General features: G+C 61.3%; 71 protein-coding genes, 1 tRNA gene and 3 pseudogenes (1 of these 75 only partly in view). 52 read left to right on the top strand and 23 right to left on the bottom strand.

Annotated features, from left to right (window positions below; genetic code table 11):
• The 3 genes from etfA to L1075_RS03130 form a co-directional block, all read left to right on the top strand.
• Positions 1–864, top strand: the 3' portion of a protein-coding gene (gene etfA, locus L1075_RS03120; RefSeq protein ID WP_246939794.1) for an electron transfer flavoprotein subunit alpha. It extends 405 nt beyond the left edge of the window; only the last 864 of its 1,269 coding nucleotides appear in the window; its start codon lies off the left edge, out of view; it ends in the stop codon at positions 862–864.
• Positions 854–1,657 carry an electron transfer flavoprotein subunit beta gene (gene etfB, locus L1075_RS03125; protein ID WP_246939797.1) on the top strand — a complete coding sequence of 268 codons (804 nt, stop codon included), beginning with the start codon at positions 854–856 and terminating at the stop codon, positions 1,655–1,657. Before etfA ends, etfB begins: the two co-directional genes overlap by 11 nt.
• Positions 1,658–1,801: 144 nt before the next feature.
• Positions 1,802–2,737 carry an ABC transporter substrate-binding protein gene (locus L1075_RS03130; RefSeq protein WP_343310818.1) on the top strand — a complete coding sequence of 312 codons (936 nt, stop codon included), beginning with the start codon at positions 1,802–1,804 and terminating at the stop codon, positions 2,735–2,737.
• Positions 2,738–2,763: 26 nt separating this feature from the next.
• Here L1075_RS03130 and L1075_RS03135 read toward each other — a convergent pair whose 3' ends face one another.
• Together L1075_RS03135 and L1075_RS03140 are read right to left on the bottom strand one after the other, a co-directional pair.
• Complete coding sequence (locus tag L1075_RS03135; RefSeq protein WP_246894278.1) at positions 2,764–3,585, bottom strand: alpha/beta hydrolase fold domain-containing protein; 822 nt, start codon at positions 3,583–3,585, stop codon at positions 2,764–2,766.
• Positions 3,586–3,646: 61 nt separating this feature from the next.
• Positions 3,647–4,831 (bottom strand): MFS transporter, encoded by a 1,185-nt coding sequence (locus L1075_RS03140; RefSeq protein WP_246939800.1) that lies wholly within the window; start codon positions 4,829–4,831, stop codon positions 3,647–3,649.
• A gap of 268 nt (positions 4,832–5,099) precedes the next feature.
• Between L1075_RS03140 and fdhA the strand changes: the two genes are divergently transcribed.
• From fdhA to L1075_RS03185, 9 genes are all read left to right on the top strand, one after another.
• Positions 5,100–6,293 carry a formaldehyde dehydrogenase, glutathione-independent gene (gene fdhA, locus L1075_RS03145; RefSeq protein WP_075369433.1) on the top strand — a complete coding sequence of 398 codons (1,194 nt, stop codon included), beginning with the start codon at positions 5,100–5,102 and terminating at the stop codon, positions 6,291–6,293.
• A 94-nt stretch (positions 6,294–6,387) separates the two neighbouring features.
• A complete protein-coding gene (locus L1075_RS03150; RefSeq protein ID WP_246939802.1) occupies positions 6,388–8,172 on the top strand; it encodes an NADH-ubiquinone oxidoreductase-F iron-sulfur binding region domain-containing protein in 1,785 nt (594 codons plus the stop codon).
• A gap of 12 nt (positions 8,173–8,184) precedes the next feature.
• Entirely contained in the window at positions 8,185–11,022 is a 2,838-nt protein-coding gene (fdhF, locus tag L1075_RS03155) for a formate dehydrogenase subunit alpha (protein ID WP_246939805.1), read from the top strand.
• A gap of 145 nt (positions 11,023–11,167) precedes the next feature.
• Positions 11,168–12,418, top strand: a complete 1,251-nt coding sequence (locus tag L1075_RS03160) for a sarcosine oxidase subunit beta family protein (RefSeq protein WP_246939808.1) — start codon at positions 11,168–11,170, stop codon at positions 12,416–12,418.
• Positions 12,419–12,573: 155 nt separating this feature from the next.
• Positions 12,574–12,966, top strand: coding sequence for a sarcosine oxidase subunit delta (locus L1075_RS03165; protein ID WP_246939811.1), 393 nt, complete (start codon positions 12,574–12,576; stop codon positions 12,964–12,966).
• Positions 12,963–16,022 carry a sarcosine oxidase subunit alpha family protein gene (locus L1075_RS03170; RefSeq protein WP_246939813.1) on the top strand — a complete coding sequence of 1,020 codons (3,060 nt, stop codon included), beginning with the start codon at positions 12,963–12,965 and terminating at the stop codon, positions 16,020–16,022. Before L1075_RS03165 ends, L1075_RS03170 begins: the two co-directional genes overlap by 4 nt.
• Complete coding sequence (locus L1075_RS03175) at positions 16,015–16,677, top strand: sarcosine oxidase subunit gamma (RefSeq protein WP_246939814.1); 663 nt, start codon at positions 16,015–16,017, stop codon at positions 16,675–16,677. Before L1075_RS03170 ends, L1075_RS03175 begins: the two co-directional genes overlap by 8 nt.
• A complete protein-coding gene (purU, locus tag L1075_RS03180; protein ID WP_246894271.1) occupies positions 16,664–17,530 on the top strand; it encodes a formyltetrahydrofolate deformylase in 867 nt (288 codons plus the stop codon). Before L1075_RS03175 ends, purU begins: the two co-directional genes overlap by 14 nt.
• 154 nt (positions 17,531–17,684) lie before the next feature.
• Complete coding sequence (locus L1075_RS03185; RefSeq protein WP_246894270.1) at positions 17,685–17,933, top strand: hypothetical protein; 249 nt, start codon at positions 17,685–17,687, stop codon at positions 17,931–17,933.
• A 165-nt stretch (positions 17,934–18,098) separates the two neighbouring features.
• Here the strand turns inward: L1075_RS03185 and L1075_RS03190 are convergent, their stop codons facing one another.
• Positions 18,099–19,385, bottom strand: coding sequence for an aromatic ring-hydroxylating oxygenase subunit alpha (locus L1075_RS03190; protein ID WP_040244325.1), 1,287 nt, complete (start codon positions 19,383–19,385; stop codon positions 18,099–18,101).
• 292 nt (positions 19,386–19,677) lie between these two features.
• On the opposite strand from L1075_RS03190, the gene L1075_RS03195 reads away from it, so the two are divergent.
• Positions 19,678–20,784 carry an FAD-binding oxidoreductase gene (locus L1075_RS03195; protein WP_178997925.1) on the top strand — a complete coding sequence of 369 codons (1,107 nt, stop codon included), beginning with the start codon at positions 19,678–19,680 and terminating at the stop codon, positions 20,782–20,784.
• A gap of 35 nt (positions 20,785–20,819) precedes the next feature.
• On the opposite strand, the gene L1075_RS03200 is transcribed toward L1075_RS03195, so the two are convergent.
• Positions 20,820–21,473 (bottom strand): cation efflux transmembrane domain-containing protein, encoded by a 654-nt coding sequence (locus tag L1075_RS03200; protein WP_246939816.1) that lies wholly within the window; start codon positions 21,471–21,473, stop codon positions 20,820–20,822.
• Between the two features lie 166 nt (positions 21,474–21,639).
• On the opposite strand from L1075_RS03200, the gene L1075_RS03205 reads away from it, so the two are divergent.
• The 5 genes and pseudogenes from L1075_RS03205 (at position 21,640) to L1075_RS15710 (ending at position 27,450) form a co-directional block, all read left to right on the top strand.
• Positions 21,640–23,955: a CehA/McbA family metallohydrolase gene (locus tag L1075_RS03205; protein ID WP_246939818.1), complete on the top strand. Its 2,316-nt coding sequence runs from the start codon at positions 21,640–21,642 to the stop codon at positions 23,953–23,955.
• A gap of 209 nt (positions 23,956–24,164) precedes the next feature.
• Positions 24,165–24,758 (top strand): annotated as a pseudogene (locus tag L1075_RS03210) (tellurite resistance TerB family protein); the annotation flags it as partial.
• Between the two features lie 41 nt (positions 24,759–24,799).
• Positions 24,800–25,189, top strand: coding sequence for a helix-turn-helix domain-containing protein (locus L1075_RS15790; RefSeq protein ID WP_246894267.1), 390 nt, complete (start codon positions 24,800–24,802; stop codon positions 25,187–25,189).
• A gap of 537 nt (positions 25,190–25,726) precedes the next feature.
• Positions 25,727–27,040, top strand: a pseudogene (locus L1075_RS03220) (thiamine pyrophosphate-binding protein); the annotation flags it as partial.
• Positions 27,016–27,450, top strand: coding sequence for a thiamine pyrophosphate-dependent enzyme (locus L1075_RS15710; protein ID WP_246894345.1), 435 nt, complete (start codon positions 27,016–27,018; stop codon positions 27,448–27,450). The pseudogene L1075_RS03220 and the gene L1075_RS15710, both read left to right, overlap by 25 nt.
• A 183-nt stretch (positions 27,451–27,633) precedes the next feature.
• On the opposite strand, the gene phnE (L1075_RS03225) is transcribed toward L1075_RS15710, so the two are convergent.
• The 4 genes from phnE (L1075_RS03225) to phnD all read right to left on the bottom strand — a co-directional run bounded on the left by phnE (L1075_RS03225) (position 27,634) and on the right by phnD (position 31,159).
• Positions 27,634–28,437, bottom strand: a complete 804-nt coding sequence (gene phnE, locus L1075_RS03225) for a phosphonate ABC transporter, permease protein PhnE (protein WP_246894266.1) — start codon at positions 28,435–28,437, stop codon at positions 27,634–27,636.
• A complete protein-coding gene (phnE, locus tag L1075_RS03230) occupies positions 28,434–29,234 on the bottom strand; it encodes a phosphonate ABC transporter, permease protein PhnE (RefSeq protein ID WP_246939820.1) in 801 nt (266 codons plus the stop codon). The genes phnE (L1075_RS03225) and phnE (L1075_RS03230) overlap by 4 nt, the downstream gene beginning before the upstream one ends.
• Complete coding sequence (gene phnC / locus L1075_RS03235; RefSeq protein ID WP_246939822.1) at positions 29,231–30,022, bottom strand: phosphonate ABC transporter ATP-binding protein; 792 nt, start codon at positions 30,020–30,022, stop codon at positions 29,231–29,233. Before phnC ends, phnE (L1075_RS03230) begins: the two co-directional genes overlap by 4 nt.
• Positions 30,023–30,103: 81 nt before the next feature.
• On the bottom strand, positions 30,104–31,159 hold the full coding sequence (gene phnD, locus L1075_RS03240) for a phosphate/phosphite/phosphonate ABC transporter substrate-binding protein (protein WP_246939824.1): 1,056 nt from the start codon (positions 31,157–31,159) through the stop codon (positions 30,104–30,106).
• A gap of 198 nt (positions 31,160–31,357) precedes the next feature.
• On the opposite strand from phnD, the gene L1075_RS03245 reads away from it, so the two are divergent.
• The 4 genes from L1075_RS03245 to gstA all read left to right on the top strand — a co-directional run bounded on the left by L1075_RS03245 (position 31,358) and on the right by gstA (position 34,484).
• The gene (locus L1075_RS03245; protein ID WP_052445131.1) at positions 31,358–32,194 is read left to right on the top strand and encodes a DeoR/GlpR family DNA-binding transcription regulator; all 837 of its coding nucleotides are present in this window, start codon (positions 31,358–31,360) and stop codon (positions 32,192–32,194) included.
• The gene (locus L1075_RS03250) at positions 32,191–33,027 is read left to right on the top strand and encodes an HAD-IIB family hydrolase (protein ID WP_246939827.1); all 837 of its coding nucleotides are present in this window, start codon (positions 32,191–32,193) and stop codon (positions 33,025–33,027) included. The genes L1075_RS03245 and L1075_RS03250 overlap by 4 nt, the downstream gene beginning before the upstream one ends.
• 98 nt (positions 33,028–33,125) lie before the next feature.
• Complete coding sequence (locus tag L1075_RS03255; RefSeq protein ID WP_246939829.1) at positions 33,126–33,833, top strand: MBL fold metallo-hydrolase; 708 nt, start codon at positions 33,126–33,128, stop codon at positions 33,831–33,833.
• A 45-nt stretch (positions 33,834–33,878) separates the two neighbouring features.
• Positions 33,879–34,484 (top strand): glutathione transferase GstA, encoded by a 606-nt coding sequence (gstA, locus tag L1075_RS03260; protein WP_246939832.1) that lies wholly within the window; start codon positions 33,879–33,881, stop codon positions 34,482–34,484.
• Positions 34,485–34,512: 28 nt separating this feature from the next.
• On the opposite strand, the gene L1075_RS03265 is transcribed toward gstA, so the two are convergent.
• From L1075_RS03265 to L1075_RS03275, 3 genes are all read right to left on the bottom strand, one after another.
• The gene (locus L1075_RS03265; protein ID WP_246939835.1) at positions 34,513–35,697 is read right to left on the bottom strand and encodes an HlyD family secretion protein; all 1,185 of its coding nucleotides are present in this window, start codon (positions 35,695–35,697) and stop codon (positions 34,513–34,515) included.
• Between the two features lie 43 nt (positions 35,698–35,740).
• Positions 35,741–37,294 carry a DHA2 family efflux MFS transporter permease subunit gene (locus tag L1075_RS03270; RefSeq protein WP_246939838.1) on the bottom strand — a complete coding sequence of 518 codons (1,554 nt, stop codon included), beginning with the start codon at positions 37,292–37,294 and terminating at the stop codon, positions 35,741–35,743.
• Positions 37,295–37,538: 244 nt separating this feature from the next.
• Positions 37,539–38,642 (bottom strand): NAD(P)H-dependent flavin oxidoreductase, encoded by a 1,104-nt coding sequence (locus tag L1075_RS03275; RefSeq protein ID WP_246939841.1) that lies wholly within the window; start codon positions 38,640–38,642, stop codon positions 37,539–37,541.
• A 342-nt stretch (positions 38,643–38,984) separates the two neighbouring features.
• Here L1075_RS03275 and mtgA point away from each other — a divergent pair, with 342 nt between their 5' ends.
• Together mtgA and L1075_RS03285 are read left to right on the top strand one after the other, a co-directional pair.
• Complete coding sequence (gene mtgA / locus L1075_RS03280; protein ID WP_040244305.1) at positions 38,985–39,689, top strand: monofunctional biosynthetic peptidoglycan transglycosylase; 705 nt, start codon at positions 38,985–38,987, stop codon at positions 39,687–39,689.
• Between the two features lie 59 nt (positions 39,690–39,748).
• Positions 39,749–40,675, top strand: coding sequence for a Gfo/Idh/MocA family protein (locus L1075_RS03285; protein ID WP_246939843.1), 927 nt, complete (start codon positions 39,749–39,751; stop codon positions 40,673–40,675).
• A 23-nt stretch (positions 40,676–40,698) separates the two neighbouring features.
• On the opposite strand, the gene L1075_RS03290 is transcribed toward L1075_RS03285, so the two are convergent.
• Both L1075_RS03290 and L1075_RS03295 read right to left on the bottom strand, forming a co-directional pair.
• Positions 40,699–41,610: a LysR substrate-binding domain-containing protein gene (locus L1075_RS03290; protein ID WP_246939846.1), complete on the bottom strand. Its 912-nt coding sequence runs from the start codon at positions 41,608–41,610 to the stop codon at positions 40,699–40,701.
• A gap of 45 nt (positions 41,611–41,655) precedes the next feature.
• Positions 41,656–43,208 (bottom strand): annotated as a pseudogene (locus tag L1075_RS03295) (IS3 family transposase).
• A gap of 250 nt (positions 43,209–43,458) precedes the next feature.
• On the opposite strand from L1075_RS03295, the gene L1075_RS03300 reads away from it, so the two are divergent.
• Genes L1075_RS03300 through araD1 form a run of 5 tightly spaced genes read left to right on the top strand, consistent with a single transcriptional unit; the run spans position 43,459 to position 48,909 of the window.
• On the top strand, positions 43,459–44,466 hold the full coding sequence (locus L1075_RS03300) for an arabinose ABC transporter substrate-binding protein (protein WP_082021383.1): 1,008 nt from the start codon (positions 43,459–43,461) through the stop codon (positions 44,464–44,466).
• A 54-nt stretch (positions 44,467–44,520) separates the two neighbouring features.
• Entirely contained in the window at positions 44,521–46,014 is a 1,494-nt protein-coding gene (gene araG, locus L1075_RS03305; protein WP_040244298.1) for an L-arabinose ABC transporter ATP-binding protein AraG, read from the top strand.
• Between the two features lie 52 nt (positions 46,015–46,066).
• Positions 46,067–47,068, top strand: coding sequence for an L-arabinose ABC transporter permease AraH (araH, locus tag L1075_RS03310; RefSeq protein ID WP_040244297.1), 1,002 nt, complete (start codon positions 46,067–46,069; stop codon positions 47,066–47,068).
• Between the two features lie 6 nt (positions 47,069–47,074).
• Positions 47,075–47,860 (top strand): SDR family oxidoreductase, encoded by a 786-nt coding sequence (locus tag L1075_RS03315; protein WP_246939849.1) that lies wholly within the window; start codon positions 47,075–47,077, stop codon positions 47,858–47,860.
• Between the two features lie 41 nt (positions 47,861–47,901).
• Positions 47,902–48,909 (top strand): AraD1 family protein, encoded by a 1,008-nt coding sequence (araD1, locus tag L1075_RS03320; RefSeq protein WP_246939852.1) that lies wholly within the window; start codon positions 47,902–47,904, stop codon positions 48,907–48,909.
• A gap of 196 nt (positions 48,910–49,105) precedes the next feature.
• Here araD1 and L1075_RS03325 read toward each other — a convergent pair whose 3' ends face one another.
• Complete coding sequence (locus L1075_RS03325) at positions 49,106–49,543, bottom strand: VOC family protein (RefSeq protein WP_246939855.1); 438 nt, start codon at positions 49,541–49,543, stop codon at positions 49,106–49,108.
• 212 nt (positions 49,544–49,755) lie between these two features.
• Here L1075_RS03325 and L1075_RS03330 point away from each other — a divergent pair, with 212 nt between their 5' ends.
• From L1075_RS03330 to L1075_RS03355, 6 genes are all read left to right on the top strand, one after another.
• Positions 49,756–50,508: a 5-oxoprolinase subunit PxpA gene (locus L1075_RS03330; RefSeq protein WP_246939858.1), complete on the top strand. Its 753-nt coding sequence runs from the start codon at positions 49,756–49,758 to the stop codon at positions 50,506–50,508.
• A complete protein-coding gene (locus L1075_RS03335) occupies positions 50,489–51,244 on the top strand; it encodes a 5-oxoprolinase subunit B family protein (RefSeq protein ID WP_246939943.1) in 756 nt (251 codons plus the stop codon). Before L1075_RS03330 ends, L1075_RS03335 begins: the two co-directional genes overlap by 20 nt.
• Positions 51,241–52,164 carry a 5-oxoprolinase subunit C family protein gene (locus tag L1075_RS03340; RefSeq protein ID WP_246939861.1) on the top strand — a complete coding sequence of 308 codons (924 nt, stop codon included), beginning with the start codon at positions 51,241–51,243 and terminating at the stop codon, positions 52,162–52,164. Before L1075_RS03335 ends, L1075_RS03340 begins: the two co-directional genes overlap by 4 nt.
• Before the next feature lie 127 nt (positions 52,165–52,291).
• Positions 52,292–53,209: a MurR/RpiR family transcriptional regulator gene (locus L1075_RS03345; protein WP_246939865.1), complete on the top strand. Its 918-nt coding sequence runs from the start codon at positions 52,292–52,294 to the stop codon at positions 53,207–53,209.
• 46 nt (positions 53,210–53,255) lie between these two features.
• Entirely contained in the window at positions 53,256–54,587 is a 1,332-nt protein-coding gene (locus tag L1075_RS03350; RefSeq protein ID WP_246939868.1) for a pyridoxal phosphate-dependent aminotransferase, read from the top strand.
• 90 nt (positions 54,588–54,677) lie between these two features.
• Entirely contained in the window at positions 54,678–55,073 is a 396-nt protein-coding gene (locus tag L1075_RS03355) for a DUF4168 domain-containing protein (protein ID WP_246939871.1), read from the top strand.
• A 223-nt stretch (positions 55,074–55,296) separates the two neighbouring features.
• Here L1075_RS03355 and L1075_RS03360 read toward each other — a convergent pair whose 3' ends face one another.
• From L1075_RS03360 to L1075_RS03370, 3 genes are all read right to left on the bottom strand, one after another.
• Complete coding sequence (locus L1075_RS03360; RefSeq protein WP_246939874.1) at positions 55,297–55,821, bottom strand: PRC-barrel domain containing protein; 525 nt, start codon at positions 55,819–55,821, stop codon at positions 55,297–55,299.
• A gap of 66 nt (positions 55,822–55,887) precedes the next feature.
• On the bottom strand, positions 55,888–56,085 hold the full coding sequence (locus L1075_RS03365; protein WP_075369904.1) for a CsbD family protein: 198 nt from the start codon (positions 56,083–56,085) through the stop codon (positions 55,888–55,890).
• 119 nt (positions 56,086–56,204) lie between these two features.
• Positions 56,205–57,080, bottom strand: a complete 876-nt coding sequence (locus L1075_RS03370; RefSeq protein WP_178997990.1) for an AEC family transporter — start codon at positions 57,078–57,080, stop codon at positions 56,205–56,207.
• Between the two features lie 264 nt (positions 57,081–57,344).
• Here L1075_RS03370 and L1075_RS03375 point away from each other — a divergent pair, with 264 nt between their 5' ends.
• Together L1075_RS03375 and L1075_RS03380 are read left to right on the top strand one after the other, a co-directional pair.
• Positions 57,345–59,018 carry a multidrug ABC transporter permease/ATP-binding protein gene (locus L1075_RS03375; RefSeq protein WP_246939875.1) on the top strand — a complete coding sequence of 558 codons (1,674 nt, stop codon included), beginning with the start codon at positions 57,345–57,347 and terminating at the stop codon, positions 59,016–59,018.
• Between the two features lie 129 nt (positions 59,019–59,147).
• A complete protein-coding gene (locus L1075_RS03380; RefSeq protein WP_246939877.1) occupies positions 59,148–61,223 on the top strand; it encodes a TonB-dependent siderophore receptor in 2,076 nt (691 codons plus the stop codon).
• 204 nt (positions 61,224–61,427) lie between these two features.
• On the opposite strand, the gene fhuB is transcribed toward L1075_RS03380, so the two are convergent.
• The 6 genes from fhuB to L1075_RS03410 all read right to left on the bottom strand — a co-directional run bounded on the left by fhuB (position 61,428) and on the right by L1075_RS03410 (position 68,936).
• The gene (gene fhuB / locus L1075_RS03385) at positions 61,428–63,437 is read right to left on the bottom strand and encodes a Fe(3+)-hydroxamate ABC transporter permease FhuB (protein ID WP_246939879.1); all 2,010 of its coding nucleotides are present in this window, start codon (positions 63,435–63,437) and stop codon (positions 61,428–61,430) included.
• On the bottom strand, positions 63,430–64,362 hold the full coding sequence (locus tag L1075_RS03390; RefSeq protein ID WP_246939881.1) for an ABC transporter substrate-binding protein: 933 nt from the start codon (positions 64,360–64,362) through the stop codon (positions 63,430–63,432). Before L1075_RS03390 ends, fhuB begins: the two co-directional genes overlap by 8 nt.
• 10 nt (positions 64,363–64,372) lie before the next feature.
• Entirely contained in the window at positions 64,373–65,140 is a 768-nt protein-coding gene (locus L1075_RS03395) for an ATP-binding cassette domain-containing protein (protein ID WP_246939882.1), read from the bottom strand.
• A gap of 197 nt (positions 65,141–65,337) precedes the next feature.
• The gene (locus L1075_RS03400) at positions 65,338–67,434 is read right to left on the bottom strand and encodes a TonB-dependent receptor (protein ID WP_246939884.1); all 2,097 of its coding nucleotides are present in this window, start codon (positions 67,432–67,434) and stop codon (positions 65,338–65,340) included.
• Positions 67,435–67,571: 137 nt separating this feature from the next.
• A complete protein-coding gene (locus L1075_RS03405) occupies positions 67,572–68,324 on the bottom strand; it encodes a 4'-phosphopantetheinyl transferase family protein (protein ID WP_246939886.1) in 753 nt (250 codons plus the stop codon).
• 3 nt (positions 68,325–68,327) lie between these two features.
• Positions 68,328–68,936, bottom strand: a complete 609-nt coding sequence (locus tag L1075_RS03410; protein WP_246939889.1) for a hypothetical protein — start codon at positions 68,934–68,936, stop codon at positions 68,328–68,330.
• Positions 68,937–69,031: 95 nt separating this feature from the next.
• Here L1075_RS03410 and L1075_RS03415 point away from each other — a divergent pair.
• The 15 genes from L1075_RS03415 to L1075_RS03485 form a co-directional block, all read left to right on the top strand.
• Positions 69,032–69,108: transfer RNA gene (locus L1075_RS03415), tRNA-Ile, on the top strand.
• 431 nt (positions 69,109–69,539) lie between these two features.
• The gene (locus L1075_RS03420) at positions 69,540–69,731 is read left to right on the top strand and encodes a hypothetical protein (RefSeq protein WP_246939890.1); all 192 of its coding nucleotides are present in this window, start codon (positions 69,540–69,542) and stop codon (positions 69,729–69,731) included.
• A 178-nt stretch (positions 69,732–69,909) separates the two neighbouring features.
• Positions 69,910–70,152 (top strand): FitA-like ribbon-helix-helix domain-containing protein, encoded by a 243-nt coding sequence (locus L1075_RS03425; RefSeq protein WP_035410883.1) that lies wholly within the window; start codon positions 69,910–69,912, stop codon positions 70,150–70,152.
• On the top strand, positions 70,149–70,586 hold the full coding sequence (locus L1075_RS03430) for a type II toxin-antitoxin system VapC family toxin (protein WP_246939893.1): 438 nt from the start codon (positions 70,149–70,151) through the stop codon (positions 70,584–70,586). The genes L1075_RS03425 and L1075_RS03430 overlap by 4 nt, the downstream gene beginning before the upstream one ends.
• A gap of 496 nt (positions 70,587–71,082) precedes the next feature.
• Positions 71,083–72,282 carry an alpha-hydroxy acid oxidase gene (locus L1075_RS03435; RefSeq protein WP_246939895.1) on the top strand — a complete coding sequence of 400 codons (1,200 nt, stop codon included), beginning with the start codon at positions 71,083–71,085 and terminating at the stop codon, positions 72,280–72,282.
• A gap of 63 nt (positions 72,283–72,345) precedes the next feature.
• A complete protein-coding gene (locus L1075_RS03440) occupies positions 72,346–73,014 on the top strand; it encodes a GntR family transcriptional regulator (RefSeq protein ID WP_246939897.1) in 669 nt (222 codons plus the stop codon).
• 115 nt (positions 73,015–73,129) lie between these two features.
• Positions 73,130–75,109 (top strand): type I restriction-modification system subunit M, encoded by a 1,980-nt coding sequence (locus tag L1075_RS03445; RefSeq protein WP_246939900.1) that lies wholly within the window; start codon positions 73,130–73,132, stop codon positions 75,107–75,109.
• 136 nt (positions 75,110–75,245) lie between these two features.
• Positions 75,246–76,226: an Abi family protein gene (locus L1075_RS03450; RefSeq protein ID WP_246939902.1), complete on the top strand. Its 981-nt coding sequence runs from the start codon at positions 75,246–75,248 to the stop codon at positions 76,224–76,226.
• On the top strand, positions 76,223–77,593 hold the full coding sequence (locus L1075_RS03455) for a restriction endonuclease subunit S (protein WP_246939905.1): 1,371 nt from the start codon (positions 76,223–76,225) through the stop codon (positions 77,591–77,593). Before L1075_RS03450 ends, L1075_RS03455 begins: the two co-directional genes overlap by 4 nt.
• A gap of 15 nt (positions 77,594–77,608) precedes the next feature.
• Positions 77,609–78,580, top strand: a complete 972-nt coding sequence (locus tag L1075_RS03460) for a GIY-YIG nuclease family protein (RefSeq protein WP_246939908.1) — start codon at positions 77,609–77,611, stop codon at positions 78,578–78,580.
• Between the two features lie 112 nt (positions 78,581–78,692).
• Entirely contained in the window at positions 78,693–79,604 is a 912-nt protein-coding gene (locus tag L1075_RS03465) for an Abi family protein (RefSeq protein ID WP_246939911.1), read from the top strand.
• 65 nt (positions 79,605–79,669) lie between these two features.
• Positions 79,670–82,900, top strand: a complete 3,231-nt coding sequence (locus L1075_RS03470) for a type I restriction endonuclease subunit R (protein ID WP_246939914.1) — start codon at positions 79,670–79,672, stop codon at positions 82,898–82,900.
• Between the two features lie 383 nt (positions 82,901–83,283).
• On the top strand, positions 83,284–84,192 hold the full coding sequence (locus L1075_RS03475; RefSeq protein WP_246939917.1) for a hypothetical protein: 909 nt from the start codon (positions 83,284–83,286) through the stop codon (positions 84,190–84,192).
• Between the two features lie 508 nt (positions 84,193–84,700).
• Positions 84,701–85,729, top strand: coding sequence for a zinc-dependent alcohol dehydrogenase family protein (locus L1075_RS03480; RefSeq protein ID WP_246939919.1), 1,029 nt, complete (start codon positions 84,701–84,703; stop codon positions 85,727–85,729).
• A gap of 35 nt (positions 85,730–85,764) precedes the next feature.
• Positions 85,765–86,102, top strand: a 338-nt coding sequence (locus tag L1075_RS03485) for a CoA-binding protein (protein WP_246939922.1), incomplete at its 3' end; no start/stop codon positions are given.

Below are 86,102 nucleotides of genomic sequence, written 5' to 3' on the forward strand. Positions count from 1 at the left end.
GTGGTTTTCGGTCCTCACAAGGAGGCGAACTTCGGTGAAGCGGGCATCGATCGTTTGCTGCATCTCGATTCACCGGAGGTTACAGGCTATGCCCCCGAGGCGCGCCTGGGAGCGCTGATCATGGCCGAGGAGGCCTGGGCGCCACGCGATTGGCTGCTGCCGGACTCCAAGCTGGGCGGCGCAGAGCTGGGAAGACGCTTTGCGGCGCGTCTCGGCGAGCGAGCGGCGACGGGCGTCTGGCAGGTCGAAGCCGACGCCGAGGCGGCGACCGGCTGGCATTGCACGGCGCGGGGCGCGGCCGGGTCGCTGGATATTCGGCGCCCCCTGCCGCGAATCGCCCTGGCCTTGGCCGAATGTGCCGAGCCGGTCAGCGAAACGCGCCACGCCGCCACCGAACTGGCCTTGCCTCAGCCGTTGCCGTCGACCTTATCGCGCATTCAGGATCTCGGTCAGGTGAGTGTCGACCCGTCCGGTGTCGCCTTGTCCGAGGCGGAGTTCATTCTCTCCGCCGGCAATGGCGTCAAGGATTGGCAGGGCTTCCACCATGCCGCCGAAGTATTGGGGGCCACCGAAGGTGCCTCACGCGTGGCGGTGGATGATGGTTTCATGGCCCGCGACCGTCAGGTAGGAGCCACTGGCACCTGGGTGACGGCAAGGGTCTATGTGGCCGTGGGCATCAGCGGCGCCATTCAGCATCTGCAGGGTATTCAAACCTGCGAAAAGGTGGTGGCGATCAACATGGATCCCGGTTGCGACATGATCAAGCGTGCCGATCTCGCAGTGATCGGAGACTCGACGCAAATACTCGAAGCGTTGGTCACCCTGATGGCACAGGCACGAGAGGAGAAACGCGATGCAGCCTGAATCCGCCATGACGCCAGGACTCGAAGTGACGGTGCTGGTCTCCGTCGGTCGCCACCCGCTGACGGGGAGGGCGAGGCGTGCCGACCAGGATGCCCGAGGGGTGGAGCTGGCGCGCTCCTTTGCGGATGCCCAGGTGCGTTTGTTGCATGCCGGCATGCGAGATGAAAGCAGCGAAGCGGCATTGCGCGGCTATCTGGGCATGGGCTTCACTGAATTATCGCTACTCGAGCAGCCCCAGGGCGCCGATGTGTTGCCTGCGCTTGCCGAGGCCTTGGATGCGACCTCACCTCATCTAGTGATTACCGGTGAGCGTGCCGAACGGGGCGAAGGCTCGGGCCTGCTGCCCTACCTGCTAGCAGAGCGCCTTGGCTGGCCTCTGGTGAGTGGTCTGGCGGCGGTGGAAAGCGTCGAGGATGGTGTGGCGACCTTGCTACAGGCCCTGCCGCGGGGGCAGCGGCGGCGACTCAAGGTCCGCTTGCCTGCCATCGTCACTGTCGATGATGCGGCCCCCGCGCCGCGTCAGAGCGCCTACGGGCCGGCGCGACGCGGCGCGTTCGAAGCGACGGCAGGGCCGGTGAGCGTTGACGATGAATGGGCCGCTTGGCACGTGCAGCCTGCGCGCCAGCGTCCCAAGCGCCTCAAGATCGTCAAGGCCGCCTCGGCGCGGGACCGCTTCAAGGCCGCCGCCGCCAAGGCCGAAGGCGGCAGTGGGCAGGTACTGACGGACGTGACCCCGACGCAAGGCGCCGAGGCGATCCTGACGTTACTGCGTGAAGAAGACGTCCTGCGTTGACGCCCACAACGTCCAAGGAGAGAGTGACAGGCGTTGGTGCATGCTTATGCGGGGCGCTTGACGTGTATTTTTTGTCGTTTCATGGCAACGATTCATCGCGAAGAGGCGCAGAGTAGGGAGGTTAATAACCGATGGAGTCCTCCTATGCGCAAGATGTCATTTCGCCATTCGCTTTCCTTGTTGCCGTTGGCGTGGATCGTTGCCGGACCGGCGCAAGCCGATCTCGATACCGTACGTTTCGGAGTGCCGCCGTGGCCGGGAGTAACGGTCAAGTCGGAGGTCGCGTCTCAGCTGCTCAATGCGATGGGATATAGCACCGAACAAAATGAGCTGGCGGTGGGCGTCATTCTCAATGGCCTGACCAGCGACGATATCGATGTCTATCTCGGTGGCTGGTATCCCATCGAGAAGGAAATGATCGAACCGCTGGTGGCCGACGATAAAGTGGTCAAGCTTACCGAGAACATCAACGATGCCAATTCAGGGCTGGTGGTACCGGAATACGTCCATGAGGCGGGCGTCGATAGTGTGGCCGATCTCGATCAATACCGAGAGCGTTTCGATGGCGAAATACAGGGTATCGAGGCCGGCACCGGTATCAACGATGCGGTTCTGGCGGCCATCGATAAGGATAAGGCGGGGCTCGGTGATTGGACGCTGCGTGAGAGCTCGACTTCGGCGATGCTCGCTTACGCCGACCAACGCATCGCCAACCGGGAGTGGGTGACGTTCGTCGGCTGGGAGCCGCATTGGATGAACGTCAGTTACGATCTTTATTACCTTAAGGACGCCGACGATAGCGGTGTCGCCGAGATCAAGAGTACGGTCTGGACCGTGGTGCCGACCGAGCTTCAATCAGAGGATACCAATCTCTATCGCTTCCTCTCGCAGTACCGGATCTCGATTGCAGATCAGAATGACTGGATCTACGAGTATAGCCATGAGGAGCGTCCCGCCGACGAAGTCGCCAGCGAGTGGATCCGTAACCACTACGCTACCGTGGCCCAGTGGCTAGATGGCGTGACTACCAAGTCGGGCGAGCCGGCCATCGATGCGGTCAAGGCACAACTGGGAAGCTGATAGTCGTGCGAGGTCTCTTATAAGGACTAAGCGTCGCCCAGGCGCGCCCGCAGCGCCTGACAGAAGTTCTGCCAGGCAGTGGCCATGTCGGGCAGCTCGGCGTGGCCGTGCAGCGCCGAATGCACCATGTTCGGCGCGCAGCGGTAGCCGACCGAGGCGCCGGCCGCACGCCAGCGTTCGATGGCCTGCTCCAGTGGCCACGTCAGCGGGTCGTACTCCACTGCCAACGCCTCGATGTGTGCAACTGGCGGGTGGTGCGGATCGAGCGCTGGCATGTCGTTAGCGGCCATCTCCCACAACGCGAGGATATCCGCGCGCGAAAGCAGTGGTGCGTCCGAGCCCAGAGTCTCGACTGTCGGCGTGCCCACCACTGGATAGATCACGCCCAGGACTCCTGACCATTGGCTCGTGCCTGCAATGTCGAGCGCTAGTCGACCGCCAGCGCTGTCGCCGATCACGGCGACAGGCGTGAGCGCTTCCACTACCATGCGGCAATCGTCCAGCGCCTCACTGTAGTGCGCCTCCGGCAGCAAGCGGTAGTCGACGCTGACGACCTCACGTTCGAGCCGCTCAGCGAGATCGGCGGTGATTCCGTGGTGGCTTTGCGGTGACCCCAAGTTCCAACCGCCGCCATGCACATAGACGATGCACTCGCCCATGGCATGTGCCGGTAGGAAGCGGCGTACGGCGACACCAGCCACAACGTCGTCTTTTACCTGCATGCCTTTAGGGTCAGCTGGACGATACTCGGCATGTAGGGCTTCATAGAGGCGTCGACGTTCACCGAGTGGGGCATCGGCGTAATCGTCGAGCGGCGTTAGACGTTGAATGAACGACTCGATCTGCATTCGCAGGCTCCTAGGCGATGTAAGGGCGCCGACACAGGCCGGCATACCCTTATCTCTCAGCTCAGGCTATCCCTGACTGAGGTGTCTTTTCCATATGCTCGGGCAGGCCGCTGGCGAGAAAAATGCTGATCATGCCGCCGCCCAAGGCGATCCACAGCGGCGCGGCGGGGGCCCAAAGCGCGGCGACCGGCCCCAGCAGCATAACGCCGAGCGCCGCCAGCGCGTTGGCCAGGCCCAGCGCCATGCCCGACCCCAGCGAGCGGTTCTCGGGTAGGATGTCCTGGGCGATGAGGATGCCCAGCGGCAAGGTTGCGAACAGGCTGATACCCAGCACGCCGAGTACGATCCATAGCCAGATGCCTTCGGCTAGCAGGAACGCCGTCAGCATGATGACCGAGATGCTCATGGCGACGATCAACACTGGACGGCGGCCGAAACGATCGGAGAGCCGTCCGCCTCCCAGATTGCCGATCACGCCGACGACCAGCAGAACGGTGATGAAGCTGGCGCCGGTGGTCAGGTCGCCCCCGCCTTGGGCCCACATCAACGGTACATAGGTCACCACCGAGAGGATCATCAGCGAACGCAGGGCTGAAAAGGTCACCAACCGCGATAGCGGACCGGCATGCAGACGCCAGGCAATGGGGGTGGCATCCGCGGCGCGTGGCGGCAGACGCGGCGCCCAGTGCAGCATGAACGGCAGCGTGGCGAGCGCGGGCAGGGCGAGTAGCCACAGGTAGCCCAGTCCCCATTGCACCACCACCCAGCTCGCCAGGGCCGGCCATACGCCGCGCCCCACCTCACCGCCGACCATGAAGATCGACATCGCGGTTCCCGGGCGCTCGCCACCCAGACGACGAATGCCGGCCAGCGCCTGGGGATGGAAGAAGGCGTTGGAGACCCCGATCAGCACCAGAATGCCGAGCAAGGGCCAGAAGCCGGAAGCAAAACCCACCAGGGCGCCGCCCAGCGACGAACCGGCGAGCCCCAGGGCCACCATGACACGACCGCCGACCCGGTCGGCGAAGAGCCCCACCAATGGTTGCAAGGCCTGACCCATCAGCAAGGCCGCCATGATCGTACCCGCCAGCGCCACCGAGAGATTGAGCGAGATCAGAATCGCCGGTAGCACGCCCGGTAAATAATTGGCGGCGCCGTCGTTGAGAAAATGCGCCCAGCTCATGCCGGTCAGGCGAGCGGGATAGGACTGGGAACGAGACGAGGTGGCGGCGGTCGAGGCCTCCATGGCGGACTCCGGTGGCGAATGGGCGGCAGATACGCTTCGGGGTAGGGCGTATTTCGATCATTGCTTGAATAGCATGCCCCTGAAGCCGGAACAAGTCGCGCTTATGGTAAGGGGGCGAACGATCAGTAGGTCTTGGTTGGCACGGCAATGTCTCTTTTGAGCATGACGATGACTCGCTGGGAACAGTACGCGCCAGCAAGAGGGCTATGGTCGGAGAGTGGCGTTAATGCCACGACGCCTCTCACCACGAAACCAAAGGACAATAGCCATGAGTGCAGCCAACCGCGGCGTGATCTACATGGGCGCCGGCCATGTCGAGGTCCAACCGATCCCTTTCCCTGAACTGGCGCTGGGCAATCGCAAATGCGAGCACGGCGTGATTCTCAAGGTCATCACCACCAACATCTGTGGCAGCGACCAGCACATGGTACGCGGCCGCACCACCGCGCCGAGCGGCATGGTCCTCGGGCATGAAATCACCGGCGAGGTCGTCGAGTGCGGACGCGACGTCGAGTTCATCGGCGTTGGCGATGTCGTCTCGGTGCCCTTCAACATCGCTTGCGGGCGTTGCCGCAATTGCAAGGAAGGCCAGACCGGCATCTGTCTCAACGTCAATCCCGCGCGTCCGGGCGCCGCGTATGGCTATGTCGACATGGGCGGCTGGGTCGGTGGCCAGACCGAGTACGTCATGGTGCCCTATGCGGACTTCAATCTGTTGAAGTTTCCCGACCGCGATATCGCCATGGACAAGATCCGCGATTTGACGTTGCTCTCCGACATCTTCCCGACCGGCTTCCACGGCTGTGCTACCGCCGGTGTCGGCCCCGGCAGCACCGTCTACATCGCTGGGGCCGGACCGGTCGGGCTGGCCGCGGCGGTCTCCGCCCAGTTGCTGGGCGCCGCCTGCGTCATCGTTGGCGACATGAACCCGCAGCGTCTCGATCAGGCCAAAAGCTTCGGTTGTGAGACCCTGGATCTGCGCCAGGATACGCCCATGCCCGACATGCTGGAGCCGATCCTCGGCGAACGCGAAGTGGATTCTGCCGTGGATGCGGTGGGCTTCGAGGCGCGTTGTCATGGCCACAATCATGCGCACGAGCAACCCGCCACGGTGCTCAATGCCTGCATGGACGTCACTCGGGCCGGTGGCCAGATCGGAATCCCGGGGTTGTATGTCACCGAAGACCCCGGTGCCGAGAGCCAGGAAGCCCAGCATGGCAATCTCTCGATGCGCCTCGGGCAGGGTTGGGCCAAGTCCCATTCCTTCCATACCGGCCAATGCCCGGTAATGAAATACCACCGGCAACTGATGCAGGCGATCCTGTTCGACAAGGTGAGCATCGCCGACGCGGTCAACGTCGAGGTCATTTCGCTGGACGACGCACCGCGTGGCTACGCGGATTTCGACGGCGGCGTGGCCAAGAAATTCGTCATCGATCCGCACGGCAGCGTGGCCGCCTGAGCGGTGTGAATGGCCCCGGCACGTGACCGGGGCTAACCTGCAACGAGGCGCCTGTCTTAGGACAGGAGGGCCAATATCCGAGGAGCCGTTGTCCATGGCGGTGCGTCACGCTGGACAGCGCATCCCCGGACAAGTGCCTACCGATAACAACGAGCACGCCATGACCGTCGAGACTCTCACTCCCAAGCGTCGCTTCCGCGGCAAGCTGCGTGGTCGTGATCTCCCCCCCGTTGCCCTGGCGGCGCTTCGCCAACTCCTCGGCGATGAACGCGAGGACGGCGAACGGCGGCGCCGCGATCTCCTGATCGAGCATCTACATACCCTCCAGGATGCCCATGGATACCTATCGTTGGTGACGCTTCGAGCGCTGGCCGCCTACATGAATTTGCCCATGGCGGCGGTTTACGAGACGGCGACCTTTTATGCCCACTTCGACGTGGTTCACGACGATCAGTCGCCACCGCCCGAAGTGACGGTGCGGGTCTGCGATTCGCTGTCCTGCCAGCTGGCGGGTGCTGAGGCGCTCGAGGCGGAGTTGGCGGCTGGGGCTGATCCAGAGGCGGTCAAGGTCGTACGTGGCCCCTGCATGGGGCGCTGCGACACCGCGCCGGTGGTGGAGGTGGGGCATCACCATGTGCTCTTCGCCACTCGCCAAGGGGTGGAGGCGGTGATCGATACCGGTCATTACCATCCCGAGGCGATTCTTTGGCAACGCCTGGCGGATTATCGTGCCGAAGGCGGCTACGCGTTGCTCGCCGACTGCCACGCGGGGCGCGTCACGGTCGAGGCGTTGATGCAGGTGCTGGAAACCGCCAACCTGCGCGGCCTGGGTGGCGCCGGCTTCCCCACCTTCAAGAAATGGACCTTCGTGCGCCAGGAAACGGGGCCGCGATACTGTGCCATCAACGCCGACGAAGGTGAGCCCGGCACCTTCAAGGATCGCGTCTATCTGGAGCGTTCACCGCATCGCTTCCTCGAAGGGGCTCTGGTCAGCGCCTGGGCGGTGGAGGCCGAGGCGCTCTACATTTACCTGCGCGACGAGTATCCGGGGCTGCACCGCGTATTGCGCGAAGCGGTCGCCGAGCTCGAGGCCGCTGGCCTGGTGACGCCGGGCTATATCGTGCTGCGGCGTGGCGCCGGTGCCTATATCTGCGGCGAGGAGTCGGCGATGATCGAGTCGCTGGAGGGCAAGCCCGGTAAGCCTCGCCATCGCCCACCTTTCGTCGCCCAGAAGGGGTTGTTCGATCGCCCCACGCTGGTCAATAACGTGGAGACCGTCTACTGGATTCCGCTGATATGGGAGAAGGGTGCTGACTGGTTCGCCGGCCAGGGCCGCCACGGGCGGGTGGGGCTGCGCAGTTTCTCGGTCTCCGGTCGCGTCAAGCACCCGGGTGTGCACCTGGCCCCGGCGGGTATCACCCTCGAGGAGCTGATCGAGGAGTACTGCGGCGGCATGGCCGAGGGCCACCGCTTGGCCGCCTATCTACCCGGTGGTGCCTCCGGCGGCATTCTGCCGGCGTCCAAGGCGAACGTGCCGCTGGACTTCGACACCCTGCAGGCGCACGGCTGCTTCATCGGCTCGGCGGCGGTGATCGTGCTGTCCGACCGGGACGATCTGCGTGGCGTGGCCACCAATCTTCTGGCCTTCTTCGCCGACGAATCCTGCGGTCAGTGCACGCCTTGCCGGGTAGGCACCGAGAAGATGCTGACCCTGCTCGAGAGCGACGAATGGGATGCTGCGACCCTGACGCGTCTCTCCCAAGTGATGATGGATGCGTCCATCTGTGGCCTCGGCCAGGCGGCTCCCAATCCGGTGTTGGGGATGCTCAAGGATTTCCGCGGTGAACTCGCCGCCCAGAACGTCATCATCAAGGGATGAGGGAGGCAGAGCATGAGCGAACAAGGCTCGAACACAAGCTTCACCCTGACCCTGGATGGCGTAGAAGTGAGCGCCAATGCAGGTGAGACGCTCTGGCAGGTGGCCAAGCGCGCCGGCGAGAGTATTCCTCACCTGTGTTACAAGGACGCCAGCGGTTACCGCGCCGACGGCAACTGCCGCGCCTGCATGGTGGAAGTCGAAGGCGAGCGTGCCCTGGCAGCCAGTTGCCTGCGCGATGCGGTCCCTGACATGGTGGTCAAGAGCGCCAGTTCAGAGCGAGCCCGCACGGCGCGGGAAGGCGTCATGGAGCTGCTGCTGGTCGATCAGCCGGCGCGTGACGACAGCCCCGATCGTTCCAGTCATTTCTGGGCCATGGCCGATCAATTGGCCATCGATGCCACGGCGGTGCGCCGACGGCTGCCGGCGCGAGCCGACCGAGCGTCGTCCACCGTGCACCATGTACACCTGCCCGAGCATTCTCTCAGGACCTCATCGACCCATGACGCCAGCCATTCGGCGATGAACGTTAACCTCGACGCCTGCATCGAGTGCAATCTCTGCGTGCGTGCCTGTCGCGAGGTCCAGGGCAATGATGTCATCGGATTGGCTCATCGCGGCGGTGCTTCCAAGATCGTTTTCGACTTCGACGACCCCATGGGCGAGAGCACCTGCGTGGCCTGCGGCGAGTGCGTCCAGGCCTGCCCCACCGGGGCGCTGATGCCGGCGACCCTGATCGACGAGGCGGGTCGTGGCGATTCCAAGGTGGCCGACCGCAGCGTCGATTCCGTCTGCCCTTACTGCGGGGTGGGCTGCCAGCTCACCTACCATGTCAAGGACGACGCGATTCTCTTCGTCGAAGGGCGCGAGGGGCCTTCCAATCAGAACCGGTTATGCGTCAAGGGACGCTTCGGTTTTGATTATCCGCGCCATCCGTCACGGCTGACGACGCCGCTGATCCGGCGTCTCGGCGTGGCCAAGGGGCTCGACCCCGATTTCGACCCGGCTCAACCGCTGACTCACTTCCGTGAGGCGAGCTGGGACGAGGCGCTGGATCTTGCCGCCGGGGGACTTTCTGACCTCAAGGCAGCTCACGGTCCCGACGCCCTGGCCGGCTTCGGCAGCGCCAAATGCTCCAACGAGGAAGCTTGGCTGTTCCAGAAGCTGGTACGCACCGGCTTCGGTTCCAACCATGTGGACCATTGCACCCGGCTGTGCCATGCCAGCTCGGTGGCGGCACTGATGGAATGTATCGGCTCGGGCGCGGTGACCGCCTCCTTCATGCAGGCGCTAGAGGCCGATGTCGTGATCCTTACCGGCTGCAACCCGACGATCAACCACCCCGTGGCGGCCACCTACTTCAAGCAGGCGGCCAGAAACGGCACCAAGCTGATCGTCCTTGACCCTCGCGGTCAGGCACTGGACGCCTACGCGCATCGCAGTGTGCGTTTCACCCCCGGCGGCGATGTCTCGCTCTACAACGCCATGCTCAACGTCATCATCAGCGAGGCGCTTTATGATCAGGCCTATATCGATGCCCACACCGAGGGCTTCGAAGCACTCAAGGCCCATGTGCGTGACATGACGCCCGAGGCCATGTCACCCGCCTGCGGCATCGAGCCCGAGTTGATTCGCGAGATCGCGCGGCTATATGCCCAGGCCGAGCGGGCGATGATCTTCTGGGGCATGGGCATTTCCCAGCACGTGCATGGCACCGACAACGCTCGCTGCCTGATCTCGCTGGCGCTGGCCTGCGGTCAGACCGGGCGCTCCGGTACCGGCCTGCATCCGTTGCGCGGCCAGAACAACGTCCAGGGCGCTTCCGACGCTGGCCTGATTCCCATGGTGCTGCCCGACTATCAACCGGTGGGCGACGCCCAGATGCGCAGTGCCTTCGAGGAACTGTGGAACTCGTCGCTGGACGCGACGCCGGGTCTCACGGTGGTGGAGGTCATGAATGCCATCGCTGCCGGTACTATCAAGGGGATGTATATCCTCGGCGAGAATCCCGCGATGTCCGACCCAGACCTCGACCATGCCCGGGAGGCGCTGGCCAAGCTCGAGCATCTGGTGGTACAGGACCTGTTCGTCACCGAAACGGCCCAGTTCGCCGATGTGCTCCTGCCTGCCTCGAGCTGGCCGGAGAAAGATGGCAGCGTGACCAATACCAACCGCCAGGTGCAGCTCGGCCGTGCCGCCGTACCGCTGCCCGGTGAAGCCAAGCCCGATTGGTGGATCATCCAGGAGCTCGCCAATCGCCTGGAGCTGGGCTGGCATTACACGCACCCGCGTGAGGTCTTCGACGAGATGAAGCAGGGCATGGCGTCGCTCAATCACATTTCCTGGTCTCGCCTGGAGCGCGAGAGCTCGGTGACCTATCCCTGCCCGGCCGAGGACGCCCCCGGCGCTGACGTAGTGTTTTCCGACGCCTTCCCCACCGCGAGCGGGCGAGCGACGTTCACACCGACCCGGCCACTGCCACCGGATGAACCCATCGATGATGACTATCCCACGGTGTTGATCACTGGGCGCCAACTGGAACATTGGCACACCGGCTCCATGACCCGGCGTACTCGGGTACTCGATGACCTCGAGCCCGAAGCGGTGGCCAGCCTCGCCCCGTCGGAGCTGGGACGCCTGAGGCTATCACCGGGCGAGCCGATCACCATCACCACCCGCCGCGGCAGCATCACCCTGAAGACGCGCGCCGACCCGTTGATGCAGTCGGGCATGGTGTTCGTGCCGTTCTGCTATCTGGAAGCGGCGGCCAATATCCTGACCAATCCGGCGCTCGACCCGTTCGGCAAGATCCCCGAGTTCAAATACGCCGCCAGCCGATTGAGCGCAAAGTAGATCGTCTACCTCGGTGTGTCGCAAACGCATCCGGCCGTGACGTTTGCAAGCACTCTACCCAAGGGGCGACAGGGCTACCATCGCGGCATGTAAAGACACGTCGTCGTGCCAGTTCAGAGCACGGGGGCCGCGGAGGGGAGAGGGTATGCAACGTTATTCAGGCTTCGGGCTCGTCAAGCACGCGTTACGTCACCACGAGGATTGGCAACGCCAATGGCGCAATCCCACGCCCAAGCCGCGCTACGATGTGATTATCGTCGGTGGCGGGGGGCATGGCTTGGCGACCGCTTACTACCTGGCCAAGGAGCACGGCATCACCAATGTCGCGGTGCTCGAGAAAGGCTGGTTGGGCGGTGGCAATACCGCGCGCAACACCACCATCGTGCGTTCCAACTACCTGTGGGATGAGTCGGCGGCGCTCTACGAGCATGCGATGAAGCATTGGGAAGGGCTCTCGCAGGAGCTCAACTACAACGTCATGTTCTCCCAGCGTGGGGTTCTCAACCTGGGCCATACGCTTCAGGACATGCGTGACATTCAGCGCCGGGTCAATGCCAACCGCCTCAACGGTATCGACGGTGAAGTGCTCGACGCCGAAGGCGTTCAATCGCTGGTGCCGATCATGGACTGCTCGAAGCGTGCTCGGTATCCGGTCATGGGCGCTTCCTGGCAACCACGCGCCGGGGTGGCGCGTCACGATGCCGTGGCCTGGGGCTATGCCCGCGCCGCTGACGCGCTGGGCGTCGATCTGCTGCAGAACACCGAAGTCACAGGCTTCAAGATTCGCGATGGGCAGATTCAAGGCGTGCATACCAATCGCGGCGATATCGAGTCCAAGACCGTGGGCTGTGTGACGGCGGGCAATTCCAGCGTGTTGGCCAGCATGGCCGGTCTCAATCTGCCGCTGGAATCGCATCCGCTACAGGCGCTGGTCTCCGAGCCGCTCAAGCCGGTGCTGGACACCGTGGTGATGTCCAATCACGTCCATGGTTATATCAGCCAGTCGGACAAGGGCGATCTGGTCATTGGCGCGGGTATCGACGGCTACAACGGCTACGGCCAGCGGGGCAGCTATCCCACCGTCGAGCACACCTTGCAGGCCATCGTCGAGATGTTCCCGATCTTCTCACGGGTACGCATGAACCGGCAGTGGGGCGGCATCGTCGATACCTGTCCGGATGCCTGCCCGATACTTTCCAAGACGAAGGTCAAGGGGCTCTACTTCAATTGCGGCTGGGGTACGGGCGGCTTCAAGGCGACGCCGGGCTCGGGACACGTCTTCGCTGCCAGTCTGGCCAAGGGCGAGATGCATCCCATCGCCGCGCCGTTTTCCATCGACCGCTTCCACAGCGGGGCGTTGATCGACGAGCACGGCGCCGCTGGCGTCGCGCACTAGGACTCGTCTGAAAAGTCGACGAGCGATTATCAGACAAGGCAAAAATGGGCGAAAAGACGGAGTTTACAGATCGTAAATGAGTACTTTGAGGCTATTTTTAACGCCGTATGATCGAGCGCAGGCACTTTTCAGACAGTGCCTAAGGGAGAACCACCATGTTCCATATCTACTGCCCCTATTGCGAAGAATTGCGTGAAGAAGAGGAGTTCCACCCCAAAGGCCAGGCGCACATCGCTCGTCCCGAGGAGCCCGACGCCTGCAGCGACGAGGAGTGGGGCGATTATCTGTTCTTCCGCGACAACCCGCGCGGCATCCATCACGAGATGTGGCTGCACGCGGTGGGTTGTCGCAAGTTCTTCAATATCACGCGCAATACCGTGAGTTACGAGATCCTCGAAACCTACAAAATGGGCGAGCAGCCGACGGTGGGCGCCGAGCATCTGGCGCGTGAGGAAAAAACCTCGAGCGTGCAGGCTGCCGAGGGCGGCCAGCAGACCGTGGGTGCCAGTGACGCCGCCCTGGCGTCGGTCAAGGGAGCACAGGCATGAGCCAGACAGCATCACAGTCCAACCGCCTGACGCAAGGCGGCCAGGCCGACCGCACGCAGACGTTGACCTTTACCTTCAATGGCCGCTCATATACCGGCCATCCCGGCGATACTCTGGCCTCGGCCTTGCTGGCCAATGGCGTGGACCTGGTCAATCGCAGCTTCAAGTACTCGCGCCCGCGCGGCATCGTCGCTGCCGGTGCGGAAGAACCCAATGCGGTAGTTCAATTGGGCGCGACGGAGGCGACCCAGGTGCCCAACGTGCGCGCTACCCAGCAGGCGCTGTACGACGGTCTCGTCGCGTGCAGCACCAACGGTTGGCCCGACGCGCAGCGCGACATCATGCGCTGGGTCGGCAAGCTGGGAAGTCCGTTCATGCCGCCGGGGTTCTATTACAAGACCTTCATGGCACCGGCCTCGATGTGGATGACCTACGAAAAATACATCCGCAAGACGGCCGGTCTGGGGCACAGCCCGACACAGCCCGACCCGGATATCTACGACCACATGCATCGGCATTGTGATCTGCTCGTCGTCGGCGCTGGCCCTGCAGGCTTGAGCGCGGCGCTGGCGGCGGCACGTGCCGGGGCTCGGGTAATCCTCGCTGACGAACAAGAGACGATGGGTGGCTCGCTGCTCGATACGCGCGAGACGCTGGACGATCAACCCGCCGCTCAATGGCTGAAGACGACATTGGCGGCGCTGGCGAAACACGACAACGTCACCTTGCTGCCGCGTACCACCGCGCATGGTTATCACGATCATCATTTCGTGACGCTTCACGAGCGCCGCACTGAGCACCTGGGCGATAGTGCGCCGTCTCAGGCCGGTCATCGCCAGTCGCGCTCGCGGCTGCACCGGGTACGTGCCGGCCAGGTAATCCTGGCGACCGGCGCACATGAGCGCCCGCTGGTGTATGCCAACAACGATGTCCCCGGCAACCTGCTGGCTGGAGCGGTGTCGACCTACATTCGCCGCTACGGCGTGGTGCCCGGCCAGAAGCTGGTGCTCTCCACCAGCAACGATCACGCTTACCGCGCCGCATTGGATTGGCAGGAGGCTGGGCGCGAGGTGGCGGCCATCGTCGATGCCCGCACCGCGCCGGAGGGCGATCTCGTGGCGCAGGCCAAGGCGGCGGGCATTCGTGTCATCACCGGCAGTGCGGTAATCGAGGCCAAAGGGGCGCAACGCGTCTCGGCGGCACGGGTGGCGGCCATCGACGTGGACGCCTTCACGGTCACCGAAAAAGTCGAGACGCTCGAGTGCGACACCATCGCCAGCTCCGGCGGCTACAGCCCGGTGATTCATCTGGCCTCGCATACCGGCGCGCGTCCGGTATGGAGCGATGACATCATCGGTTTCGTGCCGACCACCGTGGCGGGCGTCACGGCGACGGGCGGTGCCCATGGCGTCTATCCGCTGGGCGAGGTGCTGGCGGACGGCGTCGAGGCCGGCGTCAACGCGGCGACGGCGCTGGGCTTCGACGCCACCGTGAACGACGCGGACCTGCCGCGTGTCGCGTCGCGCCATGAAGGCCCGGCCTGCGCGCTATTCCAGGTGCCGCATGAGAAAACCACGTTGCGTGCGCCCAAGCAGTTCGTCGATCTGCAGAATGACGTCACCGCCGGCGCCATCGAGGTGGCAACGCTCGAAGGGTTCGAATCCATCGAGCACGTCAAGCGCTACACCGCCATGGGCTTCGGTACCGACCAGGGCAAGCTGGGTAATATCAATGGTATGGCGGTCGCCGCACGCTGCCTGGGGCAGAGCATTCCCGAAACCGGCACTACGGTATTCAGGCCCAACTACACGCCAGTGACCTTCGGTGCCGTGGTCGGACGCCACTGCCGCGAGCTCTTCGATCCCAAGCGCTACACGCCGATGCAGGCCTGGCACGTCGCTCAGGGTGCCGAATTCGAAGATGTCGGGCAGTGGAAGCGTCCTTGGTACTATCCTCGCAAACGTACCGACGGCGGGATCGAGAGCATGGCGGAGGCCGTGGCTCGTGAGTGCCGCGCGGTTCGTGAGGGCGTGGGCATTCTCGATGCCTCGACGCTGGGCAAGATCGATATTCAGGGGCCGGATGCCCGCGAGTTCCTGGGTCGCATCTACACCAACAAGTGGCAGAAGTTAGCACCGGGTCGCGTGCGCTACGGACTGATGTGCGGCGACGATGGCATGGTGATGGATGACGGCACCACCAGCTGCCTGGCCGAGAATCACTTCCTCATGACCACCACCACCGGTAACGCCGCGCCGGTGCTGGAATGGCTCGAACTTTGGCACCAGACCGAATGGCCGGAACTCGAGGTGTACTTCAACTCGGTTACCGATCACTGGGCGACGATGACCGTGACCGGCCCCGAGGCGCGCAATCTGCTCACCGAGCTGACCGATATCGATCTCGACCGCGAGGCGTTCAAGTTCATGGACTGGCGCGAGGGGCATGTGGCCGGCGTGCCTGCGCGGATGTTCCGGATCTCTTTCACCGGGGAGCTGGCCTTCGAGATCAATGTCCAGGCGCACTACGCCATGCATGTCTGGGAGGCATTGTTCGCACGCGGCGAGGCCTTCGATCTGACTCCCTACGGCACTGAAACCATGCACGTTCTGCGCGCTGAAAAAGGCTTCATCATCGTCGGCCAGGATACCGATGGGTCGGTGACGCCGGAGGATCTGGGCATGTACTGGGCCATCGGCTACGACAAGCCGTTCCCGTGGGTCGGCAAGCGGGCGCTGACGCGTTCCGATACGCGCCGCGAGGGACGCAAGCATCTCGTAGGTCTCAAACCCAAGGACGCGAGCGTGGTGCTGGAGGAGGGCGCGCCGATCGTCTTCGATCCGAAACACGCCATCCCCATGCCCATGGCTGGCCACGTGACCTCGAGCTATTACAGCCCGACGCTGGAAAGCGGCTTTGCCCTGGCGGTGGTCAAGGGTGGCCATCAGCGCATGGGGGAGAGCGTCTATCTGCCGATGGCCGATGGGCGTGTGCATGAAGCCGAAATCGTCGGTACCCAATTCGTCGACCCGAAGGGAGAGCGCCAGCATGTCTAACTCGATCCATGTCTACGACGCCCGTGCCGATCACGCCACCGTTAACGCCGAGTCGCCGCTGGCGTACTCCTTCCAGAGCAGCGGCATGCCCGCGCCTGGAGAGGAAGGCCGTGCAGTGGTTGGCGAGCGAGCATTTCTGGGGCACCTCATCCTGCGTGGCGGTGCCATCGTCCTCGACGAAGCGCTACGCGAGGTACTCGGTATTGGTCTGCCCGGGCGTCCCAATTCGCTCACCGTCGACGCCGATGGCCAGCGCTCCGTGCAATGGTTATCACCCGACGAGTGGCTGCTGATCGTGCCCGGCGATGAGACTTTCGGCCTCGAGACGCGGCTGCGCGCGCATCTCGGCGGGTCGCATGTCGCCATCGTCGACGTCAGCGCGGGGCAGACGCTGATCGAACTCACCGGGGAAGCGGCGCATGAAGTCCTGATGAAGTCGACGGTCTACGATGTCGACCCGCATGAATTTACGGTGGGCAAGGGCGTGACCACGATCTTCGCCAAGACCAGCGTTATCTTGCGTCGCCCGGACGAGTCGCGTTGGGAACTCATCGTACGGCGCAGTTTCGCCGACTACGTGTATCGCTGGCTGCTGGATGCGGGGGAAGAATATGGCATCGGTGTCGCTCGAGAAAGCCGCCATGAGCCGCAGTAACGATACATGGATCCTCGCCGCGCAGTGCCCTAGCCGCCTGGGCACTGTGGATGTCGTGACCCGCTTCCTGAAAGAACGCGGTTGCTACATCACCGAACAGCAGTCGTTCGATGATCGCTTGGGTGAGCGTTTCTTCATCCGCACCGAGTTTCGGCCGCTGGCCTCCGATTTCGATGCCGAGGCCTTCCAGGCGGACTTCGCGACCCGGGCCTTTGAGTTCGAGATGGATTTCGAACTGACCCCGCCCGAGCGTCGCACGCCGGTGGTGATCATGGTCTCCAAGGCGGATCATTGCCTTCACGATCTATTGTATCGGCATCGCACCGGGCAGTTGCCGCTGGATATTCGCGCGGTGATCTCCAACCACCCCGATCTCGAATCGCTGGTAACCGGACATGGGCTGCCATATCACCATTTTCCGGTGACGCCCGAGACCAAGGCGGCGCAGGAAGCCCGCGTGCTCGAGGTGATCGAAGCCACCGGCGCCGAGCTGGTGATCCTGGCGCGCTACATGCAGGTACTCTCCAGCGAAATGTGCACACGTCTCAGCGGGCGCGCGATCAACATCCATCACTCGCTGTTGCCGGGGTTCAAGGGTGCCAAGCCGTATCACCAGGCTTATGAAAAAGGCGTCAAGCTGGTCGGCGCCACCGCGCACTACATCAACGACGATCTCGACGCAGGTCCTATTATCACCCAAGGGGTTGAACCGGTCAGTCATGCCGATTACCCCGAGGATCTGGTGGCCAAGGGAAGAGACATCGAATGCTTGACCCTAGCGAAGGCGGTATCGCTTCATCTGGAGCGCAGAGTGTTTCTGCATTCCAAGCGCACCGTGGTGTTCAAACGTTGACGATGCGGGAGCGGGCATTTTGCCACCGCTCTCCTAAACTTCGGGTAACGCCTCTGGCGACAGGCGTTCACGACAGTGATCACCCACAATAACGACCATCGCAGCCGCGACCGGTGACACCGGCCGGCGCGCCGTCACTCGAGGAGGGGAAGACATGATGCTCGCGGATCTGATCGACGGCGACGACTTTCGTCAACGCCTACAAGCGCTGGGCGTGCGCATTCCCGATGGTGCTGGCCCCGAAACCTGTGCCCGCATGGCCGCATGCAAGTACAACGAAGTTGGAGTGGAGGGCCTGCCCGAGGCCATCCACGACATGCTGCAGCACAGCGACGAAATGCTGCCGTCGGTACGCCAAGCGATCGACACCCATCTGTTGCCTCGCCTGCGCGCGAACGAATAAGCACAGCCTCCAATATCCAACGCCGCGCCGATATCGGCGCGGCGTTGGTGTGTCATGCGGTGCATTGGTTTTCCACGCGACGCGAGGGCAAGCTCTACCGTTGATCCCGCGCCGGTATCGGCGCGGGATGACACATCATGCCATATCAATACATGACGTTCGGACTCAGCCCCGCACGACCTGCAACGAGGGTGTGTCCGACTCCAGGTACGAGAGCAGGGTTTCGCTGTACCAGTCGACGAAGTCGATTACGCCGAATTCGTAGGTCTCTGAGTAGGGGCCGGGCTGGTAGGCGATGGAGTTGATGCCGCGCTGGTTTTCCTCGGCCAGTTGCCGGTCCTGATCGTTGGTGGCGTCCCATACCTTGCGTAGCCATTGGGGATCGTAATCGACGCCTTCCTGGGCGTCCCGGCGGACGAGCCACTTGGTGGTTACCAGGGTCTGTTGCGGACCCAGCGGCAGCACGCGGAAGACCACGGCATGATCGCCCATGAAATGGTTCCAGGAATTGGGCAGGTGCAAAATGCGCAGCGAGCCCAGATCGGGGCTCGTGAGGCTTCCCATCAGTTTCCCGCAGCCGGGCTTGCCGTCCATGGTCATCGACATGACGCCGTCGATCATCGGCGTGCGGGTCAGACGGTTGCGCTTGCCGAAGTGCTTGAGTGCCCAGGGCACCTGTAGGCGTTCCCAGTGGGCCTGCTGGCGGGCGACAAGGTCGCGGTAGGCGGGCGTAGCGCGCGGGTCGTCGGTGTCGTCGAACTCGATAAGCGAGTTGAGCAGCTCCGGATGGGCGCCGTTGCAGTGATAACACTCGCGGTTGTTCTCGAGGACCAGCTTCCAGTTGGCTTGCTCGACGATGTTCGATTCCGCCGCGACCTTGACGTTATCCATCTCGTAGGGTGCCAGATACTCATCCAATGTCGCCAGGAAGTCGTCGATGGCCGGCGGCTGCTCGGCGAGACTGATGAAGATGAAGCCCCCGGCGCTCTTCACCGCCACTGGCTTGAGGCCGTGGGCGGAAAGGTCGAAGTCCTCGCCCATGTCCTGACCGGCGAACAGCAGGCGGCCGTCGAGTTCGTAGGTCCACTGATGATAGGGACAGACCAGCTTGGCGACCTTGCCTTTCTCCTGAGTGCACAGCCGCGATCCACGGTGCCGGCAGACGTTGTGGAAGGCATGTAGCGTGCCCTGGTCGCCGCGCACCACGATGATGGGGTTGTCGCCGATCTGCGCGGTCAGGTAATTGCCCTTGGCGGGTAGCTCGCAGGTCATGCCGACGAACAGCCACTCATGGGAGAATATTTCCTGCATGTCCAGCGCGAACACGCGCGGGTCATTATAGAAGGGTTGCGGCAGCGAATACGTGCGCCGGCGCTGGCGAAGCATGTCGGCGGTCGCGTCACGCGCGGCGGCCAAGGGATCGTCGAGTGCGGCTGTAGCGATCAGATCCATGAAGGCATCCTCTTCCTCTTCGTGCGCCGTGTCGGGTAACGGGTGGCGCCATGACATTGAGTGAGTGTGTGCGTGAGAGGCGTGATTGACACGGAGTGTGGCGTATTGCCGCTAGTGGGGATTGTCTGCCCGCGACATCGGCCGATGCCGTGACGACGTCAGCTGGAGATTGCCCTCGTCATGGCGGCTGACGCAGGCATGCGCGTGTCGTTGGCAGGCAAGTGGTCGGTGCGGGGCGCGCCCACAATGCGTCTGACAGTCAGATACCGCCGCGCGACCAGGTAGCCATCTCATGAGCTTGAACTTCTTCAATCCCGTCACTACCCAGACCTGGACCAATGGGCGCCATAACGTGCGTTGCGTGAAGATCATCCAGGAGACCTGGGATGTTCGCACCTTTTGCTTCATGGCCGATCAACCGGTGCTGTTTTTCTTCAAGCCTGGGCAATTCGTGACCCTCGAGCTGGAGATCGACGGCGAGCCGATCATGCGCTCTTATACGATTTCCAGCTCGCCCTCGGTGCCCTACAGCTTCTCGATCACGGTCAAGCGGCTTCCCGATGGACGCGTTTCCAACTGGCTACATGACAACCTGCAGGTCGGTAGCGAGCTTGCCGTCCATGGTCCTGTGGGAGACTTCAACGTCATCGACTATCCCGCCGACAAAGTGCTCATGCTCTCCGGTGGAGTCGGCGTCACGCCATTGATGTCGATGACGCGCTGGTTCTTCGACACCAACGCCAACGTCGACCTGCAGTTCGTGCACAGTGCACGCGAGCCACGCGACATCATCTTTCACCGCGAGCTGGAACATATTTTCTCACGGATCCCCGATTTCCGGCTGCATATCGTCTGTGAGCGCGGGGATGAAAACGGTGTGGCCTGGGCGGGATTCCGCGGATACCTGGCGCAGGCGATGCTCGAATTGATGGTGCCGGATTATCTGGAGCGAGAGATCTTCTGTTGCGGCCCCACGCCGTATATGAATGCCGTTAAAAAAGTGCTGAAGAGCAACGGCTTCGATATGAGCCATTATCACGAGGAGTCGTTTGGCGCCACACCCGCCGAGGTGCGCGCCGACGTGCAGGAGCTGGCCGAGCAGGCCGAAGCGGAAATGGAAGCCGTCGACACCGCCGACATGTTGCAGGTCGAATTCAGCTCCAGCGGCAAGAGCATTCGCATTCTGCCCGAGGAGACCGTGCATTCCGCCGCTGCCAAGCTCGGCCTACATATCCCCAAGGCTTGTGGGATGGGCATCTGCGGCACCTGCAAGGTCAAGAAGCTCTCGGGCGACGTCAACATGGAACACAACGGCGGTATTACCGAGGACGACGAAGCGGAAGGCTACATTCTGAGCTGCTGCAGCACGCCCAAGAGCCATGTCGCTATCGAGTTTTAACACCTGACGTTCCTGGGCCCGGCATGGCCGGGCGCTCAGCGCGACTCGGTGGCGGTAGTGCCAAGCCGTTCGGCGTCGCGCGCTTCACGTAGCTCACCACGCGCTTGACGGGCGATCTTCCAGCCGCCGGACAGCGAGAGAAAGGCGAATATCCCGCCGACGATCAAGTCGGGCAGGGCGGTGCCGCTGCCGAAAACACCCAACGCGGCGAGTAGCACCGCGCCGTTGCCGATGACGTCGTTGCGTGTGCAGATCCACACGCTGCGCATGTTGCTGTCGCCCTCGCGATAGCGCATCAACAGCAGCAGCACCGCGAGATTGGCAAGCAGTGCCAAGACCCCCACCGCGCCCATGGTCGGCGCATCTGGGTAGCTACCCGCGAACAGGTTATGCAGTGTCACACCCAGCACCACGACGCCGAACCCGGCTAGAGTCGCAGCTTTAACCAGCGACGCACGAGCGCGCCAGAGCAGGCCCATGCCCAGTACACCGAGGCTGATGGCGTAGTTCGCCGCGTCGCCGAGGAAATCGAGTGAGTCGGCCATCAGCGAGGTGGAATCGGCTTTCATCCCTGCCAGCATCTCGACGCCGAACATCCCCGCGTTGACCACCAGCGCTATCCACAGCACGCGCCGGTAACGCGGCGCCGCGTGTGGCGAAGGGGAAGAAGAACCGCAGCAGCATGCCATGAGAGACCCCGTGGTATTTGTCGACCAATGTATTTCAATTCTACAACCCTGGAGCGCACTCCAGGGCAAGCATCATGCAAATATGACAGTAATTTGAACGTGTAATCAAAATTATGAATAATGGAAAAGGTTTCATTGGATAATAAATCAACATCAGAGGGATCTCATGACACATTCTCGATGGCATCTCGCGCCGCTTGCGGCGCTGACCCTAGGGGCAGCCTCGTTAGCCCAGGCCGATGTCAGCGTTACACGCGGCGCCACCGACATCCCCGATGGCGAGGCCACCCACGCTCAGGACATCACCGTCGCCAATGACAAGCTGGCCTTCGCGTTGGCCGTCGAGTCACGGCCGCCCTGGGGCGTGCCACGCGGCACTCTGGTCGACTTGGCAGCGGTAAAAGGTGGCGAGATCGATCTCGATCGCGTCGCCTTCGCTGACTTCATCCCCAATAACTGGTCTGCCTGGCCCAACGACAGCAAGGACGTCGAAGTCGTCGAGAAGTCGCCCGAGCGTGCGGTGATCCGCGTTAGCCGCAACTTCGGCGAGGCGATGGTCACCACCACTTACACGCTGGACGCCGACAGCGACCGCGTGCATCTGGAAACCGTGTTCGACAATCGGGGTGACGAGCCGCTGGAAGGCATTCGCTCCGGCTTCACGCTGTGGCCGGATACCGGCTATCTGTTTGGCGTACCCGGCCTGGGCGACGCCAAGGAGACCGAGGCCAGCGACGCGCTCACCGACCGCATGGTTGCCTACGATCAGGATTGGGCCTTCGCCCTGCATGCGCCGTATTTCGACCGCATCAACTACGAAGGCCAGGACATGTATCTCGAACACAGCCTGAAAGCCGGCGAGTCGCGCCGCTTCGAAGGCTGGCTGCAGGTCGTGCCGGAAGGCGATCTGGCCCCGGTGGTCGCCAATGAGATCGAACGCAAGAACCTCGATAGCGGCGAGGTTCATGGTCAGCTAAGTGATGGTGACGGCGAGGCGCCCGCCAACGGCCTGGTGATGATCGAGAAGGAAGGCGCGCCTTACGCCTGGACGCTGGCTGACGATGGCGAGTTCTCGATGTCGCTGCCGGTAGGCGAGTACCAGGCTTACGCCACGGCGGAAGGTTTCGCTAACTCCGAGCCGGTCGAATTGAATGTCACCGATGGCAGCGAACGCAAGCTTACCTTCGACGGCATGCGCGGGCCCGGTACGCTATCACTGGATATTCACGGCGCCGAGAGCGACACGCCGCGCGACGCACGCCTGACCATTCTCGACGGTCAGCAGCCGCCGGTAGAATTCCTCGGCAAGCAGACTTTCTTCACCGAGCTGGACCCGGCCGGTCACGCCGAGCTCAAGCTGGCGCCCGGCGATTACCGCCTGGGTGTCAACGCGGGGGCGGGTTTCACGGCTCGCGAGCAGACGCTGGACGTCAGCCTCGAGACCGGAGAAGAGATCGACAAGGCCGTCGAGATCGAGCGTCTCGTCGAACCCAACGACGATCACTGGTACGGCGCCGACCTGCATCATCACGCCAACGTGCTGGAGGGCACCACGCCGCCGGATACGGTGGTGCGTGCCCAGTTGGCCACGGATCTCGATCTGACCTTCATCAGCGATCACGACTCCACCGCCAACCACGACACCTTCCGCAAGCTCTCCGCCGAACGTGGCGTGCCGTTCATTCCCTCCATCGAGATTTCACCCTCGTGGGGCCATATGAACCCGTTTCCCATCGAGATGAACGGTGAGCTCAAGGTCGATCCCGGCACCGATGACGTGCAGGACATCATCGCCGATGCGCGCCGTCTGGGTGCCGAGGTGATTCCCATGAATCACCCGTACAACGCCTATGGTTATCTACAGAACTTGGGCGATGGCAAGGTGCCTGGTGGCTTCACCACCGGCTTCGACTTGCTCGAACTCAATGCCGAGGTGGATAACGAACCGACCTTGAAGGCCGCGCATCGCTTGTGGGATCAAGGCACGCGCCTGTACTTCACGGCGGGCACGGACACTCACGATGCCTGGAACGACCTCACCGGCCGCATTCGTATGATGGGCCACGTGCCCGGCGAGTTGACCCCGCGCGCCTTCGCCCGTGCCCTCAAGGACGGCCACGGATACGCGACCCAAGGGCCGCTGCTGTTCCCCGAGAACCACATGTTCGGCGACAGCCTGCGCCTGGTCGAAGACGCCAAGGGTGAATGGGTCGTGAACGCCACCGCCGTCAACGGCCTCAAGGAAGCGCGCCTGATTGGCGAGAGTGGCGAGGTGATTGCCACGCAATCCCTCGACGGCACCGATGCGATGTTGACCTTCGAGATTCCTGGCGACGCCAACGGCTGGATCGCGCTGGAAGTCGACGATGCCGATGGCGATACCGCCTGGACGAACCCGCTGTGGCTCGAACGTTCCAGCAAGGCCGATTACCTCGGCAGCGGTAGTACCAATGACGGCGGCGCTGACGAGGAAGATGCCTGATCGCGCGATCCGGCCCTCGTCACCATAATCACGATAAATCGCCGCCAAGACCCCTGTTCAAAGGGGCTTCAAGGGAATGCCACGCCTTCGGGCGTGGCTTTTTTATGGGCGGTGGGCAGAAACTGTGTCAGTGTTTCTCCGAAGGCAGCGGCGTTGCGTAACGGGGCGCCTGGGGCAGTGTCGTCAGTGATCACTGGAGGAGCCAGGGAATGAACGCAAACAAGATACTGCAGCAGTTGATGCAACAAGCCAGTGGTAGCCAGAAGGGCAGCGGTGTCGATGTAAAAGGCATGCTGGGTGGCCTCTCGAAACAGCTGGGCGGAAGTTCCTCAGACGGCAAGTCCAGTGGGGGATCTGCGGGCGGCTTCGATATGAAAAGCCTGCTCGGCGGTGGTGCCATGGGCATGCTGGTTGGCTCCAAGCGCGGTCGCAAACTGGGCGGTAAAGCCCTCAAGTACGGCGCGATCGCCGGTGTTGGCGTATTGGCCTGGAAAGCATGGCAAAGTTCTCAAAACAAAAGTTCGGGCAGCGAGCCACAAGACGCTGGCGAGGGCGAACGTGTCGAGGTGCTCGATGGCGAGTACCAGGAGCGGCGTAGTCTGGAACTCTTGCAGGCGATGATCATGGCGGCTCGTGCCGATGGCCACATCGATGAACAAGAACAGGCGATGATCACCGAACAGATCGATGCGTTAGGGGCCGACGACGAGATGCACCGTTGGGTCGAACAACAACTCAATGCGCCGTTGGATGCCAAAGCGTTGGCCCGTGAAGCGGACTCGCCCCAAGCGGCGCGAGAAATGAGCGGGCCGGCGCCGCCGGCATTCTTTCGCGATTGGCCGACGTGGTCGCCGCTAGCATCGTGCGTGGTTGGGTCGAATGCGGCTGCGCCGACATCGGTGGCTGGATCGAGGCGTTGCGCGATCCGCGTCTGGGCAAGGTCATCGCCGCTGTCCACCGCGAGCCCGGCCGCGACTGGACGGTCGCCGCCATGGCGGCGGAGATGGGCAGCTCGCGCTCGGTATTCGCCGAACGCTTCCGCGGCTCGCTGGGCGTGTCACCGCTCGGCTATGTCACCCAGCTTCGCATGCGTCTGGCCACGCAGTGGATCGCCGAGAAGCAATTATCGATCGAGCAGGTCGCCTGGCGCCTGGGCTATGGCTCTCAGGCCGCATTCAGTCGTGCTTTCAAGCGGTCGACCGGGCAGACGCCGGGTGCGGTGCGTGTATCGTGAAGCGATCCACAGCGTCAATGGTAGCTGTCAGGCCTCGGCCGCTTTCTTCACGCCCTGGGCATCCTTCGCCAATTTGCAGCGCACCAAGGCGGCCATCAGCTTGGGGTAATCTTCCCGCGACACCTTGTTGGCGAGCTCCCAGCTCACTGGCAAAAGTTCGACCGTGACGCTGCATCAGCGTCTCGATGATCTGTTTCTGACTGGCCATGCTAGCTCCCGTAAGCGAAGACGGCGTTTCAATGATGACAGAGCTTCAACATGGCACTGCCTGGCCAGCTGTCAAAATGGCACTGCCTGGCCAGCTGTCAAACCCGCAACGAGGTAGCGTCCAAAAAGAAACGCATCGCCTGTCTGCGGCAAGGCAACGACAAGCGGCGCGTCGCTTCTCCGTCGTATCTACACGATGACACCGTCCAGCAACACCACCGGGCTTGGAGATCGACCTTCGTCGGGCCTAGAGTGAGAGCGAGGCGCCACGCATTGGCGTGGCGATCACGTTTACGTGCCTCTCAAGGGCACCGATGCGGAGGGAATCGCATGAGCAGTCACAGTAACGTGGCCGATATCATCGTCGAAACACTGGCAGACGCGGGCGCCAAGCGCTGTTACGGCGTCGTCGGCGACACCATCAATCACTTCACTGACGCTATTCGGCGCAGCGATGCTTTGGAATGGATTCATGTGCGCCATGAGGAAGTCGGTGGTTTTGCCGCGGGCGGCGAGGCCTACATGACCCGCGAACTGGCGCTTTGCGCCGGTACCTGCGGCCCCGGCAGCCTGCATTTCGTCAATGGGCTGTTCGAGGCGCATCGCAGCGGCTCGCCGGTGGTGTTGATTGCCTCACAGGTGGCTACCAAGGACGCTGGCATCGGCTTTCCGCAAGATGTCGATCCCATACCGATCTATTCACAGTACAGCGTGTTCTGCGAGTCGATCGCCAATCCCGATCAGGCGCGGCGGATGGCCGCCTTGGCCGCGCAAGCCGCCCTGAACAAGAACGGCGTTGCGGTGCTGGTCGTGCCTGGCGATATATTCACCCAGAAGCCGAGCCAGGATCTACCGTTTCGCGCGCATCGCTTCGATCCCATCGTGCGGCCCAATGCCGAGGAATTCGTCCCCGCCGTCAAACAGCTCAATAAGGGGGGCAAGATTTCCATCTTCGCCGGATCCGGCTGTGAGCACGCACGCAGCGAAGTCATGGCGTTGGCGGCCAAGCTCAACGCGCCGATCGCCTGGACTTCGCGCGCCAAGGACTTCATCGAACCCGACAACCCCTTCGAGGTCGGCATGACCGGCGTGTTCGGCCTGGCGGGCGGCTATCACGCCGTGGCCGAATGCGACACGCTCCTGCTGCTGGGCTGCAACTTCGCCTGGGAACAGTTCTACCCCGAGAAAGCGACGATCATTCAGGTGGATATCGACCCGCAGCAGATCGGCAAGCGCCATCCAGTAGACATCGGTCTGGTCGGCAGTGTGCGCGATACCTGCCTGGCGCTGGCCAAGATGATCGATGAACAGACCGATACCCGGTGGCTGGATAGTTGCCGCAAGCAGTACCAGAAAGCGCTGACGCATGACGCTCATGACTCCCGCGACGACTCGCTGATCCACCCGCAGGAACTCACCCTGGCGCTCGACGAGCAGGGCGCCGACGACGCCATTTTTACTGCGGATACCGGTAGCCCTATGGTCTGGATGCTGCGTCACATTCACGCCAATGGCCAGCGCCGTACGCTTTCTAGCCTGGTCCATGGCACCATGGCCAACGCCTATCCGCAGGCTATCGGCATTCAGAAAGCGTTTCCCAAACGGCAAGTCATCGCCATGTGTGGCGATGGCGGCCTGACCATGCTGATGGGCGATCTCCTCACCCTCAAGCAGGAGAAGGTGCCGCTCAAGATCGTCGTCTACAACAAAATAGCTCGCTGGGCTTCGTCGAATTGGAACAGAAGGTCGAAGGCCTGCTCGACAGCTATACCGATCTCGAGAATCCCGAATTCGATAAGCTGGCACAGGCCATGGGCATCTGGGGCAGGCGAGTGGAGGAGTCGCACCAGCTCGAACCTGCCATCATCGAATGGCTCGCCCATGAGGGGCCGGCACTGCTCGACGTCAAGGTCAACCGTATGGAACTCGTCATGCCGCCCAAGGTAGCTGCCGGTGAAGTCGCCTCCACCGCGCTCTACTCCACTAAAGCAGTTCTCAACGGTCGTATGGAAGACGTCGTCGACCTCGTTAAAAGCAACTTTTTCAAACGCTAAGCCAGGAAAAAGTTAATGCTTACTTTCGACCGGGCGCTTTCAAGCGCCCGGTTTTCGTAGTGTGGGCAGGCTTCGTCGTGTGTCAGACATAGTGCCCAGCGCCGGTGAGGCGCTATCCCGGCATTCGAGTGGCAGGCTGGGTGACGGATATCGCGACCAATCTGATCTCGTAGCGACATGTCATCAGATGACCTTCTTGCGTAGCCAGGCGGCGACAGCTTCACCGGCGATGACGAGCACGATGATCGCGAGCAACACGGTGGCGACGGTGGGCCAGGCCAAGGTGTCGATGGCGCCCTGGAGAATCACGCCGATACCGCCGGCGCCCACTAGGCCGAGTACGGTGGATTCGCGCAGGTTGATGTCCCAACGCAGGATGCTGACGGCGAAAAAGGTCGGGATTACCTGCGGCACGATGGCATAGAGGATGACCTTGGCGCGTGACGCGCCGGTCGCTTCCAGGGCTTCCACCGGGCGGCGATCGATTTCCTCGATGGCCTCGCCCATCAGTTTGCCGAGAAAGCCCAGCGAACGGAACATGATGGCAATGATCCCTGCCAGCACGCCCGGCCCGAAGATCGCGACAAACAACAGCGCCCAGATCAGCGTATTCACTGAGCGACTGGAAACCAGGATGAAGCGCCCCAGCCACAAGGTGAACCGGTTAGGAGTCGTGTTCTGCGCCGAGATATAGGCGATCGGCAGCGACACGAATACTGCCACGAAGGTTGCCAAGGTGGCGATATTGAGTGTTTCGACCAGTGCCCAGAAAATCGCCCGCCAGTTACTGAATTCCGGTGGCACCATGCGCCGGAATAAGTCACCGATCTGTACCGGCGCATCCCAGACCCAAGGCCAGATGACATCCAGGGTTGCTACCGACCAGGTGACTGCCAGTGCCACCACGATAAGGCCTGCGAAACGTTTCCAACGCTGTTTGGGGGTGTAGCGCGACCAGGCGCGCTCGGCCACGGATGGTTGTGTCACCAGATCGCCCTCCTGATACGTCCACTTATGGCCTCGCTGACTAGAATCACGGCGATGATCACCAGCGTGATGGCCAGTGCGAAGTCATAATCGTAGCGACCGAAGGCATTCATCAAGGTGGAGCCGATACCCCCCGCGCCTACGATACCCACGACGGCTGAAGCACGCAGATTGCTGTCGAGTTGATAGATCGACAGGCCTATCTGACGTGGCATGATTTGCGGCAGCACGGCGAATTGCAGCACCGTGAGATAGCGTGTGCCACTGGCGCGCAGTGCCTCAACCTGCCCCCAGTCGATTTCCTCGATACGCTCGGCAAGCATCTTGGCGACGAAGCCGATCGAGTAAATGGTGAGCGTCAGGATGCCCGCCACCGGGCCGAAGCCGACTGCCTTGACGAACAGAATGGCGACGATCACCGGATGGAAGCTGCGGGTGATGATAATCAGCGCGCGTCCTATCAGGTAGATCGGTTTGATGGCGATGTTGCGTGCCGCCATGAATGCGATCGGCACGCTCAGCGCGAGCCCTAGCAAGGTGGCAAGAATGGCGATCTGGAGACTCTCCAGGAAACCTTTGATCAACAGATCGTGACGCGAGAAATTGGGGGGAAAGGCACCCGAGAATATACGCGCTGCACGTTCCATGCCTTGGCTGACTCGGGTCCAGTCGAACGGGAGGGTAGAGGCTGCCCAACTCAGATAGATGAGCGCGACGACTATCAGCCCCCAGCGTAGCCACGGATTAGCTATAAAGGGCGGCTTTCGCCAAGTGCGGGATGGAGTGGCGTCGTTCATGAGACCACCGCCTTGGATGTGTCCTGTTCGGCCTGTTGCCGGTCTTCCGCCGGTGTGCCGCTGTAAACGGTATCCATCGCGGATTGATCGAGGTCCTCGGGCTTGCCATCGAAAATCAGCCGCCCGAAACGCATCCCGACGATGCGCTGCGTATATTCGCGCGCTTCGGCGACATTGTGAATGTTGATCAGTACCGGCAGTTGCAGCTCTTGTGCGAGTGTCTGCAGCAATTCCATGATTTGACGTGAGCTGACGGGATCGAGCGAGGCGGTGGGTTCGTCGGCGAGCAGAATTTCCGGATTTTGCATCAGGGCGCGAACCACACCAACGCGTTGGCGCTCTCCACCGGAGAGTTCATCGGCGCGCTTGTTGGCGTAATGGGCAATCCCCACGCGTTCCATGAGCGTGTAGGCCCGGTCGATGTCCTCGGTCGAGTATTTGCGTAGCGCGGCGCGCCAGTAGGGGATGTAACCCAGGCGTCCGCACTGCACGTTCTCCATTACGGTCAAACGATCTACCAAGTTGAAGCCTTGGAAGATCATGCCGATGCGTCGCCGTGCCTTGCGGAGTTCATTGCCGTGCAAACGGGTCAACTCGGCACCGTTAAGCTCGATACTGCCAGAGGTTGGCTCGACTAGCCGGTTGATGCAGCGTAGCAAGGTACTCTTGCCGGCCCCTGACGCACCGATGATCGAGACCACCGATTCGTCGGGTACTTCAAGATCCAGCCCCTTCAATACAGGCTCGTCGTGGCCGTAGCGCTTTACGAGCTGTTGGATTCGCAACATATCCATCCTCCTCGCCCGAGCTCCTGCGATAGAGCCCGGGCGGTCGGTGTCCACGGAAGCCTGGCACACATCTTGTGCGGTTTAGCCATCCAGGTTGTCGGGGGTGTATTTCACACCGTTGGCTTCTTGGATATCGCGAATGACTTCCCAGTCTTCCTTATATGTCACGGGAACGAACTTGGTAACGCCCTCGAACTCCTCGCCGAGTTCGGTGCCGCGCATGTCGAAGGTAAAGAACGCTTCCTTGATCTTATCGATCAGCTCGGGCTTCAAGTTGTGGGCGTAGGTGTAAGCTGTAGTAGGGAATGGCTTGGACTCGTAGATGATCTTGACCTCTTCTGGATCGTAAAGACCGCGATCCGCCATACGGTCGACGACCTCGGAGGCTACCGGCGCTGCATCGTAGTCGCCGGCGACCACGCCGAGCATCGATTGATCGTGCGACCCTGAGTAAACCACTTCGTAATCTTCGCCCGGTACGATGCCTTCTTTCGGGAATAGCGCGCGCGGCGCGAGGTTGCCGGAGTTGGAGGTCGGCGAGGTATGGGCTATACGCTTGCCTTCTAGGTCTTCCATGGTGTCGATGCCGCTATCCTTGCGCGTGTAAAGCTGCAAGGTATAGCCGAATTCGCCTTCTTCCGAGCCCATGATAGCGAATGGCACGGCCCCGGCGAGATTGACCGCGAAGGGCGTTGGGCCGGTGGAGAATCCCGCAACGTGAATACGATCGCTGCGCATGGCTTCTATCTCGGCGGCATTGGACTGCACGGCATAGAAGCGTACGTCCTTGCCGGTTACCTCGCTGAGATGCTCTATGAACGGGTCCCAGATATCGGCATAGATGGCCGGATCCTCGACTGGGGTGTAGGCGAAGATCAGCGTCTCGGGGTCGATGTACTTGCTGGGGTCGCTTGGCGCATCGGCGACCAGATCGCCGTCGGCATCGCAGTAGATCGAGGCCAGCGCACCTCGCTGCGAGCAGTCTTCGGCAGCCTGAACCGTGAGTGGAAGGGCCGCTAATAGTGCCGTTGCCAAAAGGTTGCGCGGGCGCTGTATGCCACGGAACAAGGCAGAAAGGGCATTGGTGGAAGTGATGAATGACGCGTATGCGGGCGCTTGAAAAGCATCGTGGGTCATGGCGTGGACTCCTTGTATCCCTGACTGTGATTGTTCGTGTGGGATTATCTGGAGGCTAGACTAGCTAAATTGGTATTTACAACAAAAATGCAGCATTGTTCGCCAATAGTCGCAATACAATGTGGCAAAACACAGATTAAAGTGTGGGAAATAGCGACCCAGGTAGCCTTGCTAAATGTGTTAAGGAGTCTTAGCGTCATGAGCCGTAAGCCGCGCAAGGACGAACGTCATGCTCAGATCCTCGAGGTTCTGCGCTATACGCCCCACGTGCGCATTGCGACGCTTGCCTCGCGCTTTGGGGTGACCGCCGAGACGATACGCCGCGATCTGGATGCACTCAGCGACCAGGAGTTACTCGACCGTGCCCATGGTGGCGCCGTGGCGCGCCCGATGGGGATTCAGCCGCCCATCGATGAGCGCGAGCAAGCGACGGTCGACGAGCGGCGGGCTATTGCTCATACCGCTGCCCGGCTGCTGGAACCCGGTCAGGTCGTGATGATCGACGCCGGCTCCACGACCACTCAGCTTGCTTGGCAGTTGGCGGCCAACGGACAAGCGCTGACCGTCATCACCAATAGCTACCCCGTAGCGCGCGCGATGGCGTCTTCGGCGTCTCGACTGATCTTGTGCCCCGGCGACTTCAATGCCCGTGAAGGCGGTGTTTTCGGGCAGGACACGACCGACTATCTGACCCGTTTTCACGCCAACATCGCTTTCATCGGCGCCAGCGGTTTGACGCCAGAAGGCATTCTCGACGTCAACCGTGACGCTGCTTGGGTCAAGCGCACGCTGATTTCGCGCAGCGAAAGGACCTACCTACTCGTCGACCACACCAAATTCGCCCAGACCGTACTCGAGCGAGTGGCGCCGCTGAGCGTACTCGATGGCATCGTCACCGACCGAGCGCCATCCGATGCCATGACGCAGCGCTTGGAACGTGCCGGCGTCGCCGTACATATCGCCACTCTCGAGGCTATCGACAGCGCGCTATCGGCGCGCGCCTCGGACACTACTGCCCGCGAGGATACCGCATGAGCGCTCCCCAGCCGTTGCAATGTGCGCCACGTGAGACGTTGGCCGGTGTGTCGGTGGTGCTGACCGATGTCGATGATACCTTGACTCGCCATGGTCGCCTTGCGAGTACAACGCTGGCTGCACTGGAGCGACTCGATGCCGCCGGTATTACGGTGATTCCGGTCACCGGCGGTTGCGCTGGCTGGTGCGATCATCTCGTTCGCGCCTGGCCGGTCGCGGCAGTCATCGGCGAAAGCGGGGCCTTCCGGTTTCGGCGCACGCTGTCGGGTGGACTGGACATTCACAGCGTGCGACCGCTGACAGCACTGCATGAAGAACAGCACCAACTGCTAGCGATTGCCGAGCAAGCGATGCGCGCCGTACCCGGATCCCGATTGGCCGCCGACCAGCGTTACCGCCTGGCCGATGTGGCTGTCGACCATGGACAAGATGTAGCGCCCCTTGATGATGACGCAATTGCACGTCTAATCGCGGCTTTTCATGACGCTGGTGCTAGTGCTCGAGCCAGTTCGATTCACGTCAATGCCTGGTTCGGCGATCATGATAAGGCCACCATGGCGGATTGGGTGCTTGAGCATGATCTTGGCCTTCGTCCCGAAGAACGCCGAGATCGTGTTTTGTTCATCGGTGATGCGCCCAATGATGCGTCTCTTTTCCAGCGCCACCCGCTGAGTGTGGGCGTTGCCAACTTAGTCACGCGCCTCGATCAATTGCCTCGGCCTCCACGCTGGCTATGTAATGCCAGCCATGGTGACGGCTTCGTGGAAATGGCGGAGGCGCTGCTCGCCGCCAAAGCGTGGACAAGCGCTAACACGAGGGAGAGGGACGGATGATGTTACCGGGGTTTCTGTGTGCAACATGCGGGGTGCAATATCCCGCGAGCGAGGCGCCGCCGGCGCGGTGTCCGGTATGCGAGGACGAGCGGCAGTACGTGCCGGCATCGGGCCAGCAGTGGACGACGCCTACGGCGCTTGCGGCGGGGCATACCAATACCTTTCGCGAGATGGCGCCGGGACTACTGGCGCTGGGCACGGTGCCGAAATTCGCCATTGGCCAGCGGGCGTTCTTGCTGCGCACGCCCCACGGCAATGTGTTGTGGGATTGCCTTAGCCTGCTGGATGCGGCGACGATCACGTTGATCGAGGCGCTGGGCGGGCTAAAGGCCATCGTCATTTCGCACCCACATTACTACGCCACCATGGCGAGCTGGGGCCGTGCGTTTAAGTGCCCAGTGTATGTGCATGCAGCGGATCGCGAATGGATCATGGTGCCTGATGAAGCGCTCACTCCGTGGGAGGGCGAGACGCTGGAGGTGCTGCCCGGAGTGACGGTGCACCGTTTGGGCGGGCATTTCCCCGGTGCCAGCGTGCTGCATTGGGAAGCGCACGGTACATTGTTGACCGGAGACACGCTGCTAGTCACGCCGGATCGCATGGCGTCGTTCATGTGGTCGTACCCCAACAATATTCCGTTGCCTGCCGACGAGGTGACACGCATCGGCGAGCGTTTGCATGCACTGGAATTCGAGACCGCCTACGCGGCATTCTGGGGCAGCGAGATCACCACCGATGCCAGCGCCGTTGTGGCGCTGTCGGTAGCGCGTCATTGCCAGGCATTGAAAGCGCCTCGGGCGAAGTGAGCGCACACCTTTAAAACCCAATAGGACAATCATGGAGCGCATGACATGAAGCTGTATCTCAAGCCGGGTAGCTGCGCGATGGCCGTGCACATCGCGCTGGAAGAGGCGGAGTTGACCTACGAGATCGAGAAAGTGGATCTGGCTGCCAAGAAAACGGAGCGCGGCGAGGATTATCGGGCGATCAGTCCCAATGGGTACGTGCCCGCCTTGGTGTTGGACGACGGTGAGGTGATGACCGAGGCGGCGGCGATTCTTCTCTACGTCGCCAATCTCGCACCGGAGGCCGAGATGGCGCCTTCCCCGGGTAGCAAGGCGTATTTCGAACTATTGAGCCAACTGGTCTTCATCTCCACCGAGCTGCACAAGAACTTCAGTCCGTTCTTCAAGCCCAATAGCGGCGAGACCTGGCGTGGTATCGCTCAGAAAAATCTCGAGACGCGGCTATCGCTGATGAACGAGCGCCTGACGTCGCGTGAATACGTGATGGGCGAGCGCTTCAGCGTGGCGGACGCTTACCTATTTACGGTGCTCAGTTGGGCGCAGGTGGTGGATGTCTCGCTGGACGCGTGGCCCCATTTGCAGCGTTTCGTGGCGCGCATCGCCGAACGGGACTCGGTTCAGCGCGCCATGCAGGCCGAAGGCTTGAAGTGAGCAATCGCTTGCGCTAGGCCCGTCTTACTCAGCCGTGATCGCGCGGTTCGGCGTCGCTGACGTCGATATCTACCTCGACCATCATCCCAGGGCCGATCAGCTCGGTCGGCCCATCGTCGAATTGGATGCGCACCGGCAGGCGTTGGGTGATCTTGGTGAAGTTGCCGGAAGGGTTGGGGTCCGGCAGTAGCGCGAACTGGCTGGTCGCGGCGCGCCCAATGACGCTGACATGGCCCTTGAAGGTGGCGTCCGGGAAAGCGTCGACGGTGATCGACACCGGCTGGCCTTCGCGTAGCTCGCCGATGTCGGTCTCCTTGACGTTGGCCTCGACCCACAGCTTGTCGGGGTCGTGCATCATCAGGATCGGTTGCCCGGCACTGATGTACTCGCCCTGATCGGCCAATGTCTTGTTGATTACGCCGTCGCTGGGGCTCGTGATATGCAGGTCGTCGAGGCGTAGACGTTCCTCGTCACGCTTGGCCCGGGCGGCGGCGAGATTTTGTTCGGCGATTCCCACCTGTTTTTTCAACACGTCGGGGTTGGGCAGTGGCATCTGCGAGCCGTTTATGAAGCCCACCTGGGCGTTGTCGGCCAGCGCCTGGCTGACTTCCACTTCTTGTTGCGCCTGGGCGTGCTCGGCCTTGGCGGCCTGATAGGCGTAATAATCCTGATCGCGGCGCTGTTCGGAGACCGACTTCTTCTTGTACAACGTGTCGGCGCGCTTGAACTCGCGTTCGGCCTCGGTGAGTCGTGCCTGCGCGGCCTCCTCGGCGGCTTGGCTGGCCTCGAGGTCTTGATGGGTCAAGTTCATGCCGCCTTCAAGCTGCTTTTGGGCCATCGCCAAACGTGCCTTCTCGTAGTCGAGCTGAGCCTGCTGCGCGGCGACGTTGGCCTCGAGCGATGCCATCTTGCGCTCATCGGGCTTACTGTACAGCGATGCCACGGCGTCACCTTGCTTCAGGGTATCGCCCTCGGTGAGCGTGAAGTCGGTGATGCGACCGTCCAGGCGGCTACTGACCGTGATCTGATCGGCCATGACGCGGGCGTCCTGAGCGCTGACGTGGGTCACGCGATGAGCGATGGCGAAGCCGAGCCAGATCAAACAGAGCACGACGAGAATCGCCAGAATTAGCCACTTGCCGCGTGGCGGCAGGCGGCGTTTGTCGGTTGCCTGTGGTGTTGTGTCGTCGGTCATGGTGGTGTCGTTGGTCATGACAGTGTCCTTGGTCGAAACGTGCGTTACGTAGACGTCGTGGTCACTTGGGCGTCGTGGCGCGCCAGCGGCTGAGCAGAAGCGAGGGGATCGCGACGATGAACAGGCTCCCCGTGAGCACCCAGAAGCCATCTTGATAAGCGAGGATCGATGCCCAGATCGTCTCGATACGTTCCATCAGATATCCGGCCATGGCACCTTGCTGGGTGGCGGCGGTGCCGAGATGGCCAGCCAGCTCGGCGAGCTGGTGGAGTTGCTGCTGGGCGAGGGCGTTATCGGCGTTGACGCCCGCGTTGAGCGCTTGTCCATGCTGTGCCGTTTGCCGGTCGAGCAGGATGACCAACGCCGCCGTGCCCAGTGCACCGCCGAGCTGCAACGCGAAGTTGATAGCGCCGGAACCGTGGCCGGTCAGGTGCCGGGGCAGGCCGGCGATGGCGTTGGAAAGTGTTGGTGGGGGAAACGCGGCCATGCCGATGGACAGAATGCCCATCGCCGTCGCCAGGTATGCGAACGAGGTATTCCAGTCCATTTGTGCCATCAACCACACCGCATACATCGTGCAGGCCAGCCCCGGCATGGTGAGTCGGTGCGGTGGGTGACGGTCGCTCAACCAACCCACCAGTGGCACTAGCACTCCCAGCACGGCGGTGGAGGGCAGAAAGATCTGTCCGGCGGTGATCGGGCTGTAATGCAGCACCGACTGCACGAACTGCGGCAGCAAATACATGATGCCGTAGAAGGTGCCACCGAACAGGAACATCGCCAGGGTGCCGACCACGAACACGCGATTGCGGAAAATCGCCAGTTCCATCAACGGATGCGCGGTGCGCTTCTGCCAAACCACGAACGCGGTGCCACAGACGAGGGCGATGAGGATCAAGCCCGGCACGCGCGGGTCATACCAGCCCCAGCGCTGGCCGTTGGAAAGCGCCGCGAGCAGTGAGAAAACCGCAACGAATAGCAGCACGACGCCGGCCCAGTCGAAGGGCGGGCGCGGGCCCTTTTGTTCTCGCGAGGGCAGGAAGAAGTAGCCCATCACCGCCGCCGCCACGCAGATCGGTAGGGTCACGAAGAAGACGTAACGCCAGGTGAAATGCTCGACCAGCCAGCCGCCGATCACCGTGGCCAGCGTCAGCGGCAGTCCCAGGCACATGCCGTACATCGCTGTCGCCATGCCGCGTCCTTCGGGCGGATAGGCCGCGAACAACGCCTGCATTGCCACCGGACGGATCAGCCCTGTCATTCCGCCCTGAATGACGCGTGCAGCGATGAGCATGCCCATGCCTTGTCCCAGGCCACCGAGGATTGAGGCGGCGATGAACACGATCAACAAACCGATGAAGGTGGCGCGCTGGCCGACGGCGGAGACCAGCCACGGCGCGACGAGCAGCGAAACGGTCGTCGAGGCCAGAAAGCCGGTCGACAGCCACTGGACCTGGGAATCGCTCATGCCGAACGCGCCTTTTATATAAGGCACCGCTACATTGACGATGGTGATCGACATGCCGAGTGCCACGAGTCCCAGCATCACGGTCAGGGTGACCCACAGGCGGTAGCGGGGGCCGTAGCGTTCGAAGAGCCGGTCGACCTGCGTCATGCGCGGCCACCGACGCAGAGGGAGCGATGGCACCGGGAAGCGGGTGCCAGCGAGAGAGGATGCAAAGCCTTTTCCTTGTGTGTCGTGGGCGTTACCGGAAGCGGATGCGACGTCGCTGAGGACGAAAGCAGGCGAATCGATAACGTGACGATATTTTGTTGGCTAAGGGATTATGACGGCTTTGCAGGTCGTCTTTCAACGGGCTGATCGTCGGAGGTGGCAAGTCAGGGTGACGGGGGCGTGATCAACGCGGAGCCAGCGTCTGGAGTCGTGCCAGCGTCTCGTCGCCCAGTCGGCGCGTGAGAGTCTCGGCGTCGCCGTGGGGCGACAGTGCCGCTGCCTGGCCGGCCCACAGCGATGAGAAGTCGCCACGTCCTTGGGCCTCGGCGGCTTGCTTGAGCGGAGCGAGCGCGCCACCGGCGGTGGGGAAGGGCGGGGCGGCTGGAGAGAGCGGGCCGAGCTCGCGAATCACTCGATTGACGAGGCTGCGCGCCGGGCGGCCGGAGAACAGGCGGGTGACGACAGTGTTGTCGTCGCGGGCCTTGGTCAGGGCAGCGCGATGAATGTCGCTGATCAGACTTTCCGGCGTGGACAGGTAGTAGCTGCCGAGCTGCACGCCACAGGCACCCAACGCGAAGGCGGCGGCGACGCCGCGTGCGTCGCCGATGCCGCCGGCGGCGATGACGGGCCGGTCGATGGCATCGACGAGCTGCGGCACCAGCGCGAAGGTGCCGGGCTGGCGGGCCATGGCGTCGGCCACCGTGTCCGCGCGGGTATCCTCCAGAAAAACACCACGGTGTCCGCCGGCTTCGAGCCCCTGGGCGATGATGATGTCCGCACCGTTGGTGGCCAGCCAGCGGCCCTCGGCGACGGTGGTGGCACTGGCCATGACCGTGGCGCCGGTGGCTTTAACGCGGGCCAGCAAGGGCGCGTCCGGCAAGCCGAAATGAAAGCTCACGACCTCGGGACGCAGACGCTCGACCAGCGCGCACTGGACCTCGTCGAAGGGCGTGCGTTGGGCGGCCGGGGCGGCATCCTCGGGGTCGAGTCCCGCCTCGCGATAAAACGGTGCCAAGCGCTCGCGCCAGGCAGCTTCGGCGCAGGGATCGGGCGGTGACGGCAAGTGGCAGAAAAAGTTGAGATTGAGCGGGCCGGTGGCATGCTCGCGAAACCGTGCGACTTCCTGCTCGATTCGCTTGGGGGCGAGCGTGGCGCAAGGGATGGAGCCCAGCGCGCCCCCTCGACTAGCGGCGATGGCCAGTGTCGCGTCGTTGGCGCCAGCCATGGGAGCCTGGACGATGGGCAGTTCGATGGCGAGGCGGTCGAGCAGTTCACGTTGCGGCCACATGGCGATGCTCCCGAGTATCACGGTAAGGAGGCGGCGACCCTGGTATCAGGACCGGCACGACCCATGATCGAATGAGCGGGTCGGGGTTGCAAGCACACTAATATGGATGTCATATCGCACTACTTTGGTATCACGCCTTTGGTCTTGGGTGTGCAGGGTGGCATCCGTTTATTAGGGGGCATGCGAATATGATAATCGAATAGATATCGCTTTTAGCCACGAAACGCATTAGATGGCTATCGGCGCACGCAGTAGGTTGGCGTCGGGCTATGCGGCAGTCTGTTAACGGGCAGGCCTGATATACTCCTTCGTCATGATGCTGCGACCCAATAAGGCTAACGCATGACGCGGGATTGGTTGCGCAGGGGACTGCGCTTTTTGTTGTTCGTGATACTCGGCTTCGTCGGGCTGTCGGTATTGCTGGTGCTGGTGTTTCGTGTGGTGCCGGTCTTCGGTTCGACGGTGATGCTGGAGCGTAAGATCGAGTCCTGGGTGAGTGGCGAGCCGATCTCGATCCAGCAGCAGTGGCGGCCGTGGGCATCGCTTTCCGACAATGCCAAGCTGGCGGTGATCGCCTCAGAGGACCAGCGCTTTCCCATGCATCACGGCTTCGATTTCAATCAGATGCAGAAGGCACTAGACGCCTGGTTCAGCGGCGACAGCCTGCGCGGTGCCAGCACCATCAGCCAACAGACCGCCAAGAACCTGTTCCTGTGGACCGGACGCACCTGGGTGCGCAAGGGCTTCGAAGCCTGGTTCACGGTATTGATCGAACTGCTGTGGCCCAAGGAGCGCATCCTCGAGGTGTATCTCAATGTGGTGGAGTGGGATAGCGGCGTGTTCGGTCTCGAAGCCGCCGCGCAGCATTATTTTGGCGTGCACGCTGATCAGCTCACCGCAGCGCAGGCCAGCCGTCTGGCGGCGATTCTGCCCAATCCGCGCGAGTGGAGTGCGTCGCGGCCGTCGGCGTACATTCAGCAACGCAGCCAGTGGATTCGGCAGCAAATGCGTCAACTGGGCGGCAGCGCCTACCTCGAGCGCTTATGAGCGGGTGGCGCGGCATGGCCTCACCCTCGCGCGGATGATTCATCGGATAAGGAGCCTTCATGAATTCCACTTCCATTGCCATCGTCGGATTCGGCAAGATAGCACGCGACCAGCACGTCCCTGCGCTACACGATAATGCCGCGTTCACGCTCGATGCGGTGGCTAGCCGCAATGCCTCACTTGAGGGTGTCGCGCATTTTCGCGATATCCAGACCCTGCTCGATGAGCGTCCGGACATCCAGGCGATCTCGCTGTGCGCGCCCCCGCAAGTGCGTTATCGCCAGGCGCGCGCGGCTATCGCCGCAGGCAAGCATGTGATGCTGGAAAAACCGCCGGGCGCGACGCTGAGCGAGGTGGAAGATCTACGTGCCCAGGCCGAACGTGCCGGCGTGACGCTGTTCGCGACCTGGCATTCGCGTTACGCGGCGGGGGTTGCCCAGGCCCGTGAGTGGCTGAGTGAGCGTCGCGTGCGTTCGGTCAACGTGCGATGGAAGGAAGACGTGCGGCGTTGGCACCCTGGCCAGGAATGGATCTGGGAAGCCGGTGGTCTGGGCGTGTTCGACCCCGGCATCAACGCGCTGTCGATCATCACTGCGATTCTGCCCGACCCGTTCTTTCTCACCCAGGGCGAGCTTGCAGTGCCGGCCAATCGGCAGGGACCGATCGCGGCGACGCTGGCGTTTCGCGATGCGCATGATGCCGACATTCGGGCCGAGTTCGACTGGCGTCAGACCGGACCACAGACCTGGGACATTCACATCGAGACCGATGCCGGGCCGCTGTCGCTGACTCAAGGTGGCAGTCGCTTGACCATCGGTGATGAGGTGATGATGGAAGGCGGCGATGCCGAGTATCCTGGACTCTACGCACGCTTTGCCGAACTCATCGCCAATGGCGAGAGCGATGTCGATGTCGCGCCGCTACGGCATGTCGCCGATGCTTTCCTGCTTGGCCAGCGCGTCAGCGTCGATGCCTTCCACGAATAAGCGTGCGTTGCTGAGGGCGTGACTCATCGCCCACGGATGATCTCGCGCAGGGTCGACATCAACGCCGCCGCGCCGGGCGAAAGCCGCTGCTCGCGCAGGCTGACCAGCCCGTAGGGCTGCACGCTCAGCGCCTCTGGGAATGGCAGAATGCGAAAGCGCGGCTGGTCGCAGAGCAGGTCCGCTACCTGCTGCGTGGTAACCGTCACGGTATCTGACTTGTCGACCATGGCCAGCGCCACCAGGATGTCCGGCGTGTCGACGATTTGACGCGGCAACGCCACACCATGGTGCAGGAACAGGTGATCGACCCGCTGGCGCATCAAGGCACCGGGCGGCTGCAATACCCAAGGGTAGTCGACCATCGCCGCCAGGTTCAGTGACTCGCGTTGGGCCAGTGGATGGTCGGCGCGACACACGAAACACAACGCCTCCTCGCCGATCTCCTCGAAGACGAAATCGCCCGCCGGAAGCGTCGAGGGAATTCGCGCGATGGCGAAGTCGAACTCACCCTCCATGAGGCGCGGGATCAGCTCGTGGCTGACATCCACATCGATGCTGACCTTGAGGTTGGGACGGTCGCGATGCACACGCTCCACCGCGCTGGTCAGCAGCGTGACGGCAGGCGCCATCACCGTCCCCACCGAGACACTCCCCGCACTGCCCGCATGCAATGCATTCAATTCGTCGCCGGCCTGGTGAAGCGACGACATGATGCCGCGCGCGTGTCGGATTACCGTCTCGCCGTACCAGTTGGGGGCGATGCCTCGCGGGTGACGGTCGAACAGCACGAGGCCGAGCTGGCTCTCTAGCTCTCCCAGCAGTTTGGATGCCGCCGGCTGACTCATACCCAGGCGCTCGGCGGCACGGTGCAGGTTGCGAAGCTCATCCAATGCGATGAATAGCTGCAAATGGCGCAACTTTAGTCGCACCTTCATGAACCAGTCAGTGGCGATGACTGTCAAGCTTGTTGGAACCTGGAATCAGGCGGCTTCTAATCGCTGATCCTGTTGAACCAGCGGGTCTTCCTGGTCGGGGTTCAGCCAGACTGTCCGGCGCGGTGTCCAGTTGCGGGTGGCACTGCTCCACCGCCCGGGATGTTGCCGTTTCGCCTCGGCATAGATGGCGCCTCGCCTTGCCAGCACCTCGTTATCCAGGCCGGCATGCCGCTCACCCGGGGTGACGAACCGTATGGCGCTGTGGCGGTGTTCGTGGTTGTACCAGTGCACGAAGCGCGTCACCCACTGCTGCGCCGCTAACAGGCTCTCGTAGCCGTCCATCGGGTAGTCGGGCCGGTACTTGCAGGTCCTGAACAGCGACTCCGAGAAGGCGTTGTCATTGGAGACCCGAGGGCGGCTGTACGATGGGGTGATGTTTAACCGCTGCAGCGTCGCCTGAAGCGTCGAGCCTTTCATGGCGGAGCCATTATCGGCGTGCAATACCAGTGGCTGGTTGATGCAGCCTTCCCGCAGTACGGCACGCTGGATTACCTCGCTGCTGTTGGCCATGGATTCCTGGTCGAAGACCTCGGCATCGACGATTTTGCGGCTGTAGATGTCGATGATCATGTACAGGTAGTAGAACTGCCCACGCACCTGGGTCGGTAAGTAGGTCACGTCCCAGCTCCAGCAAGCATTGGGGCGTGTCACCCGGTGTCGCTGTGGGTCGCCCTTGGGACGTGGAGCGCGAGCGCGGCCACGGTGGTGCTGCTCACCATGCTCCCGGAGGATGCGGTAGTAGCTGGACTCTGACGCCACGTAGCGGCCTTCTTCGTCCAGCAGCCGCGGCACGATCTGTCCGGGCGGCAGGCTGGCGAACTCAGGACGATGGCAAATCTCCAGCACCTGCTGACGTTCCTCCGGCGATAGGGCATGGCGCGGGACAGGCCTCACCGCTTTAGGCCGGCGATCCTGATCACCCCGCACCCAGCGGCGATACGTGTTGGTACCGATGCCGAGCTCTGCACACGCGGCTTGCAGGCGGGCTCCTTCGGCGAGGGCCTCATCGATCAGCTGTATGGCGTCCTGGCGATCTGAAGTGCTGATCATTCGTCCTCGTCCCCCCAGATCGCTCGTGCCTTTTTTCGCAATGTCAGTAGTGCAGCGGTTTCCGCCAGCGCGGCCTCCTTGCGGCGGAGCTCGCGCTTGAGTGCTTTGTTCTCCTGGCGCTCCGCCTTGCGTGCCTCACTCTGCTGCTTGGTGGCGGCATCGCTTCGGTCGTTAGCGCCTTCACAGCTCGCACGCCAGCGCTGGACCTGCTCGGGATAGAGGCCACGCTGCCGGCAGTATTCGGCACGCTCAGCCTCGCTGAGGGCCGCCGTCTCCAGAACGGCGTGGAACTTGTCCTGCGAGCTCCAGCCTTCGGGATCATCGCTCTGGTCAGGTAGCAAACGGCCTGCTTGTCGAGCCTTCTTGCGCCAGTTGTACAGTGTCGCAGCGGAGATGCCTTCTTCCTGGGCCACTTCTGCCACCGTGCGGTTGTGCGGTGGGAGCAGCTTCTTGAGGATGGCTTCCCGGCGCTCGTCGGAGTACTTCATCGGAACCTCATCACGCCCCATATGGTTCAGAGTCTAACAGCCGCTGAAACTCCAACTAGCGTGACAGTGGGGGGTGGGCAAGGAGCTCATGGTGTCTGGCCTCAGGAGAAAACAATAACAAAATGGATATCGTTCTTCCTGTCAAGTGGCATTAGTAGGTTATTTCGCTGATGCCTATTGTTCAGACTGTTAAGGAACCTGTTCTGTAACACAACAACAATCCCTCACAAGGGACACAGGAGGACGCCGGATGTCATTTACAACACCGATGACGCGCACGCTACTTGGTATGGCCGTGGGCTTGGCGCTGAGCGCGGGGCCTCTGACGGCACAAGCCCAGAGCGATGAGGACGTCAAGATGGGCTTCATCGTCAAGAAGCCCGAGCAGGCGTGGTTCATCAATGAGCAAGAGGCCGCGACCGCATTGGGTGAAGAGAAAGGCTTCGAAGTGGTGCGCTTGTCGGGCGAGGATGGCCAGGAAGTGCTGAGCGCCATCGATAATCTCAACTCGCAAGGTGCCCAGGGCTTCGTGATCTGTCCGCCGGATGTGCGGCTGGGGCCAGCGATCATGAACCGTGCCAAGCAATATGGCATGAAAGTGGTGACAGTCGACGATCGCTTTATCGGCAGCGATGGCGAGCCGATGGAGAACGTGCCGCACTTGGGGATGTCCGGCTACAAAATTGGCGAACAAGTGGGTAACGCCATCGCCGAGGAGATGGACAATCGCGGCTGGGATCCGGACGAGGTCGCAGCGTTGCGTATCACCAACTATGAACTGCCTACCGCAAAAGAGCGTACCGATGGCGCCACGGCCGCGTTGCTCGAGTCCGGTTTCAAGAAGGACAACATCTTCGATGCGCCGCAGCAGAATACCGATACCAGCAGCGCCTTTTCGGCGGCATCGCCGGTGTTCTCCAAGCGTGGCGATTTCGAGCACTGGGTGATCTATGCGCTCAACGAAGAGAGCGTGCTGGGCGGCGTACGCGCGAGCGAGCAGTACGGACTCGATCCAGACCAAGTCATTGGCGTAGGCATCAACGGCTCCGGCGCGGCGTTCGCAGAATTCTCGCGTGAGAAGCCTACTGGCTTCCACGGTACCGTCGCCGTGAGCTCGACCATGCATGGGCGCCAGTCGGCGGACAACCTCTATCAGTGGATCACCGACGGCGAGAAGCCCAAAGCCAATACCGAGACCACCGGCAAGCTGATGACGCGGGACAACTGGCAAGACGTACGGGAAGAACTGGGCTTGTAAGACCGATGCCCGCGCCCCGGTGCGCGGGCAGCTTTTTTTCTTCAGGAGTGCCGTATGTCCGAGGCTTTTCTTCGTTTCGACGATATTACCGTCGAGTTCCCTGGGGTAAGGGCGCTCGACGGTGTGAGTTTTGCCGCGAAGGCCGGCGAGGTACATGCCTTGATGGGCGAGAACGGTGCGGGGAAGTCGACCTTGCTCAAGGTGCTCAGCGGCGTCAATCGTCCCACCTCGGGCCAGCTTTGGATCAACGATCAGTCGCATGTTTTTGCCAATGCCCGTGAGGCGTTGTCCCATGGCATCGCGATCATTTATCAAGAACTCACTCTGTCACCCAACTTATCGGTGGCCGAGAACCTGTTGCTGGGACAGCTGCCGGAGCGTCACGGCTTCATCGATCGGCGCACCATGAAGGCGCGTGCTCGGGAGATTCTCGAAGAACTCGGCGAAGGCGAGATCGATCCGGCCACCAAGGTGCGAGAGCTTTCCATCGGTCAGCAGCAAATGATCGAGATCGGCCGTGCATTATTACGTGACGCCAAGATCATCGCCTTCGACGAGCCCACCAGTAGTCTTTCGGTGCAAGAGACACGGCAACTCAAACGCATCGTTGCGCGGCTACGCGAGGAGGGGCGCGTGGTGCTGTACGTCACGCACCGCATGGAAGAGGTCTTCGAGATGTGCGATGCGCTGACGGTGTTCCGTGATGGTCGCCATATTCGTACGCATGAAACGCTGGAAGGCGTCGATCAAGACATCTTGGTCGGCGAGATGGTGGGACGTCAGATCGAGGACGTTTATGGCTTCAGGCAGCGCGCCATGGGCGATGTGTTGATGCGTATCGATGACCTTCAGGGGCGCGGCGTGAACGAGCCGGTCAGTCTGGAGGTGAAACGCGGCGAAGTGTTTGGTCTCTTTGGGCTTGTCGGCGCAGGACGCAGCGAGTTGATGCGTCTGGTGTGTGGCGTGGAAAAGGCGAGCCAGGGGCAGGTGACGTTTCGCGACAAGACCGGCGTCTTTACCTCGCCTCAACAAGCGATTCGCGCGGGCATCGCCATGTGTCCCGAGGACCGTAAATCCCAGGGGATCTTCCCCGTGGCGAGCGTCTCCGACAATCTGAACATCAGCTGCCGGCGTTTCTTCAAGCGTTGGGGCGTGTTCCGGCATACGGCGCGCGAATCCGAGAACGCCAAGACCTATATCCAGCGTTTGAGTATCAAGACGCCGAACCATCGCACACCGATCAATACCCTCTCGGGGGGGAATCAGCAGAAGGTGATTGTCGGTCGCTGGCTCGCGGAGGAGATCGACTTGTTCGTGATGGACGAGCCCACGCGGGGCATTGATGTAGGGGCTCGACGCGATATTTACACCTTGCTGTATGACCTGGCGGAACAGGGGAAGGGTGTGATCGTGATTTCCAGCGACCTCGCCGAGGTCAGCTCGATCTGCGATCGCATCGGCGTCATGCGCGATGGCGTTCTAGTCGATATCGTACCGCGCGAGCAGGCGACCCAAGAGCGCCTGCTGGGGCTGGCGCTTCCGGCTTGAGTTGCCACCAATCGCGTTGCTCACCCGCTAACAACATGAAGAGATTGACCACATGAGCACAGACAAACTGGCCGCTACCGACACCTCGCCGACGGCGCCAAAACCGCGGGCCAAGGCATTGCGCACGTTGCTCGACACCTCCGGGTTGATTGCGATTTTTTTCGTCCTCTTTATCGCTTTGGCGATATTCGTGCCGGACTTTCTGACCGGCCGCAATATCGTCGGATTGCTACTCTCGGTAACACTGATCGGGACCATCGCGACCACCATGATGATGGTGCTGGCACTCGGCGAGGTGGACTTGTCGGTCGCCTCCATCGTCGCCTTTACTGGCGTGGTGGCTGCCGTTGTGACCTCAACCTCGGGCAGCGTTTTCATCGGCGTACTCGTGGGGATCGCCGCCGGCGGCGCGGTAGGGGCCTTTAATGGCTTCGTGGTATCCAAATTCGGCATCAATTCGTTGATTGCCACGTTGGCGGCGATGGAGTTCGTGCGTGGGTTGGCCTACATCACCTCTGGCGGTGATGCGGTCATGGTCACGGTGCCGAGCTTCTTCGACCTGGGCAGTGCCTCATTTCTGGGACTGACGCTGCCGGTATGGACCATGATCGTGTGTTTCGTGGTCTTCGGTATCGTGCTCAATATGACGGCATTCGGGCGTAATACGCTAGCCACCGGGGGCAACGCCGAGGCGGCGAGCTTGGCTGGGGTCAATGTCCGGCGTCTCAAGATTACCGTGTTCGCCCTGCAGGGCGTCGTCGCGGGCATCGCCGGGGTACTGCTGGCCTCGCGCATGGGACTTGGCGACCCCAACACTTCGATGGGGCTAGAGCTGGCGGTGATTTCCGCCTGTGTGCTGGGTGGCGTCTCGCTGTCTGGTGGGGTTGCCTCGATCACCGGCGTGCTAGTCGGCGTTTTGATCATGGGCTGCGTACAGAATGCGATGGGGCTACTCAACGTGCCCACCTTCTATCAATATCTGGTACGCGGGGCGATCCTGCTGCTGGCGGTGATGTTCGACCGCTGGAAACAAACGCGACGCGCCAAGGGGTGACGTGCGATGTCGGAAAGAGCGCCGCGCCTGCATGACAAACATGTCTTCATTACCGGGGCTGCGGCCGGCATCGGTCGGGCCATGGCCGAGGCTTGTGTCGAAGAAGGTGCGCGCGTATCGCTGGCCGATATTGACCTCGAAGGCGCGCAAGCCGTCGCCCGGCAACTGCGCGATACCGGCGGCGTGGCTGTGGCGGTGAGCTGCGATATCGCCGAGCCCGCGTCGGTGGACGCGGCGCTCGAGACGGCACGCGGGGCGCATGGGCCGGTTACGACGCTGATCAACAACGCCGGGCGCAACGTCTTCCACACGCCGCTTGAAATGCCCGAGGCTGCTTGGCAGCGCTGCATGTCGGTGGACCTGGAAGGCGCCTGGCATTGCGCGCGGGGAGTGTTGCCGGACATGCTCGCGCAGGCGAGCGGCAGCATCATCAACGTGGCCTCGACTCATGCGTTTTCCATCCTGCCAGGATGCTTTCCCTATGCGGTTGCCAAGCATGGCTTGATGGGGCTGACGCGGTCGTTGGGAATCGAATATGCTCGGCAAGGTGTTCGCGTCAACGCCATCGCGCCGGGGTATATCGCCACGCCCGCGGTCGAGGCACACTGGCAAGGGTTCGACGATCCGAAGGCGGCCAGGCAGCGGATCGAGGCGCTGTTGCCGCCGGGGCGCCTGGGAACGCCGCGGGAGGTCGCCATGACGGCGGTTTTTCTCGCCTCCGACGAGGCACCGTTCATCAACGCAAGCTGTATCACCATTGATGGCGGGCGCAGCGTGGTCTATCACGATTGAGCGACCCACCGTCACCGACTCGACCTTCAGGAGCCCATAACATGCAACTCGCACAAGCTCGGAACGACAATGGCGAGCGTTTCGTCCTGGTCATCGAAGACGATCCGACACAGGCGCGTCGTCTAGATGACGTGGATAGCGTGCTAGCCCTGGCACTCACGGCGCTCGATCGCAATGTCGGGCTTGCCGCGTTGGTTGCCGAGTGGCCGGGAGAGGCCCGTATCGACGCCGCGGTATTGTCCGATCAAGGCCGCCTATTGGCACCGCTCGATCATCCCGACCCGGCGCACTTGCTGGTCACCGGCACCGGGTTGACGCATCTCGGTAGTGCCGAGGGGCGCGACAAGATGCACCGCCAAATGAACGAGGCAGATCAGAGCGAAGCGCCGCTCACCGACTCGATGAAAATGTTCCGCAAGGGGCTCGAGGGCGGTAAACCGACCGGCGATGATTTCGGCGTGCAGCCGGAGTGGTTCTACAAGGGCGATGGCGGCATCGTCATGGCCCCAGGCGAGGCGCTGCGCATGCCACATTTCGCGCTGGATGGCGGCGAAGAGCCCGAAATCGCCGGGCTGTATCTGATCGACAACGACGGCGCGCCGCGTCGCATCGGCTATGCGCTGGGCAACGAGTTCTCGGATCATGTCACCGAGCGCGAGAACTACCTGTACCTGGCGCATTCCAAGCTGCGTGCCTGTTCCTTCGGCCCGACGTTGCTCGTCGACGAACTGCCCGACGACGTGCAGGGCACATCGCGCATCCGGCGCGACGGCGGTGTGCTATGGGAGAAACCGTTCATCTCCGGCGAAGACAACATGTGCCACAGCCTCGCCAATCTCGAGGCGCATCATTTCAAGTACGCGCAGTTCTGTCGGCCGGGTGACGTTCATGTGCACTTCTTCGGCACTGCGACACTGAGCTTCAGCGACGGCGTCAGCCCCCAGCCGGGAGATGTGTTCGAAATCGACGCCAAGCCATTCGCCCTACCATTGCGTAATCCGCTGGCAAAGGACGCCACCGCACCGGTGCCGAGCGTCAAACCTCTGTAAGTCTTTCAGGCTATTTTGACCCGAACCCCAACGGCCGCTGGAGCATACCAGCGGCCGTTGGGGTTGTGGCGGGTTGGCGTTGTGCTGAGGGAGTATGTCGGTCAGTTCATCGCTTGCGGTAGATACAATGCGATCCCAGGGAACAGGTGCAATAGCACCACGGCGAGGATCATTAGCAAGAAAAACGGCGCTTAGGTTATGTCTTCTTGAAAAGCTGGGCCTCGCGGTCCTTGAAGGCCTTGAACTCCAGGGCATTGCCGGAGGGATCGTAGAAGAACATGGTGGCTTGCTCGCCGGGTTCGCCCTTGAAGCGTACGTAGGGCTCTATTTCGAAGGCGATGCCATGAGCGCTTAGCTTGTCGGCCAGGGCCTGCCAGGCCTGCATCTCGAGAACCACGCCGAAATGCGGCACCGGCACGCCATGACCGTCCACCGGATTCTTGTGACTGGCCACGGCGGTGTCCTTCAGGGCAGGGTTGAGATGGCAGACGAACTGGTGGCCGAAGAGGTCGAAGTCGACCCAGCTCTCCGATGAGCGGCCCTCGGGGCAGCCTAGGAAGTCGCCGTAGAAACGCCGGGCTTCGTCGATGTCGCGCACCTGCACGGCGAGATGGAAGGGATCGCTTACGGCCATGGGAGCATCCTCGGTGTCAGTTGTGATTGGCATTCGTGAGCCTCGATTCTTTAGCCCGGCGCTGTGCGGCGTCAACTCGTTTTCCCGCGCCGCGCTGAAAGGTTCCACCGATATCGTGCATCGCGAAAAACGATTGGACCGCGCCTCGTGGGCTTTCTTAGAGTGAAATATCCAAACCGTGAAAGCCGACGACAATAAAAGAGGTCACGTTCATGTCCCTTCCGCTCCTCAACTGCGACATGGGAGAGAGCTTCGGCAACTGGAAAATGGGCCTCGATGACGAGGTCATGCCCTATGTCGATTGCGCCAATATCGCCTGTGGCTTTCATGCCTCCGACCCCGACATCATGCGGCGTACCGTGGCGTTGGCCGTGCAACACGGCGTGCGTGTCGGCGCGCATCCCGCCTATCCCGATCTACAAGGCTTCGGGCGTCGCTCATTGGCTTGTTCGCCGCGCGAAGTCGAGGACATGATGCTGTACCAGATCGGCGCGCTGGAGGGCATGTGCCGCGCCGAGGGCACGACCGTGAGCTACGTCAAACCCCATGGCGCACTGTACAACGACATGGCCCGCGATCCGGAGCTTTTGCGCGGCGCCATGCGCGCCGTGCTGGCCTATGATCGCACCTTGCCGCTACTCGCCATGGCCACGGCGGACCCGGCGCCGATGCGGGCGCTGGCCGAGGAAATGGGCGTCACGCTGTGGTTCGAGACCTTCGCCGATCGAGCCTACGACTCCCAGGGACGGCTGGTGTCGCGGCGCGAGCCGGGTGCCGTCCACCATGATCGCGAGACCATCGTGGCGCAGGCGGTGACGCTCGCCAAGGGCGAAGCGCTGACCGCCAACGACGGCAGCACGCTGCGTCTAGCCGCCGATACGCTTTGCGTCCACGGCGATAATGCTGAGTCGGTGGCCGCTGTGCGCGCCATTCGTGACGCCTTCGATGGTCTGGCACGGGAGTGAGCCGGTGAGCGACCCAAGTATCGAAACGGTGGGCATGGACAGTCTCATCGTGCGCCTTTTCGACAACATCGACGAAGAGAATATGCCGTGGATGCTAGCCGCCGACCGAGCCTTGCGCGAGGCCTTCGGCGAGGCGCTGATCGATCTGGTGCCGTCCTACACCACGCTGCTGGTGCATTACGATATCCAACGCCTTGATCTGCAGGCCGCTCGAGCCCGGGTGAGCGAGGCGCTGAAAGGCCTCACGCCCGTGACGAGTGGCGAAGGCCAGCGGCATGTGATTCCGGTGTGGTACGACGTTAGTGTCGGGCCGGAGCTCGAGCGCATTGCCGAGCGTCTGGGGGGCAGCCAAGAGGACGTCATCGCGCGGCATTGCGCGCGGGATTACAGCGTCTTCGCGTTGGGTTTCGCACCCGGTTACGCCTTTATGGGGCGTCTCGACGATGCGTTGGCCACGCCGCGCCTGAAGACTCCGCGTCAGAAAGTCGCCGCCGGTAGCGTGGCCATCGCCGAGCGCCAGACGGCGGTTTATCCCACGCTCTCGCCGGGCGGCTGGAACATCGTCGGACGTACGGCTGTGGCACTGTTCGGGCGCGACCGGGAAGGCTATAGCCTATTTCGCCCCGGCGATAAGGTGCGTTTCGAGGCTATCTCCCGCGAGGCATTCATTGAACAGGGTGGCGATCCGACGCCACTGGCCGAGCGCGGCGACACCCCCACGGAGGCCCAGGCATGAAGGGATTGATCGTCGAACGTGCGGGACCGCTGGCACTGATACAAGATGGAGGACGCTTTGGGGTACGCCATCTCGGCGTGACTCAGGGCGGTGCCGCCGATTGGGTGTCGCTGGGATGGGCCAATTGGCTGCTGGGTAACGCGCCGCAAGCCCCCGGCGTGGAAATTACCGTGGGCGGCCTGACCCTATACGCTGAGGCTCCGGCGACGCTGGCCCTGACGGGGGCTGATCTAGGCGCGACCCTCGACGATGAGCCATTAGTGCCAGGGTGCCGCTTTACGATCGCTGCCGGGCAGCGCCTGGCGTTCGAGAGTCCTCGGGCCGGTCTGCGTGCCTATCTCGCCTTTCCGGGCGGACTCGATGCCACGCCGGTGCTGGGCAGCGTGGCCAGCACGGTGCGCGAAAGCCTGGGTGGGCTCGATGGCCAGGGGCGCGTGCTGACCGAAGGCGATTGCCTGACATGGTCGGGCGGTGCCGGCCCCGAGCGAACGTTGCCCTCGGGGGTGGGCACGTTACCCGGCGATGGAGAGCGCGTGACGTTGGCGCTGGTCGGCGGCGCGCAAATTGCCGATTTCAGCGGCACCAGCGTATTCGAGGCCTTCAATACCGCTTGGACAATCGATCAACGCACCGACCGCATGGGCGTGCGCCTGACCGGCCCCGAGCTGCATTATCAGGGCGAGGGAATGGTCTCCGAGGGAATTCCGCTGGGTGCCGTCCAGGTGCCCGCCGATGGGCAGCCCATCATTTTGCTCAACGACCGCCAGACCATTGGGGGTTATCCGCGACTCGGTGCGCTGACGCCGCTGGCCTGCTCGCGCTTGGCGCAATGCCAGCCGGGCACCGAGGTATGGCTGACACCGGTGGCGGCGGGGCAGGCGCGTGATGTCCACCTGCGTCAGTTGGCGTGCTGGGGCTGACGGACAATCTATAAGCGGCGAGCTCGATATTTTATTTCCCGTATTGCAAATTAATTTGCAATACGGGAGGCGGATGCCTAATCTGGAAGCAGAACCCTTTCAGGGAATGGTGTCAGGAGCCCGCCCCATGTCCGCCGAGAATGTCGACTTGCCTCCCCGGCGCTATGCCGACCTGCAACTGCTGGCGCTGCGTGCTCGACGTGGTGACGCCGCCGACCTGAAGCTTTCCGCTAAGGGACTCGCTTTGCTCGAGGCCCTATTGGCCCAGCCCGAGGCCGTGAGCCTGTCGGGTATCTCGCAATTGGCGCAGCACCACGGCGTGAACCCTTCGCGCCTGACGCGGTTGGCGCACGCCCTCGGCCTGGAGGGGTTCAAGGCGCTACAGGCGCTATTTCGTGAGGATCTTAGCGATAGCGCCTTCTATTCCACGCGTGCCCAGCGTTTGCTGGATTTCGGCGAGACGCCTCGGGCAGAAGGCGACGCGCTGTCCGACGACCGCGCGCTATGGCAGCAAGAGATGCAAAATCTCTCGGCCACCGTGGAGGCGCTGGACACGACGCAACTGGCAGCGGCAGTGGCTAGCATCCAGCGGGCCCGGCGTGTCCACGTCATCGGCCTGCGGGCCAGCTTCGGGGCCGCGCATTACCTGGCGTATTACCTGGATTATCTGCGCGATGGTGTGCACCTGGTCTCGGGACACGCCGGTGTCAGCATCGAGCAGGCATTACGGCTGGGCGAAGACGATCTAGTGATCGGCATTGCCTTTAGGCCCGAGTCGCGGATGAGCATCGACTACTGCCGGCTGGCGGTGGAGCAGGGCGCCTCGCTGCTGGCGTTGACGAACCATTCCAACTCGCAGCTGGCCGCGTTGAGCGAATCGACGCTGCTTGCGCCGGCCGAGGGCGCCTTCTTCTTCAACCCCATGAGTAGCCTGTTCATGCTCGTCGAGCTGTTGCTGTCCCGCGTGGCTCGAGAGATGGGGCATGACGCAGTGCTTGCCTTGCGTCAGCGCGAGGCGCTGATCTCGCGTCTGCACGTCGAGTGACGTGTTCGTTTACACCGCTTCTTTTGCCGCTTCTCTGGAGTTTGCCATGACCACTTCTGTCTCTGCCTCCGATGTCCCAGGGCCCGCTCCCAGCGCTGCCGAATGGCTGGACCGGGGCTACGCCGACGATCACAACGCCACCGCCGCCTCGGATACGCTCTTGATCAACGAGCAGTCGCGTCTACTCGAAACGCAGGGGCGGCGCATCACCAAGTTCGGTTTCGGCCAGTCGCCATTTCCGGTCTTTCCCCCTGCGGTGGAGACGCTGGCCGAACACGCCGCCGACAAAGCCTACCTGCCGGTGCAGGGTATGGCGGCGCTGCGCGAACAGGTGGCGGCTTTCCATCGCCACCTGGAGGGCACCGATTGGCGAGCCGAACGCGTGTTGATCGCCCCGGGGAGCAAGCTGCTGCTGTTTGCACTGATGAAGGCCCTGCCACGTGCCGAAGTGCTCATTCCGGCGCCGGCCTGGGTCTCCTATGCGCCACAAGCGCGACTCGCGGGACAGCCGGCGGTGAGGCTGGAAACAAGCTTCGATAGCCGCTGGCTGGTTACGCCGGCACAGCTCGACCGGCATTGCCGTGAGCATGGCCCGAGTCTAAGGCTGCTGATCCTCAATGCGCCTGGCAACCCCACGGGGCTGTCGTATGAGCCCGAGATGCAGCGTGAACTGGCCGCGGTCGCCAAGCGCCATGGCGTGCTGGTGCTCTCCGACGAGATCTACGGGCCGCTTCATCACCGCGGAGAACATCGTCCCTTCGCACTCGATTACCCCGAGGGTACGTTGACCACTAGCGGGCTTTCCAAGTGGTGTGGTGCCGGGGGGTGGCGCTTGGGTGTGTTGAATGTGCCCGAAGCGCTGGGCGATGCATTGTTAACGCGCTTGCTGGGGCTCGCCTCGGAAACGTGGTCGAGCGTGGCGAGTCCGGTCCAAGCGGCGGCGATCACCGCGTATAGCGTGACGCCGGCGCTGGAAGCGTATCTCGAGGCCCAGCGGCAATGGTTGAGTGCGATCGGACGCTGGTGCGCGCAACGTCTTGAGGCGGCTGGAATTCGCACGCACGCGCCGGATGGAGGCTTTTATCTGTTCCCCGATTTCAGTGCATATCGCGAGATACTACGAGCGCGTGGGATTGCCACCAGCGCCGAGTTGACCGCCAGGTTGCTCGAAGAGGCCGGCATCGCGCTCTTGCCGGGCAGCGCATTTGGCTGCGAATCGACGCAACTGACGGCGCGCTTGGCCTATGTGGACTTCGATGGCGGGGCGCTTTTGGAACGCGACTACCCCGACGATCTCGAATCGGCGATGGCCGTGCCTGAGCTTGCCACGGTGCGTCATGGAATCGAGGCGTTGGTGGCCTGGTTGAATGGCGCGTGAGCATTTACACTCTGTTACAGGAAAAATGTGAACTCACCCACTACAGTGGCGTCACAATGGCTACGCACACGCAATAACCTGGAGGTATTCATGCAACGGATCACTGCTCTTGTTTCAGCGGCTATGCTGACGACCGGAATGGTAGCGGCACAGGCCGCCATGGCACAGCAGGAAGACCCGGCAGCAAGCGGGACAACCCAGACTCAAGGTGCGTCCTCTCAAGATTTTTCTGACGAACAGCTTCAGCAGTTCGCCGATGCGTCTGAGGAAATCGCTCAAGTTTCCCAGAAGTACACCAAGCAGCTTCAGAACGCGGATGACGAAGCCAAGCAGAAAGAGCTTCGTGAAAAAGCCAATGAAGAGATGGTCAGCGTTGTCGAAGACAGCGGCATGAGTGTCGAAGAGTTCAACTCCATTGGCCAGGCGATCCAGCAAGATCCTGAGCTTATGAAGCGCGTTCAGGGCATGGTCCAAGGCCAGCAGTAAGCGAGCCAGGTATTGCGGTATCGCCGCGCTTTGCGTCGGTGCCAAGTGATATAAGCTTCGCGGAATGGGCCACCTTCGGGTGGCCTTTTTCGTGTTGGACTTTCTCAAGGACGTCTCGAGAGCGGCTCGTTAGTTCCGTTGCCGCTAAGTCGACATGAAAAAGGCTCGCCATCATGGCGAGCCTTCTCATGCCTTCACCCGTTATGGGCGGAGAGTCTGACGATCAGTCGCTGATGGCATCGCTGGCATCGTCCAGCAGGTCGGCGGTAGCCGACTTGGTGCTTTGCCAAGCGCTTTCGGCGCCTTGCTTGGTGTCTTTCCATGCTTGGCGGGCCTGCCCTTTGGCATCCTGCCACCAGTCGTTATCGTACTCAGGTAGCTTGGCGACATCATCGCGCGTCATGTCGAGCGTGACGCGATAGTCCAAGTCGTCGAGGTCATCGGCGTTCTGTGTCTCGAGGGTAAAGTTGTCGCGATCGATAACACGATGTGTATCGCCGAGGTCGAGTACGCCCCCGGTTTCGATGACCAAGGCTTGAACGCTCATGTCTTCGCCTAGCAGCACGTCCTCGACATCACCCACATCTTCATTGGGGTTTTCAGTGAGAAAGACGTCAGCATCCATCAATTCATCGGCCGAGTACAGCCCTTGAGGCTGCGTCTCGGACTGCGCGAGGGCAACCCCTGTCAGGCTCAGGCCGCCGATGAGAATGGCGGTTTGCGTCATACGATGCAGTGAATGGCGCATTGAGAAGCTCCTTCTTCGTCGGTTCTATCTATTCGATGGGTGTCGAATCGCTGGCAGGATGGGTAATTAGATCGAACGAGCCCAGTCATCGGCGCGCTTTTCGGCTTCTTCCTTGGTGATCCCGTATTTGGCTTGCAGCTTGCCGATCAATTGATCGCGCTTGCCGGCGACTTGGTCGAGTTCGTCGTCGGTCATTTCGCCCCAGGACGCTTTGGCCTTGCCTTTGATCTCGGTCCAACGGCCTTCTATCTGATCCCAATTCATGGCGGTTCCTCCTGAACGTTTGCCAACAACGCGCGCGCTTCCTGCACGTCGCGTTCATTACGAAGAATAACAGAGATGTGTGCTTTGACAATTACACGCCATGCGCCAGGGCTCACCCGCTACATGAACAGCGCCAGTAGCAGCGGCACGTAGATGAAGGCCAGTAAAGTGGAACAGAACACCAGGCTGGCGACATATTGCGGTTCGCGCCGTGAACGTTGCGCGAAGAGATAGTTGTAGACGGCCACCGGCATGCTCATTTGCAGCACGAGCACGCTCTGCGCCAGGGGCGGGAGGTTTAGAAGCCACCCCACGCCGAAGGCCACGCAAACGGCGAGTACCGTGCGTAGTAGGCTGAAGGCGAGCCCCGAGGACAAGCTGCGCACCTGTATGTTGGCCAGCGAGACGCCGAGGGTGATCAGCATCAAGGGCACGGTGAAGCCGGAGATCAACTCCACGGTGTTGTCGATCCACAACGGCAGGTCGGTATCCGTCAGCAGGATGGCCACCGATAGCAGGATGCTATACACGGTGGGCGTACGCAGCAGACTCTTCAGCGGATTGCTGCGGCTGATCATCATCACGCCGAAGGTGAACTGCACCAGGGCGACCGTCACCATCACGGTAATGGCGTAGGCGAAGCCCTCGCTGCCAAACGCATAAAGCGCCACCGGTAAGCCCATATTGCCGGTGTTGGGATACATCATGGGCGCCAATAGCACGCGCCAGTTCTTGCGCAGTAGGATCGCCATCAGCCAGGTCGCCAGCGCCATGACCAGGAGCACGCCCAGCGTGCTCAGCATGGTACGCCCGAAGGTATGGGCATCGATGTTGGCGCCGGAGAGCGAGGCGAGGATCAACGACGGCGTGCCGACATTGAAGACCAGCTTGGTGACGAAGTCGGTGGGATACGTGTATCCCAGGCGTATCCAGAAAAATCCGATACTGGCGCCCACGAACACGGGGGCCATGACAGCGAAGAGTTGGGCGAGCATGCGCGAGCCTGATTCAGGGTCTGCGTCCACGGTGCGGAGGTGGACGGGACGATGTTGAACGCGACTGTTAGGGTCGCGGAAAGTGCCATATGGGGGCTATTGTCGCCAATCGTGGTGAATCGTTGCAACGTGCATACGAAAACGAGAATCCTTTACCTTGACGTGGCGCGAGAATTGGCAAGAATCATGGGCCACGCTGACATTCATCGGCGTCGCGTATAACGCGGCGCGTCGCCACTTTCAAAAATACGTTTAGAGAATTGCATGGAACTTTTGCGCGTCGTCTATCGCGATTACCGCTGGCCGTTCATCGGCGTCATGGTGTTGAGCCTGGCCAGCGCGGGGCTCGGTATCGGGGTCATCGCCTTCATCAACCAGTACTTGATCGAGGCCCAAGGCGACCCGCTACTGGTGCTACCCCAGTTCCTGGGGCTGATCGCCTTGCTGCTGGCGGTCACGCTCGGTTCGCAATTGGCGCTGACTGTGCTCGGCCACCATTTCGTCTATCGACTGCGCGGGCGTCTCATCAAGCGAATTCTGGATACCGACATCGAGCGTATCGAGCGTCTGGGCAGCGCGCATCTGCTGGCAAGCTTATCCAGCGACATTCGTAATATCACCATCGCCTTCGTGCGACTTCCCGAGCTGGTACAGGGTGTGATCCTGACACTGGGCTCGGCTGCTTATCTGGCCTGGCTCTCGCCGGGGATGCTATTCATCACTGCGCTTTGGGTGGCGGTGACCGTGGTGGGGGGTTGGTATCTGGTATCGCATGTGTATCGCCATTTGGGGCAGGTGCGCGAGACAGAGGATCGGCTCTACAAGGATTACGAGGCGGTGATCGACGGTCGCAAGGAATTGGCGCTCAACCGCGACCGTGCCAAGACGCTGTACGAGGATGTCTACGAGCGCGACGCCAAGGCCTATCGGCATCACATCATCCGCTCTGACACCTTCCATCTGAGTGCGGTGAACTGGTCGAACATCATGATGCTGGGCGCCATTGGCATGGTGTTCTTCCTCGCCAATGGTCTCGGTTGGGCCAATACCAACGTGGCGGCGACCTATTCGCTGACGCTTTTGTTCCTGCGTACGCCCCTGATTCAGGCGGTGGGGGCGTTGCCCACGCTGCTCAGTGCCCAGGTCGCCTTCGATAAGCTCAAGACGCTGGCGTTGACCGAGTATCGCGCCGAGTTCGGCGAGAGCGCCGCGCACGGCGACTGGCAGACACTGGAGCTGCGCGGCGTGACCTTTGCCTATGCAGCGGGCGAGCATGGCAAGGGATTCGAAGTGGGGCCGGTCGATCTCACCTTATCGCGTGGTGAACTGGTGTTTCTGATCGGTGGCAACGGCAGCGGAAAATCGACGCTGGCGCGCCTGTTGACCGGGCTCTACCAGCCCCGCAGCGGTGAAATTCTCATCGATGGCGCCCCGGTGAACGAGGCCGGCTGGCAGGCGTTTCGTAGCCGCTTCGCCGCCGTATTCACCGACTTTCATCTCTTCGATCAGGTGATCGGCCCTGATGGCGAGGCACCGGACACGGCCCTGGCCGACGCCTGGATCGCGCGCCTGGGCATGGGCGAGAAGCTGCATTTCGATGGGTGGCGGGTGACCGACACGCAGCTCTCCCAGGGGCAGCGCAAGCGCCTGGCGTTGCTGCTGGCGGTGGCCGAGCAGCGCGATATCCTACTACTCGACGAATGGGCGGCGGACCAGGACCCGCAGTTCCGGCGCATCTTCTACCGCGAGCTGCTGCCCTTGCTGCGCGAACACGGCAAGACCGTCTTCGCCATCAGCCACGACGATCACTACTTCCAGCACGCCGATCGACTACTGGAAATGCGCGCGGGGCAGTTGAGCGAACTGACCGGCGAGATGCGCGAGCGCGTCAGCCGCGACGCCGTGGCACGGCTCGAGAACACATCAGGCGAGGTGTGATGGCGAGCAGGGGCAGCGTTGAACGTTCGTCATTGTGAAAACAAATCACAATTCTTATCATATGCGATAGGATTTGCTTGACGCGTATGCTCCCGGCCGTCTGCTAATAAAATGTCACAAGGAAACCTCATGTCCCGCTCCCGCCCCTCACCTCAACCTTTCAACGTGCTGTCGTCACCGGCCCGCCGCGTGGCGATGGCAACGCTGCTGCTCGGCTGCCCGCTAGCGGTGCAGGCACAAGACGACGTCCCCCAGAGCGATACCGTGGTCGTGACCGCGACGGCGCTGAAGGTTGCCATGCCGCTTGCCGAGACGCCGCGTTCGGTATCCAGCGTGAATCGTGAAGACCTCGATGAACGTAACGTCCAGAGCCTCGACGAAAGCTTCCGTTATCGCTCCGGTGTGCTGTCGGGTCATTTTGGTGCGGATAACAACACCGACTGGCTCAAGGTGCGCGGTTTCGATCAGGCGACCTATTTGAATGGATTGCGTCTTTACTCACCTGGGTATTACAAATGGACGCCCGAGCCTTATGGCTTAGAGAGTGTCGATGTCTTTAAAGGGCCAGCGTCGATTCTCTACGGCGAAGCACCCTCGGGTGGGATAGTCAATGCCGTCAGTAAACGTCCCACCGCCGAGAAGCGTGGTGAGATCGAGATCCAGGCCGGTAACCGTAATCACCGCCAATTCGGAATCGATACATCAGGACCCGTCACCGAAAGCGGTGATGTACGCTATCGGATGGTGGGGCTATATAAAGAACGCGATGGTGATTTGAATGACACGGATAACGAGCGTGTCTACTTCGCGCCGAGCCTCGAGTGGGATATCTCCGATGACACCCAGTTGACTGTGCTGGCCAGTTATCAGAAGGACGACGGCGTCCCTGAAAACCCCTTCAAACTAGCTTACAGTACGCTGGAAGATACCCCCTATGGCAAAGTCGATCCCGAGACTAATTACGGTGCTTCGGACTACGATAAAGATGAGCATACCCAGTTCGGTATCGGTTATGAACTTCAGCATCAGCTCGATGACACTTGGAAGTTCGAGCAAAACTTTCGTTACAGCCACTTAGATCTGGATCTGCGTAGTACGTACCTGATGTCGTATCGCAATGATGATCGGACGGCATATCGTGGCCATCTGCAGCGTGACGGTGAGATTGACAGCTTTACCATCGATAACCGTATGGTTGGCAAGTGGTATACCGAACGCACGGAAAATACGCTGCTGTTCGGTGTCGACTATCAGGACCTGAGCCTTGATGGCAAGGAATATGACAATTACACCTACGATACCGTCGATATCTTCAACCCTAACACGACCGCTACGCCGGTACCTGACAGCCAACTGATAGGCCGGCAGATCGATAAACAGCAGCTTGGCGTTTATGTACAGGACCAACTGCGCATCGATGATCGCTGGGTGCTGCTGGGCAGTGTTCGTCATGATAGTGCCGATGTGAAGAATACGAATCAGGATTCGGATGTCACAGTCGATGAGACCCAGTCCGAGACCTCCTTCTCCGGCGGCCTGATGTACTTAGGTGATAACGGGGTGAGCCCGTATCTCAGCTATACCGAGTCGTTCAGGCCGCAAGCTCAGACTGACGCTCAGGGTGCGGTTTTCGAAGAAATCGAAGGTAAACAGTGGGAGGCGGGGGTTAAGTACGCGCCTTCTTCCTGGGATGGTTACGTGAGTGCGGCGGTGTTTGACATCGAAGAATCCAACTCCTTTGTCACCCAGCCGACCGGAGATCAACAGCAAGGCGGTGAAACGACTTCTACTGGGTTTGAACTCGAGGGCGTGGGCTATCTCACGGATTCACTCCAGTTGACGGCCGCATATACGTATACGGATGCACGCAACCAAAGTGACCAGCGCAAGGAACTTATCCCGCGTCATCAGGCTTCCGCGTGGCTGGATTACGACTTCACCAAAGGAGCCGTTAAAGGGCTGAAAGTGGGTGGCGGTGTGCGCTACGTGGGCAAGTCCGTGGCTAGCCCGGGGAGTAGCATCGATAGTGACGTGCCGTCCTATACTCTGTATGACGCCATGGCAAGCTACGACTTCAATACGCACTGGACTGCTCAGATCAATGCCAATAACCTCACCGATGAAGAGTACGTCGCCAGCTGCGACTATTACTGCTACTACGGCGAGTCGCGCAGCGTGATCGGCAGCCTCAAGTATCGTTGGTAATCCAGGCGTTATAAGAAGTCAGAGATAAGCTGAAAGAAAGTAAAGCAAAGTAGAAGAAGAAAATGGCCCGGGGGCAGCTCATGCTCCCGGGCCATTTTGTTTGATCGTCATATTTCACATGCCGAGACTATTGTCTTCCATCTTCCATCTTCCATCTTCCGTCTTCCGTCTTCCGTCTTCCGTCTTCCGTCTTCCGTCTTCTTCCTACAGCCGCCGCAGCGTCCACATGAAGTAGGCGCCGCCGAGTAGGGAGGACATCAAGCCGGCGGGAATTTCCTGGGGGAACAGCCACTGGCGTCCCAGCCAGTCGGCCAGCACCATCAAGAGCGCCCCCAGCAGGGCGGCGGCGAGCAGGTGCGCGCGTGCTCGCGCCGCGCCGAGCAGGCGTGCCATGTGCGGTGCGAGAAGGCCGACGAAGGAAAGCGGCCCGACCACCAGGGTGGCGGCGGCGGTGAGCAAGGCGACGACGCCCAGCAGCGCGAGACGCGCCCGGTCGACATTGACGCCCAGCGCGCGGGCGCTGGAGTTGCCCATCGGCAACAGGTCCAGCCAGCGCGATAGGCATTGCATCGCGAGTGTCAAGATCACGGCGCTTGCCGCCACGGCGACGGCCAGCACGGTGTCGACGTAATAGGTCGAGCCGGACATCCAGGCGAGCAGTTGCTGCGTGCGCGGGTCGCCGTTGGCCAGCACGATGCTGCGCAGGGGGTCGAACAGAGCGGTGATGGCGATCCCCGTCAGCAGCACGCGCTCCGGTTGAAAGCCGCTGCGGCGGTTGATCAGCAGCAGTACCCCGAGCGTCGCCAAGGCGCTCAGGGTGCCGGCGATCAGTAGCATCGGCAGGCCCACACCGGGCACGAGCATGACCACACCGATCAGGCCGATGGCGGTGCCGCCACTGATCCCGACGACTTCCGGACTGGCCATGGGATTGCCGGTGACGCGCTGGATCAGCGTGCCGGCCAGGGCCAATAACGTGCCGGCACCTGCCGCTGCCAGGGTGCGCGGCAAGCGCCATTCATGTGTGGCTTGCCAAATTGCCCACGAGGGCCAGGCCCATCCCTCGCTATTCTGGCCGAGCAACAGAGAGGCCGCGAGCGCGACCGTGAGTGCCAGCCCCAAGGCCATCAGCAAGCGGCCGGGATGCCGACGACGCGGCGCCGTCAGCATGGGCGCGGCATGTGGGCGATCACCTCCCAGCTTGAGACGCGGAATCAGCCATAACAGCAGCGGCGCCCCCAGGGCGGCGGTCGTCGCACCAGTGGGGATCATGGTCGGTAGCGCACCGGAAAACCGCTGCAAGAGTTGGTCGGTCGTGGTCAGCAGCAAGGCGCCCAATATCGGCGCCCATAGCAAGCGCTGGGGCAGCGTGCGCGCGCCCAGCAAGCGGACGATGGCCGGTGCCGCCAGGCCAATGAAACCAATGATGCCGATCACGCTGACCACGCAGGCGGTGATGAAGACTGCTAGCCCCAGGCTCATCAGGCGCAGATGCTTGAGCGAGACACCCAGGCTGCGGGCGTTGACGTCGTCGAGCTCGAGGATCGCCAGCGGGCGCAGCATGAGCCCGGCCAGCACCAGCGCGATGGCCAGGCGCGGGAGCAGATAGAGCACGCCGTCCCAGCTGTTTTGCGAGAGCGACCCCGCGCCCCACACCATCAAGCCTCGCAACTCTTCCTGGTGAAAGAGAATCAGCGTGGTGCTGACCGCGCCCAGGTAGAGATTGACCACCAATCCGGCGAGTACCACCACCATGGGCGCGAGGCCGCGTCGCCACGCCAGGGCGAACACCAGCCCCATGGCCAGACCGCCGCCCACCAGAGCCACCCATTCGCGGCCGAGAACGAGCAGCCCCGGCGCGAACAGCGTGGCGAGCAGCAAGGCAAGTTGTGCACCCGTCGCGACGCCAAGGGTCGTGGGCGCGGCCAGGGGATTGCGCAGCACTTGCTGCATCAAGACCCCGGCGATGCCCAGGGCGCCACCGGCCAGCAGGGCGATCGTCCAGCGTGGCAGCCAGCTGTAGTGCGTCAGTAGCTGATCGATGTTGCCTTCGTCGGGGGCGAACAGCGCCTGCGCCCACTGCGCGACGGGCAGTTGCGTTGCCAGTGAGAGACCGCTCAGAGCAAGACACACCAGCGCGAGCAGTGTGCAGAGACGCGCAGGGGTCAGCACGAAATGCGGGAACGGCAAGGAACGGGAGATCCAGTCACTCATCAGGCGTCTCATGGGTCGGCGGTGTTGCGGCCGCGTCGATGAGCGTCTGGCTAAGATGATCGGCGAAGCGTGCCGCGGAGGGGGCGCCGCCGAAACTCCATACCGGTGGCAGCGTGAGCACGTCGTCGCGACGTACGGACGGCAAGTGTTGCCACAGAGCGCTCGATTCGAGGCGCTCTTCGACGCCGACGGGCAGCGGCTCGATCACGACCAGGCGTGCATCATCGAGCTTGGCCAATGTTTCCAGTCCCACGGTGGAGAATCCCCAGTAATTGGTGTTGTCCTGCCAGGCGTTTTCCAGGCCCAGGCGCTGCATGACAGCGTTATAGAGACTATTTTCGCCGAACACGCGCACATGACGGTCGTCGACGAACTGCACGACGAGCAAGGGCCGGTCGCCGATCTCCCGGCTAGCGAGCGTTTGCCGCAAGAGCGCGAGGTGAACGTCCAGCCAGGCGAGCAGTGTGTCCGCCTCCGCCTTGCGGTTGGCAATGGCGCCGATCTCGCGGGTGGCACTTTTCAGCCGCGTCCACAGATCGCTGCCGGGGGTATAAAGCGCGACGGTGTCGGTCGGGGCGATACGTTCGAGGCTGGGCGACAGGGTGCTGAACATCGGCGAGAGCAGAATGCGATCAGGCGCGAGCTGGGCCAGCAGTTCACGGTTGGGTTGCGCACGCAGGCCGATATCGACCACGTCGTCGGGTAGCGGCGGTGCGCCTACCCATTCGCGGTAGGCATCCGTTTGCGCCACACCCACGGGCGTCACGCCGAGTGCCAGCAGCGTTTCGGCGATGGTCCAGTCGACGGTGGCGATACGCGGCGTGTCAGCGGCGCTGGCGGTATGCGGCCCGGCGAGAAGCACCAGCAATGCCAAGGCAAGGAGGTGAAAGCGGAGAGTGTCTCCGCGCATCGACAACGGCGTCACAGCGACTCCATCAATGCAGCACGGCGATGGGGTGCTCGCCGCCGGGGTGGGACATGACCCGCATGGGGATGCCGTAGATGGCTTCCAGGGTGGCATCGCACATCAAGTCGCTGGGCGCGCCTTGGGCAAGCACTTGCCCGCTGTGCAGGGCGATCAGATGATCGCAATAACGCGCCGCCATGTTGACGTCGTGAAGGACGATGACGACGCCTAGCCCCAACTCACGACACAGTGATCGCACCAAGGCCAGCACTTCCACCTGATGGGCGATGTCCAGCGCCGCCAGCGGTTCGTCCAGCAGCAGAAACCGGCTTTCCTGGGCCAGCAGCATGGCGAGCCACACCCGCTGCCGCTCGCCACCGGAGAGCGTATCGACCAGCCGGTCGGCGAAGGCTTCGGTGTGGGTCAGCGCGATGGCGCGATCGATCTGCGTCTTGTCCTTATCGTTGAGACGCCCCAGAAGGCCATGCCAGGGATAGCGTCCGAAGCCCACCAGCTCGCGGCCGGTGAGGTTGTCGGCGCCGGGCAGATGCTGGGGCAGATACGCCACGTGGCGAGCGAACTCGCGTGTGCCCCAGTCGGCTAGAGGGCGCTTGTCGAGGCGGATCTCGCCTCGGCTCGGGGCTTGCTGCTGCGCGAGAAGCTTGAGCAGGGTCGACTTGCCCGAGCCATTGTGGCCGATCAGCCCATACACCTTGCCTTCCTCGAAGGCGAGGTCGGTGGGGTGCAACAGGCACTGGCCGTTGACCTCGAAGCTGGCAGCGTCGACGTTGAACATCAGGTGGACCCCAAGCGGGAAAAGCGTAGGGCGCAATCGTAATTCAAATAAGAACGGTTATCAAAACTCTCGGCGCCGTCATGACGCGGGGTAAGCGTAGTGAAACGGCCCGCCTGGGCAGCGGGCCGTCGTGAGCGTGCGGTCTTGAGATGTAGTGGTCTTGAGGTGCAGTGGTCTTGGGAAGCGGCGCCGAATGCCTAGTAGGCGTGCGACCAGGTCAGAGTATAGGTGCGCCCACGTCCCTGGAGATCCCACAGGGATTGCGCGTCATAGGCTTCATAGAACACGGCGGCGCGTTGCCCCCAGATCGTCACGTAGCTCTCGTCGAGCAGGTTTTCGACGCCCAGGCTGAAGGTGCCGTAGGCCGTGTCCTGGCTGGCGGTGGCATCCACCGTGGTGAAGCCGTCGATCTCGTTGCCCGAGGCGTCGTCGATGCCGAAGGCACGGTTGACCTGCAGGCGCGCGCGGGTATCGACGTCCGACCATTCGCCATACAGGGTGGCGGTGGGCAGGCTGGCCTCGGTGACGCTGGTATCGACCCATTCACCGCCGACCTTCTCCTCGGACTTGACCCAGTTGAAGGCCGAGCCGAACAGCCAGTTGGCGCCGACGAAGCGTTCGACCTTGCCTTCCAGGCCGTACGTTCTCACGTCCTTGTCGATGGTGGTCACCCCGATCTCGAGTTCGCCATCGTTGGTATAGAGATAGTCGATCGCCTTGTCCGACCAGCTGTAATACGCGGCGATCTGCGATTGCCAATCGCGCCCGGTGAGGCGCCAGCCGGCCTCGAGCTGCTGGGTCTTGATGCCGTCCACGGGGTTGTCGGAGATGTCGAAGCTGACGTCGCGATACGCCTTGGCGATATCCGGAATCTCGAAGCCCTGGGTATACGCCAGCCAGGTCTGCTGCCCGTTCTGGAAGTCGTAGAGCGCCTTGAGATTGAACAGCGAGACGTCGTAGTCGTTGGAGCCGCCGTCGTTGCCGCCCTGAGGCTCGACCTCGACATCGGTTTGCTCCACCCGCGCGCCGCCGGACAGCTGCAGGTTCGAGGTGAGCTGATAATCCGCCTGCACGAACGCGGCCAGGGTGTCGGCCTGGAACGACGGATAATACGGGTCGAGCACGTCGGTCCGGTCGAGTTCCAGGCCGCCCTCGGAAGGCGCCAGCGTATAGCGCTTGGAATCGAATTCCTCCCGCGAGGCGTCGAGCCCGTAGGTCACGCTCAGCGGGTCGCTCGGTGATGCCGTGAAGACCGCCTTGGCGCCGGTCAAGTCGGTGTTCTGTTCCGAGACGGTGAAGGTGCTGCCGCCGGGGAACGGGTTGAAGACCGAGGACTCTTCGCGGTGGTAGGCCTGGAAATAGAAGCGCTGGCCGAGCAGGGCATCGTGATGGTAGTTGGCGTTGAGATACAGCCGCTCGGTCTCGGGGTCGACGTCCGAGTCGTAGCCGTCGCGGACCTCGCTGTTCTGGATCTTGTCCGAATATTCCGCGCCGCTCTCGTAATTCGGGTAGTAGAGCCCCTTGTCGCCCACGTAGGAGGAGTCGTAATACTGGGCGGTGATATCCAGGCGCTCATGATCGCTCAGCTTGGCCTCGATATTGCCCATCAGGTCGACGGAGCGGTTTTCCTGGAGTCCCGTCTGGGCGATGTCGGGCTTGATGATGTCCCCGTCGGCATCGTAGAACGAGCCGTTTTCCTGCACCGCCACGGCCAGTCGCCCCTGAACGCGCTCGTTGCCGCCCGAGACCGATTGCGCGGCGCGCCGAGACAGGTCGTCCGAGGCATTGAAGCCGCTGGTGAGGCCCAGCTCGCTTTCGAAATGCGGGCCGCCTTGCTCACCCTTCTTGGTGATGATGTTGATGATGCCGCCGGTGGCGCCGCCCCCGTAGAGGCTGCTCGCGCCGGAGAGCACCTCGATGCGCGCGATGTTGAAAGGATCGATGGAATCGAACTGACGCGACAGACTGCGCGAGTTGTTCAACGACACACCGTTGATCATCACCAGCGCATCGCGGCCCCGGAAGTTCTGGGCGTAGCTGGTGCGATTGGTGCTCGAACCGAAGTCGAACCCCGGAATCAGCCGCCCCAGGGCTGATTTCAGAGATTGTCCCGAGCGCAGTTGCTGCTGGATCTGCGCTTCTTCCACGATCCAGACCGCCCCGGGGATCTGACTGATCTCCGTAGGCGTGCGCGCGCCGACCACCACCATGGTGTCTTGTGCTTCCTGTGCCTGGGCATTCAGCGCCACGCCCCCAGTGGCGATGACCAGGCCGAGTGAGAATGTCTTCTTCATGGCGATACCCTTGATATTGAGTGTTATTCGTATGCGCGTGACAGCATACGCATGCGAAATCAAAACTCAACGATAATCATTATGATTAGAGAGGGTTCAACAAGGAGGCAGGCAGGTGGCGTCAGGCTCAGGCTAGCTCAAGGATGCCCGGGGCACTCATGCTCGTTGGGTAACGCGATCACACTCAAGAGCCGGCGTGGATCCGCCACGTACTGGCCATGGCACGGCGTGCCGGCGGGCCAAGCAGGGGCGAGTGTGGTGAGCAGATGAAGCGTGACGCGGCCTTCCTCGGGCTGCCAGTCCGCGAGTTCGGCATCCTGAAAGTAAAAGCGTCGCTGCACTAGCGGGAACAGTGCCTTGAACAGGCTTTCTTTACAGGAGAAAACTAGGGTGGTGAACAATGCCTGATCCTCGGCGGGGAGCCGGTCGCGCCAGTCGCGTTCCCGGGGCGTGAGAATCTGCGGCGAGAGACGCGTCGCGCGTGCCGCCGGCATCAGTGTTTCGGCATCCAACCCCAGCCCCTGCCAATGGCGAGCCGGCGCCGCCAGGGCGGCGGCGAAACCGGCACTGTGCGTGATGCTTCCGACTGTGCCCGCTGGCCAGCAAGGCGCCCGTGTCTCCGCGATTCCCGGCACTTCGGCATGGCCCGTCACGGCGCGCAGGGCATCGCGAGCGCACAGGCGTCCGGCGAGAAATTCCGCGCGGCGCTTGGCAATGGCCGAGCTAAGCCCTGTTGGCAGGGCGATGCCGTGCTCGGTAAAAGTCGCTTCGCATATTGCGTCTGCCGTGAAATTCACCCCCCGCCAGGCGACATGGGGTAGCGTATGCGGCCAGGGCCACGCCTGCTGCCAGTCCTGACAGCCGGCGGGGAGATCGAGCGTTTCCTGCATGCGTCAGCGATCCACCAGCACAGCGTCGAGTTCGATCGGCACTTCGTCGTCGATCTGCTGATAGCCGAGCAGGCCGAGCACCGTGCGCGCGGTCTGGTTCTGCATGATGACCTGGCCATCCAGGGCCACCGCCTCGGCATTGCGCACGCGTATTTCGTCTTCGCTCTCACGCGTGAAACGCACCTTCAGCGGCTCCTGCTGCGAGGCATCACCATCCTTCACGCTGAGCATCAGCGTCTCGGTACGGGACTCGCCGACGGGTAGGTTTTCGAGCACGCTCGGGTCCAGTTGCGTGACCACTGTGGTCAGCTCGGTATCCGACAAGCTCTCCATCCACGGCGGGAGGTCTCCCAATTGATCCAAGACATCGGTTTGATTGAGCCGTACGGGCAGGCGCAGTGTGCCATCCTCGGCGATATGGCCGTTCATGCGCTTCAATGCATGGCGATGTGCCACCGACTCGCCGGACGACGTGATCTCGGTGATCGTCGCCTCGACGCGTGACTTCTCTGGATCCAACTGCCAATCCGCCTGCGCCACGCAAGGCAGCGCGACCACGCCCAATGCCGCCGCCCAAGCAACACGACGCACCATTCGCTTCATCTGATACATCACCAAACCCTCCATGGGATGGAATTACATTCCAGGGGCCAATCACCCCTAGTCTCGTTTATCGGCTTCCGCTATGATACTGCCCCGTTGCGATAGGGCCTATAGCTCAGTTGGTTAGAGCAGGGGACTCATAATCCCTTGGTCGGCGGTTCGAGTCCGCCTGGGCCCACCAAATGCTTTGATAGTCGACTGACGTACTGCCTGGCCTATAGCCTAGAATTGACCGTACGAATACAGGCTAGCTTGGACACTTCTTGTATGTGCCCATTCAGGAGGGATGCGCAGTGGCCCATAACGTTCGTAGAGCGACTTGTTGGATTGTTGCGGGGCCCAATGGAGCGGGCAAGACAACCTTTGCTCTTAACTATCTTCCCCACGTGGCCAATTGTACTCGCTTCATCAACGCAGACCTTATTGCTGCGGGTCTTTCCCCGTTGGCTCCAGAACGTGAACTCCTTGCTGCTAGCCGTATTTTCCTTCAAGAAATTGAAGAAGCCATTGGTATATCGGTGGGGCGCCGGAACCTGTATTTGAACAGTGCGGTGCAGATCGGCAAGTTCTTAATGAAAGGCTGTTTAATGTTCTCACTCGGGAGGCGCGATCATGACTCAGCTCACACCTGATACTCAGGAAATGTTGGATAGCCTCCGTGCTGCTGTGTCGGAGACCTTGGAGCGCAAGCAGCGTTTGGGTCACTATGCTGTTATCTGGCAGGACGATAAGCCTATGTTAATTGGCGAAGACGCCCCTGATCAGGTTGATCGACAATCACCTGGCGGCCAGGCACTGGACTGATTTCTTTCCAAGTGTGCAGTTTCGCAGCGCGTCGGCATCTATTTTGCGCGACACTCAAAGGCTGCCACTAGCCACTCATCTCCTACCATAGAACATCGATCATGCCTCCCGTCGAGCAGGTTCTTTTAACAGTTTGGTGCTATCATTGATTGCATTGAGATCGTATGGAGAGGCTAGTATGGCATCGATCACGATTCGCAATTTGGACGAGCAAATAAAGGCTCAGCTTCGTATGGAAGCGGCCAAGCATGGCCACTCCATGGAAGAGGAGGTGCGTATTATTCTTCGCGGCGCCTTGAACCAGCCTCAAAAAGGGGGATTAGGCAGCCGTATACGAGAGCGCTTTGCAACAGCGGGAGGTGTCGAGCTGGAGATGCCAGCCAGGTCTGACAAGCCTCGCGCTCCGGACCTCGACGTATGATCGTCCTGGATACCAATGTGCTATCAGAGCTTATGCGGCCCACACCAGACGCGTGCGTTGTCGACTGGTTGGATAGCCAAGATGCGAGTGAAGTGACTATTACCGCTATTACCGTGGCGGAAATACTCTATGGCATCGAGCGCTTGCCCAGTGGCAAGCGCCAACGCCGTTTCGCCGCCATGGCAGCAGCGATGTTCGAGGAAGATTTTGCAGGCCGCATTCTGCCGTTCGATGAGGTGGCGGCGGTGCACTACGCAGAATCAGTAGCAATCAGTGAGCGTGCAGGCAGGGTGGTGCATACCGCTGACGCTCAAATCGCCGCGATCTGTCGGCAGCATCACGCGACGCTGGCGACACGCAACGTGAAGGACTTCGAGGCGCTTGGCATCGATATACTCAATCCGTGGGAGCATCGCTCAGTGCCAAGACCTTAAACGCCGGGGTGCTCTCTCCTGACCTGCACGCCTCGACCTCCCTGTTCATCGCCAGCACAAGCGCCAGGACGTTCGTGTTTAGACAAAAGTCTTTCTAGGCGTTCCATATAGTGAATACTAGTATATTAGAAGGCTCCGTAGAGAGCCTTCGATGCCAGCACCTGTATCAGCGAACGGGGAGCACAACAAATGACATACTCACTCTCAGCCATCATAAACCGCGCTCTGGTTGGTTCACCGGGGCCAATAGTTTTGTCTTGATGGCCATTCCTTTTTCATCCTGGCCGGCGTGATCTTTGCTGGGTTATCCAGCTCCGCCGTTGCGATACCGCAGTGCTGGGGTCGATTCCTATTCCCATGGCTTCTGCGGTCACGGTAGAGCAAGCTCCCACCCAGATTGTAGGAGGGCTTACGAGCATTGCGGATAGCCCGACACTGATTCTCTTCCCCGAGATCGTGACCTATCCCTTAAGTATTCTTGAATGATGGAGCTGACATGAAAAGAAGCATGCCGCGCAGACGGCGCTACGATCAGGCACTGAGCATCGCGGAGCTTGCCGAGATCGCACGCCGGCGACTTCCGAACTTCGTCTATGAATACATTCATGGTGGCGCCGACGACGAAGTCAGCCTGCGCAACAATCGGGCCGTCTTCAACCGCTACCGGTTCACGCCCAAGACGCTGACCGATGTCAGTCAGCGGGATCTCGGCCGAGACCTGCTGGGCCACAGGGTGAGCATGCCGGTCGTGATCGGGCCGACGGGGTTCAACGGCATGATCACCCAGGACGGGGACTCCAAGTTGGCCCGGGCTGCGGCGGACCGGGGGATTCCGTTCACGCTGAGCAATGCCTCGACCGAGCCGCTGGAGGAGATCGCCAAGGTCCCCGGTGGATGGCCATGGATGCAGATCTACTTCTATCGCGACCATGACTATGTGAAGAACCTGGTCGACCGCTGCCGGGCGTCGGGTTACGACACCATCGTCGTGACCACGGACAGCGCCATCTACGGCAACCGGGAGTGGGACACGCGCAATTACGCGCGCCCCTTCGTGCTCAACTGGCGCAACAAGCTGCATGTATTGAGCAGGCCCGGTTGGATGAAGGATGTGCTGTATCCGCATGGCGTGCCGACTTTCAAGAACCTGGGGGATCTCCTGCCGCCCGAGGATTCCTCCGTGCAGGGCGCGGCCGCCGAGATTGGCAAGCACTTGATGCCTTCCCTGAACTGGGAGGACATTCGCTGGCTGCGGGACAACTGGTCCGGCAACCTGCTGATCAAGGGCATCCTGTCGGTGGAAGAAGCCCGCACGGCGGTGGAATACGGCATCGACGGCATCGTGCTGTCCAACCATGGCGGACGCCAACTGGACAGCTCCGTCTCGCCGATGGAGATTCTCCCCGAGGTCAGGGCCGCCGTCGGCGATGCGCTCACCATCTTGCTGGACGGTGGCTTCAGGCGCGGCAGCGACATTCTCAAGGCGGTGCTGCTGGGGGCGGACGCGGTGCTGCTCGGCCGCACGACCCTCTACGGGCTCGGCGCGGGCGGCCAGGCGGGCGTCGAGCATGCACTTGGCTTACTGCACAAGGAGATGGACCGTACCCTGGGGCTTCTCGGATGCAGCAACCTGCAGGAGCTTGATCGCTCCTTGATACGCGATACCTGCGCGCCGCCAACGGTTAGCCCCGCCTAGGGCGGCAGGGTAGGATGGGCGGTAACAGAGCGTAATCTGCCGGGTCAGCCAGGAGCCAAAAGCATGATGAAAGGGGTGCAGGAACGGTCGTCGAGTGATCGTGCCTATAGCGATATACGCGACAAGATCATCACCACCGTACTGAAACCCGGTGAAAGGATTCATGAAAAAGCGCTGTCGGAAGAGTTCGGCATCAGCCGCACGCCGATTCGCGAAGCCCTGATACGACTGCGCTACGACGGCTTCGTCGATATCTTCGCCCAGCGCGGCACCTTCGTGACGCCCATCCGCCTCGACGTCATCAAGGCGGCTCACTACACGCGCTCGGTGCTGGAATGCGCCCTGATACGCGACGCCGCCATGCAATGCAGCGACCGCGATGCTCGAGATCTGTACGACAATCTTGAGCATCAGCGGCTCGTGTATCGGCAAGGGCAGTACTACAAGATCGAAACCCTCGACGAAGAGCTTCATCAGAAGATTGCCGACATCGCTGGGCAACCCTCAGTCTGGCAAATCATTTACCACGTTCAGCTGCATATCAACCGAGTGCGGATGCTGTTTCTCAACGAACAGCGCGTGCCCGCCATCGTCGAGGAACACACGCGGATCATCGACGCCATCGCCAACCGCGATCCTGACGCTGCGGAAAGCGCCATGAAAGCGCATTTGCAGTACATGGACGAGAACATCCAGAAGCTGGCCGAAAGCTACTCGGAATATCTTTCTTGAGGGGGTAGGGCCTGGGCTCACCATCGAGCGAGGGCGGACCGTAGACTCCCCGTTACCGTGCCTGGCTGTGTATGATGTTGCCCATAATTCAGCATCAAGCACGCGGGGAAGCACCTTGAATACGGAGAGTCACTCTCAGTTGGCCGCCTTCATCTGGTCCGTGGCGGACCTGCTACGCGGCAATTTCCGGCAATCCCAGTATGGTCGCATTATCCTGCCGTTTGCGCTGTTGCGGCGCCTGGAATGTGTGCTCGAGCCTTCCAAGGAGGCCGTGCTGACGGCGGCGCATACCCACCAGACGAAGCCCGACCCCGTCCGCGAGAAACTGCTGCTGCGCGCGGCTGAACACCCCTTCTTCAACGCATCACCGCTGAGTCTGGGGACGCTGTCCGATACCCAAACCGCCGATGACCTGCTGAGCTATGTGCAGTCCTTCAGTCAGGACGCACGGGAAATCTTCGAGCACTTCGAGTTCGAGAACTTCGTCCAGCAGCTCGGCGCCGGAGACTTGCTCTATCAAGTCGTGCAGCGCTTTGCTGCCATAGACCTGAGTCCTCAGCGGCTTTCCCACTACGGCATGGGGCTGGTGTTCGAGGAACTGATTCGCAAGTTCGCCGAAAGCTCCAACGACACTGCCGGGGAACACTTCACCCCGCGCGATATCGTCCACCTGACGACCTCGCTGGTGCTTACCGGGCAGGATGACAAGCTCACTCATGACGGCATCGTGAAAGTTTACGATCCGACGGCGGGGACGGGAGGCTTTCTTTCCGAAAGCGACGAGTACATGCAGCAGGTCAGCGGCGGCATGAGCGTTTCACCACATGGACAAGAGCTCAACCCCGAGTCCTACGCGATCTGCAAGGCCGACATGCTGATCAAGGGCCAAGAGGTCAATCAGATCAAGCTGGGCAATACGCTCTCCAATGACCAACTGGCCGGTGAACGTTTCGACTTCATGCTCTCCAACCCGCCGTTCGGGGTGGAGTGGAAGAATGTACAGAAGGTGATCACCGACGAGCACAAGCACAAGGGCTACGATGGCCGCTTTGGTCCTGGCTTGCCGCGCGTTTCGGATGGTTCGCTGCTGTTCTTGATGCACCTGGTGAGCAAGATGCGCCCCCGGCAGGAAGGCGGCTCACGCATCGGCATCATCTTAAACGGCTCGCCGCTGTTCACTGGCGGCGCCGGCAGCGGCGAATCCGAAATTCGTCGCTACCTACTGCAGCATGATCTGGTGGAAGCCATCGTCGGTCTGCCCACGGACATGTTCTACAACACCGGCATCGCCACCTACGTATGGATTCTCTCTAACAATAAGTCCGCCGAGCGCCGGGGCCAGGTACAACTGATCGATGCCACCGGTCGCGCCAGCAAGATGCGTAAGTCTCTGGGCAGCAAGCGCCAGTTCGTCGCCGACCGGGATATCGAGGAGATCGTACGGCTCTACGGCGCCTTTCAGGAAAGCGAGGAGGGCAAGCTGTTCCCGGTCGAGGCCTTCGGCTACCGCCGCATCACGGTGGAGCGCCCGTTGCGCCTCAACTTCCAGGCCAGCCCAGAGCGCCTGGCACGGCTCGATGACGAGAAGGCTATCCAGAAACTCGACGTGGGAGAGCGCGAAGCGCTCAAGGATGCCTGCGCGACTTTCGACCCTGAGCAGGTCTATGCCAACCGCGACGCCTTCACCCAGGCACTGAAAGCCGCCTTGACGGAGGCCGGGTTGAAGATCGGCGCGCCAGTACAAAAAGCTATTCTCAACGCCCTCTCCGAGCGCGACCCCGAGGCGGATATCTGCCGTGACAAGAAGGGCAACCCCGAGCCCGACAGCGGCCTGCGCGACTTTGAAAACGTGCCGCTGGACGAGTCGGTATTCGACTACTTCGAGCGCGAGGTGAAGCCCCACGTCCCCGACGCCTGGGTCGACGAGGAGAAGCGTGACCCGCTGGACGGCCGTATCGGCATCGTCGGCTTCGAGATTCCCTTCAGCCGGCATTTCTACCAGTTCACGCCGCCGCGCCCACTGGAGGAGATCGACGCCGACCTCAAGACCTGTACAGACCGTATCAAGCAGATGATCGAGGAGCTGTCGGCATGAGGAAGGGCGCGGCTCAGCATTGCTTTAGACAGTCATTGACAGTTAAAGGGATATTCCATAGCATGCTGGGTAACACACCCGCCATGCCTCTCACTGAAGCACACTTTGGCGGGTTTTTTGTGTCCGGAGGTCGTGTATGAGCGACTTCCACAAGCCCGCACACAGCATTGACGAACAGATCGCCACGCTATGCAGTCGTGGCCTGGCGATTCCCGACGAGGCTCGGGTGCGTCACTACCTGGCCAATATCAGCTATTTCCGCCTTTCAGCCTACACGCGCCCCTTCTACCAGCCAGGCCTTCAGGAGCATTGTTTTCTGGAGGGCACCTCTTTCGACGATGTGCTGAGGCTCTATGTGTTCGATCGTGAGCTTCGTCTGCTGCTGCTTGATGCCATTGAAAGGCTGGAAGTCGCGCTACGCGCCCAGTTGACCAATACCCTGGCCGAGCACCATGGCCCGCATGGCTACCTGGACCCCGGCATCTTCGACACCCGCTACAACCATGACTGGTTGCTGGACAGGCTGGAGAACGCGGCCAAGGGGCGAGAGATCGAGACCTTCCTGGCGCACTATCGCACGAAGTACCGATCAGCCCCCAATCAGCCGCCCATCTGGATGGCCGTGGAGCTGCTGACCTTCAAGGAAGTCTCGACCCTTCTAGCCAAGCTGCGGCTTCCCAAGGATACTCAGCGCATCGAGCGACATTTCGGCTGGAAGATGCCAGTGCTGCGATCCTGGTTCCGCAGCCTGTCCGACCTGCGCAACGTCTGCGCCCACCATGGCCGAGTGTGGAACCGTGAATTCGGTAGCCGCCCCGAGATGCCGAGAAAGGTTCCGGCCGGTTGGCCAAGCGTCCCTGGTAGCATCGAGACGGGGTCTCATGAGCACCCCGAGCAGCATCTCAACCCTCGAAGGCGTCTGTATCTCCAGCTCGTAGTGATCGAGTCGCTGATGCAGGTCGTGTCGCCTACTAGCCAATGGGCCGAGCGACTGGTGGCACTGCTGGATCGCCACCCCCAGGTCTCACGTCCGCACATGGGATTTCCTGGGCATTGGGACACGGAACCTTTCTGGCGAGAAGCAGTGATGAACGCAAGGGAGGGAGCAAAGGCATGACTTTCCCGAAATACCCCGAATACAAGGACTCCGGCGTCGAATGGTTGGGAGAGGTGCCGGCGCATTGGGAAATAAAGCCCCTAAAGTACGTTGCGACGTACAATGATGAGGTGTTGCCGGAAAGCACGCCTGACGACTACCCCATTAAGTATGTAGAGATTTCGGATGTAGATGACCAGCTAGGTATCACCGGTTGGTCGGAACATTCTTTTTCATCAGCACCATCAAGGGCGCGTCGGGTTCTGAAAAATGGAGATGTTCTGATCTCGACTGTGCGCACTTACCTCCGTGCTATTGCTCCGGTGATAGAGCCACCTGAGAATCTTGTGGGTTCCACAGGATTTGCTGCCATTCGGCCCGTGCTTGGTGTCTATCATTTCGCATTACTGGGATACACGCTCAGAGCTGAGTGGTTCATTTCACATATCATCGCTCGCTCTGTTGGCGTTAGCTACCCAGCGATCAATGCGTCGGACTTGGCAGCGTTGCCTCTCCCTGTCCCGCCATGGAAAGAGCAGCAGAGCATAGCCGCCTTCCTCGACCACGAAACCGCTCGCATCGACGCTTTGGTGAAGGAGCAGCAGCGTTTGATCGAGCTTCTCAAGGATAAGCGCCAGGCAGTGATCTCCCATGCCGTCACCAAGGGGCTGGACCCCGATGCGCCGATGAAGGACTCTGGGGTGGAGTGGCTTGGCGAGGTGCCGGCGCATTGGGGAATAGTGAAGTTCTTGCGTTGTGTAAAGATAGCTGAAGGTCAAGTAGATCCAAAGCTGGAAGAGTACCGTGAAAAAATTTTGATTGCCCCCAACCACGTTGAGTCCGCAACAGGACGGGTTCTAAGTCTGGAAACTGCGGAATCCCAAGGGGCGGAGAGCGGTAAATACGTCTGTCGAGCTGGCGATGTAGCCTACAGCAAGATCAGGCCTGCCCTTAGGAAAGCATGCGTCGTTGATAAAGAGGTTCTTTGCAGTGCTGATATGTACCCACTTCGCCCACTAATTAATCTAACCAGCGACTACTTGTTGTGGAGTATTCTTTCAGAGCCATTCTCTCGTCTGACTGCCCTAGAGTCGGAGAGGGTGGCTATGCCTAAAATAAACCGGGAGTCGCTGAATGAAATTTATATGGCAGTGCCGCCTCTAGAGGAACAAGCAAGCATTAGTGATCACATTTCTCAAGAAACCCAGCGGCTAGACCAGCTTACTTCTATCGCAACTGAGGCCATTGAGCTCCTTTCTGAACGTCGCTCCGCCCTAATCTCTGCCGCGGTCACCGGCAAGATCGACGTACGTGGTTGGAAGGCTGAAAAACACTCCGAGCAGCCTGAGGTGCTTATGGCCGCCGAGGAACGTGCCACTTACGCTTAATAACAAGGAACCAAAATGACCCAAGGACGCAGCATTCGCTTGTTTCTGGTCGATGGCGCACCTAATGGTTTGCTTACCGCCGAGATCATGAATTGGACTGGCCACGTGCTCACCGGGCCGCGCAGCAAGCTGAGCGAGTTAGTGCAGCGTCCCGAGTGCGGGCGCACCGGTATCTATTTTCTGGTCGGTACGGACCCCGATGGCGATCTGAGGCCCCTGGTCTACATCGGTGAAAGTGACGATGTAGCAACGCGGCTGAAACAGCACAATCGTCCGGAGGAAAAAGGGGGCAAGGACTTTTGGGAAAAGGTCTGTCTTGTCACGAGAAAAGACCAGAACCTGACCAAGGCTCACGTGAAGTTTTTGGAAAGCTTGCTGATCCAAAATGCCGGTGCCATGGGACGCTGTAAGCTGTCCAATGGCACGGCGCATGAGTATATCGGCCTTCCAGAATCCGACCGTGCCGATATGGCATTTTTCATGGAGCAGATTCGTACGGTATTGCCCGTTCTCGGTCTAGATTTTCTTCGCGGTATCGGGAGACCTTCCTCGAACCAGCAGCCAGAGCCTTTCACGCCAACGCAACCTGAAACGTATCCGCTGGCGGGGGCGGAAAATCCCCGGCTGAAAATGGAGGTCAAAAAGCACAATATCGTGGCCTTTGCTCAAGAGCTCGATGGTGAGTTCGTTGTCCTCGAGGGTTCCCTGGCCAGAGGAGAGTGGATAGACCTAAAACATAACTATCGTCATCTCTATAAGCAGCTCTGCGATGAGGGCGTGCTCGTGGACGACGGTAATGGCTTCAAGACGTTTGTCCGCGACTATGGCTTCACGAGCCCCAGCCCGGCTGCAGCCGTTGTTGCCGGACGTGCTGCCAATGGTCGTTTTGATTGGAAAATCGAAGCGACGGGACAGTCTTATGCCGACTGGCAGGATCAGCAGGTGAGTGCCGCTGCGGCGCAGTCCGAGGAGATGGAGCCTACCTGATAAATGAGACTTGGCAGTGGGTCTTTGCGTCCTTATACTACTTCGTAACAACACCCCCCACGCCTCTCACTGAAGCGCACCTTGGGGGGTTACTTTTTTCTGGAGGTCGGTTTTGCAGTTCAATAAGCCCCCATTGAGCTTAGATGACCAGCTCGACCGGCTCATCCAGCGGGGGTTGACGGTGCCGGACCGTCAGAGGGCACTCCACTACCTGCGCCATCTCAACTATTACCGGCTGGGCGCTTACTGGCTACCCTTCGAGGCCGAACACCAGACGCATCGCCTGCGGCCTGGCACTACCCTAGACGACGTGTTGAATCTCTATGTGTTCGATCGGGAGTTCCGGCTTCTGGTCATGGATGCCATTGAGCGCATCGAGGTCTCTATTCGCACTTGCTGGGCCTACCACATGGCCCACACGCACGGGCCTCACTGCCACCTTGACCCGGCGCTATTCAAGTCTCCGCATCGTTCATGGCGCTACGAGGAGCGGCTTCGTGCCCTGGAAGGGGAAGTGCGACGCAGCCAGGAAACGTTCATCCGCCACCTTAGTACCACCTACGATGAGCCGTTGCCTCCGATATGGGCTCTGGTGGAAATCATGACGTTTGGCCAACTGTCTCAGTGGTATGCCAACACGCGCCAGCGCCGGGATCGTAATTCTGTAGCACGTGAGTACGACTTCGACGAGAGCGTTCTGACCTCGGTGCTGCATCATCTGAGTACGGTGCGCAACCAGTGTGCCCACCATGCACGATTGTGGAACCGGGAGTTCACCTTCCTTCCCAAGCTGCCAAAGAAGCGTCCGGCAGCAGTTCTGGACACACTGTCCTCCGGTGCCTCGCGCCGTATCTATAATACACTCACCTTGATGCTGCACCTGATGGATGTGGTGAACCCTCACCACCATTGGCGGGAGCGGCTGATTGGCTTGATCGACCGCCATGCGATCGATGTTGCCGAAATGGGCTTCCCTGACGATTGGCGAGACCGTCCCCTATGGACGATGCACTGTCCTAAGTAGACTTCTCCTTATGTTCCCAAACCGTTAGGCTGTTTCAAAAGATTACGCCGAGCGCAGGGAATAATATGGCGGACAGCCGGGAACACCGATTCCAGCAGGACATCATTGAGGCCATGACCGAGGCGGGGTGGCAAGTCGGCACCTCCAGAGGCTATGACCGTGCCACGGCGCTCTACACGGAAGACGTGATTGCCTATCAACGGGAAGCGTGGCCCGAGCGCTGGGAAAAGTTCTGCCAGGCCAATCCCCGCGCGCCGGAGACCGTGCTGATCCAGAAGCTCGTCCGCGAGCTGGAAAAGGCCGATACGCTCGACGTATTGCGCCATGGCTTCAAGGTGCCGGGGGTGAAGCTCGACCTATGCAGCTTCAAGCCCGACCATGCCATGAACCCCGACTCCCTGGCCCGCTATCGCGCCAACCGCCTGCGCGTGGTGCCGGAGGTCTCCTACTCCCCGCATGCCCGTGAGCAAGGCAAGGGCGGGCAGGCCTATAATCCCCGCCTCGACCTTGTACTGTTCGTCAACGGCATTCCCACCGCGACGCTGGAACTCAAGAGCGCATTCAAGCAGTCCGTGGAGAACGCCAAACGCCAGTATCGCTTCGACCGCCCGATCAAGGACCCGGTCACGCGCAAGGCTGAGCCTCTGCTTACCTTCAAGCGTGGTGCTCTGGTGCATTTCGCCGTCAGTCAGTCGGAAGTCGCCATGACGACTCGGCTGTCGGGTAAGGACACCTTTTTCTTGCCCTTCAATCGGGGCACCGAAGATGGCGGCGCGGGAAACCCACCGCCCGAGGATGAACGCCGCTACGCAACCGATTACCTCTGGCGGGAAGTGCTTCAACCGGATGCCTGGCTGAAAATCCTGGGGCGTTTTCTGCACCTGGAGAAAAAGACCAGCGAGGATTTCCACGGCCGCCGCCACACCAAGGAAACCCTCATCTTTCCGCGCTATCACCAGTGGGAAGCGGTCAACCGGCTGATTCACGCCACGCGCGAGGAGGGCGCTGGCGAGCGATACCTGGTGCAGCACAGCGCGGGCTCCGGTAAGTCCAACTCCATTGCCTGGTGTGCTCACCAGCTGGCCAACCTCTATTCCGAGGACGGTGCCAAGCTCTTCAACTCGGTGATCGTGGTGACCGACCGCACCGTGCTCGACAGCCAGTTGCAGAACACCATCTATCAGTTCGAGCATGCCCACGGCGTGGTGTGTCCGATCACACGTGACGTTGGTAGTCAGAGTAAATCCGAGCAGCTTGCCGAGGCTTTGGCCAGCAACACGCGGATCATCATCGTCACCATCCAGACCTTCCCGGCGCTCTTCGATGCCCTGGACAAGCGGCCCAAGCTCGCCGAGGGCCGCTACGCGGTGATCGCCGACGAGGCTCACTCTTCGCAGACCGGCAGTTCGGCCAGCAAGCTCAAGGCCCTACTGGCGGCAGCGGGAGAAAACCTGGCAGATGAAGAAGAAGTGAGTTCAGAAGCGCTGATGGATGCCGCCGTGGCGGCTCGTCGCCCGAGTGAACGCATCAGCTATTACGCGTTTACCGCCACCCCCAAGGCCAAGACACTGGAGCTGTTCGGCCGGTCGTCCGATCCGACACTGCCCGCAGGTGACGATAACAAGCCCGAACCGTTCCACCTCTACTCCATGCGGCAGGCCATCGAGGAAGGTTTCATTCTCGATGTGCTCAAGAATTACGTTACCTACGGTACCGCGTGGAGACTGGCCCACCCGGAGGCCGACGCCCAGGAGGTGGAGTCCAAGAAGGCGTCTCGAACCCTGGCACGTTGGGTGCGTCTGCATCCCTACAATATCTCCCAGCGGGTCGAGATCATCGTCGAGCATTTTCGTGCCAATGTACGCCACCTGCTGGATCGCCAAGCCAAGGCCATGGTGGTCACCGCCAGTCGACAAGAGGCCGTGCGCTATCAACTGGCCATGCGCGATTACATCGCTGATAAGGGCTATGACAACGTGTATCCGCTGGTGGCCTTCTCGGGTAGCGTGCCGCCTGATGAGGTGATTCCCGAGGAGGTCACCGAGACCAGTCAGCGACTCAACCCAGGGCTCAATGGCCGCGATCTGGCCGAAGCGTTCGATACCGATGACTACAACGTCATGATCGCCGCCAACAAGTTTCAGACCGGCTTCGATCAGCCCAAGTTGTGCGCCATGTACGTGGACAAGAAGCTCCAGGGCGTGGACTGCGTACAGACCCTCTCGCGGCTCAACCGGCTGTATCCCGGCAAGGAAACCTTCGTTCTCGACTTCTACAACGATGCCAAGGATATTCTCGATGCCTTCGCGCCGTATTACCGGCAGGCCGAGCTGGAGGGCGTCTCCGACCCTCAGGTGGTTTTCGATCTCAAGCGCACGCTGGACGCTGCCGGTATCTACCATTGGGAGGAAGTCGATGCCTTCGCCAAGGCTTTCTATGACTCCAAGGCGCCGGCTTCCAGCCTGAGCTACCATTGTCAGCCCGCGCAGGACCGTTTTCAGAAGCGTTATAGCGCGCTGCTCGATCAGATCGACACCTGGACCGAGGCGCGACAACAGGCCGAGCAAAACGATGATGAAAAAGGCCGCCTACGCGCCGAGCAGGAGCTAAAGGACGCCGGCACCTCCCTCGACGAGCTCGATCTCTTTCGCAAGAACCTCACCAGCTTCGTACGTTCCTACGAGTTTCTCAGCCAGATCATCACCTTCGACGACCTCGAACTGGAACAACTGTGCGTTTACGCCAAGCACCTCCAGCCGCTACTGCGGAGTGAGCGACTGACGGACGAAGACCCGGTCGATGTCAGCGAACTGGAACTGACCCACTACCGCATGACCAAGCGTGCCGAACAACAACTGAAGCTGGAAGTCGCCGAGGGGAAGCCGCTCAAACCCGGCACCGACGTTGGCTCCGGCAAGCCCCACGACCCCGAGAAGCAGCGCCTAGCCGAGATCATCGAACGGCTCAACGATCTTTATGGGTCTGAAGTCAGCGACGACGACAAGCTGCACTTCGCCAATGGCATCGCCGACCGCATCGAACGCGACGAAGCGGTGATGGCCCAAGTGCGCAATCACAGCGAAGACCAAGTGATGCACGGCCTATTTCCGAAGAAGGTTACCGACGCCGTACTCGACAGCATGAGCGATCAAGAAAAGCTCAGCATGCCGCTGCTGGAGAATGAGGAGACGGGCAGGCAGTTTGCGCTGTTGATTCTCAAGCTATTGGCGGGGAGATCGAGTCGTGAAGTGTATGCTGGAAAGCCATCTACTGAAGGGTTCAACTATAACCGCTAACGACCCAAAGCGGCCATCCCGGCAGAAGCGGCATGCTGGTTCAGCCGTGTCATGCAGCCGACAAGATAATCTATGCTATATCATCAATTCATACTTAATTTTATTTTAATTTCAATGGTGTAGGTCGTGAATGAAGGGCTGTATAACCTGAATGAACGCGTCGCCGGGTTCATTCAGGTTATGTAGAGGGGAATATAATCACAGTTAGAACGGGAAAAATGATGCCGGAAAGTCAGACTGTCCAGTTCTCACATGTCCGTTTGTATGCTGTCACGGGCGTCCACTTAAGGGACGAAGAACATCGTCAGTTATTAGCATGTTCGGATGACAGAACGGAGGTGTACTTAACTACGAAGCCGGGGGATCTTTGCCAAGATGCCTACGTGGTTCAGGCGAGTTCCCGGTTGCTAATCGGCGCGTTTACAGGAGCTCCGCAACACGGCTCATTCGAGGCGCGGTTGCAAGAGCAGACCGAAGCTCTTAAGTCGGATATCGAGAGCAAAGGGTCTACCTTCTTGTTAATCCGGAGAACCGGATCCATTGAAGAATGGGAGAGTAGATCCGAAAATGAGATTGAGGGGTATATCCTTCGCCTTAATGGTTCTCCTGCTAAATCGATAAGAACGCAGAGCGCCGAGCTTTATTCATCTGTTGTTACGGCGCTGTTCGTGGCGTCTGCTGAGGACGTAAGCCTAGTCAGGTTGCTGGACGAGGTAGCATTCCAAAAGGACAACGGCACGGTAATTCTGGCGAAGACCATAGAGGGCTCGGGCTCGATCTCAGTCAGTACGGAACTGACGAAATTTCAGGAACAAACATTTCTGGATTGTTGGAAGGCGATCTATAGTGACGAGGCTTTATCGAGAGTACAAAAACTTCTTGTTGCGGCCATCGAAACCAGAAAAGATCCACTGAGGGCCTTTATGTCGGCCTCAGCGGGACTCGAGATTTTTGTCAATAAAGTTTTTCCCGGTCTTGAGCAATCATTTTTTGACACTGTTCAAACGGAGCTTATTCCTTCCGAGCATACGGGATATATTCAACGTATCAAAACTGTAATGAGCGACAAATACCGATTGGCTGATAAATTTTCTTTGATTTCGTCGCTCTTGGCTCCCGAGTCGGTAGATGAGGACATTGTTTTATTTAGGTCTGTCAAGGCCGCTCGGGACGAGGTCGCGCATGGGCGGGCTGCACGAGACACAGATCTTCCGGTGCACAAGGCGGTCAGCTTGCTCAAGAAGTACTTGCAGCTATATGTGAACTACAAAAGCAAACCGGGATCGAACTAAGCATAATAAGTCGACCAGAAAACGAGGTGGTCATGCTCTAATACGGCACTCAACGGGACTGGGTTCCGCTTTGCTCCACCAGCTCGTTAGCTCTTCGTTATATCAGAGAAGACTAAAAGGCAGCTCCTGGCCGAAAGTAGTCACCTTTTTTGAGAGGAATCCAATCTTGCAATCCTTGATACGCGTACTGCCGGATAGTGGGAAATCCCCAAACAGTACGCCGCCGGTACACACCACCTTCCTACGCTATCCTCAATTTTCGCTAAGTTACTGATTCCAAAGAACTGTACCTTTATCTCAATTATGGTTGCTTGTCCTTTAACACCAGTATTTTATTGACTTAAAAGAAAATTCATAATCTCCAGCCTCAAACCTTACGCTCCCCACCACCCATCTCCCTCGCCCACTCGCGGAAACATGACCTCGATCAATCCCCATTCCCCAGCGCTTTCTATACTCAGTCGGAGTGCCTGCCGAGTCGCGGTGGGCGTTATCCGGGGAAGGGGACATGAAAGCGCTTGTCTATGAGGGAGTGGGGCAGAAGGCCTGGAAAGAGAAGGAGCGGCCCGCAATCGAGCAACCCACGGATGCCATCGTGCGGGTGACGCATACCACCATTTGCGGCACTGACCTGCACATCCTCAAGGGCGATGTACCGGCGGTGACGCCGGGGCGCACCCTGGGCCATGAAGGCATCGGGGTGATCGAGGAGGTCGGCGGGGGCGTCAGTGGCCTCGCGGTCGGCGATCAGGTGCTGATCTCGTGCATCACGTCGTGCGGGCACTGCGATTACTGCAAGCAGGGCATGTACGCGCATTGCCGCGATGGCGGGTGGATTCTCGGTCACAAGATCGATGGCACCCAGGCCGAGGTCGTGCGCATTCCGCATGCCGCCAACAGCCTGTACCGGTTGCCGCCGGGGCTGGAGCCCGCCGCGGCGCTGATGCTGAGCGACATCCTGCCCACCGGCCACGAGATCGGCGCATTGAACGGCGAGGTCTCGCTGGGGGATACCGTGGCCATCGTCGGCTCGGGGCCCATCGGGCTGGCCGCCTTGTTGACCGCGCGCTTCTATTCGCCGGGGCGCATCATCATGGTCGACCCGGACGAGAACCGCCTGGCCGTGGCGCGGCAACTGGGCGCGACCGACACCGTCAGTGCCGATCCGGTGGAGACGGTCATGTCGCTCACCGACGGCGAGGGCGTCGACGTGGCCATGGAGGCCGTGGGCATCCCCGAGACGTTCGATACCTGCCAGCGCATCCTGCGTCCGGGCGGGCGGCTCGCCAACATCGGCGTGCATGGCCGCAGCGTCGAATTGCGCCTCGAGGAGCTGTGGATCAAGAACGTCACGGTCCGCACCGGGCTGGTGAATACCAATACCATTCCCGTGCTCATGCGGTTTCTCGAGACCGGCGGCATCGATGCCGAAAGCCTGATCACCCACCGCTTCGCGCTGGACGAGATCGAAAAGGCATATGAGGTGTTCTCGCGTGCCGCGTCGGAAAAGGCCATCAAGATGCTGCTGACCGCCTGATGGCTGCCGCTCGCTGAACGGACCGGAGAGGCCCGATGTCGATTCGCAATCTGGATGCGTTGTTCGCCCCGGCCACGATCGCCCTGGTCGGGGCGAGCAACCGGCCGGGCTCGGTGGGGGCGGTGCTGGCGCGCAATCTGCTGGAGGCCGGTTTCGCGGGGCCCATCCTGACCGTGAACCCGCACGAGCGGGCCATCCGCTCGACCCTCAACTACCACAGCATCGCCGAGCTGCCGCTGGCGCCGGACCTGGCGATCATCGCCACGCCGGCGGAGAGCGTGCCGGGGCTGATCCGCGAGCTTGGCGAGCGAGGCTGCCGCGCGGCGGTGGTGATCTCGGCGGGCTTCGGCGAGGGCGCGCGCCCCGAGGGCAT

The organism is Chromohalobacter beijerinckii (assembly GCF_023061185.1).
Lineage (GTDB): Bacteria > Pseudomonadota > Gammaproteobacteria > Pseudomonadales > Halomonadaceae > Chromohalobacter > Chromohalobacter beijerinckii.

Bases quoted from the DNA above. Each gene is read 5' to 3' on its own strand.
- etfB (WP_246939797.1), top strand. From the start codon at position 854: ATGCAGCCTGAATCCGCCATGACGCCAGGACTCGAAGTGACGGTGCTG.
- L1075_RS03130 (WP_343310818.1), top strand. From the start codon at position 1,802: ATGCGCAAGATGTCATTTCGCCATTCGCTTTCCTTGTTGCCGTTGGCG.
- L1075_RS03135 (WP_246894278.1), bottom strand. From the start codon at position 3,585: ATGCAGATCGAGTCGTTCATTCAACGTCTAACGCCGCTCGACGATTAC.
- L1075_RS03140 (WP_246939800.1), bottom strand. From the start codon at position 4,831: ATGGAGGCCTCGACCGCCGCCACCTCGTCTCGTTCCCAGTCCTATCCC.
- fdhA (WP_075369433.1), top strand. From the start codon at position 5,100: ATGAGTGCAGCCAACCGCGGCGTGATCTACATGGGCGCCGGCCATGTC.
- L1075_RS03150 (WP_246939802.1), top strand. From the start codon at position 6,388: ATGGCGGTGCGTCACGCTGGACAGCGCATCCCCGGACAAGTGCCTACC.
- fdhF (WP_246939805.1), top strand. From the start codon at position 8,185: ATGAGCGAACAAGGCTCGAACACAAGCTTCACCCTGACCCTGGATGGC.
- L1075_RS03160 (WP_246939808.1), top strand. From the start codon at position 11,168: ATGCAACGTTATTCAGGCTTCGGGCTCGTCAAGCACGCGTTACGTCAC.
- L1075_RS03165 (WP_246939811.1), top strand. From the start codon at position 12,574: ATGTTCCATATCTACTGCCCCTATTGCGAAGAATTGCGTGAAGAAGAG.
- L1075_RS03170 (WP_246939813.1), top strand. From the start codon at position 12,963: ATGAGCCAGACAGCATCACAGTCCAACCGCCTGACGCAAGGCGGCCAG.
- L1075_RS03175 (WP_246939814.1), top strand. From the start codon at position 16,015: ATGTCTAACTCGATCCATGTCTACGACGCCCGTGCCGATCACGCCACC.
- purU (WP_246894271.1), top strand. From the start codon at position 16,664: ATGAGCCGCAGTAACGATACATGGATCCTCGCCGCGCAGTGCCCTAGC.
- L1075_RS03185 (WP_246894270.1), top strand. From the start codon at position 17,685: ATGATGCTCGCGGATCTGATCGACGGCGACGACTTTCGTCAACGCCTA.
- L1075_RS03190 (WP_040244325.1), bottom strand. From the start codon at position 19,385: ATGGATCTGATCGCTACAGCCGCACTCGACGATCCCTTGGCCGCCGCG.
- L1075_RS03195 (WP_178997925.1), top strand. From the start codon at position 19,678: ATGAGCTTGAACTTCTTCAATCCCGTCACTACCCAGACCTGGACCAAT.
- L1075_RS03200 (WP_246939816.1), bottom strand. From the start codon at position 21,473: ATGGCATGCTGCTGCGGTTCTTCTTCCCCTTCGCCACACGCGGCGCCG.
- L1075_RS03205 (WP_246939818.1), top strand. From the start codon at position 21,640: ATGACACATTCTCGATGGCATCTCGCGCCGCTTGCGGCGCTGACCCTA.
- phnE (WP_246939820.1), bottom strand. From the start codon at position 29,234: ATGAACGACGCCACTCCATCCCGCACTTGGCGAAAGCCGCCCTTTATA.
- phnC (WP_246939822.1), bottom strand. From the start codon at position 30,022: ATGTTGCGAATCCAACAGCTCGTAAAGCGCTACGGCCACGACGAGCCT.
- phnD (WP_246939824.1), bottom strand. From the start codon at position 31,159: ATGACCCACGATGCTTTTCAAGCGCCCGCATACGCGTCATTCATCACT.
- L1075_RS03245 (WP_052445131.1), top strand. From the start codon at position 31,358: ATGAGCCGTAAGCCGCGCAAGGACGAACGTCATGCTCAGATCCTCGAG.
- L1075_RS03250 (WP_246939827.1), top strand. From the start codon at position 32,191: ATGAGCGCTCCCCAGCCGTTGCAATGTGCGCCACGTGAGACGTTGGCC.
- gstA (WP_246939832.1), top strand. From the start codon at position 33,879: ATGAAGCTGTATCTCAAGCCGGGTAGCTGCGCGATGGCCGTGCACATC.
- L1075_RS03265 (WP_246939835.1), bottom strand. From the start codon at position 35,697: ATGACCAACGACACCACCATGACCGACGACACAACACCACAGGCAACC.
- L1075_RS03270 (WP_246939838.1), bottom strand. From the start codon at position 37,294: ATGACGCAGGTCGACCGGCTCTTCGAACGCTACGGCCCCCGCTACCGC.
- L1075_RS03275 (WP_246939841.1), bottom strand. From the start codon at position 38,642: ATGTGGCCGCAACGTGAACTGCTCGACCGCCTCGCCATCGAACTGCCC.
- mtgA (WP_040244305.1), top strand. From the start codon at position 38,985: ATGACGCGGGATTGGTTGCGCAGGGGACTGCGCTTTTTGTTGTTCGTG.
- L1075_RS03285 (WP_246939843.1), top strand. From the start codon at position 39,749: ATGAATTCCACTTCCATTGCCATCGTCGGATTCGGCAAGATAGCACGC.
- L1075_RS03290 (WP_246939846.1), bottom strand. From the start codon at position 41,610: ATGAAGGTGCGACTAAAGTTGCGCCATTTGCAGCTATTCATCGCATTG.
- L1075_RS03300 (WP_082021383.1), top strand. From the start codon at position 43,459: ATGTCATTTACAACACCGATGACGCGCACGCTACTTGGTATGGCCGTG.
- araG (WP_040244298.1), top strand. From the start codon at position 44,521: ATGTCCGAGGCTTTTCTTCGTTTCGACGATATTACCGTCGAGTTCCCT.
- araH (WP_040244297.1), top strand. From the start codon at position 46,067: ATGAGCACAGACAAACTGGCCGCTACCGACACCTCGCCGACGGCGCCA.
- L1075_RS03315 (WP_246939849.1), top strand. From the start codon at position 47,075: ATGTCGGAAAGAGCGCCGCGCCTGCATGACAAACATGTCTTCATTACC.
- araD1 (WP_246939852.1), top strand. From the start codon at position 47,902: ATGCAACTCGCACAAGCTCGGAACGACAATGGCGAGCGTTTCGTCCTG.
- L1075_RS03325 (WP_246939855.1), bottom strand. From the start codon at position 49,543: ATGGCCGTAAGCGATCCCTTCCATCTCGCCGTGCAGGTGCGCGACATC.
- L1075_RS03330 (WP_246939858.1), top strand. From the start codon at position 49,756: ATGTCCCTTCCGCTCCTCAACTGCGACATGGGAGAGAGCTTCGGCAAC.
- L1075_RS03335 (WP_246939943.1), top strand. From the start codon at position 50,489: ATGGTCTGGCACGGGAGTGAGCCGGTGAGCGACCCAAGTATCGAAACG.
- L1075_RS03340 (WP_246939861.1), top strand. From the start codon at position 51,241: ATGAAGGGATTGATCGTCGAACGTGCGGGACCGCTGGCACTGATACAA.
- L1075_RS03345 (WP_246939865.1), top strand. From the start codon at position 52,292: ATGTCCGCCGAGAATGTCGACTTGCCTCCCCGGCGCTATGCCGACCTG.
- L1075_RS03350 (WP_246939868.1), top strand. From the start codon at position 53,256: ATGACCACTTCTGTCTCTGCCTCCGATGTCCCAGGGCCCGCTCCCAGC.
- L1075_RS03355 (WP_246939871.1), top strand. From the start codon at position 54,678: ATGCAACGGATCACTGCTCTTGTTTCAGCGGCTATGCTGACGACCGGA.
- L1075_RS03360 (WP_246939874.1), bottom strand. From the start codon at position 55,821: ATGCGCCATTCACTGCATCGTATGACGCAAACCGCCATTCTCATCGGC.
- L1075_RS03365 (WP_075369904.1), bottom strand. From the start codon at position 56,085: ATGAATTGGGATCAGATAGAAGGCCGTTGGACCGAGATCAAAGGCAAG.
- L1075_RS03370 (WP_178997990.1), bottom strand. From the start codon at position 57,080: ATGCTCGCCCAACTCTTCGCTGTCATGGCCCCCGTGTTCGTGGGCGCC.
- L1075_RS03375 (WP_246939875.1), top strand. From the start codon at position 57,345: ATGGAACTTTTGCGCGTCGTCTATCGCGATTACCGCTGGCCGTTCATC.
- L1075_RS03380 (WP_246939877.1), top strand. From the start codon at position 59,148: ATGTCCCGCTCCCGCCCCTCACCTCAACCTTTCAACGTGCTGTCGTCA.
- fhuB (WP_246939879.1), bottom strand. From the start codon at position 63,437: ATGAGTGACTGGATCTCCCGTTCCTTGCCGTTCCCGCATTTCGTGCTG.
- L1075_RS03395 (WP_246939882.1), bottom strand. From the start codon at position 65,140: ATGTTCAACGTCGACGCTGCCAGCTTCGAGGTCAACGGCCAGTGCCTG.
- L1075_RS03400 (WP_246939884.1), bottom strand. From the start codon at position 67,434: ATGAAGAAGACATTCTCACTCGGCCTGGTCATCGCCACTGGGGGCGTG.
- L1075_RS03405 (WP_246939886.1), bottom strand. From the start codon at position 68,324: ATGCAGGAAACGCTCGATCTCCCCGCCGGCTGTCAGGACTGGCAGCAG.
- L1075_RS03410 (WP_246939889.1), bottom strand. From the start codon at position 68,936: ATGTATCAGATGAAGCGAATGGTGCGTCGTGTTGCTTGGGCGGCGGCA.
- L1075_RS03420 (WP_246939890.1), top strand. From the start codon at position 69,540: ATGACTCAGCTCACACCTGATACTCAGGAAATGTTGGATAGCCTCCGT.
- L1075_RS03425 (WP_035410883.1), top strand. From the start codon at position 69,910: ATGGCATCGATCACGATTCGCAATTTGGACGAGCAAATAAAGGCTCAG.
- L1075_RS03430 (WP_246939893.1), top strand. From the start codon at position 70,149: ATGATCGTCCTGGATACCAATGTGCTATCAGAGCTTATGCGGCCCACA.
- L1075_RS03435 (WP_246939895.1), top strand. From the start codon at position 71,083: ATGAAAAGAAGCATGCCGCGCAGACGGCGCTACGATCAGGCACTGAGC.
- L1075_RS03440 (WP_246939897.1), top strand. From the start codon at position 72,346: ATGATGAAAGGGGTGCAGGAACGGTCGTCGAGTGATCGTGCCTATAGC.
- L1075_RS03450 (WP_246939902.1), top strand. From the start codon at position 75,246: ATGAGCGACTTCCACAAGCCCGCACACAGCATTGACGAACAGATCGCC.
- L1075_RS03455 (WP_246939905.1), top strand. From the start codon at position 76,223: ATGACTTTCCCGAAATACCCCGAATACAAGGACTCCGGCGTCGAATGG.
- L1075_RS03460 (WP_246939908.1), top strand. From the start codon at position 77,609: ATGACCCAAGGACGCAGCATTCGCTTGTTTCTGGTCGATGGCGCACCT.
- L1075_RS03470 (WP_246939914.1), top strand. From the start codon at position 79,670: ATGGCGGACAGCCGGGAACACCGATTCCAGCAGGACATCATTGAGGCC.
- L1075_RS03480 (WP_246939919.1), top strand. From the start codon at position 84,701: ATGAAAGCGCTTGTCTATGAGGGAGTGGGGCAGAAGGCCTGGAAAGAG.